Source organism: Candidatus Nitrosopumilus sediminis, assembly GCF_000299395.1.
Classification (GTDB): Archaea; Thermoproteota; Nitrososphaeria; order Nitrososphaerales; family Nitrosopumilaceae; genus Nitrosopumilus; species Nitrosopumilus sediminis.
On the sequence record NC_018656.1, the window covers coordinates 448,694 to 561,883 of the forward strand.

The 113,190-nt window shown below is 33.7% G+C and carries 139 protein-coding genes, 2 tRNA genes, 1 other RNA gene and 3 pseudogenes (2 of these 145 only partly in view); 63 read left to right on the top strand and 82 right to left on the bottom strand.

The annotated features are described in order from the left end of the window. The 3 genes in view from NSED_RS02745 to NSED_RS02750 are tightly spaced (at most 38 nt apart) and all read left to right on the top strand, a layout consistent with a single transcriptional unit that may run on beyond the window. On the top strand, positions 1-7 hold the end of the coding sequence (locus NSED_RS02745) for a tRNA pseudouridine(54/55) synthase Pus10 (protein WP_014964716.1). 1,136 nt of this gene lie to the left of the window's left edge; 7 of the gene's 1,143 nt are visible here — the last part of the coding sequence; its start codon lies off the left edge, out of view; it ends in the stop codon at positions 5-7. A 38-nt stretch (positions 8-45) separates the two neighbouring features. Next, positions 46-177: a hypothetical protein gene (locus NSED_RS10915; protein WP_016940085.1), complete on the top strand. Its 132-nt coding sequence runs from the start codon at positions 46-48 to the stop codon at positions 175-177. Between the two features lie 2 nt (positions 178-179). Further along, positions 180-887, top strand: a complete 708-nt coding sequence (locus NSED_RS02750; protein WP_014964717.1) for a hypothetical protein — start codon at positions 180-182, stop codon at positions 885-887. A gap of 20 nt (positions 888-907) precedes the next feature. On the opposite strand, the gene NSED_RS02755 is transcribed toward NSED_RS02750, so the two are convergent. Then, entirely contained in the window at positions 908-1,093 is a 186-nt protein-coding gene (locus NSED_RS02755) for a 30S ribosomal protein S27ae (RefSeq protein ID WP_014964718.1), read from the bottom strand. Next, complete coding sequence (locus NSED_RS02760; RefSeq protein ID WP_014964719.1) at positions 1,093-1,503, bottom strand: eS24 family ribosomal protein; 411 nt, start codon at positions 1,501-1,503, stop codon at positions 1,093-1,095. Before NSED_RS02760 ends, NSED_RS02755 begins: the two co-directional genes overlap by 1 nt. An 82-nt stretch (positions 1,504-1,585) precedes the next feature. On the opposite strand from NSED_RS02760, the gene NSED_RS02765 reads away from it, so the two are divergent. Then, on the top strand, positions 1,586-2,146 hold the full coding sequence (locus tag NSED_RS02765) for a DUF309 domain-containing protein (RefSeq protein ID WP_014964720.1): 561 nt from the start codon (positions 1,586-1,588) through the stop codon (positions 2,144-2,146). On the opposite strand, the gene NSED_RS02770 is transcribed toward NSED_RS02765, so the two are convergent. Next, entirely contained in the window at positions 2,130-3,416 is a 1,287-nt protein-coding gene (locus tag NSED_RS02770) for a BPG-independent phosphoglycerate mutase family protein (RefSeq protein ID WP_026090038.1), read from the bottom strand. The two genes, NSED_RS02765 and NSED_RS02770, sit on opposite strands and share 17 nt — an antisense overlap. 219 nt (positions 3,417-3,635) lie before the next feature. Between NSED_RS02770 and NSED_RS02775 the strand changes: the two genes are divergently transcribed. Both NSED_RS02775 and NSED_RS02780 read left to right on the top strand, forming a co-directional pair. Continuing rightward, positions 3,636-4,655 (top strand): galactose-1-phosphate uridylyltransferase, encoded by a 1,020-nt coding sequence (locus tag NSED_RS02775; protein ID WP_014964722.1) that lies wholly within the window; start codon positions 3,636-3,638, stop codon positions 4,653-4,655. Positions 4,656-4,697: 42 nt separating this feature from the next. Next, on the top strand, positions 4,698-5,135 hold the full coding sequence (locus NSED_RS02780; RefSeq protein WP_014964723.1) for a hypothetical protein: 438 nt from the start codon (positions 4,698-4,700) through the stop codon (positions 5,133-5,135). Here the strand turns inward: NSED_RS02780 and NSED_RS02785 are convergent. From NSED_RS02785 to thiD, 4 genes and pseudogenes are all read right to left on the bottom strand, one after another. Further along, on the bottom strand, positions 5,132-5,569 hold the full coding sequence (locus tag NSED_RS02785) for a GNAT family N-acetyltransferase (RefSeq protein ID WP_026090039.1): 438 nt from the start codon (positions 5,567-5,569) through the stop codon (positions 5,132-5,134). The genes NSED_RS02780 and NSED_RS02785 overlap by 4 nt on opposite strands. Positions 5,570-5,577: 8 nt before the next feature. Then, positions 5,578-6,279, bottom strand: coding sequence for a nucleotidyltransferase family protein (locus NSED_RS02790; RefSeq protein WP_014964725.1), 702 nt, complete (start codon positions 6,277-6,279; stop codon positions 5,578-5,580). A 55-nt stretch (positions 6,280-6,334) separates the two neighbouring features. After that, the gene (locus NSED_RS11060; protein ID WP_420804871.1) at positions 6,335-6,850 is read right to left on the bottom strand and encodes a thiamine-phosphate synthase family protein; all 516 of its coding nucleotides are present in this window, start codon (positions 6,848-6,850) and stop codon (positions 6,335-6,337) included. Between the two features lie 99 nt (positions 6,851-6,949). Next, positions 6,950-7,635: pseudogene (gene thiD / locus NSED_RS11065) on the bottom strand (bifunctional hydroxymethylpyrimidine kinase/phosphomethylpyrimidine kinase); the annotation flags it as partial. Between the two features lie 99 nt (positions 7,636-7,734). On the opposite strand from thiD, the gene NSED_RS02800 reads away from it, so the two are divergent. The 3 genes from NSED_RS02800 to thiC all read left to right on the top strand — a co-directional run bounded on the left by NSED_RS02800 (position 7,735) and on the right by thiC (position 9,718). Then, a complete protein-coding gene (locus NSED_RS02800) occupies positions 7,735-7,926 on the top strand; it encodes a hypothetical protein (protein ID WP_026090040.1) in 192 nt (63 codons plus the stop codon). Then, positions 7,926-8,150 carry a hypothetical protein gene (locus NSED_RS02805; protein ID WP_014964729.1) on the top strand — a complete coding sequence of 75 codons (225 nt, stop codon included), beginning with the start codon at positions 7,926-7,928 and terminating at the stop codon, positions 8,148-8,150. Before NSED_RS02800 ends, NSED_RS02805 begins: the two co-directional genes overlap by 1 nt. Positions 8,151-8,389: 239 nt before the next feature. Then, positions 8,390-9,718, top strand: coding sequence for a phosphomethylpyrimidine synthase ThiC (gene thiC / locus NSED_RS02810; RefSeq protein WP_014964730.1), 1,329 nt, complete (start codon positions 8,390-8,392; stop codon positions 9,716-9,718). Here the strand turns inward: thiC and NSED_RS02815 are convergent. The 11 genes from NSED_RS02815 to NSED_RS02860 form a co-directional block, all read right to left on the bottom strand. Continuing rightward, on the bottom strand, positions 9,701-10,105 hold the full coding sequence (locus NSED_RS02815) for an NUDIX domain-containing protein (RefSeq protein WP_014964731.1): 405 nt from the start codon (positions 10,103-10,105) through the stop codon (positions 9,701-9,703). The two genes, thiC and NSED_RS02815, sit on opposite strands and share 18 nt — an antisense overlap. Positions 10,106-10,110: 5 nt before the next feature. After that, positions 10,111-10,962 (bottom strand): prephenate dehydrogenase/arogenate dehydrogenase family protein, encoded by an 852-nt coding sequence (locus NSED_RS02820; RefSeq protein WP_014964732.1) that lies wholly within the window; start codon positions 10,960-10,962, stop codon positions 10,111-10,113. Next, positions 10,959-12,329 (bottom strand): aminotransferase class I/II-fold pyridoxal phosphate-dependent enzyme, encoded by a 1,371-nt coding sequence (locus NSED_RS02825; RefSeq protein WP_014964733.1) that lies wholly within the window; start codon positions 12,327-12,329, stop codon positions 10,959-10,961. Before NSED_RS02825 ends, NSED_RS02820 begins: the two co-directional genes overlap by 4 nt. Positions 12,330-12,333: 4 nt before the next feature. Then, positions 12,334-13,431, bottom strand: coding sequence for a chorismate synthase (gene aroC / locus NSED_RS02830; protein ID WP_014964734.1), 1,098 nt, complete (start codon positions 13,429-13,431; stop codon positions 12,334-12,336). A 328-nt stretch (positions 13,432-13,759) separates the two neighbouring features. Next, positions 13,760-15,028 carry a 3-phosphoshikimate 1-carboxyvinyltransferase gene (gene aroA, locus NSED_RS02835; RefSeq protein ID WP_014964735.1) on the bottom strand — a complete coding sequence of 423 codons (1,269 nt, stop codon included), beginning with the start codon at positions 15,026-15,028 and terminating at the stop codon, positions 13,760-13,762. After that, positions 15,018-15,251, bottom strand: coding sequence for a hypothetical protein (locus NSED_RS10705; RefSeq protein ID WP_232212318.1), 234 nt, complete (start codon positions 15,249-15,251; stop codon positions 15,018-15,020). Before NSED_RS10705 ends, aroA begins: the two co-directional genes overlap by 11 nt. 65 nt (positions 15,252-15,316) lie before the next feature. Beyond that, a complete protein-coding gene (locus tag NSED_RS10710) occupies positions 15,317-15,871 on the bottom strand; it encodes a shikimate kinase (protein ID WP_232212319.1) in 555 nt (184 codons plus the stop codon). Next, positions 15,871-16,692, bottom strand: a complete 822-nt coding sequence (gene aroE, locus NSED_RS02845) for a shikimate dehydrogenase (RefSeq protein ID WP_014964736.1) — start codon at positions 16,690-16,692, stop codon at positions 15,871-15,873. The genes NSED_RS10710 and aroE overlap by 1 nt, the downstream gene beginning before the upstream one ends. Positions 16,693-16,740: 48 nt before the next feature. Next, complete coding sequence (gene aroD, locus NSED_RS02850; RefSeq protein WP_014964737.1) at positions 16,741-17,415, bottom strand: type I 3-dehydroquinate dehydratase; 675 nt, start codon at positions 17,413-17,415, stop codon at positions 16,741-16,743. Then, the gene (locus NSED_RS02855) at positions 17,412-18,434 is read right to left on the bottom strand and encodes a 3-dehydroquinate synthase II domain-containing protein (RefSeq protein WP_476695730.1); all 1,023 of its coding nucleotides are present in this window, start codon (positions 18,432-18,434) and stop codon (positions 17,412-17,414) included. Before NSED_RS02855 ends, aroD begins: the two co-directional genes overlap by 4 nt. A gap of 28 nt (positions 18,435-18,462) precedes the next feature. Then, complete coding sequence (locus NSED_RS02860) at positions 18,463-19,245, bottom strand: 2-amino-3,7-dideoxy-D-threo-hept-6-ulosonate synthase (protein ID WP_014964739.1); 783 nt, start codon at positions 19,243-19,245, stop codon at positions 18,463-18,465. A gap of 155 nt (positions 19,246-19,400) precedes the next feature. On the opposite strand from NSED_RS02860, the gene mqnC reads away from it, so the two are divergent. Next, positions 19,401-20,519, top strand: a complete 1,119-nt coding sequence (gene mqnC, locus NSED_RS02865; protein ID WP_014964740.1) for a cyclic dehypoxanthinyl futalosine synthase — start codon at positions 19,401-19,403, stop codon at positions 20,517-20,519. Here the strand turns inward: mqnC and NSED_RS02870 are convergent. Both NSED_RS02870 and NSED_RS02875 read right to left on the bottom strand, forming a co-directional pair. Then, positions 20,514-21,956, bottom strand: coding sequence for a menaquinone biosynthesis decarboxylase (locus NSED_RS02870; protein ID WP_014964741.1), 1,443 nt, complete (start codon positions 21,954-21,956; stop codon positions 20,514-20,516). The two genes, mqnC and NSED_RS02870, sit on opposite strands and share 6 nt — an antisense overlap. Positions 21,957-21,997: 41 nt before the next feature. Next, a complete protein-coding gene (locus NSED_RS02875; protein WP_014964742.1) occupies positions 21,998-22,372 on the bottom strand; it encodes a hypothetical protein in 375 nt (124 codons plus the stop codon). 96 nt (positions 22,373-22,468) lie between these two features. Between NSED_RS02875 and NSED_RS02880 the strand changes: the two genes are divergently transcribed. Further along, a complete protein-coding gene (locus NSED_RS02880) occupies positions 22,469-22,888 on the top strand; it encodes a hypothetical protein (protein ID WP_014964743.1) in 420 nt (139 codons plus the stop codon). A 25-nt stretch (positions 22,889-22,913) separates the two neighbouring features. Here the strand turns inward: NSED_RS02880 and bcp are convergent, their stop codons facing one another. Continuing rightward, a complete protein-coding gene (bcp, locus tag NSED_RS02885) occupies positions 22,914-23,378 on the bottom strand; it encodes a thioredoxin-dependent thiol peroxidase (RefSeq protein WP_014964744.1) in 465 nt (154 codons plus the stop codon). Between the two features lie 102 nt (positions 23,379-23,480). Here bcp and NSED_RS02890 point away from each other — a divergent pair, with 102 nt between their 5' ends. The 8 genes from NSED_RS02890 (at position 23,481) to NSED_RS02920 (ending at position 29,131) form a co-directional block, all read left to right on the top strand. Then, positions 23,481-24,185, top strand: coding sequence for an MIP/aquaporin family protein (locus NSED_RS02890; protein ID WP_014964745.1), 705 nt, complete (start codon positions 23,481-23,483; stop codon positions 24,183-24,185). Positions 24,186-24,223: 38 nt separating this feature from the next. Further along, entirely contained in the window at positions 24,224-24,658 is a 435-nt protein-coding gene (locus NSED_RS02895; protein WP_014964746.1) for a hypothetical protein, read from the top strand. Then, positions 24,651-25,472 carry a hypothetical protein gene (locus NSED_RS02900; protein WP_014964747.1) on the top strand — a complete coding sequence of 274 codons (822 nt, stop codon included), beginning with the start codon at positions 24,651-24,653 and terminating at the stop codon, positions 25,470-25,472. The genes NSED_RS02895 and NSED_RS02900 overlap by 8 nt, the downstream gene beginning before the upstream one ends. A gap of 38 nt (positions 25,473-25,510) precedes the next feature. Continuing rightward, a tRNA-Arg gene (locus NSED_RS02905) sits at positions 25,511-25,585 on the top strand. Positions 25,586-25,952: 367 nt separating this feature from the next. Further along, positions 25,953-26,447, top strand: a complete 495-nt coding sequence (gene hsp20, locus NSED_RS02910) for an archaeal heat shock protein Hsp20 (RefSeq protein ID WP_026090042.1) — start codon at positions 25,953-25,955, stop codon at positions 26,445-26,447. Positions 26,448-26,555: 108 nt separating this feature from the next. Continuing rightward, the gene (locus NSED_RS02915) at positions 26,556-27,083 is read left to right on the top strand and encodes a 4Fe-4S dicluster domain-containing protein (protein ID WP_014964749.1); all 528 of its coding nucleotides are present in this window, start codon (positions 26,556-26,558) and stop codon (positions 27,081-27,083) included. 606 nt (positions 27,084-27,689) lie between these two features. Further along, complete coding sequence (locus NSED_RS10225; RefSeq protein WP_156800676.1) at positions 27,690-27,968, top strand: hypothetical protein; 279 nt, start codon at positions 27,690-27,692, stop codon at positions 27,966-27,968. Between the two features lie 350 nt (positions 27,969-28,318). Further along, positions 28,319-29,131: a helix-turn-helix transcriptional regulator gene (locus NSED_RS02920; protein WP_014964750.1), complete on the top strand. Its 813-nt coding sequence runs from the start codon at positions 28,319-28,321 to the stop codon at positions 29,129-29,131. 19 nt (positions 29,132-29,150) lie between these two features. Here the strand turns inward: NSED_RS02920 and NSED_RS10230 are convergent, their stop codons facing one another. Further along, positions 29,151-29,336: a hypothetical protein gene (locus tag NSED_RS10230; protein ID WP_156800678.1), complete on the bottom strand. Its 186-nt coding sequence runs from the start codon at positions 29,334-29,336 to the stop codon at positions 29,151-29,153. Between the two features lie 301 nt (positions 29,337-29,637). Between NSED_RS10230 and NSED_RS02925 the strand changes: the two genes are divergently transcribed. Further along, a complete protein-coding gene (locus tag NSED_RS02925; RefSeq protein WP_014964751.1) occupies positions 29,638-29,871 on the top strand; it encodes a hypothetical protein in 234 nt (77 codons plus the stop codon). Beyond that, positions 29,864-30,067, top strand: coding sequence for a hypothetical protein (locus tag NSED_RS02930; RefSeq protein WP_014964752.1), 204 nt, complete (start codon positions 29,864-29,866; stop codon positions 30,065-30,067). Before NSED_RS02925 ends, NSED_RS02930 begins: the two co-directional genes overlap by 8 nt. Before the next feature lie 469 nt (positions 30,068-30,536). Here the strand turns inward: NSED_RS02930 and NSED_RS02935 are convergent, their stop codons facing one another. Both NSED_RS02935 and NSED_RS10425 read right to left on the bottom strand, forming a co-directional pair. Beyond that, positions 30,537-30,725 carry a hypothetical protein gene (locus NSED_RS02935; protein WP_014964753.1) on the bottom strand — a complete coding sequence of 63 codons (189 nt, stop codon included), beginning with the start codon at positions 30,723-30,725 and terminating at the stop codon, positions 30,537-30,539. 74 nt (positions 30,726-30,799) lie between these two features. Then, positions 30,800-30,955, bottom strand: a complete 156-nt coding sequence (locus tag NSED_RS10425) for a hypothetical protein (RefSeq protein WP_016940099.1) — start codon at positions 30,953-30,955, stop codon at positions 30,800-30,802. Positions 30,956-31,162: 207 nt separating this feature from the next. Here NSED_RS10425 and NSED_RS02940 point away from each other — a divergent pair, with 207 nt between their 5' ends. From NSED_RS02940 to NSED_RS02960, 5 genes are all read left to right on the top strand, one after another. Continuing rightward, positions 31,163-32,026, top strand: coding sequence for a hypothetical protein (locus NSED_RS02940; protein WP_014964754.1), 864 nt, complete (start codon positions 31,163-31,165; stop codon positions 32,024-32,026). 21 nt (positions 32,027-32,047) lie between these two features. After that, positions 32,048-32,944: a transcription initiation factor IIB gene (locus tag NSED_RS02945; RefSeq protein WP_014964755.1), complete on the top strand. Its 897-nt coding sequence runs from the start codon at positions 32,048-32,050 to the stop codon at positions 32,942-32,944. A gap of 36 nt (positions 32,945-32,980) precedes the next feature. Beyond that, entirely contained in the window at positions 32,981-33,106 is a 126-nt protein-coding gene (locus NSED_RS10920) for a hypothetical protein (protein WP_272942437.1), read from the top strand. Positions 33,107-33,333: 227 nt separating this feature from the next. Continuing rightward, positions 33,334-34,122, top strand: coding sequence for a CBS domain-containing protein (locus tag NSED_RS02955; RefSeq protein ID WP_156800685.1), 789 nt, complete (start codon positions 33,334-33,336; stop codon positions 34,120-34,122). Further along, the gene (locus NSED_RS02960) at positions 34,122-34,541 is read left to right on the top strand and encodes a secondary thiamine-phosphate synthase enzyme YjbQ (protein ID WP_014964758.1); all 420 of its coding nucleotides are present in this window, start codon (positions 34,122-34,124) and stop codon (positions 34,539-34,541) included. Before NSED_RS02955 ends, NSED_RS02960 begins: the two co-directional genes overlap by 1 nt. Before the next feature lie 81 nt (positions 34,542-34,622). Here NSED_RS02960 and NSED_RS02965 read toward each other — a convergent pair whose 3' ends face one another. The 3 genes from NSED_RS02965 to NSED_RS02980 form a co-directional block, all read right to left on the bottom strand. Then, on the bottom strand, positions 34,623-35,051 hold the full coding sequence (locus tag NSED_RS02965; RefSeq protein ID WP_014964759.1) for a bifunctional nuclease family protein: 429 nt from the start codon (positions 35,049-35,051) through the stop codon (positions 34,623-34,625). After that, the gene (locus NSED_RS02970; protein ID WP_014964760.1) at positions 35,048-35,257 is read right to left on the bottom strand and encodes a hypothetical protein; all 210 of its coding nucleotides are present in this window, start codon (positions 35,255-35,257) and stop codon (positions 35,048-35,050) included. The genes NSED_RS02965 and NSED_RS02970 overlap by 4 nt, the downstream gene beginning before the upstream one ends. 406 nt (positions 35,258-35,663) lie before the next feature. Continuing rightward, entirely contained in the window at positions 35,664-36,149 is a 486-nt protein-coding gene (locus tag NSED_RS02980) for a hypothetical protein (protein ID WP_014964761.1), read from the bottom strand. Between the two features lie 122 nt (positions 36,150-36,271). On the opposite strand from NSED_RS02980, the gene NSED_RS02985 reads away from it, so the two are divergent. Continuing rightward, positions 36,272-36,919: a cysteine hydrolase family protein gene (locus NSED_RS02985; RefSeq protein WP_014964762.1), complete on the top strand. Its 648-nt coding sequence runs from the start codon at positions 36,272-36,274 to the stop codon at positions 36,917-36,919. Between the two features lie 105 nt (positions 36,920-37,024). After that, positions 37,025-37,213 carry a hypothetical protein gene (locus tag NSED_RS02990; protein ID WP_014964763.1) on the top strand — a complete coding sequence of 63 codons (189 nt, stop codon included), beginning with the start codon at positions 37,025-37,027 and terminating at the stop codon, positions 37,211-37,213. A 103-nt stretch (positions 37,214-37,316) separates the two neighbouring features. On the opposite strand, the gene NSED_RS02995 is transcribed toward NSED_RS02990, so the two are convergent. Further along, a complete protein-coding gene (locus NSED_RS02995; RefSeq protein ID WP_014964764.1) occupies positions 37,317-37,769 on the bottom strand; it encodes a hypothetical protein in 453 nt (150 codons plus the stop codon). Positions 37,770-37,968: 199 nt separating this feature from the next. Here NSED_RS02995 and NSED_RS03000 point away from each other — a divergent pair, with 199 nt between their 5' ends. Together NSED_RS03000 and NSED_RS03005 are read left to right on the top strand one after the other, a co-directional pair. Further along, positions 37,969-38,817 (top strand): CBS domain-containing protein, encoded by an 849-nt coding sequence (locus NSED_RS03000; RefSeq protein WP_014964765.1) that lies wholly within the window; start codon positions 37,969-37,971, stop codon positions 38,815-38,817. 80 nt (positions 38,818-38,897) lie between these two features. After that, a complete protein-coding gene (locus NSED_RS03005) occupies positions 38,898-39,260 on the top strand; it encodes a hypothetical protein (RefSeq protein WP_014964766.1) in 363 nt (120 codons plus the stop codon). 5 nt (positions 39,261-39,265) lie between these two features. On the opposite strand, the gene NSED_RS03010 is transcribed toward NSED_RS03005, so the two are convergent. Together NSED_RS03010 and NSED_RS03015 are read right to left on the bottom strand one after the other, a co-directional pair. Further along, positions 39,266-39,649 (bottom strand): Hsp20/alpha crystallin family protein, encoded by a 384-nt coding sequence (locus NSED_RS03010; RefSeq protein ID WP_014964767.1) that lies wholly within the window; start codon positions 39,647-39,649, stop codon positions 39,266-39,268. Between the two features lie 4 nt (positions 39,650-39,653). Next, positions 39,654-40,370, bottom strand: coding sequence for a proteasome assembly chaperone family protein (locus tag NSED_RS03015; RefSeq protein ID WP_014964768.1), 717 nt, complete (start codon positions 40,368-40,370; stop codon positions 39,654-39,656). A gap of 163 nt (positions 40,371-40,533) precedes the next feature. Between NSED_RS03015 and NSED_RS03020 the strand changes: the two genes are divergently transcribed. Beyond that, positions 40,534-40,953, top strand: coding sequence for a hypothetical protein (locus tag NSED_RS03020; protein WP_016940106.1), 420 nt, complete (start codon positions 40,534-40,536; stop codon positions 40,951-40,953). A gap of 73 nt (positions 40,954-41,026) precedes the next feature. Then, positions 41,027-41,608 (top strand): hypothetical protein, encoded by a 582-nt coding sequence (locus NSED_RS10235; RefSeq protein ID WP_014964770.1) that lies wholly within the window; start codon positions 41,027-41,029, stop codon positions 41,606-41,608. A 190-nt stretch (positions 41,609-41,798) separates the two neighbouring features. Here NSED_RS10235 and NSED_RS03030 read toward each other — a convergent pair whose 3' ends face one another. Next, complete coding sequence (locus NSED_RS03030; protein WP_232212324.1) at positions 41,799-42,059, bottom strand: DUF5654 family protein; 261 nt, start codon at positions 42,057-42,059, stop codon at positions 41,799-41,801. Between the two features lie 97 nt (positions 42,060-42,156). Here NSED_RS03030 and NSED_RS03035 point away from each other — a divergent pair, with 97 nt between their 5' ends. Together NSED_RS03035 and NSED_RS03040 are read left to right on the top strand one after the other, a co-directional pair. Beyond that, positions 42,157-43,182 carry a dienelactone hydrolase family protein gene (locus NSED_RS03035; protein WP_232212325.1) on the top strand — a complete coding sequence of 342 codons (1,026 nt, stop codon included), beginning with the start codon at positions 42,157-42,159 and terminating at the stop codon, positions 43,180-43,182. A 60-nt stretch (positions 43,183-43,242) separates the two neighbouring features. Then, on the top strand, positions 43,243-43,641 hold the full coding sequence (locus NSED_RS03040; RefSeq protein ID WP_014964773.1) for a CBS domain-containing protein: 399 nt from the start codon (positions 43,243-43,245) through the stop codon (positions 43,639-43,641). Here NSED_RS03040 and NSED_RS03045 read toward each other — a convergent pair whose 3' ends face one another. Beyond that, positions 43,642-44,067 carry a hypothetical protein gene (locus NSED_RS03045; protein ID WP_026090043.1) on the bottom strand — a complete coding sequence of 142 codons (426 nt, stop codon included), beginning with the start codon at positions 44,065-44,067 and terminating at the stop codon, positions 43,642-43,644. A 47-nt stretch (positions 44,068-44,114) separates the two neighbouring features. On the opposite strand from NSED_RS03045, the gene NSED_RS03050 reads away from it, so the two are divergent. Then, entirely contained in the window at positions 44,115-44,669 is a 555-nt protein-coding gene (locus NSED_RS03050) for a DNA-3-methyladenine glycosylase I (RefSeq protein ID WP_014964775.1), read from the top strand. A gap of 5 nt (positions 44,670-44,674) precedes the next feature. Here NSED_RS03050 and NSED_RS03055 read toward each other — a convergent pair whose 3' ends face one another. After that, positions 44,675-44,983 carry a hypothetical protein gene (locus tag NSED_RS03055; protein ID WP_014964776.1) on the bottom strand — a complete coding sequence of 103 codons (309 nt, stop codon included), beginning with the start codon at positions 44,981-44,983 and terminating at the stop codon, positions 44,675-44,677. A gap of 91 nt (positions 44,984-45,074) precedes the next feature. Here NSED_RS03055 and NSED_RS03060 point away from each other — a divergent pair, with 91 nt between their 5' ends. The 3 genes from NSED_RS03060 to NSED_RS03070 all read left to right on the top strand — a co-directional run bounded on the left by NSED_RS03060 (position 45,075) and on the right by NSED_RS03070 (position 47,324). Continuing rightward, the gene (locus NSED_RS03060; protein ID WP_014964777.1) at positions 45,075-46,355 is read left to right on the top strand and encodes an NRAMP family divalent metal transporter; all 1,281 of its coding nucleotides are present in this window, start codon (positions 45,075-45,077) and stop codon (positions 46,353-46,355) included. Between the two features lie 73 nt (positions 46,356-46,428). Next, complete coding sequence (locus tag NSED_RS03065) at positions 46,429-46,944, top strand: ferritin (RefSeq protein WP_014964778.1); 516 nt, start codon at positions 46,429-46,431, stop codon at positions 46,942-46,944. 47 nt (positions 46,945-46,991) lie between these two features. Then, entirely contained in the window at positions 46,992-47,324 is a 333-nt protein-coding gene (locus NSED_RS03070; protein WP_014964779.1) for a hypothetical protein, read from the top strand. A 2-nt stretch (positions 47,325-47,326) separates the two neighbouring features. On the opposite strand, the gene NSED_RS10430 is transcribed toward NSED_RS03070, so the two are convergent. From NSED_RS10430 to NSED_RS10435, 3 genes are read right to left on the bottom strand one after another with little or no spacing between them, the layout of a single operon-like run. Next, positions 47,327-47,500: a hypothetical protein gene (locus tag NSED_RS10430; protein WP_014964780.1), complete on the bottom strand. Its 174-nt coding sequence runs from the start codon at positions 47,498-47,500 to the stop codon at positions 47,327-47,329. Positions 47,501-47,534: 34 nt separating this feature from the next. Continuing rightward, complete coding sequence (locus NSED_RS03075; protein WP_014964781.1) at positions 47,535-47,834, bottom strand: hypothetical protein; 300 nt, start codon at positions 47,832-47,834, stop codon at positions 47,535-47,537. Positions 47,835-47,861: 27 nt separating this feature from the next. Beyond that, the gene (locus tag NSED_RS10435; protein WP_014964782.1) at positions 47,862-48,005 is read right to left on the bottom strand and encodes a hypothetical protein; all 144 of its coding nucleotides are present in this window, start codon (positions 48,003-48,005) and stop codon (positions 47,862-47,864) included. A gap of 219 nt (positions 48,006-48,224) precedes the next feature. On the opposite strand from NSED_RS10435, the gene NSED_RS03080 reads away from it, so the two are divergent. Next, positions 48,225-48,665 carry a pyridoxamine 5'-phosphate oxidase family protein gene (locus NSED_RS03080; RefSeq protein ID WP_014964783.1) on the top strand — a complete coding sequence of 147 codons (441 nt, stop codon included), beginning with the start codon at positions 48,225-48,227 and terminating at the stop codon, positions 48,663-48,665. On the opposite strand, the gene NSED_RS03085 is transcribed toward NSED_RS03080, so the two are convergent. From NSED_RS03085 to NSED_RS03135, 11 genes are all read right to left on the bottom strand, one after another. Next, a complete protein-coding gene (locus NSED_RS03085) occupies positions 48,666-49,439 on the bottom strand; it encodes a coiled-coil domain-containing protein (protein WP_014964784.1) in 774 nt (257 codons plus the stop codon). It lies immediately after the preceding gene. A gap of 37 nt (positions 49,440-49,476) precedes the next feature. Next, positions 49,477-49,677, bottom strand: coding sequence for a hypothetical protein (locus NSED_RS03090; protein ID WP_014964785.1), 201 nt, complete (start codon positions 49,675-49,677; stop codon positions 49,477-49,479). Positions 49,678-49,679: 2 nt separating this feature from the next. Next, positions 49,680-51,269: a lysine--tRNA ligase gene (gene lysS, locus NSED_RS03095; RefSeq protein ID WP_014964786.1), complete on the bottom strand. Its 1,590-nt coding sequence runs from the start codon at positions 51,267-51,269 to the stop codon at positions 49,680-49,682. A gap of 7 nt (positions 51,270-51,276) precedes the next feature. Beyond that, positions 51,277-52,863 (bottom strand): elongator complex protein 3, encoded by a 1,587-nt coding sequence (locus tag NSED_RS03100; RefSeq protein WP_014964787.1) that lies wholly within the window; start codon positions 52,861-52,863, stop codon positions 51,277-51,279. Between the two features lie 56 nt (positions 52,864-52,919). After that, positions 52,920-53,615 carry a hypothetical protein gene (locus NSED_RS03105; RefSeq protein WP_014964788.1) on the bottom strand — a complete coding sequence of 232 codons (696 nt, stop codon included), beginning with the start codon at positions 53,613-53,615 and terminating at the stop codon, positions 52,920-52,922. A gap of 83 nt (positions 53,616-53,698) precedes the next feature. Continuing rightward, positions 53,699-54,928, bottom strand: coding sequence for a cation:proton antiporter (locus tag NSED_RS03110; RefSeq protein WP_014964789.1), 1,230 nt, complete (start codon positions 54,926-54,928; stop codon positions 53,699-53,701). Between the two features lie 71 nt (positions 54,929-54,999). Continuing rightward, positions 55,000-56,022: a phosphoribosylformylglycinamidine cyclo-ligase gene (gene purM / locus NSED_RS03115; RefSeq protein ID WP_014964790.1), complete on the bottom strand. Its 1,023-nt coding sequence runs from the start codon at positions 56,020-56,022 to the stop codon at positions 55,000-55,002. Between the two features lie 49 nt (positions 56,023-56,071). Then, positions 56,072-56,797 carry a proteasome assembly chaperone family protein gene (locus NSED_RS03120; RefSeq protein ID WP_014964791.1) on the bottom strand — a complete coding sequence of 242 codons (726 nt, stop codon included), beginning with the start codon at positions 56,795-56,797 and terminating at the stop codon, positions 56,072-56,074. Positions 56,798-56,877: 80 nt separating this feature from the next. Then, positions 56,878-57,888, bottom strand: a complete 1,011-nt coding sequence (locus NSED_RS03125; protein ID WP_014964792.1) for a hemolysin family protein — start codon at positions 57,886-57,888, stop codon at positions 56,878-56,880. 128 nt (positions 57,889-58,016) lie between these two features. After that, a complete protein-coding gene (locus tag NSED_RS03130; RefSeq protein WP_014964793.1) occupies positions 58,017-58,454 on the bottom strand; it encodes a universal stress protein in 438 nt (145 codons plus the stop codon). A gap of 158 nt (positions 58,455-58,612) precedes the next feature. Continuing rightward, positions 58,613-58,969 carry a helix-turn-helix domain-containing protein gene (locus tag NSED_RS03135; RefSeq protein ID WP_198007774.1) on the bottom strand — a complete coding sequence of 119 codons (357 nt, stop codon included), beginning with the start codon at positions 58,967-58,969 and terminating at the stop codon, positions 58,613-58,615. 179 nt (positions 58,970-59,148) lie between these two features. Between NSED_RS03135 and NSED_RS03140 the strand changes: the two genes are divergently transcribed. After that, positions 59,149-60,084, top strand: a complete 936-nt coding sequence (locus NSED_RS03140) for a calcium/sodium antiporter (RefSeq protein ID WP_014964795.1) — start codon at positions 59,149-59,151, stop codon at positions 60,082-60,084. On the opposite strand, the pseudogene NSED_RS11070 reads toward NSED_RS03140, so the two are convergent. The 7 genes and pseudogenes from NSED_RS11070 to NSED_RS03170 form a co-directional block, all read right to left on the bottom strand. Then, positions 60,067-60,171, bottom strand: a pseudogene (locus tag NSED_RS11070) (hypothetical protein); the annotation flags it as partial. The gene NSED_RS03140 and the pseudogene NSED_RS11070 sit on opposite strands and share 18 nt — an antisense overlap. Positions 60,172-60,173: 2 nt before the next feature. Continuing rightward, positions 60,174-61,409 (bottom strand): annotated as a pseudogene (locus tag NSED_RS03145) (TldD/PmbA family protein); the annotation flags it as partial. A 54-nt stretch (positions 61,410-61,463) separates the two neighbouring features. After that, on the bottom strand, positions 61,464-62,720 hold the full coding sequence (gene cofH / locus NSED_RS03150) for a 5-amino-6-(D-ribitylamino)uracil--L-tyrosine 4-hydroxyphenyl transferase CofH (protein ID WP_014964797.1): 1,257 nt from the start codon (positions 62,718-62,720) through the stop codon (positions 61,464-61,466). Further along, on the bottom strand, positions 62,717-63,886 hold the full coding sequence (gene cofG, locus NSED_RS03155; RefSeq protein ID WP_014964798.1) for a 7,8-didemethyl-8-hydroxy-5-deazariboflavin synthase subunit CofG: 1,170 nt from the start codon (positions 63,884-63,886) through the stop codon (positions 62,717-62,719). The genes cofH and cofG overlap by 4 nt, the downstream gene beginning before the upstream one ends. Positions 63,887-63,928: 42 nt before the next feature. Beyond that, complete coding sequence (locus NSED_RS03160; protein WP_014964799.1) at positions 63,929-65,074, bottom strand: S1C family serine protease; 1,146 nt, start codon at positions 65,072-65,074, stop codon at positions 63,929-63,931. Between the two features lie 38 nt (positions 65,075-65,112). Further along, positions 65,113-66,321, bottom strand: a complete 1,209-nt coding sequence (locus NSED_RS03165) for a glycosyltransferase family 2 protein (RefSeq protein ID WP_014964800.1) — start codon at positions 66,319-66,321, stop codon at positions 65,113-65,115. A 5-nt stretch (positions 66,322-66,326) separates the two neighbouring features. After that, positions 66,327-66,743 (bottom strand): type II toxin-antitoxin system RatA family toxin, encoded by a 417-nt coding sequence (locus NSED_RS03170; RefSeq protein WP_014964801.1) that lies wholly within the window; start codon positions 66,741-66,743, stop codon positions 66,327-66,329. A gap of 155 nt (positions 66,744-66,898) precedes the next feature. On the opposite strand from NSED_RS03170, the gene NSED_RS03180 reads away from it, so the two are divergent. Together NSED_RS03180 and NSED_RS03185 are read left to right on the top strand one after the other, a co-directional pair. Beyond that, positions 66,899-67,114, top strand: a complete 216-nt coding sequence (locus NSED_RS03180; RefSeq protein ID WP_014964802.1) for a hypothetical protein — start codon at positions 66,899-66,901, stop codon at positions 67,112-67,114. Positions 67,115-67,154: 40 nt separating this feature from the next. Continuing rightward, on the top strand, positions 67,155-67,484 hold the full coding sequence (locus tag NSED_RS03185) for a tRNA-binding protein (protein ID WP_014964803.1): 330 nt from the start codon (positions 67,155-67,157) through the stop codon (positions 67,482-67,484). Positions 67,485-67,537: 53 nt separating this feature from the next. Here the strand turns inward: NSED_RS03185 and NSED_RS03190 are convergent, their stop codons facing one another. Next, a complete protein-coding gene (locus tag NSED_RS03190; protein ID WP_014964804.1) occupies positions 67,538-68,098 on the bottom strand; it encodes a TATA-box-binding protein in 561 nt (186 codons plus the stop codon). A gap of 145 nt (positions 68,099-68,243) precedes the next feature. Between NSED_RS03190 and NSED_RS03195 the strand changes: the two genes are divergently transcribed. Together NSED_RS03195 and NSED_RS03200 are read left to right on the top strand one after the other, a co-directional pair. Then, positions 68,244-69,365, top strand: coding sequence for a DUF1512 domain-containing protein (locus NSED_RS03195; protein ID WP_026090045.1), 1,122 nt, complete (start codon positions 68,244-68,246; stop codon positions 69,363-69,365). Next, positions 69,362-69,544 (top strand): hypothetical protein, encoded by a 183-nt coding sequence (locus tag NSED_RS03200; RefSeq protein ID WP_014964806.1) that lies wholly within the window; start codon positions 69,362-69,364, stop codon positions 69,542-69,544. Before NSED_RS03195 ends, NSED_RS03200 begins: the two co-directional genes overlap by 4 nt. A 144-nt stretch (positions 69,545-69,688) precedes the next feature. On the opposite strand, the gene map is transcribed toward NSED_RS03200, so the two are convergent. Continuing rightward, positions 69,689-70,585, bottom strand: coding sequence for a type II methionyl aminopeptidase (gene map / locus NSED_RS03205; RefSeq protein ID WP_014964808.1), 897 nt, complete (start codon positions 70,583-70,585; stop codon positions 69,689-69,691). Between the two features lie 72 nt (positions 70,586-70,657). Here map and NSED_RS03210 point away from each other — a divergent pair. Together NSED_RS03210 and NSED_RS03215 are read left to right on the top strand one after the other, a co-directional pair. Then, positions 70,658-70,734, top strand: a tRNA-Pro gene (locus NSED_RS03210). A gap of 141 nt (positions 70,735-70,875) precedes the next feature. Continuing rightward, entirely contained in the window at positions 70,876-71,121 is a 246-nt protein-coding gene (locus NSED_RS03215; RefSeq protein ID WP_232212328.1) for a hypothetical protein, read from the top strand. 108 nt (positions 71,122-71,229) lie between these two features. On the opposite strand, the gene NSED_RS03220 is transcribed toward NSED_RS03215, so the two are convergent. Both NSED_RS03220 and NSED_RS03225 read right to left on the bottom strand, forming a co-directional pair. Then, positions 71,230-71,646 (bottom strand): MreC domain-containing protein, encoded by a 417-nt coding sequence (locus NSED_RS03220; protein WP_014964810.1) that lies wholly within the window; start codon positions 71,644-71,646, stop codon positions 71,230-71,232. Between the two features lie 23 nt (positions 71,647-71,669). Then, positions 71,670-72,266, bottom strand: a complete 597-nt coding sequence (locus NSED_RS03225) for a hypothetical protein (protein ID WP_014964811.1) — start codon at positions 72,264-72,266, stop codon at positions 71,670-71,672. 247 nt (positions 72,267-72,513) lie between these two features. On the opposite strand from NSED_RS03225, the gene NSED_RS03230 reads away from it, so the two are divergent. Then, entirely contained in the window at positions 72,514-75,783 is a 3,270-nt protein-coding gene (locus tag NSED_RS03230; RefSeq protein WP_014964812.1) for a lamin tail domain-containing protein, read from the top strand. Positions 75,784-75,819: 36 nt separating this feature from the next. Next, positions 75,820-76,311, top strand: coding sequence for a DUF367 family protein (locus tag NSED_RS03235; protein ID WP_014964813.1), 492 nt, complete (start codon positions 75,820-75,822; stop codon positions 76,309-76,311). Here the strand turns inward: NSED_RS03235 and NSED_RS03240 are convergent. Continuing rightward, positions 76,308-78,761: an ABC transporter substrate-binding protein gene (locus NSED_RS03240; protein ID WP_014964814.1), complete on the bottom strand. Its 2,454-nt coding sequence runs from the start codon at positions 78,759-78,761 to the stop codon at positions 76,308-76,310. The two genes, NSED_RS03235 and NSED_RS03240, sit on opposite strands and share 4 nt — an antisense overlap. A gap of 48 nt (positions 78,762-78,809) precedes the next feature. Between NSED_RS03240 and NSED_RS03245 the strand changes: the two genes are divergently transcribed. Continuing rightward, positions 78,810-79,496 carry a hypothetical protein gene (locus tag NSED_RS03245; protein WP_016940113.1) on the top strand — a complete coding sequence of 229 codons (687 nt, stop codon included), beginning with the start codon at positions 78,810-78,812 and terminating at the stop codon, positions 79,494-79,496. Here NSED_RS03245 and NSED_RS03250 read toward each other — a convergent pair. The 3 genes from NSED_RS03250 to NSED_RS03255 are packed head-to-tail and all read right to left on the bottom strand — an operon-like array spanning position 79,480 to position 81,768. Then, positions 79,480-81,228 carry a DUF2070 family protein gene (locus NSED_RS03250; RefSeq protein ID WP_014964816.1) on the bottom strand — a complete coding sequence of 583 codons (1,749 nt, stop codon included), beginning with the start codon at positions 81,226-81,228 and terminating at the stop codon, positions 79,480-79,482. The two genes, NSED_RS03245 and NSED_RS03250, sit on opposite strands and share 17 nt — an antisense overlap. A 7-nt stretch (positions 81,229-81,235) precedes the next feature. Continuing rightward, positions 81,236-81,400: a preprotein translocase subunit Sec61beta gene (locus NSED_RS10120; RefSeq protein WP_014964817.1), complete on the bottom strand. Its 165-nt coding sequence runs from the start codon at positions 81,398-81,400 to the stop codon at positions 81,236-81,238. A 35-nt stretch (positions 81,401-81,435) separates the two neighbouring features. Further along, positions 81,436-81,768 carry an Sjogren's syndrome/scleroderma autoantigen 1 family protein gene (locus NSED_RS03255; protein WP_014964818.1) on the bottom strand — a complete coding sequence of 111 codons (333 nt, stop codon included), beginning with the start codon at positions 81,766-81,768 and terminating at the stop codon, positions 81,436-81,438. A gap of 104 nt (positions 81,769-81,872) precedes the next feature. Here NSED_RS03255 and yciH point away from each other — a divergent pair, with 104 nt between their 5' ends. Further along, complete coding sequence (gene yciH / locus NSED_RS03260; RefSeq protein WP_014964819.1) at positions 81,873-82,181, top strand: stress response translation initiation inhibitor YciH; 309 nt, start codon at positions 81,873-81,875, stop codon at positions 82,179-82,181. A 6-nt stretch (positions 82,182-82,187) separates the two neighbouring features. Next, positions 82,188-83,177: a CPBP family intramembrane glutamic endopeptidase gene (locus NSED_RS03265; protein WP_014964820.1), complete on the top strand. Its 990-nt coding sequence runs from the start codon at positions 82,188-82,190 to the stop codon at positions 83,175-83,177. Here the strand turns inward: NSED_RS03265 and NSED_RS03270 are convergent. From NSED_RS03270 to cofD, 3 genes are all read right to left on the bottom strand, one after another. Further along, positions 83,166-84,074 (bottom strand): transcription initiation factor IIB, encoded by a 909-nt coding sequence (locus tag NSED_RS03270; RefSeq protein ID WP_014964821.1) that lies wholly within the window; start codon positions 84,072-84,074, stop codon positions 83,166-83,168. The two genes, NSED_RS03265 and NSED_RS03270, sit on opposite strands and share 12 nt — an antisense overlap. A gap of 109 nt (positions 84,075-84,183) precedes the next feature. Beyond that, on the bottom strand, positions 84,184-84,822 hold the full coding sequence (cofC, locus tag NSED_RS03275; RefSeq protein WP_014964822.1) for a 2-phospho-L-lactate guanylyltransferase: 639 nt from the start codon (positions 84,820-84,822) through the stop codon (positions 84,184-84,186). A 1-nt stretch (position 84,823) separates the two neighbouring features. Beyond that, positions 84,824-85,744, bottom strand: coding sequence for a 2-phospho-L-lactate transferase (gene cofD, locus NSED_RS03280; protein WP_026090046.1), 921 nt, complete (start codon positions 85,742-85,744; stop codon positions 84,824-84,826). A gap of 134 nt (positions 85,745-85,878) precedes the next feature. Between cofD and NSED_RS03285 the strand changes: the two genes are divergently transcribed. Further along, the gene (locus tag NSED_RS03285; RefSeq protein WP_014964824.1) at positions 85,879-87,228 is read left to right on the top strand and encodes a hypothetical protein; all 1,350 of its coding nucleotides are present in this window, start codon (positions 85,879-85,881) and stop codon (positions 87,226-87,228) included. A 199-nt stretch (positions 87,229-87,427) separates the two neighbouring features. On the opposite strand, the gene rnpB is transcribed toward NSED_RS03285, so the two are convergent. Next, positions 87,428-87,706, bottom strand: an RNA gene (gene rnpB / locus NSED_RS10065) — RNase P RNA component. A gap of 33 nt (positions 87,707-87,739) precedes the next feature. Further along, entirely contained in the window at positions 87,740-88,369 is a 630-nt protein-coding gene (locus NSED_RS03290) for a class I SAM-dependent methyltransferase (protein WP_014964825.1), read from the bottom strand. A 402-nt stretch (positions 88,370-88,771) separates the two neighbouring features. Between NSED_RS03290 and NSED_RS03295 the strand changes: the two genes are divergently transcribed. Continuing rightward, complete coding sequence (locus NSED_RS03295) at positions 88,772-91,729, top strand: hypothetical protein (protein ID WP_232212329.1); 2,958 nt, start codon at positions 88,772-88,774, stop codon at positions 91,727-91,729. Here the strand turns inward: NSED_RS03295 and NSED_RS03300 are convergent, their stop codons facing one another. From NSED_RS03300 to NSED_RS03325, 6 genes are all read right to left on the bottom strand, one after another. Next, positions 91,730-92,944 carry an NAD(P)/FAD-dependent oxidoreductase gene (locus NSED_RS03300; RefSeq protein WP_014964827.1) on the bottom strand — a complete coding sequence of 405 codons (1,215 nt, stop codon included), beginning with the start codon at positions 92,942-92,944 and terminating at the stop codon, positions 91,730-91,732. It abuts the gene before it with no gap. A gap of 48 nt (positions 92,945-92,992) precedes the next feature. Next, positions 92,993-93,202, bottom strand: coding sequence for a hypothetical protein (locus NSED_RS03305; RefSeq protein WP_016940115.1), 210 nt, complete (start codon positions 93,200-93,202; stop codon positions 92,993-92,995). Between the two features lie 233 nt (positions 93,203-93,435). Beyond that, on the bottom strand, positions 93,436-93,633 hold the full coding sequence (locus NSED_RS03310) for a hypothetical protein (protein ID WP_014964829.1): 198 nt from the start codon (positions 93,631-93,633) through the stop codon (positions 93,436-93,438). A gap of 54 nt (positions 93,634-93,687) precedes the next feature. Continuing rightward, positions 93,688-94,449, bottom strand: a complete 762-nt coding sequence (locus NSED_RS03315) for an SDR family NAD(P)-dependent oxidoreductase (protein ID WP_014964830.1) — start codon at positions 94,447-94,449, stop codon at positions 93,688-93,690. A 65-nt stretch (positions 94,450-94,514) separates the two neighbouring features. After that, entirely contained in the window at positions 94,515-95,387 is an 873-nt protein-coding gene (locus tag NSED_RS03320; RefSeq protein ID WP_014964831.1) for an NAD(P)-dependent oxidoreductase, read from the bottom strand. A 24-nt stretch (positions 95,388-95,411) separates the two neighbouring features. Further along, entirely contained in the window at positions 95,412-95,798 is a 387-nt protein-coding gene (locus tag NSED_RS03325) for a hypothetical protein (RefSeq protein ID WP_014964832.1), read from the bottom strand. 83 nt (positions 95,799-95,881) lie between these two features. Here NSED_RS03325 and NSED_RS03330 point away from each other — a divergent pair, with 83 nt between their 5' ends. Next, positions 95,882-96,250, top strand: coding sequence for a C2H2-type zinc finger protein (locus NSED_RS03330; RefSeq protein WP_014964833.1), 369 nt, complete (start codon positions 95,882-95,884; stop codon positions 96,248-96,250). Here the strand turns inward: NSED_RS03330 and NSED_RS03335 are convergent. Beyond that, on the bottom strand, positions 96,247-96,540 hold the full coding sequence (locus NSED_RS03335; protein WP_014964834.1) for a hypothetical protein: 294 nt from the start codon (positions 96,538-96,540) through the stop codon (positions 96,247-96,249). The two genes, NSED_RS03330 and NSED_RS03335, sit on opposite strands and share 4 nt — an antisense overlap. 51 nt (positions 96,541-96,591) lie before the next feature. On the opposite strand from NSED_RS03335, the gene NSED_RS03340 reads away from it, so the two are divergent. From NSED_RS03340 to artG, 4 genes are all read left to right on the top strand, one after another. Beyond that, positions 96,592-96,789: a hypothetical protein gene (locus NSED_RS03340; RefSeq protein WP_016940118.1), complete on the top strand. Its 198-nt coding sequence runs from the start codon at positions 96,592-96,594 to the stop codon at positions 96,787-96,789. 32 nt (positions 96,790-96,821) lie between these two features. Then, positions 96,822-97,481 carry a DsbA family protein gene (locus NSED_RS03345; protein ID WP_014964836.1) on the top strand — a complete coding sequence of 220 codons (660 nt, stop codon included), beginning with the start codon at positions 96,822-96,824 and terminating at the stop codon, positions 97,479-97,481. Then, positions 97,482-97,964: a hypothetical protein gene (locus tag NSED_RS03350; RefSeq protein WP_014964837.1), complete on the top strand. Its 483-nt coding sequence runs from the start codon at positions 97,482-97,484 to the stop codon at positions 97,962-97,964. It begins immediately after the preceding gene. Between the two features lie 241 nt (positions 97,965-98,205). Then, the gene (gene artG / locus NSED_RS03360) at positions 98,206-99,123 is read left to right on the top strand and encodes a thaumarchaeosortase (protein WP_026090048.1); all 918 of its coding nucleotides are present in this window, start codon (positions 98,206-98,208) and stop codon (positions 99,121-99,123) included. 7 nt (positions 99,124-99,130) lie between these two features. On the opposite strand, the gene dinB is transcribed toward artG, so the two are convergent. Continuing rightward, positions 99,131-100,225 (bottom strand): DNA polymerase IV, encoded by a 1,095-nt coding sequence (gene dinB, locus NSED_RS03365; protein WP_014964840.1) that lies wholly within the window; start codon positions 100,223-100,225, stop codon positions 99,131-99,133. Between the two features lie 72 nt (positions 100,226-100,297). Between dinB and NSED_RS03370 the strand changes: the two genes are divergently transcribed. After that, positions 100,298-100,546 carry a hypothetical protein gene (locus tag NSED_RS03370; protein ID WP_014964841.1) on the top strand — a complete coding sequence of 83 codons (249 nt, stop codon included), beginning with the start codon at positions 100,298-100,300 and terminating at the stop codon, positions 100,544-100,546. Between the two features lie 41 nt (positions 100,547-100,587). After that, positions 100,588-101,232 (top strand): DNA-binding protein, encoded by a 645-nt coding sequence (locus NSED_RS11075; protein ID WP_232212330.1) that lies wholly within the window; start codon positions 100,588-100,590, stop codon positions 101,230-101,232. Between the two features lie 216 nt (positions 101,233-101,448). Here the strand turns inward: NSED_RS11075 and NSED_RS03385 are convergent, their stop codons facing one another. From NSED_RS03385 to NSED_RS03395, 3 genes are read right to left on the bottom strand one after another with little or no spacing between them, the layout of a single operon-like run. After that, entirely contained in the window at positions 101,449-102,066 is a 618-nt protein-coding gene (locus tag NSED_RS03385; protein ID WP_014964844.1) for a LysE family transporter, read from the bottom strand. A gap of 43 nt (positions 102,067-102,109) precedes the next feature. Beyond that, positions 102,110-102,823: a proteasome assembly chaperone family protein gene (locus NSED_RS03390; RefSeq protein ID WP_014964845.1), complete on the bottom strand. Its 714-nt coding sequence runs from the start codon at positions 102,821-102,823 to the stop codon at positions 102,110-102,112. A 43-nt stretch (positions 102,824-102,866) separates the two neighbouring features. Then, positions 102,867-103,808 carry a deoxyhypusine synthase gene (locus NSED_RS03395; protein WP_014964846.1) on the bottom strand — a complete coding sequence of 314 codons (942 nt, stop codon included), beginning with the start codon at positions 103,806-103,808 and terminating at the stop codon, positions 102,867-102,869. Between the two features lie 106 nt (positions 103,809-103,914). Here NSED_RS03395 and NSED_RS03400 point away from each other — a divergent pair, with 106 nt between their 5' ends. Beyond that, the gene (locus tag NSED_RS03400; protein ID WP_014964847.1) at positions 103,915-105,009 is read left to right on the top strand and encodes an inositol-3-phosphate synthase; all 1,095 of its coding nucleotides are present in this window, start codon (positions 103,915-103,917) and stop codon (positions 105,007-105,009) included. Here NSED_RS03400 and NSED_RS03405 read toward each other — a convergent pair whose 3' ends face one another. Further along, a complete protein-coding gene (locus tag NSED_RS03405) occupies positions 105,010-105,747 on the bottom strand; it encodes a carbon-nitrogen hydrolase family protein (RefSeq protein ID WP_014964848.1) in 738 nt (245 codons plus the stop codon). A gap of 181 nt (positions 105,748-105,928) precedes the next feature. Here NSED_RS03405 and NSED_RS03410 point away from each other — a divergent pair, with 181 nt between their 5' ends. Continuing rightward, on the top strand, positions 105,929-109,453 hold the full coding sequence (locus NSED_RS03410) for a chromosome segregation SMC family protein (protein WP_026090049.1): 3,525 nt from the start codon (positions 105,929-105,931) through the stop codon (positions 109,451-109,453). On the opposite strand, the gene NSED_RS03415 is transcribed toward NSED_RS03410, so the two are convergent. After that, positions 109,450-110,415 carry an ABC transporter ATP-binding protein gene (locus NSED_RS03415; protein ID WP_014964850.1) on the bottom strand — a complete coding sequence of 322 codons (966 nt, stop codon included), beginning with the start codon at positions 110,413-110,415 and terminating at the stop codon, positions 109,450-109,452. The genes NSED_RS03410 and NSED_RS03415 overlap by 4 nt on opposite strands. 95 nt (positions 110,416-110,510) lie before the next feature. On the opposite strand from NSED_RS03415, the gene egtD reads away from it, so the two are divergent. Continuing rightward, complete coding sequence (egtD, locus tag NSED_RS03420) at positions 110,511-111,533, top strand: L-histidine N(alpha)-methyltransferase (RefSeq protein WP_014964851.1); 1,023 nt, start codon at positions 110,511-110,513, stop codon at positions 111,531-111,533. Here egtD and egtB read toward each other — a convergent pair. Next, positions 111,530-112,840: an ergothioneine biosynthesis protein EgtB gene (gene egtB, locus NSED_RS03425; RefSeq protein ID WP_014964852.1), complete on the bottom strand. Its 1,311-nt coding sequence runs from the start codon at positions 112,838-112,840 to the stop codon at positions 111,530-111,532. The genes egtD and egtB overlap by 4 nt on opposite strands. 48 nt (positions 112,841-112,888) lie before the next feature. Further along, positions 112,889-113,190, bottom strand: partial view of a proline--tRNA ligase gene (proS, locus tag NSED_RS03430; RefSeq protein ID WP_014964853.1) — the end only. The gene runs 1,141 nt beyond the window's last position; 302 of the gene's 1,443 nt are visible here — the last part of the coding sequence; its start codon lies beyond the right edge, outside the window; its stop codon occupies positions 112,889-112,891.

The window sequence follows — 113,190 nt, forward strand, 5'->3', positions numbered from 1 at the left end:
GGTGTAATGATAACAATTAACTAGCACTATGTCAGGTAAATTATCATGCCAGTAAGAAAAAAAATAAACATCAAAGACATGCTGATCAACGAGCTGATACACGCAAAAAAAAGAAAGCAGGCAAACCACGTTCCTGATCTAATCAACCTTTTTACATTCAAAATTGTCGAGGTGTAATATTGGATCCACTAGTACGTTTCAAAGATGCACATTCTAAAGGGATTATCCCTGATGATGTTTTTGATTTAACTATGAAGAGATTTCCTATTGTTATTGCGGGAATTAACCGCATAGAAAAGGCGTCTGGAATTAGATACCCAATAGCCTACGTTGAGCCCTCTCTTGTTGTTTCATCTCCAGACCCTAATTCCTATCAGTTTGGAATTTTATTTGCGAGAACGATTCCTGTTGTGTTTGAGGATAAATTTCAAGTTGTAATCCAAATATCTGCACCATTGATTGCATATGGATTAAAGGGAACAATACACGCTATATTGGCTCATGAATTTTTACATTTTTTAGATTTGATGCGAAAAATTTCAAAGATGGAATTACTATCTGATGAAATCTCTGGAAATTTGTTTGAAAATGTTTACAGTGATGAGACTAGATTGTTTGAACCCCGAGTTGTTTTCAAAGATCGTACACTGCTTAATCATATAACGAAGAAGTTCCCTGCTGGCTTTCGTGATTTTAAACTTGAGGATAAGGTTATGAAATTCTGGGCTGATAGAAATCTTCCAAAGTCTAATATCTCTCTAGATACAAACACAATAAAATTATCTGCTGAATCCCTTTCTAAAATCAAACTGGACCCTGCTTTTATTACCAAAATGGAAACTCTTGAAGAAAAAAGTTCTAAAATTCGCAAAAAGAAACTTTACTGAATAGTTTTAAAATAATTTTTTTATTGATTAAACTCTGTTAATCCGCACTTGCCACATGTGTTTCTATCTTTGTGTTGTGCCATGAATGTTCCTTTTCCGCATCTTGAACATACTTTTCTTGTTCTTGATGTTTTATCTCCATCAACTTTGTAATAAGATGCAATGCTAGGGCTGGATCCTTTCTTACCTTTCTTCTCTACAGGCATTATTCAGATTTCTCCTCTTTTTTAGTTTCTTCTGGAGTTTCAGCATCTGCTTTAACTTCAGTTTCTTCAGCGGGAGCTTCTTCAGCAGTAGCTTCTTCTGCTGCTGCTTCAGCTTCTGCAATTTTTGCTTTAGTTTTTTCTAGTCTTGAAAATATTGTAGGATTGATGTGCTTTTTTGCCAATCCTTCATCATCATAAACATAGAATGTTCCTGTAATGAGAGATTTACCTACATGAGTTCTTAACCTCATTGGGATTATGACTTTACCATCTAGTTTGAATTCTTTTGTAATCATGTCTACTGCTTCAAGGCTTTTGAGCTTGCCTCCCAATCCTGCAAAATTACAAGTCAACTCTCTTCTTGATAGAAAGCCATTATCTACATCTGTAATTGTCTCTATTATGGACATGTATCAAAAATCTCTGGATATTTCATATAAACCTTGATTGCAATTACATAAGAGATTTATGAAATTCCTTCAGAATTATCTCGTGGAACGATATTTACTGCATTTTAAAAACGAGAAATATTTACCTCAAAATTGTAGGGAACTAGCACACAGAGCACGAGATCTTGTAAATGATATGGATGTCTCAGTTCGGCTTGCTAGAGTTGCCACTAAATTCATCGAATTTGATGTTGCTGCAGAAAAAAAAGATCTAGATCCCCTTCTTGAAAAATTGTCTCCTATTGGTGAAATTGATAATGTAAGGCATGTTGTTGAAGAGCATATCGACAAAGAAAAAGGGATCACTGATGGAATATTTTACTTTAACAACGAGAGATTTTGGGAATGTCATGAGGCATTTGAAGGCGTCTGGAATCAATGCTATGGACGTGAAAAGGAACTTGTTCAGGGAATTATTTTAGTTGCAGTTGCATTTGCTCATCAACAAGAAAATGAAGAAAGTATTGGAATTGGAATGCTACATAGGGCATTGGAGAAATTAGGTACATCGCCTTCAACATATCATTCAATAGATATTGATAGAATTAGAAAAAATGTCATTGATATGCAACAATCTAAGAAGCTGACTAGATTTGAGATTTAATTAATTCCAGAGATTTTTCAACCACTTCTGCACCTTGAAGTAGTCCTATGCTTCCTTTCTTTGCTTGTTGTTCCGTCATTCTTGTGGTGCCGTCTTTTTTAATGAAATCTCCTGAAACTACAACTGGAACAGGATCATCGCTATGCCCTTTGTTTATACATGGTGTAGAATGATCTGCAGAAATTATGATTGCAACTTTACTTGAATCTATATTCTCAACAAGTGTTTTGAAAAATCTTTGATCAATTTCTTCTATGTTTTTCATCTTACCTATTGCATCTCCATCATGACCGAATTCATCTGGTCCTTTAAGATGAACATAAATTGCGTTTTGAGTCTCCATTGCTTTTGCAGCAACCTTTGCTTTTTCTTCATAATCTGTTAACCCTCCAGCTTCAAATGCTTTCATTTTTAGAACTTCTGAAATACCTATCTCCACTGGCATGTCTACTATACATGAAAAATTCATAGCATATTTTTCGTTAATTGGGATTACATTTGGATATTTGTTACCTGCATCCCTAAGCAGAATACAGCTTAACTGTTTTTTATTCTCCTTTTGCCTTCTTTTGTTAATTTGACTTTCTTTCATTATCTCAATTGATTTTTCTGAGAATTCATTTACAAGATTGGCAGTAAATTTTGAATCCTCGTCATCATCTAGCGGCAAACATTTTTCAATTTTTAAAAAGTCACCTACAGCTTTTGCAACTCCCATGCCTCCTATGTTGCTATATGCTGGGTCTGTATTGGTAATTCTGGAAGATAATTTTTGTGAATCTTTTCTAATCCTCACTGTTACTCTGTGGCCAATTGTTGGGGAAACTACCACTGATACATCAGGTGATGTTAATTTGACTTTTTCTTCAATTTCTTTTGCAACTCCATCTGCATCTGCTTTTTCAATATGTCTGCCAGCTCTTCGGTCAACAATAACACCTTCATCATTTAATGTAGAATAATTTCCTCTTAATGCCAAGTCTCCATCTTTAAAATCAATTCCAATGCCTATTGCTTCAATTACTCCTCTTCCGACATAATCTGCATGTTTGAATTTGTATCCTAACATATTGAAAACGGCAATATCTGATTCAGGGGCGATTCCTTTTCCTACTGAAATTACTTCTCCTATTGCTCCATTACTGGCAATCTTGTCCAATATTGGGGTATTTGCAGCCTCCAATGGAGTTTTTCCATCTAAATCTGGATGTGGAAGATCCCCTACTCCATCTAAAAGAACGTATATCATGTGAATATCAGAATTGTCCAAAATATTCCCTGTACATTGAAAATCTGGTGCTCTCCTTTAAATCTTGCAACAATATTTGCGATCAAAATAAAAAATACTCTTTCAATATTTTTTTTAGATTTGTTTTTGATGAACATAGGACTTTCTTATTTTAAAATTATTTTTAATCAATTTTTGAAAATTGAATTTTAATAGATCTTAGTAAACGTTTTAACAGACATTTTACTTCCAATAACCATTATGGGGGATATGCGCAAAGATTATGTTTCAGAGCGTTTTATGATTGTCTCAAAAAAAGACGACAAAGTTATTGATCCAAAAAAATCCCCATATGCCCCTGGCAACGAATCTATGACAAACCCTTCTGTTTTGTCTCTTGTTGCAAAAGATGGAATGTTGCAACGTCTTCAAGATAATGAAGATGAAACATATGTAGAAGGTTGGGCAATTCGAGTTTTTGAAAGTAAAAATCCTATAGTTTCAATTGATACAGAAAATTCTTACAGCGACAAACCATTCTACAGCGAACCTGCATATGGTTATCATTACATTGTCGTTGCGTCACCAAATGAAAAAGATACTTTTGCAACTATTGATACTGAACAATGGTCAAATGTGCTGGTAGTTGTCCAAGATAGATTGAGGTGGCTTTATACTCAAAAAGGTGTAACATACGTTTCAATTTACGGAGATCATGGTGAGTTGGCAGGTAACAATAATCCTCATCCTCATCTAAATCTCTTAACTTTCTCTACTATTCCTCCGGTGATTGAAACCGAAGCTGAAGCATCTCACAAAATTCTAAACGAAAAAGGCGTATGCCCAATGTGTCAAACCGTTAATGAAGAAATTAGTGGACCTAGGCAGGTTCTTCAAACCGAAGGATTTATTGCATTTTCTCCTTGGGCTCCATCATATCCTTTTGAATTTTGGATATCCCCAAAAAAACACGTTACTAGTTTTTCAAAAATAACACAAAAAGAAATCAATGATTTATCGTTAATTTTAAGAGCAACGCTGGGCGGGTTGGCAAAAACTATCAAAAATGTCTCATACAATATCGTGTTTCATCTTTCTCCTGAAAAGAAAAACAGTCGACAAATTCACTGGCATATTGAAATTTATCCTATCACAAAATCTTGGTCTGGATTAGAGCGCGGATATGGAATTTTCTTAAATGATATTTCTCCTGAGGAAGCTGCAGAAAAACTTGGGGCTGCTTGTAGGAAAGAACTGGCCAACTTGGTTGGTATAGTTTGATTTTTTGAATGGTTTATTTATCAACTAGAATTTGTTAGTATCATGGCAATAGAGAAATGGCTTGCAATTACAAGTGTTGCTTTATTTGCAATGTTTGCAGGTGAAATGATTTCCATTTACTCTTACGTTGTTGATCCTCCTGAAAATGCCATAATTGATGATTCTTGGTTTGATTCTAAAATATTTCAGTTTATTTCAATAGGTGTTGCTCCTGCTGGAATTTTAGCTGCTGTTCCTTTCTTCATGACAAAACAATATGGCTCAAAGTCTATTGGTGGATTAATTGTTGCAGGGGGAGTGATTTTGTTAGTTGGAATGATTGTTTGTTATATGATGTTAGATGAAATTGATGATAATTATATTACTAACATTGTTAGATTTACTCCTGTTTTATTTATGATCCTGTCCCCTGCTGTAATTATTGTTGGTGCTTATTTGACTAAACAAAAAAAGGTGCGTCCAAAAAAGGAATTCTTCTAAATGTTGTCCAGTCTTAATTCATTAGCTACTTGTCTGAATCCAAGTTTTTCATAAAACGGTTTTACATCATCTGTGCAATCAAGAATTGTCTTATAGCAGCCACGATTTTTTGAAATTTCAATAAGAAACTTCATAATTTTTTCACCTATTTTTTGACCCTGATAGTCTTTATCTACAACTACGTCTTCTATATGTCCGACCAACCCTCCATTATGGATAAATTTTGATTCTATGAGGAGTGTTGTAGAACCTACGATTTTTCCATCCACTTCTGCTACTGCTATGATATGATCTGGGTTAGAATTAATTTTTTTAAATATGGTATTTGCTTTGGCTTTGTCAATAGTACTTGCTTCTTTTAATGTGTCAAGTGATTTTAGAAATCCATTCCACAAATCTTCTTCTTTTAGTTCTCTGATTATTGGTTCACTCATTTTTGTCATCAGTGCTTTCCACGTTTTTTAATGTGTTCATCATTTGCTTTTTTGTATGATTCTTTGTTACCGATATCTGTGAATCCTTTTTTTGTAATAAAACTACTGACTAATTTCTTCTTGTTTATGGCCTTTTTAATCACGTCGTCCATTCCATATGGTTTATTCTTTGGAATCAAACTAAATATCCCTGGCTGCATGACGTAGCAACCCATGTTCACATTTACTTTGATTTCTGGTTTTTCGTTCCAACTTTGAACTTTACCTGTCCTTGAAGTATTAATTACTCCATAAGCCAAATTAGTTTTGAATTCATCCAGACCCATAGTTACAAATGCTTTTTTTGCTTTGTGTTGTTTAATCATATTTTTAAGACTGAAATCAAAAATTGAATCTCCATACATACAAACAAAAGTGTCATCGATAAATCCTTCTGCAGTTTTTAGTTGCCCTGCAGTAGCCAATGGCTTGTCTGAAACTGCATACTCTATACTTACCCCAAACTTTTTACCGTCTCCAAAATATTCTTCAATTGTTTTTCTAAGATGGCTTACACACAAAACAATTGATTTAACTCCATTCTTTTTATTCCAGTCAATAAGATGCTCAAGAATTGGTTTTTCACCTAATGGTAACATTGGTTTTGGAGTATTTTTTGTCAATGGAAGTAATCTGGTACCTAAGCCTCCTGCTAAAATTACTGCCTTCACAACTGCTATTTGGGATATGACTATTTATGTTCAAGGATGGTTTTAGACCAAATCTCTATCCTGAAATTTTTAATAATTTTTTCAAAATACTTTTTGGTGTCTCTCCAAAAAGAATGATCATTGGTTCTTTTCCAAAATCCCCTTTATGAAAAATGACATCTGGAGGTTCTTTTAGATTTTTGATTGCATTTTTTATTCCCCACTCGATGGTTGAACCATTATTTTTTACATTGCTTGGCTCTTGATTTCTATCATAGTTTGAAATTTTTAATTTTGATTTTTTTATTTTTGTTATAGTTGTATTTTGAAATTTTATATTAATTGCAGAATATATCTGTGGGAATTTTTTATTTACTGTTAATAATGCTGTTGCAACATGTTTTGAACCTCCATATGATAGATTACCTGCAACTATGACTTCTTTTCCTGCCTTGACAATCCTTCCAGAAATTCCCAAAATATCTTTTGTTGATTTTGGTCTTTGTTTTGAATAGACAAAATTTGTTTGACATTCAGGAATATTCTTGTAGATATTTTTTATTTCTATAAATTCATTAATTGCATGTGACAACTCTGAATGAATTTTATCTGGATTTTTGGTCTCTGTAATTTTTACTCCTTTACCTATTTTTTTCGCATTTTTTATTGAATTGTATGTGAATTCTTTTGCAAATCTTGCTGATTCACGTATTGTTTTATTGGCAGATATGGCAAATATCATGGCTGCTGCATAATTGCACCCACTACCGTGATTGGTGTTTACAATTTTTTCCCCTGAGATTGTGTACTTTGCATTTTTTTCTAGTATGAAATCTGCTATTTTGTTATTTTTCCCTTCAATACCTGTAATCACCACATTTTTTGCTCCCATCCTTTGAATGATTTTGGCACTTTTTTCCATATTGCTTTTTGAATTAATTCTTATTTTTGATAGAATTTCAGCCTCAAATTTATTTGGGGTAATTACTGTTGCAAGAGGAACGATATATTTTTGAAAATCTACAAGAGCTGTTCTTTCCATTAATGCTCCCCCTGTTGTTGATTTTAAAACAGGATCTACAACTATTGGTATTTTTATTTTTTTAATTGTTTGTATAGTGTTTTGATAATTTGTGAATTGTAAACCATTCCTATTTTTATTCCATCAATTTTAAAATCTGCTGTTATTGATTCTAATTGGTTTTGCAAAATTTTTTGTGAAACTGGTTCTATCATACCAAAACTTGTTGTGTTTTGACCCGTAATTGCCGTAATCACTGTTAAACCATACGCGTCAAATTCTGCAAAAGCTTTGATGTCACTTTGAATTCCTGCCCCTGATGAAGGATCGGATCCACCAATGGTAAGTAAATTCATTATAATTTGTTGTTTTTCAACACTAATCTGCTTTTCCTTTTTTAATCTGATTATTTTTCAAGATATCTGTTTTATACTTGAATTGATTGTTTTATGTTGATGACAAAAATTCCTATGTTAAATGACACTCCTCCAGAAGCATTGCAGTGTACTACTTGTTTGTTGCCGATGCAATATCAAACAATTAAGGATGACAAATTCTTATGGCAATGTTTCAAATGTGGAAAACAATATCTAATTTCAAAAAACATAGATGAATCGATGGAAGAAAGCTGGAGTCCTCCACGATAATGAGCCCATCTGAAATAGATTCTGTAAAATCTGAAAATCTGAAACTAAGAAATTACATTTCCCTAGTTTCTGCTGAAATTGAATTATCCCAAAGATTATTTGAAATAAAACAAAATTTTGCAAATTCTGCTGACTCTCAGCGTCTAATCGTGCCTATTTTAGACCGAATTTCTAAAATAAAATCAGAAAAAGCAATTTTGGAAATTGAGTTGAAATTAAATTAATTTGAATTACTACGAAGAGGTTTGAGTAACGCAATCAAAAGAACAAAATTCCTCTTTCATACTATAAAATTCTCTTCCACAATGTCTGCATTCTTTGATTGTTCTCATGTTTACAATTCTCCTTTATGCCATAAAAGGTCGATCATTTTTATTAATATAGTGCCAAAGATTTTTTTAGCGATCTAACATTTTATCTATTTTCACGATTGTTTAAATCAGGCAAAAACATAGAATATGTTATGGCAACCCAGATGACTTCTGCTCGACGTGGTGTAGCTACTGATGAGATGAAACAAGTAGCAAAAGATGAAGATGTTTCACTTGATTGGCTAATCCCAAAAATTGCAAAAGGCTCGATAATTATTCCAAGCAACAATGTTAGGCCTCAAAAAATCCATAATGTTGGAATTGGTAAGGGTTTGAAAACCAAAGTAAATGTAAACATTGGGACTTCCACATTAAATGTAAACATTGAAGAAGAAATTGAAAAAGCCAAAGTTGCAATAAAATATCACGCAGACACCATTATGGATCTCAGTGATGGGGGAGACGTCAAAAAAATACGACAGACCCTTTTGGATGTTGCACCAATTACTTTTGGAACTGTGCCAATTTATGAGGCATATAATTACGGAGTCGAAGTTCACAAAAATCCTTTGAATTTAACAGAAGACGATTATCTTAATGCATTTGAAAATAATGCAAAAGATGGTGTTGATTACACTACAGTTCATTGTGGAATAACAAAAGATATTGCAAAAAGAATTCTCAAAGTTCAAAGATATGGTGGAGTTGTAAGTAAAGGTGGAACTATTACTGCTGCATGGATGTTAAAACATGACAAAGAAAATCCATACATAACTCATTATGACTATATGATGGAGATTGCCAAAAAATATGATGTGACATTCAGTCTTGGTGATGCACTAAGACCAGGCTCAATTTTAGATTCTCATGATGAATTACAAGTTCAAGAAATGATTAACATATCTCGATTAACCAAGCGTGCACATGAACATGATATTCAAGTTATGGTTGAAGGACCTGGGCATGTTCCATTAAATGAAGTTGCTGCAAATGTTAGATTGGCAAAATCATTGATTGGTGATGTTCCATATTATGTTCTTGGTCCATTGGTAACTGATGTGGCCTCTGGACATGATCACATTGCAAGTGCAATCGGCGCTGCAGTTTCTGCAAGTGAGGGTGTGGATCTCTTGTGTTATTTGACTCCCTCTGAACACTTAGCATTACCCAATGCTGAAGAAGTAAAGGCTGGATTAATTGCATATAGAATTGCAGCTCATGCAGGTGATCTTGTAAAGATTCGTGATAAAGTAATAAAATGGGATATGGAAATGACTGAAGCCAGACGAACTTTAGACTGGGAAAAACAACTTGCATTATCCATTGATCCTGAAGAAGCAGCTAAAATTCATAGTAGAACTGGACAGCATCCAGGTAATAACGTGCCATGTACAATGTGTGGTGGCGCTTGTGTGTATATGATGTTGCCACAACAGAAAAAATATGATAAAGAAAATGAAAACTTACAACAAATTGAATAGAACTTTTTGAAGACTGGGTACAGTTTCATAATTTTCCAAGTCCTCTACGTTTATCCACCTAAAATCTGAATTTTCCCAATTTAGCTTGATTGTTGGGTTTTTTGACTCAAACAAAAATGGAAATATTTCCCATTCGTGATTTTTGTATTGAGGTGAATGAATTTTCATTTCTTCTGTGGTTTTGATTAGTGTTATTTTATCTTCGGTTATTCCGACCTCTTCAAAAATTTCAATTTTTGCTCGTTTAAGAGGCTCTTCATTATTTTCAATAATTCCGCTAATTCCTGCCCACAATCCTTTCATGGATTTTACTTTGTCACTTCTTTTTAGGATCAATAACTTGTCATCATTTCTAATGAATGATGTGACAATCTTTGTTGAACGCATATCTGCTATTTTTCAACTGCTTTTACCATTTTTGACATTCTTTTGTATGATTCATTGACATCTGTATGTTTGGCAAGTCTTTCTTGACATTCTTTAATGTAATCTATCACCTCTTCTGTCTTTGATTCTTGTACGGCTGTTAATAATCTGCCAATGTCTTTCCACAGTTCCTCTGCAACCCTACGAATTTCTGGATTTGCAATAATGGTTTCAATTAATTCTGGAGATTCTGTCATGATACTTTCTGCCAATGTCTTTTGTACTCTGAAAGTTGTTCCTGACATTTTTTCAGTGAGATTAATTTTTTCATCCTTTGAAATAATATTTGCAAATACTAGATTCATCAAATGTGTTAATCCTAAAATTACTGCAATCTTTTTGTCATGTTCGACCGCATCAATCGTGACAAAGTTTGCCCCTTCGAATAGTGTTTTTGCTACTGTCAATTCTTTTTTTGCATCTCTAATTGGAACTGAAATAATGTTTTGACCCTTTATTGTTTTAGTTCCTGGACCAAACATTGGATGTATGCAAATTGGATTGATTTTTGCTGGCATTTTTGATAGTGATGAAACTACTTTAGATTTTTCTGATGAGATTTCAATAAGGTATGTCCCACGCTTCATCTCTTTTGCAATCAATCTGATAATTTCCGGAGTTCTTCTTGTAGGTGTACACAGTACTACATAATCCGCTTTTAAAATTCCCCCAACTAGTGATTCTGATATTTTGATGTCTTTTCCTGAGATTTTATTTTCTGAATCATACCCTGTTACTTCAAAACCTGCATTTGCAAAATACTTTGCAAACCATTGTCCCATTTGGCCTCCTGCACCGATTACTGTGATCTGCTTCATTTACTCTCACTCATGATGTTACGTAGTATATTCATTCCTTCAATTAGTATGTCTTCATTTTGACATGCTGAAAGCCTGATGAAATTCTTATAATCCCCAAATCCTTCCCCTGGTGCCACTGCCAAACCTTTTTCCAGTGTACTGTTGGCAAATTGAACTCCGTCAAATCCTTCTTGGTTGATTCTTGCAAAAAGGTACATTGCTCCATCTGGGATGACAAAATCTAATCCTATTTCACTTGCTTTCTGTGCCAACACATCTAGTCTGTTTTGTACCGTATTAGTATTATTGGATGTGTCTGCTTCAAGTGCTTTCATGGCTATGTATTGTATTGGCTCAGAGACATTTGTCAAACATAGTGCTTCTAACTTTGCCATTTTTTCAATGATTTTTGAATCTGCAATGGCAAATCCTATTCTAAATCCAGTCATTGCATGAGATTTAGAAAATGATTGAGTTACAATGCTCTTTTCATAATTATAACTTAGAATGCTTTTCCAACTAGTTTTTGCGTATTGTGAATAAATTTCGTCACTTAATACATAGAGATTATTTTTCTTTGCAAGTTCAATAATGTCATCTTGCAATTTTTCATTCAGTATTTTTCCAGTTGGATTGTTTGGATAATTAAGTACAATCATTTTTGTATTTGGGTTAATTGTATTTTTGATTTGTTCTAATGATGGTTCCCATTTGTCTTCCAAAGTTGTATTGATGGTTCTGACTTTGATTCCTGAATTTAATGCACAATCTTTGTAAGCAGGCCATGCAGGCTCAATAACAATCATTTCATCTCCTGGATTGAGCAGTGTTGTTATTGCTGTGAAAATTGAAAATCTAGCTCCTGGACTAACTATAATATTTTCTTCTTTGACATCTACGTTAAATTTTTTGGATACGTATTTTGCAAGTGCCTCTCTAAACACTGGCATTCCTTTTGCTTGACCATACTTTAGAAATCCTTTGTCGAATACTTCTTCTAATGCCTCTTTTACTATTTTTGGAGGTAAAAAGTCTGGTTCTCCAACTTCCATATGAATAATTTTTTTTCCTTGTGCTTCAAGTGATTTTGCTTTTAAGAAAATTGATAGATGTGTTTGTTTGTTATTTGATTGAACTTTTACTGATTCGTTCAAAAGAAAATTTAAAAATTTTGTAGCTATTGATTCATCGAGTTCAATGCTGTTACATAATGAAATTACTTTTCTACGGAGGATGTCTTCTCTTATTTCATCTGTCACTCCTTTGCCGATATTTTTTTTAACTTCTCCAATTTCTTTTGCAATGTCTGTTCTTGTTTTTAACAACTCTATCATTTTTAGAGTAACTTCCTCCATCTTATTCCGAAGATCATCAATGTCTGACATTTTCTTATAATGTTGGGCTGATTGCTCCTGAAATTAGGGCATGATCTGCTATGGTTAATGCTACAAGAGAATCTACTACTGGAGGAGCTCTTGGTACGACACATGGATCGTGCCTTCCTTTAACTTGAAGAATTGTCTCTTTTTTTGTTTTGATATCGACTGTTTTTTGTTTTTGAGCAATAGATGACGCTGGCTTGAAAGCGATTCTCATGGTAATTGGCATTCCGTTTGAGATGCCTCCTAGGATTCCTCCAGATCTGTTTGTCTCTGTAACTATTTTTCCTCGTTTTATCGTATACAGGTCGTTGTTTTCTGAACCATAAAGTTCTGAACCTGCAAATCCTGAACCAAATTCAATTCCTTTTACAGATGGAATTGAAAATATAGCTTTACTCAAATCTGATTCTAATGAGCTAAAAATTGGTTCACCTAATCCTACCGGAACTTTTGTTGTAACTGATTCTATAATCCCTCCTAGAGAATCTCCTTTCTTTCTAGCATCTAGAATACTCTCTCTCATTATTTTTGCTGTCTTATTTTCAGGACAACGAACTTCATTTTTATAAATAGAACTAATCATCTTTTCATTAAATTCTCTTTCCATCTTTATTTTTCCAATTTGTGCTGTGAATGAATTTGTTTCAATTCCTAATGTTACTTTAAGTAATTTTCTTGCAATAGCACCTCCCATCACATGCGTTGCAGTTAATCTTCCAGAAAATCTTCCTCCTCCTCTATGATCATTGAAATGATTATATTTTGTCATGGCTGGATAATCTGAATGGCCTGGTCTAAGTTTTGTTTTCAAATTTTCATAATCTTTTGATTTTTGGTCACTATTCCAAATCACCATTGTGATTGGTGCTCCTGTTGTATATCCTCTAAAGACTCCTGAGATTATCTCAACAATGTCTCCTTCCTTTCTTTGAGTCGAGATTAGATTTTGACCTGGCTTTCTAAGATCTAGCATTTTTTGAATATCTTTTTCATCAATCTCCAATCCTGCTGGACATCCATCTAAAACGGCACCAATGGATTTTCCATGGCTTTCACCAAAACTTGTTAAAACAAGACGCTGACCAATAGAACTTCCCGGCAACATATTATCAAAGCTAATCGATGTTTATAATTCCTCATTCTGAAATTTATCAAAATCCTACGGGTTGGGTTCTAATTTTTTTGACTAGTATCTTATACCTGTTTAAAAATTATATAATAATTGGATAAATTATGAAATAATTATAATATATTCTTAAATATTAGAATTACATACATTAAATATGCAAAATCGTGTAAATTATAAAGAATAGTTTGCGCGGCCCTGCGAAAAAGACATGTTATCTACGCAAAAGCGTTGTGGGTGAGGAGAATGCTTTTCACCCTATACAGGGTCGCGCCTTTTACCTCTCTGTTTTTTTAAAAAAATTATTTTACTGAATATGGATATTTGCACCCATGCGCTTCATCTCTTCTACAAAATTTGGATATGATACTTTGACTGATTCTGGATCCGTTACAGTACAATTTCCTACATACATTCCTGCAATACAAAAAGCCATGAATAATCTGTGGTCTTCTTCTGAATTTAAATCGGCTCCTGTCATTTTTTCAGATGATTCTAAAATTAACCCATCATCTTTTTCTTGAATTTTAATTCCTAGTTTTACAAGCTCTCTTGACACAATTGCTATTCTATCGGTTTCTTTGAGTCTTGCATGTTTTACATTAAAAATTTCAATAGGATTTGATGATTTTAATGCTAAAATTGCAAGTGGTGGAAGAAGGTCGGGGGAATTACTCAAATCAAATTTTCCTCCTCTTAGTTTTTCAGGTGTTTTAATTTTAATTTGTTCATCGTCTACTGTAACTTCAACTCCTAATTGTTCTAAAATATCAATGAAGATTTCGTCGCCTTGTGGTAGATTTCCAATATCTCCTTTTACTATAATATCTTCTCCACATAAGACATTTGCAGAAAGCAAGAGTGCAAGACTTGAGAAATCTATCGGGACAGTAAATTTACATTCTTTGTAGATTTGTGGCGAAATGTTGTATCTTTTGTATGGAATTAATGTTTGAACTGTAACACCAAATTTTCTCATTGTAGATATCGTTGCATCAAGATATGGTTTTGATACTAAATTTCCTTCAATCATTAAATTTATTCCATTTTCAGTTAATGGTGCGCAAATCAATAATGCTGAAATAAATTGACTAGATAGATTTCCTGGAATTTTAACTTCTCCCCCAACTATTTTCCCTTTAATTTTGATTGGAGGTTTTCCATCTGTTGAACTACATTCTGCTCCTATACTTGTTAGTGCATCTAAGAGCGGCTGCATTGGTCTTTTTTGCAAGCTTGAATCTCCTGTAAGTGTGATCTCCTCAGAAAATAAACTGGCAATTGCTGAGGCTATTCTCATGGTAGTTCCTGAGTTTTCTGTATTGATTTCAGGTACTTTTGTGCCTATTTTGATGGGATTTTTAACAATAATTGATGAATTTTTAATTTCGATATCTGCTCCAAATTTTTTACATGCTTCAATTGTTGCATTTGTGTCTGCTGAAAATAACACGTTTTCTACAGAACTATTTTTTCCAGCCAGTGATGCAAGAAAAATTGCTCTGTGTGAGTAGCTCTTGTTTGGTGGACATGCTATATCTCCCGAAATTTTTGATTTTTCGACTTTACACTTCATGAACTTCTGCCTTTTTGTTATTAATTTTTGAAACGATTACATGTCCCTCTAATGTTGAAAATACTTTTTTTATCGTTGTTTCATTTTCTTTTTTTGTAACTGCAGCTATTGATGGGCCATTCCCTGAAACTGATGCGCCTAATGCTCCTTTTTCAATTAAATCTGTAATTATTTTTGGCTCTGAATTTAAAATAGATGATGTGGCCAATCCATTAATTATCATTGCATCCCAATAATCTGCTTTTCTGGATAATTCCCATGCCTTATCAAATATTGATGAAAAGATTTTTAATTTTTTAGGTTTCCTCTTTTTCTATTTTTTGGAATAAAAATAACTGCGACTAGATTGGATGGTGCTTTTTCAAAATGAATTCTCTTTTTCTTTGCATTATCTGTAACATTAAATCCTCCATAATAACATGAACAAGCATCATCATATGCACCTGTGATGCTGACTTTGGATTCAATTGATGCATCAACCCCTGCAAGTAAAATTTGTTGATCAGTGAGCTTTGGTTTGAATATTTTTGCACATGCCATTGCAACTGCTGAAGAAATTGCACTGGAGCTTTTTAATCCATAACCTGTGGGAATTTCTGAATCTAGTTTAATTGATATCTTGTTTTGCTCTAAATCTTTTTTTGAAACTATTTTTTCAATGGTTTTGTTGATTAATCGTGAACTAAGACTCTTATTTTCAGATTCAATTATTATTCCCTTGCCTAGGCTTGTCTCTACAGTTGCCTCGACTTTCAATTCTATTCCTAATGTAGCTCCTTTTTGGTTTGCAATTGCATTTACCAGTGAGACTGCGCCATGAACGGTAGCATGTGCTTTTGCCATCAAAATCCTCCTAACAGTGCTTTTTTCATGGCATTATAAGGTGCTTCTATACCGTGCCAAATCTCAAAAGATCTGACTGCTTGACCTAGAAGCATTTCATAACCGTAAATTATGATTGACTTTTTTTCTTTTGCATTTTTAATAAAATCTGTATTCATTGGCATATACACAATGTCGTAAACAATTGTTTTTTCATTTATCCCATCTAAAGAAATTGGACTGGGTTCATTTCTTAGACCTATTGATGTTGCATTAACTATGATGTCGTAATCTTTTGCTGACTCTTTTACATCTTCAATTTTTATAGCATTTGCATCTAGTCCTATACTTTTTGCAAATTTTGAAAGATCTTTTGCTTTTTCTAATGTTCTGTTGGCAATGGTTATGCTTTTTGCTTTTTCTTTTGCAAACCCTGCAACTATTGCTCTTGCAGCTCCGCCTGCACCAAGAAGGAGAACTTTGGTGTCTGAAATTTTTAATTCTTTTTTCTTAAACGGCTCTAAAAATCCGTCCATATCTGTATTGTATCCTTTTAGAACTCCGTCTTTGTTTGAAACTGTATTTACTGCGCCAATAAGGCTGCATGATTCATCTATTTTATCTAAATATTTCATCATTTCTATTTTATGTGGAATTGTAACGTTAAACCCATCAATTTTGATCTTCTTTAGTCCTTCTATGCCCTCAGCTAATTCTCCCTTTGGAATTCTATATGCGATGTATGAAGAATCTAAATTCATTTCTCTAAATGCTGCACTGTGAATATTTGGAGACAATGAATGATCAATAGGATCTCCAATCACTGCAAATGATTTGCTCATCTTATTTTTTTAAAGTATTATGATTGATTTAAACTCTCAACTAAGATGCTATGCTTTTTTTAAATTTACAATTTTTTTAACTTCATCCACACTGAATTGTCCAGGGGCAACTGCTTTTCCCAGCGACACGTAAGTATATGGACTGCCCAAATATAGGCACAAAATTCTTGAAATTCTACCATAATCCCCCATGGCAAATGAAATAAGGTTGATTTTTCCCTTCTTACTATACAATTCTAACATTCTGGTGGAGTCGTCTGTTGATTTTGCAGTACATACAATTTTAACATTTGATGAAAATTTACTCATCTGATTAATCTTCTTTTTTAATTCTGGTGATTTTGGTGTTTTTCTAAAATCATGCCATGACACAAGCAATGTTGTCTTTGTTGATTTTAGATATTTTGTCAAATCTGAATTTTTTTTCAGCGTATTAAATTCTACATCTAAGAGGAATGGATTGTATTCTGCAATGAGTTTTAGAATTGCAATTCTTTCTTTCTCATTTCCTGAAAATTTACCTCCTTCTGATTTTGGTCTTAGTGTACAAACTATTCTGTTCAGATCTTTTTTAATTATCTCTAATGTTTTTGGAATTTGCTCTTTCTTTAAAAAATCAAATCTTACTTCGACAAAATCTGATTTTGATAATGCTGTTTTTAATGTTTTTTTAGTTTTATCTGGCGTGTTTTCTGCAACTGATACGCAGGTTTTGTATTTCATTTTTCTAAAATATACTCATCTGAAACTTCCATTCCAAAATGTCTGCCTGTTGCTGGTTTTGAATGGACCATAACTGTATCTCCTTTCTTAAGGTGGGTTACTGAAACTAGCTGTCCGTTTGGTTTTACAAATCGAATTGTTTCTGCATCTTGTGCAATGATTCCTCCTGTTTCTCCTCCTACCGTGGCTTTAATCATCAACATTGGTCTTCTCTCTATTTTTGATCTTCCAACCGTTGCCCTTCTTGCTTTGCCTTTTGAATTAAGGATTAATACTTCGGAACCTGTTTCTACTTCTGAAAGATAGTTTGTTGTTCCATCTGGGGATAATGTATAGCAATGAACTGCGCCTGCATTTACTCTAAATGGTCTTGGTGATGTAAATGATGAGCCAACTGATTCATTATGTACTAGAAATAGAAAGTTAGATCTACTTCCAATCAACATCCCTTCGCCTTTGTGAAGCATTGATGCTGTATCTACACACACTCTTTCTCCGTCTCCCACTTCTTTGATTTCTGTAATTTTGGCAGGTTTCATGTCGAAACTCTTTGTTCCCAAGTATATCATGACCTCTCTTACTTCGTTTATTGAAGAAGTGCTGAAAATTACTCCGTCTACTCCTACCTCTAAAATTGAAAACATTTTCCTGACTTCTTCAGGAGTCCTTGCAATTGCAAAGATTTTGGTATGAATCTTGTGTAGTTTGGCAATGATGTTCTCTAGTGGGATAATTTTCCAATCTTTTACTTCTACTATGACAAAATCTAATCCCTTCTTTGCAATGTTGAGAACATTTTCAATGTCTGAGTTTGATAGAATCTGGAATTTTCTGCCTGTCTTTTTGCCCTTTGGTTTTGTTCCTTCTTTATCTAACACTACATAGTTTGCAGCACTTGAGGGAAATACTGTTTGAAGTTTTGTTTTTTTCTTGCCTATTTTTTTAGGATCTATATACACCATCTTGATCCCCTCCTCTTCTAGCTGAGGCAAAAATTTAGCTAATTGTGTCTGAGACACTTTGGGTGAAATTATTAATTCTCTTGTTTTACTCAATTTTTTTCATTGCTTCCTTAGCAGTTCCTTTTCTGAAAATTATTTCAGCTAATGCTTCTACCATTTTTTCAGGTGTTTTATGTGCAAAGATGTTTCTACCATATGTGACTCCTTTGGCTCCTGCAGTCATTGCGTCTTCAGTCATTTGAAGAATATCTAAATCTGTTTTTGCTTTAGGTCCGCCTGCAATTACAATTGGAACTGGTGTGGTCTTTACAATTTTTGAAAATGAATCCACATCTCCTGTGTATAACGTTTTAACGATATCTGCACCACACTCTGCTCCGATTCTTGCAACATGTCCTACAATTTCTGGGTCGTGTGGGTTTTTGATATTTTCTCCTCTAGGATACATCATTGCTAAAAGTGGCATTCCCCATTTGTGGCATTGATCTGCAGTCATTCCAAGTTGTTCTAACATCTCAGGTTCTTCCTTCCCTCCGATGTTGATGTGCAATGAAACTCCATCTGCACCCATTGCAACTGCTTCTTTTACAGTTCCAGTAAGCATCTTGCGATTAGGTGACAATGATAATGATGTACTGCTTGAAAAATGAACTAAAATTCCAATTTTGGTTGGTTTTGGTAATGATTTGATAATTCCTTTGTTGATTATTACACTGGTGAGTCCATGTCCTTCACATTTGTAAATCATTTCTGCTGGCTTTTCAAGGCCCTCAATAGGTCCGTTTGAAATTCCATGATCCATTGGAATACATAACATTCTTCCTTTTCTTAGAATTCGATTAAGTCTGATTTGATTTCCTGATACCATATTCTGATCTGCTTTTTGTGCCCTACTTAAAAATAATGTGAATCTTCTAACTTGTCTTTCTCAAAAATTGAGCACAAATCACTTATTTTGTATAATTCATTTTGTTCATCATTTCTGTCAAGGATTAAATAGAAATTCTAAGGGATGAAGATCACTTGAGTCAGACTACTGAACAGATACAAAAAAGCGATATCAAAGACATTTTAGAAAACTCTCTTAATGGAAAAAGACCTGGTCCTGAAGACTGCTTGAGATTATTAGAGTCTGACGATGTTCATCTGATGGGTCTTGTTTCTGGACATTTGACAAGAAAACAATTTGGCAAAAAAGCTTCTTTTGTAAATAACATAATTTTGAATTATACTAATGTCTGTATTACTGATTGTAAGTTCTGTGCATTTTATAGATCTCCTGGGGCTGAAGATTCCTACACTTTAACTCTAGATGAAATTGAAGCTAGGGTAAAAGCTGCTTATGATATGTTTAAGATCCGCCAAGTTTTGATTCAAGGAGGACACAATCCAAATTTGAAGATTGAATATTACGAAGATGCATTTAGAATGATAAGAGAAAAATTCCCAAGTGTTGGGGTTCATGGATTATCTACATCTGAAATTGATATGATTGCAAGGGTTGAAAAATCATCCACAAAAGAAATCTTGTCTAGACTGAAAGATTCTGGTTTGCAATCAATGCCTGGAGCAGGAGCTGAAATCTTAACTGATTCCGTAAAAGACATTATCAGTCCAAAGAAAATCTCAAGCGATGCTTGGATTAGAATAATGGATGAGGCTCATTCTCTTGGAATCCCATCTTCTGCAACAATGATGTATGGCCATGTTGAAAACAATCACGATATTGTTGAACACTTTACCAAACTTGTAAAACTACAAGAAAAAACCAAAGGATTCATGGCATTTATTCCCTGGAATTTTGAACCAAACAATACTTTGATGCATGAAGAAGGAATTGTCGAATATGGTACTGGCGGCATCCAGCTTTTGAAAATGATTGCTATCTCGAGACTTGTCTTTGATGGATTAATCCCACACATCCAATCTTCATGGCTAACTAATGGGGTTGGTATGGCTCAACTTGCTTTACAATACGGGGCTGATGATTTTGGCGGAACACTAATTGGAGAAGAAGTCGTCTCATGCACAGGAGCTCGTTCCACCGAACTTACGGATAAAATTATCATAGATGCTATTCATCAAATTGGCTATAAAGTAGAAGAACGAGATAATTTTTACAATCCTATTTCTATATTATAGGCCATAACTAGACCATTTAGAATCTACTAGATTTTTTGTGTCCTCATCGACTTTGACTTGTTGTTGGATCTCTCTTTGATATCCTTCTTCTCGTGTCTTTTGCGTTGCATCAATTCCCATTTTAGAACCCAAGTTGACAAGTGGTGATGCTGGGTCTAAAGTGTCTGTTGGTGTATTGTTGATTATTACGGTGTCTCTTGCAGCATCTGCTCTTGTAGTAATTGCCCATATCACATCATTGATGTCATGAACATTGATGTCTTCATCTACTACAACAAACATCTTGGTTAGAGATAATTGCCCCATTCCCCATAATCCCATCATTACTTTTTTTGCTTGACCTGGGTATCTTTTTTTGATTGATATTATTGCAAAGCCTTGGAACCATCCTGCAGCTGGCATACTGAAGTCGACCACCTCTGGATGGAACATTTGAATTAATGGCAAAAATGATCGTTCGATAACTTTTCCAATGTATGCATCTTCAAGAATTGGTTTCCCAACAACTGTTGTAACATAGATTGGATCCTTTCTTTTCATGATTCCTGTTAATGTGAATGTTGGATATGGTTCGACTGGTGTATAGTATCCTGTATGATCCCCAAATGGCCCTTCATCTCTAATGTCTGCAGGATCCACATATCCTTCTAAAACAATTTCAGCATTTGCTGGAACATCCAAATCAATTGTTTTACACTTTACTGTTTTGATTCCTTCTTTTCTTGTAATTCCTGCAAATAGGTATTTGTCTAATCCTTCTGGAACAGGTGCAATAGATGAAAATATTGTTGCAGGGTCTCCACCAATAATTATTGCAGTTGGAATTTTTTCTCCACGGTCTTTTGAAATGTCACTGTGATGAGCACCTCTCTTGTGCTTTTGCCAATGCATTAATGCATGAGTTTTATCAACTATTTGCATTCTATAAACTCCTAGATTTCTAACTCCTGTTTCAGGATGTTTTGTGGCAACTAATCCTAGAGTTATGAATCTCCCCGCATCCTCGGGCCATGATTTTAGAATTGGTATGTCATCAAATGATGCATCAGTTGATGTAATCTCAGTTACCGGCCCACTTGTTTCTGATTTGGGAAATGATGCAGTCATCTTTGTGAGCTCTGGGAGTTTTTTGATTTTGTTTAGTAACCCTGATGGAACATCCATCTTTGTCATATCTGCAATGCGTTGACCAATCTCTGTAAAGTCTGTCATCTCCAATCCTATCTCTAATCTTTTCATGGAGCCAAATGCATTTCCTAAAACTGGCATGTCATATCCTTTGACATTTTCAAAAAGTATTGCGGGGCCATCTGAGTACATTTCACGTCTCATGATTTCTGCAATTTCTAAATCTGAATCAACTTCGGTTTTGACCCTTTTTAGTTCCCCGTGTTTTTCTAATTCTACAATGAAATCTCTGATATCCTCTATTCCCACATTGACTCTCTAGTCAGATCAAGTATAAGCTTAACTCGATTTTACATTGGTGGAAGTTCAGTTTTTCTGTCATGTCCGCCAGAACCGAATTTACAGTAAAAACATAATTCTGATTCCATATACTTTAACTGCTCAACTTGAATTGCTCCAAGTTTTAATGCAATTTTTGTTAGGATTTTATATTTTAGTGGCATTGCAGGGATCACTTCATCCATGTATACTCTATAGTGATCTGGACAAAACTTTAGGGTAACTTTTGACGGTTCTTTGCCTTTTTCATTAACTTGTTTTGTAAAGTTGATCTGTTCTCGGATGTATTCGTGCTTTGGGCATGGGCAATCCTTGCCTCCTGGGTGTTTGTAGGCTGGGGTGTTCTTCCAATCAAAGTCAGGAAATTCTTTTTCAAAGTCATCCATGCCTTCACATATGCAAATTAGCATATAAAACTTGATCAAAATTAGTTGGCGTAATCAACCCAAATGTACATAAACCCCGGATTGTCCATCAAAAATATGGCAGCTGCTAAAAAGCAAACAAAAGCAGATCTTGAAAACAAGATTGCCGAATTAGAAGCAAAGCTAAACCAACTTTCTACTCAGCTAGAATCAAAACCAGCTGAAGTAAAACCAGCAGAAACTAAACCTGCTGAAGTAAAACCAGCAGAAACTGCGGGGCAAACATCACAACAACAGTCTGCATCTAGTGATGATGGAAAATCTAGACAAGAAAAACTGGCCGAATATGAGGCAGAATACTTGCAAAGAATAGAACAACAAAGGTTAGATGAACAAAAAGCCTTTGATGAAATGCTTGAAACAGAAGCAAAAGCTCGTTCTACTGCAAGTAGAGGTACTTTACCAAAAGGTTTTGAACCAAAACCAGAACCTGAAGAACCTAAAGCATCTAAAGGCACACTACCAAAAGGTTTCTAATTCGAAAACCTTTCTTAATTTATTTTTATTTTAAATTTAGAAAATCTTCAAGTACTTCCTTTGAATGTCCTGCAGGTTTTACTTTGGGGTATATTTTGAAAATCTTTCCTTTTTCGTTTACAAGAAAAGTACTTCTCATAACTCCCATGTATTCTCTACCCATGAATTTTTTCTTACCCCAAACACCAAACATTTTTGAAACTTCTTTATCGACATCTGCCAATAATGGATATTTGATTCCCATTTTGTCACAGAATTTTTTATGAGACTCTACATCATCTGGACTAATTCCAATAATTTCAATTCCTTCTTTTTGAAATTTTTTATAATCTTTAGAAAATTCGTCAGCCTCTGTGGTACATCCTGGTGTGAAATCCTTTGGGTAAAAGTAGATGGCATGTTTTTTGCCCTTAAAATCACTTGACTTTATCTTGTTGCCACTTGCATCATTTATTGCAAATTTTGGAACAGGATCCCCTTCAGAAATCATATGATCTCAAATGATTTTATCTATAATTAATTACTTTATGAGATCAATTGATCACAAATAAGGTCGAATCTTTTATATGGATATACGCGAGGTTTTAGCTTGATGGTTAATCCAAGAGCATATCTTGCAGAAGCAATTGCAACTTATGGTTTAGTATTCTTTGGCCCACTTTCAGTAATTCTAGCAGTTTCTGCATTTGGGGAAGAATTAACAACACAATCTGTATTGTTCATTTCTCTTGGACACGGTGGTGCCATTGCTTTGATGGTTTATGCATTCGGACACGTATCTGGTGCTCACATAAACCCTGCAGTTACCATTCCTATGATAATTACAAAAAAGATTGGAATCGCTGATGGGATTGGATATATAATTTCACAATTAATTGGCGCAGTTGCAGCAGCAGCTACACTTGCAGCAATATTGCCTGAAGTTGGTGCAAAAGTAAACTTTGCAACACAAGGAGGACCAAGTGATTTAATCAATAACAGCATTGGTTCTGGATTTGCAATTGAAGCAATCTTGACATTCTTCTTAGTTACTGTAATCTTTATGGTGGCAGTTCACAAGAAAGCAACTCCTGGAATTCAAGGACTTGCAATTGGTGGAATGGTTTTCCTTATACATTTAGTTGCTGTACCATTAACTGGTGCATCAGTAAACCCTGCAAGAACATTTGGTCCTGCATTAATCTCTGGATTCTGGGAATTCCATTGGTTGTATTGGGCAGCACCAATCTTGGGCGGAATTATTGCAGGTTTGATAATGAATTATGTCTATACAAAACCCGCAGAAAAAGAAGCATAATACCAACATTTTTAAAAATTTGAACTTTAAATTTCCTAATGACCTCTGCCGAAGATATTTCTAAACTGTTTGATGGTGAATCAAAAAGTCTTGAAAGTTTGTTTGATATGGCAGACTCTAAAACTGATATGAATATTCATGAAATAGTAGAGGTGTATTACCAAGTCATGAATGTCTCTTCTATGGCTACTATGCTAAAGCAACAGGCTGGTTCTGAGCCTAAATTGTTGGAGAAAATTAATGAGACTGAAAAATTTATCTCCCAAAGATTTGATTCTGTCATACATCCTAGAATAATGAGAAAGTTATCTGAATCTATCCAAGAATTGACAAAGAAATTACAATCTGAAAGTTCTGGTCAAAAATCAAAAGAAAAGACCGAACTTGATGCGACTCTCTTTGATGAATTACGTCAAAATATGAGTACTAAGGAATTTGTCGAACAATATGAGAATGGGCTTTCTCATGATTGATCAACTTGGAAAAAACTTAGTTGAACTAAAAAAAGAATTTGTTAGAGTTTATGATGGCAAAAGCCAGATACAAGAAGTTATTCCAAAATCAAAATCAGAATTGTTCCCAATCGACGAATCTCATTTAGAGTTGTTACATGAATTTGCAACAAAAAATCCAATCTATTACAATTCTTTTGAAAAACAAATTGGTTCTGTAAATTGTATTGTGTATGAGGGTGACATTAACAAATACTGGCTAAATAGCATTCAACACGGTTCGAGCAAAGCTCCCTTTTCCCCCACATGGATAATGTCTGGGTATGTTGGCGCATTACTTGCAAAAGAATTGGGGTATTCTGAAGTAATTGATATTGGATCAGGTGATGGTCGCATTGCATTTTGTTCTAAAATTTTAGGTATGGAATCGTACAGTATAGAAATTGATAACATGCTAGTTGATCTGCAAAATATTCTTACACCTATTCTTGATTTTCATCCTTACTGCTCTGACGCAGTTGCATTTGATTATCTCTCTTTGAATTTGACTCGACCAATATTTTTCATTGGAGGTCTTGCACAAATGGGTGGAATTTCTCTTGCATCTGGAGTGTTAAAATCAATCAAATCAATTTCAAACTTAGAGAAAATAACCGGATGGGCGTTTGCTGGAACATTATCTCAAAAATATGCCCCTGATCCAAAAAATGAGGCTGGTTGGGGAACTTTAATTGAAGATAATCATCTCAAATCTATTCGAAGCATTTCATTGCCAACTGCATGGACATTCCATGAGATAGATGAAACACCATACATTTTTGCAGAATCATACTGATAGCAATCCAAATTAAGCGTAAATTTCCCAAACTTTTTGGACTCGTTGCATAGCTTGGATAGTGCGATTGCTTGCGGAGCAATAGGTCGCCGGTTCGAATCCGGTCGGGTCCGCCTTTCTCACGTTCTTTTTAAGTTCCATCATGCAAAAATAGTTCATTTCACTTGAAGATGCTAAGAGAAGAATTGCAGCAACAACGAGAAGAATTACCCATTGAATTATTCTATGCGGGATTCAAATCTCCTTTCTGCTCAAATAATGATTCATCACTAACTCCGTTTCTAAGTTAGTGTGTAATTTTGCATGGATTATGTTAGAACAAATTTTCTTATTTATTGAATCCACTCCATAATTTATCAAGCCTATCTTTTCTAAAAATTTCAACATCCAAGCTTACTTTTCATAAAAAATGATACAAGTATCGTTTCATATTGCCTACACTTTATGTTTTTTAGAAAATATCTCAATATGGTGAAAAAAATGTTTGATAATACCTTTGGAAAAACATTTCGAAGATTGTCGAGCCCCTTTTTTTCGATGGGCGATGTCTTCGAAAGCCCTGATGGAGGCAGCGTCCAAACCTATGGTCCATACTACTATGGGTATGTAAAGACAATAGGAGAAGATGGTATTCCTCATGTAACTGAGTGGGGAAATGCAAAGCCTGGAGGTGTGCTTACAGATTCTAGTGTAAGAGATCCTCTTGTAGATGTTTCAACAAACGAGAAAGATGGCACCATCAAACTTGTCTCTGAGATGCCAGGAATTGACAAATCTGACATCAAACTCAATGTAACAGACAATATGGTTTTGATATCAGCTGAGCATGAAGACAGAAAATACCAGAAAAAAGTACCATTGCCATCAAAAGTTGATGAAAATTCTGCAAAGGCCAAGTACACAAACGGAGTTTTGGAATTGACTCTGTCAGTTGCCGAAGAAAAACCTCAAGGCAAGATAGTGGCAATTGAATAAAGGAGATGATCTGATGTTGCAAAATACATCTCTTTTATTGATTGATAGGCCACCAGATGTGGGGGAATTGTTGTATTTCCCACCTATTTTTGTTGGGAGGTATGAAAATTGCCTATAGATGAAACTTTTCCAGAAAATCTAAAACCAATTGGAAAAATCCACAATTCTGACGGACAATTTCATTTCATGTGGGGCCCTGGAAAATTAAAAGAAGCATCCAAAAACGAGGATGTTCAAAATGCATACAAGGCCAGAGGTGAAGAAATTACTCCGTTGGGCGTAAGTGGCACAATGGTTGCAGTTGATTGGGACTCTTGTGTTGCAGATGGAGCATGTATTGAAGCATGTCCTGTACAAGTTTTCCAGTGGTATAGAACTGAAAAAGACATTCCCGCAAAAGATGTGGTTGGTCAGACTTTTGAAGGAACTGGAAGTTCTGTTAAAAATGAGCGAAAGGATTTCACTGACAAGGCAGATCCAATTCGAGAACATGACTGTGTTTGGTGCATGGCATGCGTTTCTGTTTGTCCGCCACAAGCAATCAAAGTAGATCAAGGAAATCAGGAAGCTCATGAAAAAGCTGCGGGCACATTTCAAAAAATAGATGGTGGCACAAATCCACATGCCCACCATTAATTTTTTAGATAATTATTTTTGAAAATGCACCATAGATTTGGAAGAAACCATTTGCTTTTTAATGAAGTATATTTTTTATTGTTCTATTTTTTTATTGTACGATAGTCTAATAATTTTTTATAAACAAATTGTCATGTTGGATGTTTACAAATTAATTTTGTGATTGTTAAATTATCTTTGAATAAAAATTTTCTGTGACTCTTCAATTCTGTTTTTGACTTTGTTTTATTACTTTCTGATTTTATACTAATATTATGATAAAGACATCCAATCCTCTAACAAAATATGTTGGACTAGTAATAGGTGCTGTAGCATTTTTAATGCTCACGTTGGGATATTATTCTGCATTTTAGAATAACATTCAAACCTATTACACATTATTTTTTGTAAATTTTGATGAAAACGTGCCTTTTAGGGCATCTAACTCAATTTTATTTTTAATTACTTTTCAACAACTTTGTTGACTCTGCTTTATACTTCTAAAAGACGTAATATGATTATGTCTGCAAAGAATCAAACTAAAAACCTACAAGATGACAATGAGGAACTTACAATAGATAAATGGAGAGTTAGTGGTCGCAGGAGACTCCCATAAGAGGTGATCATATGAGTTACAAGACAGGTTCATGTGTTTTGTGTCCGCAGTCACCTCCAGTCACTGCCGAACAGCAACAATGGAAGATACATGTGGCAAGCCACAGAGAGGAATTGATAAAATTTGTAGTAGAAAACTATGATTCCTGTGTTATTTGCCCATACCATCTGTATTTTACCGACAGGAAATCATTTGAAAACCACCTTAGATGGCATCATTCAAAAAAATCTCTCATTGACTGGTTTTACAAAAATACCATCTTAAATGAACAACCTTCAGGCGTATGCTAGTTATTGTAGTGTATGGAGTTATCCTGCATTCATAGTTCTATACAGGACAAACTAACAAGTAACTTTGTGACTTTACTTTTCTAGTCTGATATTGACCATGTGATATAACTTACAAATCCTATATCTGTTTCATGAAGATTCCAAATCTCTTTAACATATTACACCTAAAGGAAACCCGCAAAAATAAACTCTGGGAACTTCATAAGAGGAATGAATTATGGCCTGCTACATAGCCCCTCCAATGCATTTTACGTCCTATTCTTTTTTGAGGCCATTTCTAAATAATTCCTCTTCATCTTTTTCACTTTCTGCTGATAACAATTTAATATCTAGAAATGAAATTATTGCCCATGGTTGATGATGCCATGTATGAGACAGCAGCAGATAACTTTCTGGAATTATCAAGCATTCAAAGACTCCAAATCCTTGCCAAGCTTGAAGAAAAAAAATCAAAACCTGCAGATTTAGTCAAAGAGTTTGATTCTACAAAACAGGAGGTTTACAGAAATTTTTCTAGACTTGAAGATGGCCATTTGATTGTAAAAGATCGTGATGGAAATTATGAGTTGACTGAATTTGGGAGAACAATGTACAATCAGGTTCCTGCAATTATGTTTCTGTCTCAAAATATGAAATATTTTCACCATCATAATTTTGGTAATATGCCAAAAAAATTCTATATGCGTGTTGGACAGCTTTCTGATTGTCAATACATCAAAGGACTTGGGACTATCCTGGAAAAATGGAAAGAAATTTACAATAACGCCGAAGAATACATCTACCTTCTTACCTCTGAGATTATTTTAGATCTTGGCAAACCGCTCATTGAGAAATTAAAAAAAGGTGTAAAACTACAATACATTCTATCTGAAACATGTACAATTCCACAGGGCAGGGCTGAGAACATGAAAAAAATTGATTTTAAAAAATATGTGCAAAATGGAACTGCTGAACGAAAAATGCTAAAGACTATACCTACTGCAATCGTACTCAACGAAAAGGAAGCATTTATCGCATTTCCAGATCTTGCTGGTGAGCCTGATCTGTCTGAGATATTCTATGGAACTTCTGCTGATTTTCATGAATGGTGCCATGATTATTTCTTGTATTATTGGAACAAAGCAGGAAGCTTCAATGAAAGTAAATTGGTTGAAAAAGTCTAAAAATAAAAAAATTACATTCCTAGAATACTTCTGTTACTAGGAATGCACCTAATCCCATTCCAATCATTACACCTAATCCCATACAGATTAGGTCGAACTTGACGACTTTTTTGAATGGGGCATGCACCATTTTATCCCATGTGCTATTGGTTTTTGTTTGAAATGATTGTGTTGTCATATTTTTGTATATCACAAACTTGTTCATAGACTGTGGTGATTCTCAGAGATTACTAGTCAACATCAAAGCTGACGATTAATGCAAAAATTGTATTTGTGATCATTGTTGTTGCCTTGAGTTTATGTCATCTAAAATCAATCCTATAATAGTGAATGAAAATGTGGTTTGAACAACAAATTAATCAAGTTCGAAGTATGTCAAATCATTATTTTTCCCAATTTGGCAACTTTGAAAAATATCTAAACAAGATACAATCAATTCGAGGAAATACCTTGAAGGGAGGCTCCTAAAATGAACCTCAGATTTGTAATAGGAAAAGGTGATGATAATGAACAAAAATAGTTTTAGAAAAAACATAATTCTTACTACACTAATAGTCTCTGTTGCAAGTTTGATTGCAGGTAGCATGATGGTAACATCTACCCATGCTGAGAACGTAAAAACAATCTATGATGAGACCGTCTTAGCAGCCGAGATAGAATTTGCAGAGACGATAACCCAAGCAAAGCGAAACTATCATGAACTTCGAGAGATAATTCAGGGAGGTGAAAATAATGCCTGATGAAAGCTGTAGAAATTGTGGCACAGAGCTTCAAATAGAATCTACGTGTTCAGAATGTAAACAAGCAATACAGCAAATTTGCCCTGAATGTGGATATGCTACATTAGAGCGGATTCATCTTGATTGCACATTAGGATTAGAAATGGTGAACAAATCTAAACAACAACTTCAGACACAAAAGGTAGACGCACAATGACATCTCACAAACTCACCGCCCTTTTTCAAACGTCTAATCACCTGTCTGAGAATGTGGGCGATATTTTTTCACATTCTCAATCCTTCATTGGTATGTGCAACAAATGTTGGGCCGAAAACGTGTATGTATCATTGAATAATTCCTGTGAAATACTATGCGACAAATGTAATGGTGAAAAATACAGATGAAATGCAATCATACAGTTTTATTGAAAATTCCATCATGCTCAAAATACACATGCATGTATTGTGATAGCCAACATTTAATCAAAAAAACTAATTCATTAAAATAAAATAAATCATAATTTTGTACTTGTTTGCTTCCATTTTCATCCCCAAAACAGTAGGTGATCCCGTGGAGTCGACTCCTATTGTGGTGTCAACGTGATCTGACAAATCGTCCTCTCAGATGTGAAATTTTTGGAGCTATCTTAAACCTCACAGACTCGAATCTTTAGTTTCAAACTATGTCAGGTTAATTCTGATGCCAGATCTTGGATTTCTTTCTGTTTTTTGGACATCTCTTTGATTTTTTCTTCTAGTTTTGGACTGTGGGCATCTTTATTCTTAATTTCTTCATATTCTTCTAACAATTTCTTGTATGCTGCTTGTAGATTATCGTAATTTTGTGCTGTTTTATCATGTTCTATGTGCTTCATATGTTTTCGTATACATGTTATTTGAAATACATTTTTAACAAAAAAATTTGTTTCAAGCTAAATATTTTTTAGAGTCATTCAATTCCTGCCTCCTCTGTTTGATTTTTTCTAAATTCTTGAAGTTTTTTTGAACAAACCAACATCTCTTTTGGTGTATGTTTATTTTTTGAGCGCATACATATTGGACACAGTTCATCACTATCTTTTGATTTTGGTGGTTCTGTCATCATGACAAATTATTACGTAATCATCATTTATAGTATTTTTCAAAATAAGACAAGGCTGGATGCAAAGAGCGCATGTCGTAGGTAATGTCATCTACTCTGCATTAAAACCGTGTTAGTCTTAAACTTTATTTAAAAATTATTATAATAATAACATCACAGATATTTTTATCGATGGTTTTATAACAGGTGCTGTGATAACATTTACCCACCATGAAAGAGTTGAAAGTGAAAAAAGATTTTTCAAATATTTATGTACAAAAATTTCCAAATTCATATTTAAAAGAAATGAAAAGACTAGAATATCGTATCCCTGATGAAACTAAACCTCTGTATCTTTCTATTGCAAAAAAGATTTACAACAAACTTTCAAAAACAATAAACATTATTGATATTGGAAGTTCTTATGGGATAAATTCTGCATTGATGAAACATGATCTTTCAATGTCTGATCTTGATGATTTCTTTTTAAAAAAAGAGCCTTCTATAGAACAATCAAAACAATTCTTTGATGCCCTTCCATCAGATGATACACTTGACTTTTATCAAATTGATATTTCAGAGCCTGCATTAAGATTTTCTGAAAATGTGCAACTATGCAAAAAAGGACTATGTGTGAATCTTGAGATGGAAAACTTGCCAGTACAAGAATTACCTCAATCTGACATGATCATTGCAACTGGCTGTATTGGGTATATTGGTTACAAGGCATTTTTGAATATCTTTGAATTGCTCAAAAAACAACAATCCAAAGAAAACCAAGACAATCCTAAAAATAGACCAATTTTTGCATTCTCCGTTTTGAGAATATTTGATATGGAAGATATAGAGAAAACCTTCAATCATTATGACTATTCTCTTGTGAAAGCAGACATGAATCCAATCCGTCAAAGACGATTCTCAGATCTGGAAGAAAAACAAAATACATTGCTCCTTTTACACAACAAAGGAATTGATACAAAATGGCTTGAAGATGACGGTCATTTTTATGCAGACTTTTACATAGCAAGTCCAAAAAAACTAGAAAATCAATTAATTTCAATATCAAAAGACCTGAAAAGATGTGCGGGTAATTAACAAATCTTTTTTGATTGTGCTATGAGTTTACAGGAAATAAAATGCCCTCGATGTGGAAAAAATACCTTGGTCACCGATGTTGAATCTTCAGAAGTATTTTGTTCAAACTGTGGTATTGTGGTTGAAGAAAAAGTTGATGATGGCAGACCTGAAAGAAGATTTGCAGATTCTCCTGTAATCAAATCTCATACTGGAGACAAGACCTCATTAACAAGACATGATCGTGGTCTTAGTACAATGATTAATCCGTTTAACAAAGACTCTACTGGCAATCCATTATCAACCTCAATGAAATTATCTATGACCCGATTACGAAAATGGGATAGTCGAAGTCGTGTTAAAACTAGCACTGATAGAAATCTTCAACAGGCTCTTCTGGAATTGCTAAAAATGAAAGAAAAATTATCTTTGCCTGACGCAATAGCTGAAAAAGCATCTTATATTTACAGAAAAGCTTTGGAGAAGAAACTAGTTAGAGGACGTTCAATTTCATCCCTTGTTGCAGCTAGTCTTTATGCTGCATGTCGTGAATCAGAGACCCCTCGAACATTAAGAGAAGTTGCTGCAACCATAGGAATCAAAAGAAAAGAAATTTCTGCAACCTACAGACTTATTTTCAAAGAATTAGATCTTAAAATGCCCGTAATTGATTCTGTTTCATGTATTGCAAAAATTGCAAGCAATGCGGAATTGTCTGAAAAAACAAAACGACATGCAATTAAAATCCTAAAAAATGCAGAAAAACAAAATGCTTTGGCAGGAAAACACCCAATGGGTGTTGCTGCTTCTGCACTATACCTTGCATGCATTAATCTTGAAGAAAATAGAACACAAAAAGATATTGCTGATGCAGCTGGAATAACAGAAGTCACTATACGAAATAGATGCAAAAACCTCAAGGCTGTGGTTGGTATATGAAAAAAACTTCAATAGTCATAAAGGGTATTTTGTAACATGGTAAAAGCAGATCTTAGAGTATGTGTTAATTGTGGCTGTGTTTTTAACAGAGAAGTAGGATTGAAACCCGTATCTAACTGTCCTGCATGTGGTTCCGGAAACCGTGAACCTTTGGAATTGTAATTTCCGCAATATTTTCTTTTATTGAATTGCCTCTGTTTTTGGCGATGTGGGAGATTCATTGCTAAATTTTGAATATTTTCAAGTATGTTTGGAACCTAAAATCTCACAGGTATGAATCCCGTCTGGTCTGTATACTACGTCCTGAAATGATTCCACTTTGCGTTGTAAATTATCAAATGTGAAATTTACTCTAACTAAACAAATACTTTGATTACATAGCTGTGATTGTGGCCATCAAGATTCGTACTTTTCCAATTACAAATTATATGACTGCTTATCCAATTTCAGCAGAACCTCATATTCCGGTTAAACGGGCTATAGAATTTATGGTAGAGAGGGACTTTGGACACCTTGTTGTAAGTGACGGGGAAATCCCAAAAGGAATTCTTACCGAACGGGAGGTTCTAAAAGCAATATCTGAGTCACGAAATCTTAATGAATTGACAATTGGAGATGTGGGCTGGCAGCCATTCACTAAATTGGATTTGGGTGATACTGTTTTAGATGCTGCACATTTGATGACTCAGAATAAATCCCGACTTTTGGTTTTTGATGATGACAAACTTGTTGGGATTGTCACTGTCTCTGACCTGCTAAGGGCATTCAGAAAGATTAGTACTGATGTTTCTCTGGACAGGGTGATTAGCACCAATGTTGAAAAATGCAGTAGAACTGATTCTGTTTTTGATGCAGCAAAGATAATGCACGAGAAGAGAATTGGAAGTGTAATTGTTCATGATGTAAGAGAATATGGGATTTTTTCTGAAAGGGATCTTTTGAAGTGTCTGTATTCAAACGGATTTAAGACAGATTATGAAATCGGAAAATATTCTTCATCTCCTCTGATTGTATCTGATAAGGCAATAAAGATCCACCAGGCTGCAAGCATTATGGCTGCAAACCACATCAAAAGACTGGGTATTACACAGGATGGTTATCTAATGGGAGTTGTAACTGCCCGAGATTTGCTTGATGCATACCATGACGTTGTCCAAGCAACAGACCCTGCAGAATGATGACTGTAATTACAAAATCGATCAAAGTGCAATCTAAAGGAGAAAATGATGTTGTTGATCTCACTGACAAGATTTCAGTAAAAATTAAAGAATCACAAATTTCTAGTGGAGTTGTTACAGTTTTTGTAACAGGTTCAACTGGCGCATTGACTACAATTGAGTATGAGCCTGGTTTGTTGAAAGACTTTCCAGATATGCTATCTAGAATTGCTCCAAATGATCTAAATTATGAACATGAACAAATGTGGCATGATGGAAACGGTCGCTCTCATGTTAAGGCATCATTAATTGGCCCTTCACTTACTATTCCATTTAATGATGATAAATTATTGTTGGGAACTTGGCAACAAATTGTCTTTATAGAATTAGACACTAGGAAAAGAGAACGAAACATAGTGTTGCAAATAATTGGGAATTAGAATCTATTTTTACAAAATGTTATTATAAATTTCATCATGGGACGCTTTTTTAATTGTATGATTTTTTAGATTGAAAGAGGTTTAGTTTTTTTCAATTTTACTTTTTTCAATATCTTTCAACATTGATTTTCTTACAAGAATTGGTATGTTATAATAAGTTGCCAACGCAATGGCATCTGATGCTCTAAAATTTCTAAACACCATGTCTTTTTTTCCAGTAAAATACAGATTTGCCCTAAAAATACCTCCACTTTCATAGATTTTGACCTTGACGAGAAGGATTTCATTTTCCTCACAAATCTGCTCAACCAAGCGATAGATGGTTGGAGGATCATCCCGTTTTCCGTCAACAAAATTAGAAATTATTCTTGCAACCTCTGATGAAAAACCAGACATGACAAATTCAACTTTTTCATCTTTGAGTAATACTGCCCCTGTCTGTGAATCAAGGATTCCAATTTGGTCTACCTTGACAGTCTCATAGTTTGTATCGATTTCATCAATTTTCATGGTAATTTTTCCATCACTTTTACTATTTTTTCCTCTTCTTCAATCATGACTTGCTCAAATTCTTTTCTTAATTTATCACATTTTGCTTGTTTTTCACTTTCATTCATTTTTGAAAATCGGATATTTCTCATTTCATTTACAATTGCGGAGATTTTTTCGTTTGTTTCAATCATAATATCATCGATTTTTTGAGATTGTGATTCCATACTTTCAAATAAGATTCATGATAGTTAAACTAGTTCAAAGTTTTCATATTTGAAAAATGTAGAATCCGTTTTAGTTTAAAACAGGGATATTTGATGATGCATTGCTTCTACCCATCATTAAAATGCAAATTGTATTCATTGCTAATGTAATAATCATGACAATATGAAATTCAAATTTGAGAATCATATTGTGTATTTAATTATTATTTTTGTTTATATTATGTGCATTAAATTACGGTTTAGTGCAAATACACGGAAGCGTAGGGTAATAACCCAAGCGACTGACTTTGGTTTGACGTTTATGCGGTTCCGTGTTTTTAATTTAAATCCGAATAATAAAGATCTCAACGGACTATATTCCAGTTCCGATACTTTTATTGCCGTTTTCAATCTGATGGTTTATTTTTTATTTTAATGAATAAGCAAATCCACTAACAAAAGAAGGTCCCCTCCTTTTCTTTATCCTAATGCGTTTGCCTTTTACATCAACACTGTGAGATTTAGACAAAGAACATCCAGTCTGTATCCCATCAATCGAAACAAGTATGTCGCTATCTCTTTGAGTGGTAGGACCTAAAATTCGATATAATTTGGCCTTTTCCCCATGATATACCGTTTGCCATGTTCCCGATTTTGCAAACCATTCTTGTTCAGATTCCATCTCCTCTGAAGGACCAAGATATGTTCCTGAAATCCATGTGTGGGAAGAATTTTTGAGTCTAATTTTTTTCCCCGTAACTGTTCCGTCTTTATAGAATTTAGTCACCTTATCATCGTGATAAACAGTAATGTCTCCTGGACCTTTTATGTTAAATGATAATGGTGTGTCCCCTTGATAAATTGAAGCACAGTTGTCTATTTTTGCAGCCCATCTCCCAATTTTAGGTTTCATAATATTGTAAATAATTTTACGAACTTAAGCATATCTTTGATTATCAAAAATGTTTGGAGAAATAACATGTTGTTTTGATTATTTTTGAGAAATGCTTAGCCGTCAGAGTCACACACATTAGTATGAAAAATAAATATCGTTATGGGGTTATTTTGATTGAACCTAAATGGCATGTAGATGTGAAGACTAGTTCAAAAATAACATTGGTGGTTGTAGACATGCAAAAATTATTCTTGACTGAAAAAAAATCCCCCTGGATGAATAAAAAACTACTATCTATAATTCCAAATATCAAAAAACTAATTGAAAATAGTAAAATACAAAATGTGATATTTACTCGCTTTACCCCGCCAAAGAATTGGCAAAAAGAGAAGGATTCATGGCAAACATACTATAGAATGAATCAAAAAATCACTCCAGATGTTATTGGAACTGGTGCATATGGTTTGATTGATGATTTTACTTCATACATTTCAAATTCAGTTATAGTCAGCAGAAAAAAATCGGCATCAATATTCATGACAGGCAATTTTCACTCAATAATAAAAAAGAAATCCACAAAAATCTTGATTTTTACAGGCATTGAAACCGATTATTGTGTTCTTTCAAGTGTGTTAGATGCAATTCATTTAGGATATTATGTAATAGTGGTGATGGATGCATGTGCAAGTAGTAAAAAACAAGGTCAAAAACATGCAAGAGGAATATTTGATAGATTTCCAGAACAGCTTTGGGTGACATCTACAAATGATTTGATAAATTACCTCTAAAATAATCAAAAATATCTAATTTCTATATGATGCAAGGACTTTACTCAAAAACGATTCTATCATCTAGGGATTAACATTAATTTACTGTGTAAATAAAATCAAAACATGGCAAGTTATACCGCGCAAGTGAACACGATTCACAAAAAATTCACAAATGCAATGAAAAAGGCAAAAACAAAACAGGCCCTAAACAAAGCATACAGTACACACAAAAAAGATCATGAAAGATTGCTCAAAAAACATTTGGCTGAAGAAGTAAGAGAGATAAAAAAAGCTAAAGCAAAACTAGGCTAAAAATATCTTCTTCTCTTTTCATATTTTTTATTCTCAAAATAGCTGCAGTTCTCGTTGATTAAAATAATTAATGATCGGCCAATATTTCAAATGCTTTTAGAATTTACATCTCTGTATCTTTAACTTTGTTAGATGATTCATCAAACTGAGCAAGTGTTTTTGCATATGATTCTAACATGGTGTGAACTAAACCATCAAATGATTTTATTGTGGAAATTCTCATCTTAAAATATGCATCCCAGTATTTTGTGTTCATATCTATGAGATTCAAATAGTTTTTCTTTATTGATTCTGAATTCTCTTTGATTTGATTCAGTATTTTGGGATCAATGTTTAATTTATCAAAAAATTCTTTTTCAGAAATATAACAGGTTCCAAACATGTCATCAAACATGTGAAGATATTCTGTGTATAGATTTGAATAATTTTGGAATAATGCCGGAACTTGTGATTCTAATTTTTTAATTATTTCTGAGGTGTCTGTTTTTAACACATCACATAATGATGTATTCGAGTCTTTTTGATTTACATCTTTTTGAAGAGAATCATTTCCCATGCTCTAGGTATGTCAATAAGGGATTTAACTTATTTTCCAAATTTTTATATAAAATTCAAGCCTGCAAAAACCCAGATCTTTACAGGTTTCTTGAAGATGTTTATCCATTATATTTTCTAATATTTATTCATACAGAACGATGATTTTCATGAGTGGTAATTATATGGAGTTTTTTATAACTCTCTGATTTTGGTATATCGTGAAACATGCAAAAGATTATCTAAATAATCCTAGAACCATTAAACTTGAATCTACTTTAGCAGATGTTTTAAAAAAAATTATTGATGAGAAAAAAAGCCGACTCTTGGTCACTGAAAATGGCAAAATTACGGGCCTTGTGACTGAAAAAGACTTGGGATTTTTTCTATTAACTGACAACACAGAAAGAAAACTAGAGGAAATCCCATTATCTGAAATTGTAGTGAAAATAATTTCTGTTGATGAAAATGCTGGACTAGATCAATGTGCCACCATTATGTTGAAAAATGGAATTGGATCATTGGTGGTCACCTCACATGGAAATATTTCTGGAATCTTGACTAAAACAGATCTTGTAAGATATTTTACAAAATCACATCCTAATGAAAAAATTGTTGGAGAATACATGTCTCCTTACTATGCTTGGATGTATTCTGATACTCCTCTTTACAAAGTAGTTCTAAAGATGATTGAACAAAAAATCTCTAGAGTGATATTGCGAAATCATGACGAGATTCCTGTTGGAATTGTTACCTTTAGGGATTTATTCAAACTTGCACTTGATTTAGGCAGACACGAGGACGTACTTGATAATACTGATCCTGCTATCTCTGTAATCTTTCCAAGGAAAGGGTTCATCTCTGAATCTGGATTTGGGGGTAGCACAAAGATTGAGGAAATAATGAGTAAGGATATTGTTTCTGTAGATTATGATGATGATCTGGCAAAAACAGGAAAAATATTACTAGATAAAAATATCAACGGTGCTGGAGTTTTATCTGGAAACGGTAACATTATTGGAATAATCAGTAAAACTGACATCGTCAAAGCATTGGCTTTTTTGAAATAGTCTCATTTTATTGTGCCCTATGAGTAAAATCTCCACATTCTCTCTAAAACTCTAATAATTCAGTAGATCTAGTAAGATCATTGGATTATGAAAAATTCTGCTCTCAAATTTTGGCTGTAGATCCCAAAATTCGATTTGCTACAGTATATGATGAATGGTCAGTCAAAGTTGGCGGTGGGATGAGAGAAGGTGTAAAGAGCTTACTTTCAGAGCGTGCATCAAAAGAACTTGTCAATCTTGCAACCCTTGATTGGAAATCTAGAAAAGATATGGCTCAGTGGCTTGGAAAAACAAAATACACGTTGGCAGAATATGATACAATTAAACGCTTTTCATTCTATCTTGGTGATGATTATTTACTTCTTGTAAGTACCGAAAAAGATTGTGACACCAATTTAATAGTTGATCAAGTGATCAAACTCTATTACGAAAATCAAGAATGATGATTCTAATTAATTTTTATTGAATGCCCTGTGGTCTTCTTTGGAATTTTAATTTCCAGTCTGCCTTTTTGAAATTTTGCTGTTGCTTTTTTAATATCTATTTTTTCAGGTAACGAAATAGATTTTTTAAAATATTCAAATTTTGTAATTTTTCCTAATTTTTCTTCCAAATATTTTTGTTTGAGTTTTGCCTCTACATTGATAGTGTTTCCATCAAAACTCACTTTGATGTCTTTTTTTCCTACCATTGGAAGATCAAACTCTACCGTCCAATGACTATCAAATTCCTTTAAACATGAAAGGGGTGATAGTGTTTTATGTTCGATATCATCAAATAATGAATTCATTAGTGGCGTTGTGATTCGAAATTCTAAATTATCCTCTATCATATTCTTACCTGTAAATTTGTGGAGTCCTCGTATCCTTTCCTTGCTGTTGCTGTAATGCTCGAAGTGTTTCTTCCATGAGCTTTCTGTGCTGAATTCTGAGTTTTTCAATTCTATTTTGAATATCACGCGTGTCTACTGTAATATCTAAAATTTTTGCAAGTGTGACTATGGCAATGATTGATGCTTCTGGATCTGGAAAAAATGGATGGCATTCTGCATACAAAGTCATAGCCGGAATCGCTGTTTTTCTAAATACTGACATTAATGCAGCATCTGTTCCGAAAATAGACCCATCTAAAAATTTTGGAATTTGATTACTGTAAAGTACATTGTCCAACACTGGATGTGTTACCAATCCATAAATTTTTGGAGATTCTTTTTGTTGATTTGCTGTCTCCATCCCGCTAACCATCATTACTTTCTTAATTGCATTTTTTTTACAAAACTCAAATATTGCAAGTACAAATTTTTCTGCTAAATATTGATTAAATGGAACATCTGAAATTATGATGAATATATTATTTTTATTGTATGCTCTAATTGGCGCAAGAATTTCACCTCCTTCCACAAATAGTGTTAGAGGAAGATCTGGAACTTCAATCTCTCCAATTTGTTTCATTTTAAGATGGTGAATAAGATATGATATGGAGAATGTACCTACAAGACCATTGCTTGGAAAACCTACGAGTAATGTATTTTCTTGTGTATTGGGTTTTGCCATTTTCAAGTTATTGTTTTTGACAAAGATCAGCATTAAAAGAAAAGCTCGATTATCAAAATTGAATATCATAAATTCCTCACATGTTTAATACTGTAAAATATTTTGTGAATGCCTGATTTACACAAAACAATACGCTTAATTTTAGAACTTTTTTACACTCTATATGATCAATCCCGAATTAATGGAATTACTTGAAAAAAATGATGTTTTAGATGTTTTGGTAAACTCTGTTGCCTATCAGCTGCAAAAAATTAACAATGTTGAGAAAACAGATGAAGGACGTAATTGGTATCGAGAATTACCTCAAATGATAAAAGAGAAAATCGATAATTATAAAACCGATTATGAAAATCTATCCCGCATCTTGGCCTTGGATCATGAACCAATGAAAAATGAGATGAATAAAGGATATTATTTTTGGAGGCTACTTCGTTCTGCTTGTACTACATATCGAAATGATTTGGTAGATTATGATCAACAACTGGCCTTGGAGTTTAATCTGCCTGAAACTGAGGCAATATCTGATAATTCTGTCTTAAACGAATGTGTTGGCGTTTTAGACAAGCATGTAATTGAAAAATAACCCTCCTTTTTCTTAATTTCTACCATGATTGATTATTTTGAATCTTTTTATGAGTAAACAACAAGAAAGTATTATGGAACTAAAATCAGAAAAATCAATCAAAGAATATCTAAAAAAATTACCTGATGATACTATAATCAAATATTATCTTGATGTAGAGTATAGTCCATTCCCCCTTCTATTGATTGAAGAATATACTAGACGATTTAAACGAAAAACTAAAAATGAAATTATAAAGGATTTGAAATTGCAAACACGTCTAGTCAAAAAGAAAACTAAAGAATTAGGTTCAATGGCAAAAAAGAACAAATTAGTTGATGATGTTACAAGACAAAAATCTGAGGAGATTTTTGAGCATGCAAAGGAAAAAGGCTATAGAATAAGTGAAAAAATTGCCACTAAAGGCAGTATTCTGGGTTCAAGATTAAAAAATAGAACAAAATCCTCCTTCAAATCTTCATCTGACAAAAATCTTGATTTGTTAAAAAAACTAGGAGATTTACAAAAGGCAGGAATTATTACAAAAAAGGAATTACAAGAAAAAAGAAAAAGATTCTATCTAAAATTTAGAAATTATGGATTTGATAAATCTTGGGATTGGAATTTTTCTCGTCTTATTAGGAATTGTGATAATATTTGTCGGGAATTATTATAGTAAAATACTGGGAATTTTACATATTCTAATTTACTTTATGGCCTCTTTTGTAATTTTAGGTGGTGTAATTTTCATATTCTTTTATGATAAACCTGCATTGATTTGAACTATTTTGATAAAAACTTGTCTTGACTTATAGCATGATACTTCATTGTATGTTCCAGAGTTGGATTCCAAATTCTGTACATTGTTATAGATTCTTTGCTTTGGATACTGCTCGTGCTACGATGATAGTTAGAATGACTGCAATAATTGTAACCAAAACTGCATAAATCAACATTGGACCAATAGCAGTTGCAGTGCCAAAAATCTCTTTGAAAACCGCCTTAATTGCATCATTCCACGCTAATGCTGCAACCAAACCAAAAGCTGCAGTTACAAGCGCTGCAATTTTATCTAAAATTTCTTGTTTTATTGTTGTTGCAGGTTTTTCTTCGTCGGCCATCTTCATTTGGTCCTCTGGCAAATGGTATAAAAACATTCGAGATTTAACAAATTATGTGATGTCATTTGGAACTCTTTTTTTATTATTGGGAATGTCGTTATTTTTGTCAAACATATTTACAATTGAAGCAGTACAGGCAGAAGAGAATTTTGTATGGGGAGTGATGCTTGATCAAATATGTGAAGATAATTCATGTTCTGTAAATGAAACTAACCAATTACAAATGAGTTCTTTTGTATATGCTCTTTCTCCACTAAAACAAATTTCTCAAGGTATTGATGTTTCTAGTATCACATGTGCCGGAGGCAAGGTCTTGGTGTTAAAACAGTCAAATGGATTGCCTGCATGTGTTAATCCTTCATCTGTTGAAAAATTAATTTTTCGCGGTTGGGCAATCCATATTTTGCCTGGCTATACTAATGGAAATAACAATTCTGAAATCTTTACTCTTGGATCTCATAAAACTATGTCTGAAATGGTTACATATTTTGGTGATGTATCAGGCTACTTGGCAAGGCCAGTTAGTGATGGTAGTTATCCTGGTATTGTAATGATTCATGAGTGGTGGGGATTAAATGATAACATAAAAGAAATGGCTGATAAACTTGCATCTCACGGATATGTTGTCCTTGCAATTGATCTTTATGGTGGAAAAGTTGCAACCACCTCTGATCAAGCAAGACAACTGATAACTGCATTTGATTCTGAGTATGGTTTACAAAACATGAATTCAGCTGTATCATTTCTGAGTGATGTATACGCTGTAGATGCTGTTGGTTCTATTGGTTGGTGTTTTGGTGGAGGTCAATCGCTTAATCTTGCACTTCATAATGAAGAACTTGATGCTACAGTAATTTATTATGGTTCACTTGTAACTGATCCTGAAACTTTGTCTGTAATAGATTGGCCTGTTCTTGGAATATTTGCCGAGCTAGACAAAGGAATTCCCGTTGAGACTGTAAATGAGTTTGAAACTGCATTAAATCAAGTAGATGTGGAAAACCAAATTCACATTTATGATGGAGTTGATCATGCTTTTGCTAATCCTTCTGGAGAGAGATATGCTCCTGACGCATCAAAAAATGCATGGGCTCAAACAATCTCTTTTTTAGAATCTAATCTAAAATAATTTTTAAAAAAATCCCGTTTTTTATGAAGATCTTAAATATTACAATTTCTTATGCAAATAATGAGCCGAGACGATTTCAATTATTCTTCTATTTTAGTTCAGCATATTATGGCAAGAGCATTAATCACTGTCAATTTATCTACAACTGCACTACAGGTAGCAAAAATGATGGAGCAAGGTGGGATTGGTGCAATACTTGTCAAAGAAAATGATAATCCTGTAGGTATTGTAACTGACAGGGATTTTGCCACTAAAGTGGCAGCACACAATTTACCCTTTGATACTCCTGTCGAAAAAATAATGTCTTCTCCATTGATTACCATTAATCATAATGAATCAATTTCTGCAGCAGCAGAAAGAATGACTAGTAAAAAAATTAGAAAACTTGCGGTCACTGAAAATGGTAAAGTGGTTGGAATAATCACTTCCACTGATTTGGTCACTCAATTGACAAAATGATTAGAACGTTTTTGTTTTTCTAAGAAATATTGTTACTGATGCCATGTAACACCCTGTAGATATTATTTCAGAAATTAATGATGCTAGATATGGCTCTATTCCAAATTCTAGAAAATAATATAATGTTGGCCAACGTATTCCAAGATAAATTATTTCACCAATACCAAATGATGATATCAAAGATAGTAATTCTTTTTTGATCAAATTAGACTTCATTGATTTGTATCGTTCAATGTTGTCCCAGTAAAACAATGCTGAAAAAATTCCAAAGTAAATAATGTATCCAATAATTATAGTAATTGTTGTGTTAAGATAATTTTCTTGATCTCCTAATAACTGGGCTGCAACTGCAGACAGTGATGCTGAAACTATAAAACAAATAAGAAAGTTTCTGTTAATTTGTAATAATTGTGGGTTTAGTTTCATTGCTATCTCTGGCAACTGTTATTTTGAATCATTTCATAAACTAAACTATGAAAGAAAGATGCCAATGGGCAAAAGATGAACCTAATATTTCATATCATGATAAAGAATGGGGTCGTCCTGAACATGATGATCAAAAATTATTTGAATTTTTGATATTGGAGGGTGCACAAGCTGGTCTATCTTGGACTACTATTCTCAAACGTAGGGATGGCTATAGAAAGGCATTTAGTAATTTTGATGCTCTAAAAGTATCCAAATTTACTCAAAAACATGTTGACAAACTGCTTCAGAATAAATCAATTATACGAAATAAACTCAAAATCAATTCTGCAATAAATAATGCAAAAATGTTCCTAAAAATCCAAAATGAATTTGGATCTTTTGACAAGTATCTATGGGAGTTTGTTAATCACAAACCCGTCAAAAACAAATTCAAAAAATCATCTGATTTGCCTGCTTCCACTGAACTTTCTGAAAAATTGAGCCGAGATCTAAAAAAACGAGGTTTTAATTTTATAGGTCCTACTATTTGTTATGCCTTAATGCAGGCAGTAGGAATGGTAAATGATCATACTTCTGAATGCTATCTGTATAAAAAATAATTTTGTTATTGATTTGCTTCAAACTTTTTGAGTGTGTCACTGTATAGATTCATTGGCACTATTTTGACTGTACTCAAAGATGAAATTCCAACATCGATACAAAGTTTTTCAATGTCGTGCGCATGAACTGCATCAATAACTATTATCCATTCATGTTCCAGAACTGACATGTAAAATTCTACAATTTTATTAATCTCGTATTTTTTCATTTCATGTTCCATGTTTTCTCTCAGTTTCATGAATACTTTCTTACTATTTTCATTGTTTATTGGACATGATTCTGGGCTATGTGTGGCAAAGACTCCGAATAGCATATTGGAAACTAAAATGAAATAACTATTAAACTTAATCTTGAAATGATATTTTGATTAATTTTAGGTTATATTCTACAATTTCATATTATATTTGATTAATCTGATTTCGAAATTTTCTAAATTCTCAAAAACTGCCGGCCCTGGGATATTATTTGCGTGTACCGCAATAGGCGTATCTCATTTAGTCCAATCCACTAGAGGTGGAGCAGACTTTGGTTTGTTAATTTTGGGATTTGTAATATTGGTAACTTTATTGAAATATCCTTTCTTTGAGTATGGCTCTAGATATGCAAACTCTACACAGACAAGCATTATTGATGGCTACAAACAGATTGGACGTCCTGCACTATGGTTGTATTTTTTGCTCACGATAGCATCCATGTTTTTTGTCACAGGGGCTGTAGGATTTGTAACTGCGGGATTTTTTGAGAATCTTTTTGGAATTGATTTTCTTGGGGAATGGACTGTAGTTATTTTATTTGCAGTGTGTGTTGGAATTTTAGCAATTGGAAAATATAATGTTCTTGATAGTCTGATCAAGATAATTGCAATTGTATTACTAATCTCTACCATTTCTGCATTTTTACTTACCTTATACAATGGCCCAATAGAACCTGTTTCTGGGTTTGAACCAAAAGATCTTTGGAGTGTGTCTGGAATCTTTTTCTTGCTTGCACTGATGGGGTGGATGCCCACTGCAGTTGATCTGTCAAGCTGGAATAGCTTGTGGACACTGGAGCGAATGAAACAGACAAACTACAAGCCAAAACTCAAAGAGACTTTGTTTGAATTTAGACTAGCATATTTAGTTACAGGGATTCTTGCTGTGATGTTTGTTGTACTTGGATCTTTCATCTTTTATGGTTCTGGGGAAGAATTGCCAAATAGTAATTCTCTTTTTGCACATGAAATAGTAACATTGTACACTCAAACCATTGGAGATTGGAGTTATCTCATCATTGCAGCTTCTGCATTTACTGTGATGTTTGGAACGATCATTGCAGTCTTTGATGGATATTCACGTTCTTTACAAAGAACAGTGGAGTTAATTTTTACTAAAAAAGAAGAGAAAATACGCACAAAATTTCGTACATTTTATGTGGTTTTCTTATTTTTGATTTCTGCAGGCTCGCTTGTTGTGATATTTCAGTTTGGAAACAATCTCAAAGAGTTAGTTGATTTTGCAACTGTTCTGTCATTTATGATAGCTCCTGTAATTGCAATTTTTAATTTTAGATTGGTTACTGGAAAATATCTTAATACTGAACACCATCCTTCTTTGGGGTTAAAGATACTTAGCATATCTGGAATTGTTTTTCTTATTGGGTTTGCAATCATATTTGCCATACTTAAATTCGGATCAATTTTGTAAAAATCATTTAAATTCAATGACTGTGGATTTTAGAAAGTTATTTTAACAGTGAAAGTCAAGTAGACATGAAAATATGAAAATTTCAAAGAACATGCAAAGTGCATTAAACAACCAAATTGCATTGGAAGCTAACGCATCAAACAGCTATCTGTCTATGGCGTCCTGGTGTGAAATTACAGGATACGAAGGCGGTGCTAGTTTCTTCTATGCCCAGGCTGATGAAGAGAGAACTCACATGCTAAAGATTGTTCATTATTTGAATGGTCTTGGAGTTCCTGCAATAATTCCTGCAACAAAGTTACCTGCAAGTAATTTCAAGTCTTTAGAATCTATTTTAAAGACTGCACTAGCAAGTGAAAAATCTGTAACTGTTGCAATTCACAAGATGGTTGAAATCGCACAAAAAGACAAGGATCATTCAACATATGCATTCCTAGAATGGTTTGTCAATGAGCAAGTACAAGAAGAGACAAAGTTTGAGACTTTGATACAAAAGTTTGAACTCATTGGACGAGACAAGCTTGCAATAAATGAGATTGATAAAATTCTGGCAGCCAATGCTGCAGCTCCTGCTGACACACCTGCTTAGACTCTTTTTTCTAAAATAATTAATACCGCATAATTTTCATTCCTATCATGACAGTTACTGTTACTAGAAAACCTGGAGGCATTACACAATTATTCAATACCGAAACTGGTAGAGTCACCTACAAGTGCAAGGCCGAGTCAGGATTTATGCTAATTGAGGCATTTGGCGGAATTGTAAAGTTTAATCAAAAAGGGTCTATGGCAACTGTCACAGGTCACATAACATTATTGGAATCATGCGATGTTTTAAAAAAAGAAAATCCTGAATACAAACAAGCGTTAACTGCAATCATATCTTCCCATAAGGAATTTGCACAAAGTGTTTCTGATACATACCAAAAAGAGATCCAGAAACTAGAAAACGAATTATCTGGTCTTTAATTTTAACCATAAATCATACAGTGTTCACATTCACAAACATCTTGTTCTTTTGATTTTTTTAGACATTTTTTATGCTGTCCTGCTTGGCATTGTACACAAATTTCATCAAGATTATCTACTGTTGTATATTTTTTTGATTGATCAAAGCCAAATCCGCCGTCTTTAGGGCCTACCATGCTGTAATTGAATCAAGGTTCTATTTCTACTTCACTAATTGATTGCAGATTTTATTGAATCTTGCAAATCTTTCTTATGGGTTTCAATGATGCCTCTAATTTCAAAAGTGTCTACATATCCTCCTGCTGAAGCACGAGTTGCTTTGAGTAAGTAATGTAGGGAACCTTCCTCAATTTTCCCCACATAATATCCATAAAGAAAATCTAATTCATTCTCACATTTCCAAATTTGTTTGATTGCTGGAAATGTTTGTTTAATTTCAGTTGGTATTTCTTGAATTCTTCTCTGAATATACTGATCAAGTGATTTTCTGATTGTTGAATCTTGTAACAATTCAAATCTTCTTTGTAGGGACTTGCTTTAGTCCTTTTTGTCTTTTTTATTTTCGCCTGGATTATCCCACATGTGCATTGTTCCTCTAACCATAAATGATCCAACAATTATGGCTACTAATCCTGTTACTATGAATAAAAATAATTTCCCAATATCTTTTATGCTTGCCACTGTGGTTACTCTTTATCGCTCTAATTATAATAGTCTGAGGTGAGTGATTAGATTCAATAATGAGCTTGAGAAATTATTCTCAAATGTCCAAAATTAAACAGATTGCTGCCTGGATTGCAATAATTGGTGGCGGTATTGCATTTTTCTTCTTCTCTATTGAGATGGCTGAATTTATGCGATGACTGAAAACTAAATAGATTCTATTTCAAAATAACATTTATGATTACTGATAAAATCAAAGATTTTCTAAATTTGCAAAAGCTTGCCTATGTTGCTACTGTTACATCTGATGGCAAACCCAACATTTCTCCAAAAGGAACTGTGATTGGTTGGGATGCAGAAACATTGGCATTTGCAGATATTCGTTCTCCTGATACTATGAAGAATCTAAAAGATAATCCTAATGTTGAAATCAATGTGATTGATCCTCTTTTGCGGAAAGGCTTCTTGTTTCAAGGCAAGGCTAAAATCGTTGAGGACAAATCAGTGTATGAAGAAATTCTAAATCATTATAGACAAAATGGGATTAAAAGCCCAATAAACTCCATCGTTCTAGTTGATGTGTCAAGCATTTCTGATGTAGTTTCTCCTTTATATGATATGGGTATTTCTGAAGAAGAGATTAAATCAAAATGGCAAAAACATTTTGCAAATTTATGATTAGTCTGATGATTTAGTATTTTGTTTTAATTTCTCCATCTCTTTTTTTGTGTTTTCGTGTTCTTCTCTTTCTTTTTCTAGAAGTGTTTGGACTGCTTCTAATTCCTTTTGTGTTGTACTGAGCTTTGATTTTAATGAACCTACAACTGCACTTGCAGCTTCAATAATCCCTGCTGAACTCTTTTGATTTTCACTATTTACTCCGATGAACTCTTTCTCCGAGGGAGTTAGAATACTGGTGTCTTCAAAAGTATCTTTCTTATCTAATTCATTTTTTGCATTATACAATCTGGAATTTGCTTCATCTAATTCTTTTTCAACTTCTACTTGTTGCTTTTTGATGTTGTGTAGCGTGGATTGCTCTTGTGCAATTTGCTCTTTTATCTCCTCATATTTTTTTGTAAATTCATCTAACTCTTCTTTGATTTTTGAATATTCTCCTTCTGTTACTTTGAATTTGTCGATTGATTCGGCATCTTTAATTAATTCTGATTTTTTACTTCTCTCCTTGGTTTCTCTATATTCTCGTTTAATGATGTCCAATTCCATATTTTTTTGATTGAGCTCTTTTTTTACTAGCATTAAGTTGCCTACCATTGAATCATATTCTTCTTTGACAGAAGAAATTTTTTGAGTTATGTTCTCTAGTTCATGCTGTTTCTCTCTGAACTCTTTTTGAAGACTCTCTACTTCTGATTCAAGTTCTGCTTTTAGTGTGACTTCTTCACTCATATCTTCTGTTTCTTCTGTTTTCTTTTTACCAAAAAATCCCATGTTTCTTCACGATTCTCTCCAAAAGATGAACCTTTCTTTATGCTTTTTTGATTTTCCATCTGAAGAATTTCAAATAAAACCCAATACTTCCAATGACAATTCCTGCAATCCATGCTATCGTGCCCAATCCTGCTTTAACTGTGCCTTCTTGGGGGGCAAGAAATAGTAACAATGCCCCTAGGATGATTAATGCAAATCCTCCACTGTTCTTTGATCTATTGTGTTCTCCGTGAACCATGATTATGTATACTCTGAAAGTGTCTTTGCTACTTGCTTTCTTCCTATATCTGAAATAAATGGCCCTATTTTGGGTCCTCTTGAAGTTCCAAGTATTATCTGATATAATATTTTAAAGAAATCTTTTGGTTGAATATCATTTGATTTTGCGATTTGATATATTGTATTTTGAATATCTTCAAGTTCTTTATCTCCTCCCAATTCATCAACTAATAATTTCAATGCCTTCTTTGACGTATCATCTAAATCAATTTGGATTTTTTCTTGTTCGTCAAATTCATCTGCATAATTTCCTGCAAGCTCGATGAGTTTTTCTATTTCTGGCTCTGGATTTTTAATTACTCCGTAATCTAGTAATTTTTTCATTACTCTTTGTCCTCTGTTTTCTTTGAAGATTTTTGCTAATTCGATTACAAGTCTATAGTTTACATGAGTGCTTGATTGTTTTGGAGGGTTTAGGAGATTCACATATTCGTAGAGTCCTTTTGATTTTGTCAGTTTTGCTTGGTTGTCTACTTTGATTCGTCCAAAGTAAATATCTTCAAGTTCATTATACTCTGCCATTAAAGATGGAATGTCATCAAATCCTAATTCTCTTGCACCTGTAATTCTTTTGTATAATAATAGCAAAATTGATTTTGGACTGCCAAATTCTAACCATTTCTGTGCAGTGATTACATTGCCTAATGATTTTGAAATCTTTTTTCCTCCTTTATCAAGAAACATTTCATATTTTACATGATGTGGATGTGGAAATTTCAGAATTTCATCTGCCACCCAGTCATTGACTTTGACTGAATCCATGATGTCTTTCCCATATGCTTCAAATCTAATGTCAAATGCTGCCCATCTTGCTGCAAATTCTACTTTCCAGGCTAATTTCCCAAGGTCTTTTCCAATGTCTGCTTCTCCTATATGCCCACATCCCTTGACTAGCTTTGAGCCAATTTCGGTGTCGTGGCATGTGTATTTTACTTTCTTTTCATCTGCGACATACTCTGTAGCTTCTGCTGTATAGAGTCGATTACAATTTGCACATACTGGAAAATATGGCAAATATTTCTGATATTTTTCTTGTCCTACTAGTTCTGAAATTTTCTCTCCTATTTTTGCACTGTTTTGTAATATTGTATGGATTTGCTCTTTTAGTGATCCTTGTTTGTAAGTGTCAACTGCTCTTCTAAATTCATATTTTATTCCAACTTTATCTAATCCTTCTAATAGAATACTGCTCATATGCATTCCGTACGAGTCATGACAACCATAAGGATCTGGTATTAGTGACACTGGTTTTGCAATGTGTTCTTCTAAACCAAACTCTTGCATGCCTTCTGGAATTTTTCTTAATCCGTCAAGATCATCTGAATACGCAATTAATTCTGATTTGTATCCTAGGTTTTCTAATGCTAGTTTTACTCCGTATGCCCTAACTGCATCACCTAAACTTCCTATATGTGGAATTCCAGATGCCCCAAGACCACTTTCTACTCTTAGTAAATCTGTATTTCTTCCAAGAGTTTTTTCACGTTCAAGTAATTCTGATGCTAACTTATCAATCCAAGTTCCTTTACCGATAATGTCTTGCTCTGTCATTTTTTCACTAATTCAATACTTTGGACATGTATGGCCCATATAACGAATACCCTAATTTTTGATAATATTCTCTTGTACCTACCGCACTAATTACTAAAATCTTCTTTGCGTCAAATTCTTCTTTAGATATTTTTTCAGCTTCTTTCATGAGATTCTTTCCTAATCCTGAATGTTGAATCTCATCGTCTTCTTTCTCTCCAAGCTTCAATGATTTTCCATAAACATGAATTTCTCTTACGATACATGTGTCTTGATCAATTTCATCCCTGTGTGCATTGATACTTGGTTTTCGTAATCTCAAAAATCCATAAATTGATTCTTCTTTGTCTTCATAAGACAAGAATACTTCTTTTCCTCCTGATGAATCATAATCAATTCGGTTTAATTTTATCTCACCTACATCTGCTTTCTTGTTGGATAATCCTGCTTCTCTACATCTGATACATTTACATGAAAATCCCTGTTTGGCGAGATTTTGATGCACAATTTGTCTCAAGTTCCCTGATTTTGGACCTGCAATGATCTCTTTGGGCGAAATTTCCCTTTGAACTCTCATGATTCTCACCCATTTTGGTATGTTTCTTTTAGCTTCTGTTAGAACTTTGATCATATCTTCATCAGAATATGGTGTGTATTTTCCTTGTTTGTATTCTTCATACAGTGGGGTATTTTCAATTACTAGTGAAGGATAAATCTTCAACATATCTGGACGCAACTCTGGATCTGAAAATAATTTTTTAAAATCTGCGATATCTCCTTTTGGTGTCATTGTTGGTAATCCTGGCATCATATGTGCAACGATTTTGTACCCTGCATCTTTTGAAATTTGAAATGATTCTACTACATCATTGTAGTTGTGTCCTCTATTGACTATCTCATAAACCCGTTCTTGTAATGATTGAACTCCTATCTCTATTCTTGTAATTCCATAACTTAACATTAAATCAACATGTTCTTTTTTGCAATAATCTGGTTTTGTTTCAATTGTAAATCCTACGTTTCTTATTGAGGCGTGTTCATTGTTTGATTTTGCCTCTTCCAAATCTTTTGAATCTATTCCATTAAGTGCATCATAGCATGATTTGATGAACTCTCTTTGATAGTCTTTTGGCATGAAGAGAAATGTCCCTCCTACGATCACTATTTCCATTTTGGATGGGTCATGTCCAAATGCAATTAATTTTTCAATCTTTGATGTAATTTGTAATTTAGGATCAAATTCGTTTTCTATTGCATTTAGTGATGATGGTTCTTTTCCTGTGTAACTATTTGGCGAATTAAATTCAATCCCTCCTGGACAATATGTACAACGTCCATGTGGACATGCATAGGGCTTTGGCATTAATGCGACTACTGATACTCCTGACGCTGTTTTGGCAGGTTTTCTTAACAATACTTTTTTTAATTTGTCAAAATCTGATTCTTTTGCCATTGACAGAATTTCATAATTTCTAGGAATTCTTTCAAGTGCATATTTTGTACAAATTTTTATAATTTCTTCTTTAACTTGTTTTTTACTAGGTTCTTGAATTGTTAATAGATTCTGAGTGATTTCATTACATGCTTTGGATACCACAGGATCTAACTTATTCATGAATACTCACACTGATTTGGACATAAATTCGTTAAATAATTTAGTATAATTGATGCCTATCTACGCCTAGTTGTTTTTTTTGCTTTGGAATTTTTTTTAGCTGGTTTTCTCTTTACAACCTTTTTCTTTGCTACTGCCTTTTTATCTGGTTTTCTCTTTACAACCTTTTTCTTTGCTACTGCCTTTTTAGATGGTTTTCTCTTTACAACCTTTTTCTTTGCTACTGCCTTTTTAGATGGTTTTCTCTTTACAACCTTTTTCTTTGCTACTGCCTTTTTAGATGGTTTTCTCTTTACAGTCTTTTTCTTTGATTTCTTTTTTTCATTTTCTTTGAGGTTTTTTAATTTCTCAATCTCCTCTTGAATAACTTTGATCTCTTCACGAATGTATTTTTGAGGGTCTAGCTTTGAATGTATGAAATCAACAATTTTCAAATAATCGACTCCCTTATCTGTACGAACTAAAAATAATTCATTGGAATTTATTGGAACGCTGATAAGTATGGCCTTTTCAAATTCTGTGATTGCTGATCTCTCTTTACCAATCTTGTATGCCAAATTAGTAAAAATGTCTCTTTTTTGTATGGCATAATGAATTGACATTTTACTTTCATCTCCGATCAATAATTGTTCTACATTTTCTTTATATCCTCCAGAAACTATTTCTCCTTTGACATTTACCACTGCTGCAAACTTTACTTGTGGTAGTAGGTCAAGAACTTGTTTTGTTAATTCATTGTAATCAGCAGTCAATTTTTACTCCTATATTCTCTCTCTACAAACATACCTTGTTGCAGTAATTTTTGTATATAATCTAAGGTGTTTGATTGCTTATTCTATGCTTTTCTCTGCTGCGTCATTGCTTTTTTTTGTTCTTTCCTGTATTCCATTTTCAGCCAAATCGGTGTAATGATTGTGGTCACTGCAACCATTATCACAATTGTGGAATAAACTTCTGATGTGAGAATTCCTGCTGTAACTCCAACCCCTGCAACAATTAATCCTACCTCTCCTCTGGAAATCATTCCTATTCCTACTCTCATCCCTTGAGCTTTATTTTTCAAAAAGAACATTGCAGGCAATCCGCAACCAAATAATTTCGTCACAATTGCCACTACAATAACTATTCCACTTAACATCAAAATGTTCAGATCTACTGCCCTTAGGTCTACTTGGGCACCGATAATTGCAAAGAATAATGGTGCAAAAATTAATCCTATTTTTCCAATATAGTTCTCTACTTTTTCAAACACCTTGGTGGTAGAAAGTGCCATTCCCACTGCAAATGCCCCCACAATCGGGGATAATCCTATAGATCCTGCAAGCGCCGCTGCTCCAAAGAACGATGCAGTGGCAATACCCTCTACACTGCCTTTTGCCTTCCATAATCTTGGTGTGATGATCTTTGGAATTACAACTACTGCGACAACTAGCATTACGGCAAAGAATCCTAAAACTTGTAAAATTGTAATTACTACTTCTGTGATGTCAATACTATCGACTCCTCCATCTGATCCTGCAATTGATGATACCACTGATAAGACTGCAATTGCTAAAATGTCATCGACTACTGCTGCACCTATGATTAATCTAGCTTCTGGAGCTTTGATTTTTCCAAATTCACTTAACACTTGAATTGAAATTGCGATACTTGTTGCAGTAAGTGCCGTTGCAATCAACATTGATTGTAATGCATCAAACCCAAACATTTGGAATACTGCAAGACCTGCAAAGAATGGAACCACAACTCCTAATGTACCAACTGTAAATGATGCTTTTCCTCCTTTAAGAAATTCTTTTGGTGTCATTTCCAATCCTGCCATAAACAAAATTACTATAGCTCCCATTTCTCCGAGAATTTTGATTTCATCATTAATGTGAAGTAATTGTCTTCCATCTACTACAAAGAATGCACCTAGTGCAAATGGACCTACGATCATTCCAGCTAACAATTCTCCTAAAACAATTGGCAGTTTCAATCTTAGGAACAGCTCTGCCATTAATTTGGCTGCAAAAAGAAGAATTCCTACACCGATAATTGTTTCAATGAATTGTGCCTCTGCCATCTTTTCCTGATAGGTGTTGAAAAATCTGTCATATAAGATGATATTGTATTGAAAATTATTTTGTTGTTAAATTAAGCAATTTTTATAGAATTTATAAAAACACCTTTTTTAGAAACGATCTGTCCTATCTCCTGACTCACAATCTTATGTTTTTTGAATATTGATTTGATTCTGCTTAACTGATCTTTTGGAGCAACCACGCAGAATCCTACTCCCATGTTAAATGTCTTGTACATTTCTTCTGCTTTCACTCCTTGTTCTTCTATTAACCCCATGATAGGTGGAATTTTAGGTAGTGAGTCTATCTCATATCCTATGTTTTTGAGGCGTAGCAACTTAGTAAATGACCCTCCCGTAATATGTGCAAATCCATTGACTTTGCATTTTTGATTGATCTCAAGAACTGGTTTGGTATAGATTTCTGTAGGTTTGAGCAATGCATCCCCTATAACTCCTACCCCTTTGACTTTGTCTTTTACGGAATATTTTGTTAATAATGCTTTTCTTGCAAGTGAGTATCCGTTTGAATGAATTCCTGAACTATTTACTCCGATAATTACATCTCCTGCTTTGATTTTATTTCCAAGAACCATCTCTTTTTTATCCAATAACCCTACAACCATCCCTGCTAAATCAAACGCAAATCCTTTCCCTTCGATTACATCTGGCATGATTGCTGTTTCTCCTCCCACAATTGGCATTGCTGATTTTTTTGCACCTGTTACCAGTCCCTCTACAATTTTTTTGAATATTGTTACATCATTTTTATTTGCAGCAATATAGTCTACAAATGAAATTGGTGTTGCGCCAATACAGATTATATCATTTACATTCATTGCAACACAATCAATCCCAATCGTGTTGTATTTCTTCATCATGTTTGCAATCACTACTTTGGTTCCAACACCATCAGTATGTGTTGCTAATAGTTTTCCCCCCGGAATTTCTACAATTCCTGCATAATGACCAAAACCGTGTGTCATCTTTGCTTTTCTCTGGAGTTTGTGAGTTGATGCAATTAATTTTCCAATTGCTTTTTGGCTTTGTTTAATTTTAGAAATATCCACACCTGCTTTTTTGTAGGTTAGAGTCATAGTTTGTTGCGCATCTGTTATGAATAAAAGAATTTGCCCTGTGTTTCGATCACATGTACATTCCAGATATCTCTTCTCGGTGCTCTGCATATTTCTGAGATAATTCGCTGAATTCGGTATTGATTCTATCTTTTTGTTTTTGTAGTTCTGATGTATCAATTTTCATATCGTAAAATCGATTTAATGCTTCAATCAGTGTTGCCGCTGCTGCTGAATCTGGTGCCTCTTTGTTTGCCCTTGCCAATAGAGTTAATCCTTGAATTTCTCTTACTAGGCACTCATTTAGTATGCCTCCTGGAATCCCTGTGATGAATCCCTGTGGAATCATGCTGATGTCTTTGTCTGCCATTGTTCTAACTAGGTCTTCTTCTGCTGCACAGTATGCTTTACCGTCGTGTTCCGTACTTGCAACTCCGTCTAAAATCACAATTTCTTTGGAGCCTTTCTGAGCTGCCCAATCTAAAATGGATGATACTAGCGTGTATAGACCCTCCATTCTCAATGTTATCTCACAAATAATTGCACAAACGGTTCCTTCTTTATTTACATAAAATCGAAATGGATGTCGTAATCTACCTCTCATAAAAACAGTTGATGGTGGAAGATACTTTGATCTCATCACTGCTATTTCTTGCATCTCTAATTCGGTAATGATGTGATTTATTGCAACTGGTCCTACTAGACCTGCACCAACAAATCCTGCAAAAATTATGGGATTTTTTAATTCGGTCTTTTTGATTTCAAAGACTTCGGCTTCAGGAAATTCTTTTTGCACTGCTTTCGTCGATTTGTTCTGTCTAATTACTTTACTGACGAAGCATTTGATGAGTTAATTGTGAAAAAAGAGTGATGTGTTTATTGGTTCTTTTTGCCTTTCTTTGCTTCTCCCGTTATGTCTCCTACAATTTCTTCTAACAAATCCTCTACAGTTATTATTCCCAATAGTTTCTCTTGCTCATCTATCACAATTGCCATATGCATATCTTTTTTCTTGAGTTCTATGAGGAGGTCGCTTATTTTTTCATTTGAATATACAAAAAATGGATCTCTTGCAATTTTTTCTATTCTTGTTTTTTTATATTTTTTTTCAGGTATATTAAAAATATCTAAAATATGTAATATGCCTGTAATTTTATCTTGTGTTTTTGAAAAAACAGGTATGCGTGAGAATCCTTTATCTTCAATTTTTGATATGACTTTTGATAATGTACATTGCCCTTCCAATGAAAATACGTTGTCTTTTGGAGTCATGACATCTTGAATTGGTTTATCATCAAATTCTAATGCATTATGTACAAGGTCTCTTTCTTCTTTCTCTATTGCCTTTTCTGTATATCCCATATCTATAATTTCTTTAATTTCTTCCTCAGTGATTGGTCTTGGTCTTGGAGAATGTCCTCCAGAAATCTTCAATATGGAAATGATGAGGTATTCTAAAGCTTTGACAAATGGATACATGACATAAGTAAATGCTAGTAACACTCTGCTGAATCTAAGGGACACTTTTTCAGGATTAACATTACAATATGTTTTTGGTAATATCTCACCAAAAACTAAAATCACAAATGTCATTATTCCAATTATTATTGCAACTCCTTGACTTCCCAGTAATTTTATTGCGACATCTGCAGCAAGAACTGATGATGCAACATTTACCAATGTATTTCCGAGATTTACACTGGAGGTCATCATGACTGGATTCATTTTCAACCTGTACAGGGGAGATGATCCTGGAATCTTTTTTCGATATAGTCTGATTACTTTGGAGCGTCTAACTCCAACTATTGCAATCTCAAGACCGCTAAAAAGCGCATAAAATCCTATGAGTATTATTATTCCAATTATCTCTATTTCCACAAATTCCATCTATTAATACTAATTTCCTGAAAAGTTAAATGATTTTAAGAAAACCATTCTTGAAAACATCTATTCGTATTTTGATAAGACATTTGCATTGCTAATGTCTGTGATGTGTATTTGATTATTTTTTACATTTATTTTATTATCATTACTGGTTTTTTGGATTTATGGACTACTTTGTATGATACACTTCCTAACAGTATCTCTTCAGCATGACCATGTCCATGTGATCCCATTATTATTAATTCGATGCCTGCTTTTTTGTCTTCTGCATATTTTATAATTTCATTTTCTGGATTTCCAAATAGTGTTTTTTTTGCAAAACTTATCTTGTTTTGTTGACATCGTTTCTCTGCATTTTCTAAAATTGTCTGTCCGTATTTTGTCATCTTTGTCTTGTATCCTTGAGTTGATATTGATGAAAGTGGATTTAGAAGATCATCTATTGGAGAAGGTGTATCATCTGAAGGCACTACAAAAATTCCGATTATTTTTGAATTTGTAAATTTCGATAAATTTATTGCATAGTTTAGAGCTCGAATTGAAAATTTAGAACCATCTAGTGGAACCAAAATTTTTTGTGGTTTTTTCTTTGGAATCTTATAATCTGTCTTTTTTTTGCTTTTTTCATTATTTCTATTGTTTTCACACTTGTTTTTAAATTAAAATGGCTAGTTGAAATTCAATCTTGAAATTATCTGTCTTCTCATATGATTTCACTAGGATTGAATTAGCATACGTAATCGTTTTTTTGCATGAACAGATTCAACATGACTCTTCCCTTCTCAGTGATTGTGTAAATCACATTTGCGCCCACTGCTTCCTTTTCGATGAATTTGTAATCTACACACAAGTGTAAATAATTCAAAAATGATTTTTTCATTCTTATTTTTGACTTTGAATACAAATCAGAAAATGTCATAGGATTGCCTCTTAATTGATATAATAATTTCAATAAAGATAACGTACTGTAGTCTTTTGTTCTTGCTTTTACTGCATCAAGAATTTGCTCATCTCTATGTATGATAAAATCCTCAAATTGGTCTGCCACTTCTAGTGGTACATATGTCAATCTTGCTCTCATGATACCGTATAGTACGGTACATTACCTTATTAGTCTTTAACTTGAGCTTTATTGATCTTCTCAGCTGGTTTTTTTACACTTGTTTGTACCTAGATCGGTTTTTTAGAATTAGCTTGAGTTGTTTGAATTGTGAAATTATAGTATATCACCTGATTTAAACAACCAACACCCAAAATCAATCTGTGGAAATTGCGATAAGTGCAATGCTGACCATTGTGGGGTTGGCCATGCTATGCTTTGGTGGCAACTGGCTAGTTAGTGGTGGTGTAGCAATTGCAAGAAAATTTCGTATTAGTAATTTAGTAATTGGAATGACTATTGTGGCATATGGTACTTCAACTCCTGAGCTTGCAGCAAGTGTTGCAGCAGCTGGAGAACACAGTGCGATAATTCTTGGAAATATAGTTGGAAGCAATATTGCAAATGTTGGCATGGTAATCGGAGTTGCTGCCATCCTTATTCCTCTAGCTGTAAACAAATCTGTTTTAAGAAAAGAAATTCCAATCATGCTTGGGGTTTCAGTTCTTTTGGTTTTAATTTCAATTGATGGGGAACTCTCTCAATATGATGGTATTTTGTTGCTTGCTGGGTTGGGTGTGTTTGGATACTATACATTCAAAGATGCAATGAAACAAAGATCCGAAAACAAAGAAGAACTTCAACAGAATACAAATAATGTTTATTTAAAATCTGCCGGATTAATTGGAATTGGTATTGCTCTTCTGTATGTGGGTGCAATACTTACAGTTGACAATGCAGTAATTTTGGCAAAAGAATTTGGGTTGTCTGAGACAATAATTGGTTTGACCGTTATTGCAATTGGAACATCTCTACCAGAATTAATCACATCAATTATCGCAATCAAAAAGGGTCATGGTGATATTGGCGTTGGAAATATAATTGGAAGTAACATTTACAATATTTTGATGATCATGGGTGTTGGTGCAGCCCTTGGTGGCGTGGTTGTGGGTACTGATGTTTATGTCGATTATACAATCATGATAATCTTTAGTTTGTCATTACTACTTGCGCTTAAATCTGGAATTATTAGCAGATCTGTAGGTGTTTGTCTTACAATTGGGTATGTGGCGTATCTGGTAGCCACGTTTTTCAAGTAATTCGTGCCTAAATTTTAGGTTTAGATGGAATTTATTGAGACTTTCTCTGTCTTTATTGATGGTGTAATTGATGGCAGGGATGCCCATTGAATAACATTTTGTTGATTATTTCCAACTGCTGAAATATTTTTGATCATTGTAGGAAGACTGTGAATTATCCTCACTGATCTTCCTGGACCTATTATTTTCCCATTTTCTATAATTTTAATTCCACTTCTTGCTGTACATGAAAAATCCCCTCTGATTGGATTCACTGCATACGTATACCACAATCTTCCTACCAACAATCCGTGTTTTGTTTCTTTAATCATCTCTTCTTGTGATTGATCTCCTGGAATGACTGTGAGATTATGTATGGCTGACATTGGAATTGGCTCTGAACTTCTTCCCATTGGTGATCCTGGACGTAATGCATTACCTGTTGATTCTTTTCCTTCTTTGTAACTATCAAAAAGATTTGAATATGTATTTTTAAAAATCCCTTTTTTTATCAAATCTCTTTTCTTTGTTACTACTCCTTCATCATCTACTGATTTTGTTCCAATCCCTTCTGGAATGTGTGGATCATCAATTAAACTGAATTGCTCCACTGCAATTTCTTTTCCATGTTTTTCTGAAAAACAACTCTTTTTCTCTGAAAATATTTTGAAATTAAAATTTGCAGCCACTACAAATGCTAATAATTCCCCAACAGAGTATGGTTCAAAAATTATAGAATACGAATCTGAATTGATTTTTTGCGGATTAATTGATTCTATACACATTGTCTTTGCATCGTTTCCAATTCTCTCTGCAGAAAAATTCGTTAACGTTCTTCCACTGGCATGTCCTATTCCTGACACTGGTATCTCTCCGTATTCTGATTCTGCATTAATTATTCCTGAAATGTATGTGGCTTTGTCGTTGAAATTTAATCCATTTGAATTCATCAGTTCAAAATTTTCTGATACTATGTTAAGCGATCCTGTAATCGTACTTATCTTATCGCTAAGAGACGAATTAATCATATTTTGTGCGATATCAATGACTTTTGAGCCTGAAATCTGATCTAGTTTCTCATCAAATGTGCCCTCCAATATTTTATGTTCTGAATCATGTGGTAATCCTTTCCAAAATTCACGTGTTTTGAGGTTTCCAAATGTTTTAAATCCATTATCTATGGTCTTTTCTATTTCTTCCTCGTTTGTTGTTTGTATTGATGCAATTTTTTTGTCCTGAATTAGCCTGATGCCAAAACTCTCATCAAAATTCTGTTTGATTTCTACAATTTCTGAATCTGTGATTCTGACTGTTGTTATTTTTTCTTTACTCTTACTATATCGCATTCATCAATTCCAATTTTGTTTGAATGATAAAGTGCCTTTTCTAAGGCTGACAAATTATTGCTTCCTTGGATTTTTGTAATTGAATTTGTTTATTTTTATCAATTCCACATAAGAGCCAAACTGGGTATCTGCAACCTTATCTAATTTGTCTTCCACGTTTTCGTCTCCGTCAAACTTTTTTAGAATTTCATAATGGGTATTTCTTTCTGCTGGAATTCTTCCGATCTCTTTTACTGCTCTTCTAATTTCTTTTGGTTTTAACAATTGACCATATTCTGAACCTGCCGAAGTTGAGATGCTTTCATTGATTAGAGTTCCTCCGAAATCGTTTGCTCCCCACATAAGTAACAGTTGAGACATTTTTTGTCCTTCTTTTACCCATGACATCTGAATGTTGTTAATGTAATTATTCAACATGATTCTTGCTATGGCATGTGTGAGTAACACATCATTTCCGCTTCCTCCTTGTCTGATACCTTCATGCAATTCATGTTTGTACATTGGTGCCTCTGTGTGGATGAAATTCAAAGGAACAAATTCTGTAAATCCTCCTGTTTCTTTTTGAATGTCTCTTAATTTTGCAATGTGTTTTACTCTGTCTTCTAATGTTTCAACATGACCAAACATCATAGTTGAAGTTGTGTTAATTCCAATTTTGTGAGCACTTTTGATGACTGTTTCCCAGTCTTCTACACTAATTCTTCCAGGAGATATCTTGTCTCTCAATTTTTGATCTAGTATTTCTGCAGAAGTCCCTGGAAGTGTGTCTACTCCGGCTTCTTTCATTCTTTTCAAAAATTCTTGAATTGATACATTCGAACGGGTGGCTCCGTATAGTATTTCTTCAGGAGAAAACCCATGAATGTGGATATCTGGAATCTCTTTTTTGATATCTCTGCAAATATTTTCATATACATCTCCCTTCATATCTGGTGGAAGTCCTGCCTGGATGCAGACTTCGGTTGCCCCTAACTGATATGCTTCTTTTGCTCTGCGAACAATCTCTTCGTTAGGTAAAAAATACCCTTCTTCTTCTCTAAAGTCTCTACTAAATGCACAAAACCCACATTGTTTAATGCAGACATTTGTAAAATTGATATTTCTATTAACTACATAAGATACTATGTCTCCTACCCTTCTTCTTCTTAATTCATCTGCAACTAGGCCTACTAAATGAAAATCTGTCCCCTTGGCGTTAAATAACACTAATCCATCATCAGCAGATATTTCCTTCTCTGATAGTGCATTGTTTAGAATATCTGAAACTATAGGATCAGTGTTTTTCAAAAGCGAATCTATGTTGATTGTCATCTCCAAAACTCCTCTTTTACTAATCCTTCCTCATCTTCAATGACTGATATCTTATCTCTTAACTCTTTGCCAATCAAAGAAAAATATTCTGGGTATATTGGGAATCTACATTTTAAATCAAAACCCGCATTCTTTGAATTCTCATCTATTTTGTTAATCTCAGGCCAAGAAAATTCCGGATTCACAAAATCTGGTGTCAATGGCGATATGCCTCCCCAATCGTTTATTCCAATTGATAAGAAACTTTGGTATGATTTTGGAGATAAATTTGGAGGAATTTGTATGTTCATCTCCGGCATGATGATTCTAGATAATGCGACAACTAATTTGAAATATTTTTCATCTGCTGATGGCTCATCTCTCATTTTGGTATCTTGTTTTGGTTGAAAATTTTGTAAAATTACCTCTTGAATATTTCCATGTTTGTCGTTGAGTTTTTTTATTGCAAACAATGAATCAATTACCTCATCCATTGTTTCCCCAATTCCCACTAGTATTCCTGTAGTCATTGGAATTCCTAATTTTCCAGAATTTTCTAAAATTTCTAATCTTGCTTTTGGTCTTTTACTTGCTGCCAAATAATGAGGCATTCCTCTTTCTGTTAATCGCTCACTTACATTTTCAAGCATTATTCCCATTGATACATTAGTTTTTTTCAACTCTTTCATTTCTTCATAGTTTAGATTGCCTGCATTTGTATGTGGAAATAACCCTGTTTCTAATGCAAGTTCTGAAGCATGAATTAGATATTCCGCCGTAGTCTTGAATCCATTTTCTCTTAGCCAGTCCCTTGCCTCTTGATATCTTTGTTCAGGTTGCTCCCCTGTGACAAATAAGGCTTCAACACATCTGTATTTTTTTGCTAGTAGTAGTAACTCTGAAATTTGTTGTTTTGACATCAAAGAAAGCTTTGCTTCTCCTGGTTCTGATTTGTAAGTACAATATGAACACGTATCCTTACATAGATTGACAATGTTGAAAAATGCCTTTTTAGAAAATGTCACTGTATTTTGTTTGTATTTTTTTCTTAAAATTTGAGATACAGAAAACAAATCATTTGGATTTTTTACTGATTTTTGATAAATTTCAATTGCCTCTTGACGAGATATTTGTTTATTTTCTAAAATTTTGTTTAAACTCTCAGAATCAAAGACAAGATTGTTCAACAGAAGAATTTCTTTCTAGGAAGTATTTATGCTTGTATCGAACTAATTCCCATTTGGTCTTTCTTGAAGCACAATTGTGATGTTTGTTGTTCTTCCATCTCTTAAAACTTCTAAAACCATTTCATCACCTACTGATTTTGCTCGTTGAAGATGAATCAAAATATCGTCGATTTTTCTAACTTCTTTTCCATCTACTGCCAAAATTATGTCTCCCCCTACTGGATAGTTTACTCCATCAACATTGATAGTTTTATCTGAACCAATTAGTCCTGCTTTTGATGCTGGGCTGTTCTCTACAACTGTAATCACTAGAAATCCGATTGCGTCTTTTAGATTCAAAACCTCTGCCATATCTGGATCAATATCTCTGCCTGAAATTCCAATCCATGGATGTTTGTATTCTCCTTTTTCTACTAAAGTTGGAACAATTTTAGCTACTGTTTGTGATGGAATGGCAAAGCCCACTCCTGTGAATTCCCCTGTAGCTGATTGTATTGCAGTATTAATCCCGACAATTTCTCCACGCATGTTAAGTAGTGGCCCTCCAGAATTCCCTGGGTTAATTGCAGCATCTGTTTGGATTACATCTGGAATGGAATATCCTGATCCTGAGGGTAACAGTCTCCCTAGTTGGCTTACAATGCCTGAAGTCATGGACCCTGATAATCCAAATGGATTTCCAATTGCTGCAATACCTTCGCCGACTTTAAGATTTGATGAATCTCCAATTGATAGTGGACGTAATAATGCTAAATCTGCATTGACTTTGATCACTGCTAGATCTGTATATTCATCTGCTCCAATAATTTCAGCATTATATGATCTGCCATCAAGAAATGTGACCACTACTTTGTTTGCATTTTTTACTACATGGGCATTTGTAATGATGTGTCCTTTTTTGTCAAACACAAAACCTGATCCTACCCCGTTTTTCACATCTTCGGATTCGCCTCTTTGAACATTTACTCTAACTACACCTGGTTCTGATTTTTCAAAAATTTCAATCAACGACAATTCATTTGAAAATAGTGAAGTTGCCTCTGCAATTACGTTATTTGGTGGTTCTTCATTAGTTGGAATGATTTCGGGTTTCAATGATTCTGGTGGATAAACAAATAACACTGCAACAACTGCAATTACAATTGCGGCTCCTATGGCCCCACCTACAAACATTCCTGATTTGTCCATGAGATTTTTTATTTCTAATTTTCTATCTAAAAGGCTTGCTATACGCTAATTGAACTCTGAGAATGATCCTTCATCGAATAGCTTCTTCCTCTCCACGTAACTGCCGATGTTCTTTTGGCTTGTAACAACCCGCTCAAAAATCCCAAAACCACCACTAGACTTCCCAATGGTGCAAACAATGCATATCTTAATTTTAATCCCAACCCTATTTTCACTTCTACTATTGCTCCAATGTAAATTAGAATCGAAGTAACAGCTGATGTTACACAAAGCATTTTTGCAGATATTGTTTCAACTGATAATGCTACAGATGATGCGAATATTGGAAATGGGGCAAATAGTAAAAATACAATTGCAAAAAATATTCCGATTGCTATTTTTCCACTTTGAAGATATAATGGAACCATTAGTCGTTTCAATGCATTCCATAAAGTTACCTTGTCTCGTGCCCAAACAGCCTCAATCAGATGTTCTGCGCGCACCATTTTTATCTTGTATCCTAACTCCTTTACTTTTTTCCCAAGTGCACCATCTTCAATAATCTCTTGTTTTACTCCTTCATGCATTCCAATTTCTTCATATGTACTTTTTTTCAGAATAAAAAAACTACCAAAAAAATAACCTGTTTTCTTTTTTGGATTGTTAACATTTAGTGCTGAAAATCTGGTATGCAAAAATGTTGAAATCATTGGAAGTGTAATGTTTGTCCAAAAATCAAATGTTGCCATTTTTGGAATCGCTGACAATGCATCTAAACTAAAAGTATTCAAATGTGATACAGCTAATGTTATGACATTCTGAGCATGTTTTGTATCTGCATCTGTGAATAACAATAATTCTCCTGTTGCTTTTTTGTAACCTTCCATACATGCCCAATTTTTACCAATCCATCCTTCTGGTTTTGGTTTTGCTGAAACTGGAATTATTTTGGGATTCTTTTTTGCATACTCTGAAATTATTTCTCCTGTTGAATCTTCTGATGAATCATCAATTACAATTATTTCATAATTTTCATAATCTTGTTTAATAAGAGAATCCAAACATTTTCCAATAAACTCTTCTTCATTTCTAGCTGGCAATATTATGGAGACTTTGGGGTTTGTTTTTGATGTGTTTTTAAATTTGTCCAAGTATGGTGTTAATCTAAAAGAATCTGTCATTGATTTAATTAGGAATATCCATGTCCCGCAAATCCCGATCAAAATTGCAACTAGAGAATAATTGAAAATATCTATGATTAAATCCATGAAACCTATCTCTCGATTTCTTCTTTGATGCTTTGCATGGCCTGCTCTGTTCCACTTTTGATGTGTTTTTTGATCATTCCTGTAAACATGCCCATCATTCCAGTTAGTTTAATGTCCCAATGTGTTGAGAGTATGGTTTTATCCTCTTTGGCTGAGAGCGATACTATTTTTTCACCATCGATGATTCCCTTGGTGAATCTTGCCTCTATCTTCTCTTTAGGATAAATTTTCACTTCTTGCAAGCATTTTTGATCTCTAAATGCTATGGTCACTTCTCTTTTTACAGTGTTTTCTTCTTTGGAAATGTTTCTCACTTCCTTGGTTCCTTTCCAAAACTTTGGCTCATTATCAATATCTGAGACGACGTCCCACACTTTGTCTATACTTGCATTAATTTCAATTTCGACATCTATTATAGCCATGATCTATGAACATTTGTGCCGCATTAAATATATTAGATTCCAACAACAATTGAAGTAGACTGTGATGGGTAACATGCCTAAAATCCGGAACATTAACTCCAGTTCCAATGGCGTTTGCCATTCTTCCGTCACAGTCACTTAAAATTTGAAAGAAAATGAAACCAACAAAATACATGCCAAAAATTGAAACTTTAGATGGTGCTGGTTTTTGGAAAAATGCCTATGCACATCAACGTGGAAAATTGTTGAAAAAAGTTAATGTTCCTGAGGATCAAATTGTTGAATTAGTTAACAAAAAGTATATGGAAATTCCAGCTGCTCTAAGATATGAAATTGAAACTAGTGGGATTAATAAAAAAGATTTACAATGATATTCGAAATTCATTTTAACGGGAAAGATTAGGAGTTAACATGTCTACGGTATCTTATGATGATTTTGCAAAATTAGATCTTAGGGTCGCAAAAATTATTGCAACTGAACCTATTGAGGGTAAATCAAGAATCATCAAAGGTACAATTGATTTAGGAGATGGTGATCAACGCGATGTAATTATTGGAGGCGCACAATATTTTCAACCTGAAGATATTGTGGGAAAAACTGTAATTGTTCTTGCAAATCTTGAACCTAAAAAAATGGCTGGTGTAGAATCCAACGCGATGTTGTTGGCAGCAGATGTTGATGATAAACCATTTTGGTTAACTGTTGTTGAAGATGTTCCACTAGGTAGCCCAATAAAATAATCATTATAATTAAAATTAAAAATTTATGAAAATAGGTTTTGACTTATGATGTGTTAATCATAAATCATCAATTTTTTCTCTTCTAGTAATGCATGTAAGTTATTTACAGAACGATACACGTCTGGTTCTTGTTTGGCCCCTGTACATACTAGCTTTCCTGATGAGAAAAGCAAAATCACTGTCTTTGGGTCTAACATTCTATGGATGAGTCCTGGAAATTGTTCTGGCTCATACATACTTCGTGGCAAAGTTCTTGCAGCTTGCTCTAGATGGATTTTTCCACCTAAATTGATTGATGCAACAATATTTTGAATTGTCACTACTGCGTCTTTTTTGACTTTGATTCCTCCTTTGCGAAGTTTTTGTACAACTGTTTTTACTGCCTTTCTAGCCATTTCTTCAGATTTTGAACCAGTACATACCATTTTACCTGAAGTGAAAATCAAGGTTGCAGTCTTTGGAGTCTTTAATCTGAACACAAGTCCAGGGAATTGATCCGGATGATACTCTACATCTGGAAATGTCCTTGTGATCTCATTCAAATCCATTTTTTGCATTACGTCTGCTGAAGCTACAACATTTTCTACACTTACGATAGGTTTTGTTTGTGGCATATTCGGCTTTTTTTGTATTTTTACTATAATAAAAGCACTCGCCATTAGTCAGCCTTGAAAACACATCTTCATTATTCCTGTATTTGATCTGATCTTTGAAATTGGGACGAATGCTTTAATTTGGTTCTGAGAATGGTTGATTCTAGTGAATTTTACAAATTTTGATTTTGATCAGTTGTTTTCGATGAGTGATGATACAAATCCCCTGATGATGCTCGTTTGGATTCTTCCGATAATTCTTTTTGTATTTTACGGACAACAAATACAGCTTTTTGTTACATCAAGGGAAATTAAAAAAGGAATTGCAAAATTAGATAGTTTCAGAGAAGAATCTCGAACTGAATTAATCAATTATCTTAAAAATAATCTCAAAGTAAAAGATGACCATTTAAAAAAAATTGATAAATTTTTAGATTATTTTACTATCATGCCAGTTGACATGGATCCTAACGGCATTGTTGACAAAGTACAACACACAGTTAGATCTAGAGAGGATTACACTAGAACTCATGTAAAATCAATGTCTCTTGAAATGAGTGACATTGAATTAACCAAAGTCCAAACATTACTTGAAATTGCATCTTCCTTACAAATGATATACAAAATCATTAATCACATGTTCTTGACTGCTAAAAAACAAAACAACTATCCTTTAATTTTACCATTGCAAATGATTCTGCCTTTTATAATGGAACAAGCAGAGGCAATGAAAGATGCAATTCCTGCATTCAAATCTGGTCAGCCAGTAGGTGATGGAATTGGCCCAATGGTTGTTGGAAAAATGATGTTAGAACACCAAAAAGAAAATATTGCATTTCAAACATCTCTTTCACAAATTGATTTTGAAGGTAGAAAATTATTCCTTTTAAAAGCTGAAGGTCCTGGCTCTACAGTTGGAAGACCTGCAGATGCCCTAGAAACAATTACTATGAAAAATAAAATTGATGCAATAATTATGGTTGATGCTGCATTGAAAATGGAAGGTGAAGATTCAGCAACCACTGCTCAAGGATTCGGTGCTGCCATTGGAGGTATTGGCACTGAAAGATTTCAAATCGAGGCAATTGCTACAAGTAAAAAAATCCCCATCTTCTCTATTGTGATAAAACAATCTGTCAAAGAAGCAATCACTTTGATGACAAAAGAAATTGCTGATACTGCTGAAGATGTACGTGCACAAGTATTTGAGATGATTCATGAAAATACTAGTCAGGGACAATCTGTGTTGATCATAGGTGTTGGCAATACTGCGGGAGTCCCACAATGATTTTTTCAAAGAAAAAAATCACCACTGCATATACTGTAGAGAAATGCACTAAATGTGGCACATTGACAAAAAGAAAATTCCATGATGGTGATGTTTTATTTACAAAGTCTACAAAATGCAATTCTTGTGATGGGTTGACTCGAATTGAAAAAATCTTTGGTGAAACTATTGAGCAGTAAATTTTAGTTTATTTTGTTTTGTATTTCACATTACATGTAGGACAAAACCATGATACATCCTCTCCATGCTCTTTGAACATCAATCCTCCACATTTTGGACATGGTCTGATTTCATCACTCACGTTTTTCTACGCCTCTTGATGTTTATTCTACACGAGTAGTTACTATCACTCCATTCTCATTTGGAATGAATGTGTGTTCTGCTTGTGCAACTCTTTGCTCGTTTACTTCAATTAGTATTGGGTATGCTTGAACAGCTTTTTTCTTTACTAAGAAATCTAACAATTCCCGTGCTTTTTTCTCTTCCCATTCATTTGTTAACCATCTTAGTGCAAATGGCAACATATTGCAATTCTCCCAAATAAAATCAAGCATTCTGTCTGCTTCATCATTTTTTGTTTTCTTTCGTGAATTCAACGCGAAAATATTTTTTATTTGTCCGTTTCTCACAAATCCTCCTCCTTGCTCTGTTGTTACAAATGGCTCACATGCATATGCCGAATTTTCTGAAAGTGAAAATCCTCCAATTGACCAAATGTTTGGAATTGATTTTCCTGCATGAATTGTATATTGATCCAATGAATGACCACTAAGATTTGCAATTGGTTTGAATCCCATTTTTTTAATTGTTGTTTCAATGGTTCGTCCTATGTCGCTAGCTTTGACTCCTGTTTTTATCATTGACATTGCATTTGCTAATGCTTCTTCTGCTGCTTGAACCAGTCCGTCAAATTGTGCATCATAACATACAGTCACTGCTGTATCTGCAATATATCCGTCAATCTGTGCCCCCAGATCAATTTTCACTAAATCTGTGTCTTTGATTGTAATTGGATCATTTGGTTCTGCAGTATAGTGCGCTGCAATTTCATTAATACTTGCATTTACTGGAAATGCACATTTTGCACCTCTTTTTTTAATCTCTCCTTCTACCTCTTCACAAATTTCAAAAACTGATTTACCTATCCAGTCTTTTACTCTTACCATCTCTCTTACTTCTGACGCGATTTTTCCTGCTTTGATGTATTGTTCTGTTTGCACGACTTCGATCCTAGTTTTGCCTTTAAAATGATTATCTGTGAAGCTTAAATTGGGCGATTTTCTGGATTTGTTGGGATTGTGGTCTAGCTTGGTATGATTCTGCGTTTGGGACGCAGAGGTCGGGAATTCAAATTTCCCCAATCCCACCATCATCATCTTATTATCAAATCCTTTTCTAATCTAATCGCCGAGCAATGAGGAAGAGTTAGAGTAATGACTTTGAAATGAAGTAAACTAATTGAGTCTGAGCTCCGGCATCTTTTTATGAATAATTTGATTCCTTTGGATTATTGAAATTTGAAAGGCGCGACATTATTTTGATTGTAGGTATTTTTCTTGTCGTTCTTGGAATAACACAATATGTTCCATTTCACTATTCTGCGTTAATTGGGGTATTGGTATATTTTATAATCAAACTGTATGTGGATAAGAGACGACAATCCATTTCAAATGCTGTTGGTGATGGAATATGCATGGAATGCGGTTCTAGGATTATTGATAAAAAATGCCCAAAATGTGACTATTCTCAAGAATAACTCATACGCATGCCTTAATACTGAAAAATCATCATGATCTTTGATGGTTTTAAGATATATGACTTTAACAACAATGTTGGATTGGAATTACGAAAAAGCGTTCTAATTTTATTGATTCAGTACCCAATCATAGATGAATTTAACTTGCTCCATTACTACCTCATTAAGTTCAGATAGTTTCTTTTCAAGTTTTGAAATTTCTCTTTTAAGTTCTTGATTTTCTTCTTGTAAATCTATAATTTGTTGTTCTAATATTTGCGCATTTGAATCATCGTATAGCCTATTTTGTGATTCTGCATAATCATGTTGTGGATATGCTGATTCTGTTTGGACATATTCATTATACTTTAAATGATCTTCTCTGTAATCTTGTCTACTGTCCCCTTCATATTTTTCAAAAAACATCAAAACACGTTTTGCTTCTTCAGATGTCAGGTCCGTCTTTGATATTATCAAATTAAGTAGTACGTCTATATCTCCTGCCATCCACAGACCTTGGATTTCCTCCATCGGAATATTTTCCATGATTTTGTTTGCTAATGGTTCTATTATTTGCCATTCAGGATCATATTCATGTGGTTCTTTGGTTTTAACTCCATCTGTTGCTTTTGAAACTCGTGCTCTAGTTCAATTCTTTTCTGATCAAACTCTTTTTCTAATTCCATTCTTTGATTATCAAATTCACGATACATTTCATCATCTAATGAGTAATCTCTAGAATTCATTTCTTGATACATCTGATCTTCTATTACTCTGCGCTGTTCTTCAAATTTTTTAAATATTTCATCGAACATTTGGCGAGTTTGCTCTTCTGTAAGATCTTCTCTTTGAAAAACCTCTTGCTCCAAATTTCTTAGTGCATTTTCTTGCTCATAATCTAATTCTTGAAATTTAATCTTATATTGATACTCTAATTCCCCTCTTTCTTGTTCTGCCTGATGATACTTATCCATCATATTTTCTTCAACTTCTCTCTCTAATTGCAATCTTTTTTCATGAAATTCTTCTTCTAATGCCTGAAATTTTTCTCTAAATTCTTCATCCAGTTGTCTGAAATCATCTGAATATCCCTGAGCAAATACTGGAGAACTAATCATGATTACTGCAAGTAATCCAAACAATATGCTTGCTGTTGAATTTTTCATAATTAGACAAAACTGAAATTGGTTTTAAGGCCATGGGTGTATCCTGTAATTACAGCTAATGTGTTGGAAAATCTGTCTTTCTTTGTGAATGATTCCTACGGATCCTCTAAATAACAAAAATACCTATTTTACGCATGAAAAAGCCACAAAAAGTCGGATTTCTAAGGTCAACTTTAACAACTAGCTCAACTTTTGCTCAATTCAATTCTAAAATGAGTCTATTTGGCAATCAAATCAGGAATTAACAATGAATCGTAATGTGCCAATAGTATTTTCTATCCTCCTTTTTGTAGGAATTTTAGTACCTGCATATGCTCAAACTGCTGACCATGTTGTAATTAACGAAGTCGACATTAATCCGCCTGGTGATGATTCTAAATCCGTCTCTGAATGGATAGAACTGTACAATCCCACTGACTCTGATATTGACATGAGTGGATGGAGCATTGCCTCTACTACAACCCTTAAAAAAACAATGACCATTCCATTTGGAGCTGTAATCAAACCGGGACAATTTCTAACGTATTCTTACCAAAGTGTTTGGTTTACCGATGTTAGTGAGTCAGTTGAACTTAGAGATGAAAACAATGTTGTAATTGACAAGACTCCTGCAATTTCTGATATCAAAAATGATTTTACTTCTTGGCAAAGAATCTATGATGGTTTTGATTCTGATAGTTCCAGTGATTGGAAGTTTGTAACTTCAACTGCTGGATCTTCTAATGGCAAATTAGTCCAAACACAAACCCTTGATGGTGTTAGTGTAACTGCTTCATCTAACAAACCATTCTATACCTTTGGAGAAGTAGCAACAATTTCTGGAAGCGTTTCTAAAGAGGTGTTTGTTGTAAAGCCTTTCTTTAAACCTGAACAAATAGTAGTTACTATTTCTGGACCTAATTTTGATAAAACTGTAAACCTTTATCCTGATCTTAATCTGAATTACAAAACAACCCTTAGTTTACATCAGGTCTTGGGAATTAATGAGGGCGATTATGACGTAACTGTAAGTTATGGTGGTGCCACTGATACCGCAAGTTTTTCCGTAGGGTATGAAATAATTCAAAAGGATATCAAACAGGATGGAGAACTAAGTATTGTCACTGATAAATCGCAATATATTCCGGGACAGACCGTTTACATCACCGGTTTTGCTGATGAGATTATTCCTTTTGAGGGGATGAAATTCACTGTAACTGATTTTAATGGAAAGCTGATCTATAATGGAAATCTCTTTCCAACAAACGGTAAATTCATGACTAATATTTTCATAACTACTGTAAATCCTGGTTATGGATCATATGATATTGTTGCAGAATATTTTGACAAATCTGCATCTGCATCGTTTGAGGTTGTAAAAGATATCAAAGAAGATGTTCCTATATCTTTATGGTCCGATAAGAAAGCATATGGTTTGGGTGATGTGGTAAAAATTTCTGGTAGAGTAAACAAAGTTTTTGTCAATACGTTGGATTTGGAAATTGTTCAGACAAAACAAACTTCACTTTTGAGTTCCTCTTCAAGTAGTACATCTGGATTTAAAATTTTAGATGCTGTAACTCTCAAAGGTGACGGTTCATTTGATTACTCTTTTACCATTCCAAATAATTCTCTTAGATTGGGTGATTACAAAATTTCTGTATCTAAAGAAATTGGTTCTGCAAAAATTATAATTCCTGTTGTATCTGATCCTGAAAACTATGTTGCCTCTGATACGCCCTTGACAGTTGAAATGGATAAGGCCGTCTATGAATTTGGTGATACTATGATGATTAGTGGTTTTGTAAAGGATCCTTATAGTAATACCAGTTATAGCTCTGGTACAGGGGTAAAAATTTCTATTTCTCATGAAGATGGAACTCCTTTGACAATTGAATCCTTGTCAAAAAAGAACCCTGCTGATATAGGATATTCTTTTACTGCTATTCCTGAAACTTCTGGTAGATACTTTTTGCAAGTTGATGTGAACAAAAACATCTTCACTAAAGGTAACTATCTTGTAAAATCCCAATATTCTGGTCATACTGCAGTAAATCTATTCTCCATTGAGGATTCTCTTGATTTGAAAGGCGGACCTGTAATTACACTTGATAAGGAAGTATATGGATTGGGAGAGACTGTTTATCTCAATGGTATTGCGCCATTAACCGGTATTAATTCAGTTGAGATTTCACTTACAAAACCTGATGGAAGTGTTCGCAATTCTGGTACAACAATTGACAATCAACGTTTCTCATGGTCTTGGGTTACTCCGATAAGTGAGAAACCTGCAAGCTTGAAACTTGATGCTTCTGAAAGGGACATACAAAAATCAAATTTTGGAGTATACAAAATTAGGGTTTCAATTGGTTCTAATAATCTAGATCTTTTCTTCAAAGTTTCTGCAGATCCTGAAAATGATTCATTATCCAAAACACCTCTCTTTGTATCTACTGAAAAATCATTGTACAAGGCTGGTGAAAAATTAAAAGTCATTGGAAATGTCATTAAACGTCAACAAGGTACTGAAGGCCTTGTAGTACCTGAACGAGTTACTATCAAAGTACTTGATGGTAAATTCCCTTTCAAACAAATCCATGAATCTTCTGTTTACCCCAATCAAGGTGGTGACTTTTCAAGTCTCTTTGAATTACCAGCTACCATATTTAGTGAAGGTCTCTATTCTGTAAAAGCATCTTACTCTAAGGCTTCTGCAAAGTCTGAATTTAGTGTGACAAATGATTTCATTTTCGGCATAGACGCTGATTTGACTCTTTTAGTAAATACTGACAAATCTGAATATTATCCTGGCGATGTTGTTTCAATTAGTGGAAAACCAAACAAGCTAATCTATCTTGAAGGATTTGATGTGAGTATAATCAAGAAATCTGAAACTGAAATTACTTGTGGCTCGTTTATTTGTGGAAAAAATACAGGACCTGTGACTACAATTCGTCCAAGCCCTTCTGGATCTTTCACACATCAATTTGTAATTCCTGATAAAGCAACATCTATTGGAACATACGAAGTAACAGTTGATGCTGATTTTGAGAAAAAATCGGTCAAATTCAATGTTGTTGAAAAACCAATTGTTGAAAAATCTAACACTGTAATTGAGAAAGAAAACAGAATATCTGAGAAGATGATCTCAATTACTACTCAAGATAAAATTTCTGAAGATGTAGTTATTTCACCTAGAGTGATTTCAGGCTCTTTGATTACTCCTGCAAGAGGAGATGAATCTAATGTGAACCTCAAAGTATCAACTGAATTTGGCACGTGTATTATTGGATCTGATGCTGATTGTTTGGTAAAAGAATCTACCAGAAAACCAGGCCAAATCTATGATGTTGTAGATGTAGATGGAATAAGTCTTAAGGTAAGATATAGTGGCCCTGATGTACGTTTGGAAAAGTTCAGCATTTTACCTGAATCTGAAAATACATTTTTGCCTGATGCCAATTGGAACGTCGAGGTAATCAAGGATGAACAAGTTACAAGATTTTATTATAAAGTTACATACAAAACATTAGAGTAAATTCAAAATACTCTGTGAATCTTATTCTTTGTTAGCATGAAATTACAAGTTTTGATGTTTTACCAAGATGATCCTAAAAAATGCACAGCTGCTAAAATGGTAAAATTTGGCCTCGCTCAAAATATTAAAAAAATTGGTTCAAAAGGATTGGTCTTAGATCCATTTTCTGAAAAAACTTTACTGCCTAAAGATAAATCATCAATTCATTCCATTATAGGAATTGATTGCTCTTGGAATCTTGCAGATCAGGCATTTTCTAAAAAATTTGATGGTATCAAAAGAAAACTTCCTCCATTATTGGCTGGAAATCCTGTAAACTATTCCAAATTGAATAAATTAACTACTGTTGAAGCATTGGCCGCATCATTATTTATTTTGGGTTCTAAAGAACAAGCCTTAGAATTGCTTGATAAATTCAAATGGGGTCATACATTTTATGAACTCAATCAAAATCTTCTAGAGGAATATTCTAAACTTGAAAATGAATCTCAGATAGAATTGATTTTAAAAGATTATGGTCTGATTTAGTTTCTTCTTTTAAGATATACTACAATTCCTAGAATAACAATAATTGGTGCAATCCAAATCCAATACGTTGATTCGTTTTCGGAAAATTCTGTGTTTTCATAACTGCTAATCGGTAATTCAACAATGTTGTCTGTAACAATGAAACTTGATTCATAAAAATCAGGCTTTAAAACTGAGTTTGAAATTGCAAATATTTTGATATTGCTTGATCCTATGCCTAGTTTACTGGATTCTTCTGATGGTATTTTGATGACTGTGTTTGATTCTTTAACATTTTGTGTCTTTGAAATAATTTTTTCTCCTTGATTATTTGTCAAAAAATATAATATTGAATCTGAATTTTTCGTCTCAATAGTTAACGTAATCTCTTCTCCTCGCTGAATTGATTTTTTCATATCTATTTTTTCAATTATTGGAAATTCTGTGTTTTCAAATCTTTCCCATTCTCCTTTTTTGAATGGATATGAATCATCATCAAATGCAGATACTTTGATGGTTCTTGATTCTGGTGAATATGATTCTAAATAAAACGGACCATTACTTATTACAGCATGATGTTTATTTTGAATCCAACTTATTGAAGAATCATATCTGTTTTGATAATATTCTGAATCTTGGTTATTTCCTTTTAATGCTTCAGGGATGTATTTTTTTTCTTTGAATTCTTGCAAATAGCTTTTAATCGTATTTGCATCATTAGGAATGATTAATGATATCCAGTTTACATTTTTGCTAGTTGCACCTGATCTTGAGAATGACACTTTTCTATCTATTACTGCGTTTTCCATTGCAGAAGTGATTTCCCAAGGAACAGAGCTCCACAAAACTGCCCAATCCGCAATCTCTCCTTCATCAAAATGCCAATAATCTACATACACTTCAATTGTATCCTCATCAATTTGGTTTATTCCTTTGATTGTCTGTATGTTTTGAGCAGCTCTTGGCGTAAATTCGGTGTCAAATGATTTATCATTTTCATCTGTCTGAGTTCCCCACTCTATTGTAAAATACAATGAATGCAAAACATCATTCATGTCCATCTTTTCGCCATTATGCCAATTGCTGAATTTAAAATCAAATGTAACTCTGCTGGTAGCCTGTGCATCTTCATCTACATTTTCCCATTTTTGCAATACGGGACTCCAAATTTTTGCTTCTTGTGGAATGTTGATTTTTTCATTAGGTCCCTTTGTTTTGACTTCCCATGTTGCTCTCACTGGAAACGTTTCACCTGTAAAGGGATGTTTGAACGTTGCAGGATCTGAAATTATGCCCCAAATATGTCTGCTGTAACTATCTGTTAATCCCATAATTGGATTCCATGCTCCTTGGTAGATTTGTTTGACTCCTATAACTAATTCATCATGATTGCCTTTGGCATTAATAGGAGTAAATCTGCTTGGAACACCTGCTCCAAAATCATTTACAACCCCACTGATTTTTTCATTGGCAACATATTGATCTATTTTACTTGCCAAAAAAATTCTGACTGACTCATTTACTCCTTCAACAACAGATTCTTGAATTAATTCTGTTCTTTGTTCTTCTGTTTCAAAATCACCGGTGTATATTTTTTGAGTGAGAGTATCTAATTTGTCATTTTTGTAATTCCAATATGTTGGATCATTGAATCCTGGCATATTTGAAAACCAAGGTGAATACATCTGACCTAGTCCTACTGAATCATATCTTACAAACGCAGAACGGCCCCATCCTTCTGTGTATAAATTCCATTTTACATCTGAAGGATTCGAACCATAAACTACAACAAATGCTTTATTCAAATCCCCAAAATCTTTTTTTATTGAAAATCCTATTTTTTCTAACTCTACTGATAGTATTTCCCCTATGGATTTTCTTACTGGATCATCGCTTCTGATAAAAATTGTGATCTCTATTGGAATCCCTTTCATTTCCCACTTTCCATTGTTTTTGATTGCTCCTTTCTCTTCTAATGCTCTTGAGATGATTTTTTCTGCAAGTGTGGGATTGTATTTGAAATTAAATGTCTCAAGTTGTTCCACAACTGTAAGATATTCCGGATCTGATGGGCCATAGTATGAAATGATTGGGGAACCATATCCTCCCATCAATTCATTTACAATTAGCTTTCTATCTACTAGGTAATTTAATGCAAATCTGATATCCTGGCTTGAAAAAGGATTGAATTTTTCTGATTCTGCGGGATTCATTAGAATACTATAGGAACCCCCTGTAGAATCAAAAATCTGCAATCCTTCAACGTTTTGCTTATTTTCTAATCTGTCAGGTGATATTGTATAGTAATACAAATCAAGATTTCCATTACGTACTTCTTCTAATGCTGTATTTTCATCCAAATATTGTATGAATTTCACTGAATCAAAAAATGTATTTTTTTCTGCAAATGATTCATTATACATTATTGACGATACTGAAAAAGCTAGCATGATAACTAGCATAATTTTCATGTCATTACTTTCAAAACCATGTAATAAAACCTATATTATTATACCCTCATGTTATTATCTCCTAAAACCTATATTTCTAAAATGCCTCAAAAATTACAATTGAAAATTCATCCTAAAATGATAGCCGGATTGCAGGGAATTATTCCCGGCGGCGTGTCTGTTAAAGATTTTTCTGCTGTTACAAAAATGAATCCCGATGATTCTAAAATAATTTTGGATGAATTTATTAAAAATAATATTGGAACAAAACAAGATGATTTTTATTATTTTGAAGTTGGTGATAAATTAAAAATTGCAGTATCTTTACTTGAACATGGTTCACCAATTGATGAAATTTCTATCGCATTGGATTGGAGGGATTTTGAAGGATTAACTGCTGAAATATTATCTGAAAAAAATTTTGCAGTATTAAAAAATATGATGTTGACAAAACCTAGGATGGAAATAGATGTGGTAGGAATTAGACTTGGGATTGCAATTTTAATTGACTGCAAACACTGGAAACAATATAGTACATCTGCATTATCTACTGCTGTTAAAAAACAAATTGAAAGGACTAAACAATATGTCTCAAAAACTCCTGGCGCCATTGCCGTGCCTGTAATTGTGACATTATATCAAGACAAAATTGATTTTATAGAAAATGTGCCTATTGTTCCTATTTTTCAATTTGCATCATTTATTGATGAATTTTACGGAAACATTGATCAAATGAAGACTATAGGAACAGACTAGTTACAAAAAATATTACTCCTCCAATCACAAACCCCTTGGTGATTTTTAGAGAATTATCTAACGCTTTGGAATAATCTTCGTAAATTCCTTGGCCCATCACTTTGACATTGGTTTCATTTTCTAAAATTTCAAATTTTGCTTTTCCGGTATTCTGTTCTGCCTTTTTTGCAATTTCAAAAAACCATTTTGCTAGTTTGTCTGCGCTTGTAATTAATCCTAATTGGTAGTATCCATTTCTGTTTCTAGCTTTGACTGGGGCGTAATGTGTATCTGATGTACAAATTTCAAGTAATTGATAATCTTTCTTTGCAAAAATATCTATAATTTTTTCCCTAACACCATTTTCCATGTTATTAGAATCTGCCCATCCAAGAAAATATTTTTTCTCGTTTAGTTTTAAACAAATAATTCCCAATCCTCCCATTCCCAAATCTTCTGTCCAAACATCCATTTCATCAGTATTGGCATAGCCGAACTCTATTGGGAAACTATCTTTTGTAATCAAAGAGTCTAAACATGATTTAGCGGCTTTTAGCATGTCTTCACCATCATCTTTTGAAATTTCTTCTCCCATAGCATTATGGCAATCCACTATCATCGTTCTTGTGTAATTTCGATTTTTTGCATATTGGACAATTTCCGTCATTATGTAGCTGGGAAGATCTTCCATTCCATGTGGTGATAATGATAAAAATAACAATGGGTTATTTTCAAAAAGCAAACCTGTTACTCTAGCTTTGTTAATTTGAACTGTTACTGGTTCTGTACATTTCATTCCTTCTTCCTTGACTTTGCTTTTTTCTAAATTTTTCAAATATTTTTCAACTTCATTTCTTGATGGAAGATTTAATGCATGGTCTGAAATACTGTGCATAATCATTGCTGATGACGACAGATTCTTGTAAATCAGGTAGGGAATATTGCTTCCTCCTACGGGATGATATGGACCCGGGTGAATTCCTGGTAGTACCATCCTGAATTCTTTTTGGCCATCATGTGTTGAAAATTTTATTTGTGATGTGGATACTTTGGTTTCACTTGAGCGTTGCTCCATTAACTCTTCTGCATCTGCAAAATCATTTCCTTGAGATGCAAGATATGCTTGAATTGTTTTATGTGTGCTCTCCATACCTGGTCTTCCTGCTCTATCTGTTAGGACTGACCATACACTTGCAATAACCATAAAAGAAATTCCATATCCTAATCCAATTGGTTCGCTAAGAATTGAAACCCACATATCTTGAGGAATTAACACAAAATACATTGCTAATGGCTGAATTAGACAAATCGTCCATGCTTTTTTGAGACTTGCACCTAATGTTGTAGTGTAAATTCCTATTCTGAAACTTGCAAAAAGCAATATTCCGAAAGTTATGAAAAATAATTGCAAGTCCTTTGATAAAACAATACTTGAGAGTATTCCCATCAAAAGCGTAACTGTCAATAACATGTTTCCAAAAAGTGAGGAATGCAATGACTTTGAATATTCTTTTTTCTTTGAGAATCGTGTATCAAGTAATTGTGTTAAAACTAGTACTGCTAAAACAATTGGTAGTCTATACCAATTTTCTTCAAACCCTAAATTACCTAAATATCCAAAATATATTGCTAAAACTGAAACTGAAGCTACTACCAGTGAAACGACTAGTGAGAAATAATGTGATGATGGATTAACTAAAGTAAGGGAGAACCTATTGTGTATGTTTGAAACATCGTCTGAAGCTTTTTCCATTGTTTATTCACGGAGCTAGAAATAAATCGATTATCCATGAAATTGCAATTAAGCTGATTGGAATTGATACTACAATTTTTGGATCTAATTTGAATCCTTTTGTCTCATCTTCAAAGAATCTCATGAGACCTCCACTTGATGCTGGAAGTGGTGCTGATTTCTTATCTGCCATTACAATTCGTCATCGCGGATTTTAACATAAAAACTTTATTGTTTTTTCTTTAATTTTCCCATTGTTTCTAATAGGGAATTGATCGTTTTGAGAATATTTTGCTGTTTTTCATGATCTTTTTCATTTTCTAATTCTTTTGTAAGAATCTCCATCTTTTTTTCCAATGTTTTTTCTATTGATGGTGATGTTTCTTCTGTTTGACTTTGTTTTGGAATCTCTTTTTTTTCTGGTTGACGACCACAACTAATGCACAATGCCTGCCCTTGTTTCATCACTCTTACTCCTTTACAATATGGACATGGTTCGCTGAGTAGTGTTGCTCCTTTTAGTAGCATTTCTGCAGCTTTTTTTGTAAGATCTTCTGTCATAATATTTCATTAATTTTCTGTTTAAAAAATACGATTGTTTTTCATTTTTCAATCCTGTTCAAACAAGGCTTAATAGTGTGAATAATTGAAATTATTTCGAACGAATGGCGGTAATTTGTAATACTTGTGGTCTTCCAGAAGATTTGTGTGCTTGTGGTGAACTTGCCAAAGATAGTACTAAGATAATTATTCGATTAGAAACTAGACGTTTTAAGAAAAAGGGTACTATGATTGAAGGATTGGATCCTAAGTTAAACAATTTAGAAACTGTTGCAAAAGAACTCAAAAACAAATATGCTTGTGGGGGGACTGCAAAAGAAGGTTACATTTTCTTACAAGGTGATCATCGAGACACAATCAAAGACACTTTGATAAATTTGGGATTTGCAGAAGATACTATCGAACTACATTAGAGTGAATTGCAAAATTCAAACAAATTTCTCCAATTAATTGGAATCCCTTTCACAGCATTGCTTTCAGTTGTTTTTGGCTTACTTCTTGTATCTTTTCCAATTGGTATCTTTGTAGTTTTTGAAAGTGATATTGGCGGTGATATCAATTATGAATATCCTTTCACACATTTGGATCTTTTTGCTGGTACTGAATTTTATCAAGCCCCTCTAGATCTTAGTATTGGTGACGTGTTTGTCGTTTTATGGACTTTGTACTTGATTCTTTTTGTAATTGCAATTCTGGGACCAAAACATAATTTCTTGAAAACACTTTCCCCAATAATCTCCTTTGGTCGATATAATACTAGACTAAACTATATGATTGGTATAACAAAATGGTTTTCAATCTTAATTTTAATTTCAGCATTGATTAATTTTGTACAAGAAGGATTTGGCATTGAAATTGTACCGCCTCTTGATGACAATAATCTCATTCAATTTTTTTATGTCAGTCTTGCTCCTTTAATTGAAGAATTAGGGTTTCGCATTCTTTTGATTGGGGTTCCTTTGTTTGCTCTTTACTCTCACAAATCTTCGATGAAATATTTTATCACTTGTTTATGGAATCCAAACTTTTTGCATATTTACAACTCGAAAAAAGCTATATCTTTGATAGTTTTTGTAGGTGTCCTTTTTGGTTTCATGCATGTTGCTTTTGGAGATTCATGGAGTGAAGGTAAATTTGCACAAGCTACTGCAAGTGGAATTATCCTTGGCTGGGTATATCTTAGGTATGGATTCGTCGCATCTCTTTTGATTCATTGGGCTACGAATTATTTTGTATTTTCATATGTAAATTTCATCTCTCAGATAAATATGATTTCCATTAATGATGCTTTTTCTCATTCATTGATGTCTACTCTGGAATTATTGCTCTTGATTTCCGGTGCATTCTCAATATGCATTTTATTTGTAAATAGATTTTACTCTAAAAAAGAACCTGACTTAGAGGTTTAGTGCTACTTTCAAACCCTTGTATCTATTCCTAATTGTCACTTCAGTCACTCCTGCAGCTTCTGCTACGTCTCTCTGAGTTTTATTTTCTCCATTAGTTACACACGCTACATAAAGTGCAGCCGCAGCTAATCCCATAGGATCTTTGCCTGCTGAAATTTTTTGCTCTTCAGCAGTTTGCAATATCTTTGTTGCTTTTCTTTTTGTTTTCTCTGATAATCCTGCTTTACTTGCTATCCTTGAAATACATTTGACTGGATCTACTACTGGCATTTTTAAATTTAATTCTCTTAACAGTAGACGATAACACCTTGCAATATCTTTACGTTTGATATTACTTGCTTGACCAATATCTTTTAGTGTTCTTGGTGTTTCTGTATCTCTACATGCTGCATAAAGCGCAGATGCAATTAAAGCTGAAATTGAACGACCCCTAACTAGACCTTTTTCTAATGCTTTTCTGTAAATGTAAGCTGCTTTCTCAATTACAGAATCCCCCACTGCAAGTTTGTCTTTTAATCTGTCTAATTCACTAAATGCTTGTCTGAAATTTCTATCGACTGGTTCATGAACTTGACTTCTACTATCCCATGTTCTTAGTCTCTCAATGGTACTTTTCATTGCTGCAGTTAGAGGCTTACCTGTGGCATCTCTATTTTGTGGATTGATTACAGTGGCAAGACCCATATCGTGCATGGCAAGTGATGTTGGAACTCCTGCTCTACTTTTGTTTTCACCTTCATTTGAAAACGACCTCCATTCTGGGCCTGACTCTTCTACTTTATCAGTAATAACAAATCCACATTTCCCACAAAAATTTTCTCCAGTATTGGCATCAGTAACTAGGGTTCCCTTACCACATCTGGGACACTTGTCTTTTGGATTAGTTGTTTTAACCATTTATCTCTCAAAACCTTTTATGATGATATTTAAGATTTTCTAATTCATTGCTTATAAGTTTGTTGTTGATTTCAATTATGAATTGGAAATTTACTATTTTTGTTTGCTTTTAATTTAACTCTAAGATTTTTTTGATTTTTTCTGAAATCACTGGTTTTTCATTTTGTTCTAGTAGGAATTTCAAATCTTCTTTATTATCTACGTCCCACATTATTCTCTTCACAAATACCATTGCAACATTGAGTGTGTGCTCTTTAGCAGTGTTCATATGGATTTTGTAACTGTCTTCATCATAATGTGTCTTCATCAAATCCACTGGCATTCTTGCTAGCGCATTTGTTCCATCAAATCTTCTGGATGGAACTATGATTGCAAAATTTGGATGCATTTTGTAATTTAACATGAAATCAATATCTTGGGTTTTCATAAATGGGATGTCTTGTGGAAATACGATAGATGCATCAAAATTATTCTCTAAAAGATATTTGTCTGCTAATGCAACTGCACTGTTGACACTCTCTTCATTCTCATCTCTAATTGTAATTGTATTGTATTTTTTTCCAATCTCTATTGCTTTTTCTTCTTTTGTTATCATGATTATCTTCTCAATTTGAGGTGATATGGATAATGTATGCAAAATTTCATCTAGCATCACTTTACATAACTCCTCTACTTGTTGTGAAGATAAATCTAAACGTGACTTTGCTTTAGAGAAAGTCTTTACAGGAATTATTGCTGCTATTTTCAAATTACACGTGTACTTGTTTTAAAATGAAATTTGCTAATGCATCTTCTGCTAATTTATTTTTCATAGTGATTTTTGTTTCAAATACTTTCATATCCAAACTTTGAATCTTCTTTGTTAGCATTTTATCTTTGGTATCTATTATGATGTTTGAACATACATCCGAATACATTTTTGCCAATCCGTAAGCATTTGATTCAATTCCCGCGGCTTGCATATATTTTGCTGCAGGTCCACTAATTGCATTATCTCCTATTAATGGACTGATGGCAACCACTTTTTTCTTTATTTTTGATAATTCTTTTCTAATTCCTTTAATCTGAAGCATAGGTCCAATTGATGTTAATGGGTTTCCAGGTGCTAAAATTACCATGTCTGCATCATGAATTGCATTCACTGCTTCAGGATTTGGACGAGCCTTGTCTGCTCCAATATATTGAATTCCTTCAACTGGATCTTTTCCTCTATGCTTGACCCAATATTCTTGTAAATGTAATTCTCCTTTGTCTGTGGTAATTCGTGTTTCAATACTGTTATCTGTAACTGGTATGATGTTTGCACTGACTGCAAATTTCTCACACATCCATTTTGTAATGTCGCTTAGATTTTTTCCATTTTTCAACATATTTGTTCTGATCAAATGTGTTGCAGCATCTCTGTCTCCTACTCTGAACCAAGTCTCTTCACCAAAAACTTCCATTTGACGTAAAAAGTTGAATGTGTCTTTTTTCATTCCCCATCCTCTTTCTTGGTCAAGCAGATCTGCTAATCCATATACGATAGTATCAATGTCTGGGCAAACGTATAGTCCGTATAACCAATAATTGTCTCCAACATTACTAATGACATTGACTTTGGATTCTTGAGCCACTAGTCCTCTGACTAATTTTACCGAACCTGTTCCTCCTGCTAAAACTGTAATCATATCATATTCCTCTAAAACTGAATATCTGGTGATTGTCACTCAATATTACTTTTTCAAAAACTGCCGATCTGGCTAATTAGGATAAGTTTATTAGCGTATTTTCATGAATTTTACTCGTGTCTCGGGCTGTAATTATGTCTGTTTTGCTAGCAACTCTTCTTGTTGTTGGTACTAGTACTCCTGTTTGGGCAGCCCAATTAGATGCTAGAATTAACCCTAATACTGAAACATCTCCTTTCAAAATGACTTATCTAAAAACAGTCTTTATTGAATATCCTAATGGAGGTAATCTTTTTGATGAATTACAAGGAAAAGAATGGACCGTATCTGGAGAGGCCGACATTTCAAATCCTGGCGTCCAAGATTTGTTGCATGAGCTAAACCGTGGAATTGCTAATGATGGAAGTCAAGCACAAATTAGTGATCTGAATGTATCTTATGATTTTCACCTAAAGGCCAGAAATATCAATACCTCTATTGACTATCGTGTAATTTTAGAAGGTACTTTAACTGATTATGTTATCACAAAAGATTCTCAGAGAACGCTGATTGATTTAGGGTGGAGGGGAATGACCACTGATAAAGAAATCAACATTGATGGTGTTGAAATTAATATTCCACTTAACATTTTAAGAGATCATGAACCTGAAGTTTATACTTATTTTGCAGGTACTGAAGCAGAACAAGTTTTAGGTAGACATCTCATTGATGCAGATTTTATTTTAGAACAACCCTTGACTAACTGGCACTTTTTGTTTGATCCAACTGGAATCAATGTAGACGCTGGAACCTTTGGACTAAATGAAGAAATCGCTGGATTTGTTGTATCATCATGGACTATGGGTGAAAGTAGTCTTAGAGAAGGAAGACAAGTCGAAAGAGTCTTTGAAGCTCAAATCATGGCTGATCAACCATATGTTGTTAGAAGTGTCCAATCTTCTGATCAAGGTAACTTAGCAGCAATTGGCTTTGGCGCTTTAGATATTTTAGATGGTGTTGAAATTGCTGGTGTCACTCCGACTCCTCCTGAGGATTACATGACTACCTCTACAGGTGACTTCCCAGTAATGATAGTTTATGGAATGGCGGGGTTAGCTGCTGTTGCAGGTATTGCATTCTTCTTTGTTAGTAGCAGATCACTCAAAAATGAGAAACAGGGTCAACAAGGAATTGACCCAAGTAGATTAGTTGGTTATCAAACTAGTGCTTCCTCTGGTGGTTATCAAACTAATAGAGGTGAGGCTCAACTTAGAGATGATACTGATTATCAAAAAACACGAAGTGTATATGAGAATACTGCTCCTCAGGAAACAACTGATCAGCCTTCAACAATGGCTCATCGTGAAGAGGCAGCATGTGGATGTGCAGCTTCAGAAGAAATGGGCTCTGAATGTGACTGTGCAATGCAAGGTTCATGTCTTTGTGATGCATCATGTGGATGTGCCGCAGATATTTGTAAAGAGCAAGTTCAGTCAATGAGTTAATCAAGCACTTTTAATTCATATTTTCTAAAAATTTACTTTCAATTATTTGATTTGTGGATTGTTCTAATGTGTCTGTCTAAATGGCCTTTACCTGCAAGATGTTTTTTACAATATGGGCATTGAATCCTCTTCACCATTTCTTATATTCATAATTATTATGAATTTCATATATGAATCCATGTATGAATTGAAAAAGTATGTGTGCTGGGAGTAACCCTCCTTCTGTTTTCACGATATTTCGCTTTGCAGCCTACCTGAACCTAGTACAGGAACTTTAAGTTCTGTTTGGCTTTGCTCCATGTGGGTCGTCTTTTTCATTCCTTTTATGGAAACCTCAGGTTTTGCCATCATAGTGCGCCATATTGGATCATTTTCTGCTCCGTTGCCAACCATCTCTGATTATCTATCTCCAGATCACATTTCCTGTTTGGAGGGAGGAGTTTCCTCTGCCGTAGCAGCGTGTCGTGCTCCAGCTCACATGATTAGTCTATCTGCTTATTGAATTTGAGTATTACTTTGTAGGTTTTATGCCTGTGATGAACAAAGTCCCATGCTCTCTCTTCCATTTTTTCTTATTTTTCAAATCTTTGACATGTCTTGTTTTCACTTTGAATCCAGCATTTTGAAAAAATTTTTTCCATTCTTTTTTTGAGTGAAGGTGCATCTGAATTTTCATCATTTCTGCCCATCTTGCAGTTGCCTTGTTGTCCGTGTAAAAATCAGTTCCGCAGAAAAATTTTCCTCCTGGTTTTAACAATTTGTATATTTTTTCTAATGCAATTTCAATAGAATCTGAATAATACAATGATTCCATCGAAAAAATAAAATCAAACTTTCCTTTGTATTTCATTGATTCAATATCTGTATGAAAAAACTCTTCCTTTTCACTGTCTTTTTTCTTCTTAGATTGAATTATCATTTTTTTACTTTTATCAATCCCTATGGCTTTCTTGCATTTCTTTTCTTTTGCAATTTTTCTAACTACCCACCCATTACCACATCCTACATCTAAAAATGTAAATGGATGATCAAATGATATTGTTTTTAAAAATTTTAAAACATTTTTTCTGTGTTCAACTTCCATTAACTCGGCTCTTCCGTTTTGAGCCCATTCATCAAAAGTTGTTCTGACTTTATCCATATTTCAGAATATTTTTTATTTCCATTATAATCTTCGTCTTACTGATCTTTGATATGAACAACTTCTTCGTGTATTTTATATTCAATTTCTAATAATTATTTTTGAAGAGAATTGCCTGATGAATCATGCCGAAACTGTGGTGGAAAATTATCCGAGAATACACGATGTCCCGAATGTTTCAAACCTACTAGCATGATTTGTAATGCTTGTGCAAAATGCACTATTGAGCAGTTCCATTCATTTTGTATGTCTTACCAGACCCTCCAAACCAACACTGTGCCAACAATTGAGTCTGGCAACTACTATCAGGTAGTTGCCATGACTTAATTCATAAAACTGAACGAATATTTCATACCCTAGCTGCCCAAGTTTTAAGTACTATAAGCATAGATTTGGATCCTTGTGAGTCGGATCCCTGTAGTTTTGAGTCTGTTTATAGTACTTTTGATGCCTGTATACGCATCTGCACAAACACCTGACAGGATAACTGTCTTGGAAAATTTTGGCAATTATGATAGTGGTGAGCCCCTATTTGTTTATGGGCAGATTGCAAATATTTTGGATGATTCTTTTCTAATAATGCAGATTTTCAACCCTCAAGGTGATTTGTGCCAAATACAACAATTGATGCCTTTGCCAAATGGTGCTTTTATCACAAATGTAATTCCTTTGGAGGGTAGAATTTGTGGAATTCCGGGAGAATACGAGATTAAATTATTTTATGGTGATTATTCTACCACTACAACATTTAGTGTATCTTCTAATGATTTTTCTGAATTAACAAATGAACAAATGGTATCTTCCGCTAAAAATTTGCTAACTGCACAAGGAATCACAATTGGAAATTTGTTTGATATTTCATCTCCTGTGTCTGATCAAAAACCAGATAGTTTATCTGAATTAGAATCTGACTTTGTTGCTTTATGGAATGAATTCTATGTAGATGACTTGATCCTTGAAATTAATCCTTTGATCAGACCTGCCATTTCTTCATCATTAGATTCAGTACAAAAATTACTATCTGATGATGAGATTTCATTTGAAATTGCAAAATCTATTGACGAAATCATTTTTGCATCTACATTTTATTATGAAATAGGCGATAAAACAAAATCAATTGACTTACTAACTGATGCCTTTGTGGATATTAGAAACGTAAATCCTGAAAAAGCATCTGCTCAAAGAACACCGACTTTTGATGAATTAGAAGAAACTCTGTTGAACTTGATGAAAAAATCTGATACTGTGATGAGCAAATCTGTAAAAAATGAGGTTGGTTTTATTTTTGCAAGGGGGACTGCTCCTGTATATTCTGATGAAATCAGTGAATTAATTGATGTTCTTTCAAAGTCTAGATATCTTGATGTGGTTTCAAGAAAGCAAAGTGATCTTTATCGATTAGTTCAAAATGATTGGGATTCTCTGAAACCTTCATTGATGGCCAAAGAGTCAATTGATGAATTAATTGCATCATCCATTCGAGTTACTGAACTACATCAGGCAGCCGTCTTGTTACGAGAACTTGACAATGTTGATAGATTCATTTCATCTGATTCTGAGGAAAATAGCGATCTTGCAAACCTGATTTACCCTGATTGGAAGAAATTAAGTAATAATTTAGCCTTGGCTTCATCTGTTAACGATATTTTGGAATCTGAATCTGAAATTCGACAAATGGCGCAAGTCATTGACATTGCATCTCGAATCAACAAAAGTGTAGAAATTTCTCAATCCGCTGGGGTTGACAATGAAGTCATATCTGAATGGAAATCTCTTTTAGAACGTGTTGAAAATGCTGACACCATAGATGATGTATTAGAAATTGTCTCTGAATTTGATAAATCGATGACCGAACTCCGCGAGAAAAGAAGTCCTCTGACTATTTTAGAATTCCAATATAAAACAATGAAAGAAAAAGCTGAATTGCAAGCTGACTATGAAAATTTATTTTTAATTGATAATGCATTGAAAATTCTAAACACTGCAAAACAAATGGAATCTGGTAATCCCTCTATTACTCGAATAGACCGAATCGAAGTTTTACTGAGTTGGGTTAGTGACGTATCTCCTAAAATCAAAAATGATTTGGATTCTTACAACAAAGATGCATACAAAATTCGTGCAAGTGACATTTTACAGCGAGCAAAGTCTTTAGAAAATTTAGTGGAGCTGAGTTTAACTAAAAATCGTTTCTTACCTAACTACATTGAATTTACTGAAACTTTTAACAAAAAAATTGATACTGTGCGAGACCTTGTGATCAAAAATGATCTTGATCAAGCTGATGAACTAGTCCGTGATTTATTTAATGAATGGAGCTCTGTTTCAAAAGCATATTCTGATGATCCGTATGGTTCTGATGTTGGCTACACTTCTGATGAAATCAAACGTATTGAATTCCGTAAAAAATTAGATGCTTTTTCAACTATGGTGTCCACTTTCCATAATGCCGGATTCTCAACATATGTAGATGAATATAATCAAATGATGACTGATGCCAATAAGATGGTTGAATTGGCAAATTTTGTCGATGCTGAATCTAAGATATCTGAAATTGGTGACTATCTAAGTAAGCATTTGGTCCTTGATAGTGATAGTATTATTTACGATATTTCATTTGATCCTGAAAAAGATATCTGGATTATTAATGGGGCAACTGAAAAATCCATTTTTGATAGGCGCGAAAACCTCTACGTCACTGTATACAAAATGGATGGTACTCCTCACAGCAGTCTTGAATTCACTGATACTAAACAAGGCAATTTTTTCACGCAGTGGATAGCTCCTACTGACCCAGGACTCTATGTCGTAATGCTTCAATACAAGGACTCTAAGGCTTCACAAATTGTACATGTTGAGGAAGAATTTGACTTTGAATATACTGATGTGGATTTGAATATTGTTGATCTTGCTCGTGAATTTGAAGAATTGGAATCATTTGCAGAAAAGTTTGGAGGTGATAGTTTTACTGAAAATCCTCGGTTTTCAGCAGTGATAAACCAAATTGAATTTGCATTCAAAGATAAAGATGCTAAAAACATAGATGACAATCTTGATGAATTAAAAACTATCATTGAACGATATCTCCCTATAAGATCTCGTGTAGCTGTAGTTGAAGCCATTTATGACAATGATAAATTAATTGTGTCCGGAGCTGTTCAAAAAACACTTGCATTTAGGGAGGATCTTTTTGTAGATGTTTATGATCAAAGAGGCATTTTAATTGAAGAGATTGCACTAAAAGATAATTCTTCTGGATTATTTACCGAAGTCATATCTCGTTCATTTGAACCTGGGATTTATGTCACACAACTGCAATATCATGACGTTACTGTAACTGATTTCTTTAATGTAAAATAATTATTTTTTTCCCTTTACTAGATTGAATAGTTGTCTGACCGCAAGTTTTGGATGATGTGTTGCTAATTTGATCATGTTTGATAATCCGAAATCTGCTTTGATAAAATCAATAAACTCTTCTGGTTTTAATTCTTTTATGATGTCTAGCTCTTTATCCCATTCTTCATCTGTTAATCCGATCCATCTATCTTGCACTTTACCTGCTGAATTAATCTTTGACTCAATCTCCTTTCTCCAATTTTCTTCATAAGAAAAAAGCGATTCTTCATCTGTGTTGCCTGATTTTATTGCCTCTGCAGCTACCTTTCCTGCAACCCTTCCGAATTTTATTGCATATCTAATACCTTCCAAAACTAATGGATTTGCTTGCCCTGCGGAATCTCCAACAAGTATTAAATTATTAAAAACTGTTTTTCTGGATAATCCATCATTTGGAATTAACCCGTAATGAAATTCTACTTCTTTGAGTTCTCCAAGTTTTTTAATTGGACCAAGTTTTTTCTCGATTATTTCTTTTAGTCTTTGTGTGGGGTCTACATTGGATTCTGGTTTTCCAACTCCTACGCCTATTCTTACAATATTGCCCCCAAGTGGAAAGATCCATGCATATCCTGCAGGAGAATATTGTTGCCCTACCATTAACCACCATGTGTCTGAATCTACATGTTCTGCTTTCATTTCATATTCCGCACCTGCTCCAAATCTTTCCCATTGAGATACAAATCCCATTGCTTTGCATATGGTGGATGGAAAACCTGTTGCATCAATCACTACTTTTGAATGAAATATTACTTCTCCATTAGGTCCTATTCCTGTAACTCCAACAATATCGTCACTTTCATTTTTTATGACGTTTTTGATATTCGTCTTAACGAAAACATCTACCCCTAATTGTTCTGCTTCATTTGCTAACCATCTGTATGTTTTTCTTACATCTAATACGGCTGCTCTTGAAACTGTATCACTAATTGTGACTTCATTATTTGGTGAACAAAATGAAAATTTTTTGATTGGGTTAAAACAATCATCTGGAATTCCAAATTCTTTGATATTTTGAATCCATGTGACTCCGCTGGTTCTAACTGTCTCTGCAATGGAATTTTCTTTTTCAAGTAAAGCTACTTTGACCCCTTTCTTGGCTGCTGCAAATGCTGCTGAAGATCCTGCTGGTCCTCCACCTACAACTACCAAATCATAATCATATTCTTCAGACAATTAATTTCAACAATGATGCCCTAGGATATAATTTTGAGGTAGTTTTGATTATTTTTTTAGTACTGGTGTGCCTGTACTGTCATTCTCTCTTTCCGAATCAAAAGTTTCCATATGTGCCAGATCCCTATGCATATAACTATGAACTTTTCCTTCTGTTTTTCTGCAGAACTTTGAGTGAATTGTTTCCTCAATTTTTAATGTAGTTTCATTTTCATGAAATAGGCGTTTTCCACAGTCTGGACATGTAAATTCAGGCATAAATTCCGTCAACATCAAATCTATTTAGATGTTTCATGCTTTTTGGGAATAATTTGTTCTCAACCTAAACTTTAGATGTTTAATAATATGTGTAAAATCATGGATGAATCTGAACTTGGATCATTTTTGATGTGGTCTGCAATTACAGGAATAATTGTACTTGTAACTGGATTTAGCTATCATGTATATTCAAAAAAGAATAACCTTACATCTTGAATCTTTTATTTCATATGTCATTTCATTGTTCTTAGTTGTTTTTCTGTATCTCTGATAAAATCCTCATATTTCATAATTTGAGTTGTTATTCTAAATGCATTCATTTGATCTTCATTGTCTTTTGAACCCAAAAATGGCTTTCTCAAATCCATCAGTTTCTGTTGTTCTTCTGTTGCTTTAAGAATATCATTCCTTAGATCTTCTCTAGTTGCCATGAAATCTATATGTGTATTTTAGATTTAAGATTTATTTTATGATTTAACTTTTAATCATCCTTCTGAAGCTGTTTTACCGCCATCTACATTCAATATGGCTCCTGTTACCCAGTTTGCTTCATCTGAAGCCAAATACAATGCTGCATTTGCAACATCTTCTGGTTCTCCTACTCTTGCAAGAGGCAATCTTTCTTCAAGCACTTTTCTTGCTTGTGGATCATCTAGATATGGCTTGATCATTCCTGAATTGATGATTCCTGGATTAACACAATTGCATCTGATGTTCCTTCTTGCATATTCAACTGCGATAGATTTTGTAAACATCGAAATTGCAGCTTTGGTGGATGAATATACTGCTAAATGAACTCTTGGGATTGCTCTTTCACTTGAGATTGAACCTACATTAACAATGGCTCCGCTTTTGACATCAGACATTTTTGAAAGTACTGCTTTAGTCATGTGGAAAACTCCCAGCAGGTTTACATCAATTAATTTTTTAATTTCAGAATCTTGCATTTCATGAAAATGTACTGGATCATTTATTGCCCCTGCATTGTTTACTAAAATATCTATTTTCCCATAAGTATCCATAATTTGATTTACTGCTTGTAATACTTGGGATTCATCAGTTAAATCACATGATATTGATACTGTTGAACCTTCATTGCCTATCTCTTTTCTAGTAATTTCTAATTGTTCCAAATTTCTTGCAACCAAGACGACTTTGGCTCCTTCCTCTGCAAATCTTTTTGCGATTCCTTTACCTATGTCACTTGACGCACCTGTGACAATGGCAACTTTATCATTTAAGCGCATAAATTTCTATTATGCTTCTAACTTATAGAATTTTTGTTAAATTCTATTCATGATTTTGGTTTGTTTTATTCATTTATTTTTTTGAGATATTCTATGATCCCGGTATAATCAACATCTCCAAATCCTTCTTTGATTGCATTTTGGTAAACTTCTTCTGCTTTGGTAATCATTGGCAATTTGATTCCTAGGGATTTTGCGGTATTTGTCATGGTGGTGATGTCTTTTTTTAGATTGGCAAGTGTGAATGTAGTATCATATTTCCCGTCTATCATTTTGTATGCTTTTTTTTCACTCATTCCAGTTTTGAAATATGTAGAGTTTAATATTTCAAGAAATATTTTAGGATCTACATCTGATTTTTTCACTAATGTAATTCCTTCAGATAGAGCTAATGCTAGCATTGTGATTTGAAGATTCATGGCTAATTTGACTGAATGGGCAACCCCGCTTTCTCCCAGAAAAAATACTTTGTTTGCAATTGAATTGAAGACTTTTTCACATTTTTCAAAACTTTCCTTATTTCCTGATGCCATCATGACCAAGTCTCCTGTTATTGCAACATTTGGACCTCCCATAACTGGTATGTCTAATTTGTCAATGTTGAAATCTTGAAATATCTTTGAAATCTTTTTTGATTCCATAGGATCAATGGTGCTCATGTCTGCGACAATTAATTTTTCGTGATTGCCTTCAATGATTCCGTTTTTATCAAATGAAATTTGTCTTACTGCATCGGCATCTTTTACCACGATAATGATTAATTCTGAATTTTCTGCAACCTCTTTAGGCGACTCTGCAATTATTGCACCTTTTTCTTTTAACTGATTTGTTTTTTCTTTTGTTCTGTTATATGCTGTAATTTTAAAATCTAAATCTAGCAAATGTAATGCTACTGCATTGCCAAGCATTCCCAAACCTATAATTCCTATTTTTTCCAAATCTTTTTCTCTCCTCCTGTTGACTCAATGCCTTTCTTCATTTTGAATCTCCCAATGTTTATTTCCAAATCTTGAAGATACAAACTCTAACTGTCCTATCGTTTTATCTCCTTTTTTCACTTTTGCAAAATCAAACTTCTTCATTTTGATGATCTTTTCTTTCGGTTTGTATCCTCCCTCAATTACTTTTACCTTGAATCTTTTACTTGCTTTGATGATCATCTTTCTTGCACTCTGAACATCCCCAATCCATGAAAACATTTCAAAATCTCCAAAGTTTTCAGTGGTTACGCTATATCCGTATAATCTTGCCTCTAGTTTCATTGAATGTAATCTTGCCTGTTCATTTAGCCATGAAACAACTTCTTCACCATGTCCTTTTTCAACCCCAAATGTTTCTGAATCTCCCATGTGATTATTTTGACAAAATTAATCCATAATAATCATTTTCAAATTGATGTTAAACTAAAATATTGATTTAATTGTAATATTTTATGCTCACAATTGATTGTAGAGATATCCTATCGATAAAAAATGATTTACTTGTTTATGTGGCAGATCAAGTTGCTGCTATTCCCACTTTGAAAAATCATCAATTTACTTTATCCTCATTTGATGATGAAATAATTGATGTGTCTGAAGTGATTTCTGCAATAAAAGAATATTTGGATTCTATAGATGAAGGACGTAATTTTGCAGTCATCTCTAATAATGACGTAATAAACATCACATCTATTTCTGGAAAAGTGATTGAAAGAACTACGACTCAATCAGAACATGAAATGTTTTCCTGTACCCATTGCGGATTTGTTACTCAATATCAAGTTGAACTAAATGCTCATATGAGAATTCATTATATCTAATTCTTTTTTAAATTCTCAAATAGCCAATTTCTTTTGATTATGGGCATTTCTGTTGATATTGAGAATGTGTATTGTGAAAATCTGTTTTGATATTCTGAAATAAAACTATTTGCAACTTTGTGTGTGTTGAAACTTGTTCTTACTCCGTCTATATCCACTTGATTTCCTAAAACATCATAAATGACTATTCTGTATTGATTTGCTTTCACAAAGCATTTTGTGCAATACCACAATGCACCTAATGTTACAATGAAAAATGCTGTCACAAATTTTTCCAATATTTTTCTCACATGTTGATTTTCAACAGGATCTTTATAAGCACTGATTACCCAAAAATATTTGTGAAAAAATCTCCAAAAAATCACATCAATAAGATCTATTGCGAAAAATGTGATCTAGTTCTTGAATCTCGTGAAAAGTTTGAAAAACATCTTGATAGCCATTCTTCAAGTATTGCATGTGAGGTTTGTCCAATTGACATTGCAATTGCAAAATTTGTGAATTTATTCAAACGAAAATCCTCACGTAATTTGGAATAAGTTTTTTTAACCAACTTTGGCTGTTTTATTATATGAATAAAAAAGTCCTAGTGTTAGGCGTAATTGTTATTGCAATTCTTGCTGGAATCGCAGTGTCTCTTTCTACACCTTCTTCTGAAACTGTTAATTTAGACATGGATAGAACTCATGGGTCTATTTCTACTTCTATGGGTTCACCGATTTTGGGTGATCCGAATGCCCCAATCACCATCGTTGAATTTGGGGACTATCAATGTGAGATGTGTTATAGATGGTTTCATACTTCAAAACCTCAGATAGTAGAAAATTATATTGAAACTGGTAAAGCAAATTTGGTTTTTGTTGATTTGGCTTTTTTAGGTCGTGATTCACCAAAAGCAGCGCAAGCATCATACTGTGCAGAAGATCAAGAAAAATATTGGGACTTTCATGATATGCTGTATAATTCTCAGGAACATGTAGATAATGGATGGGCAAACTCAGAAAGATTAAAGGCATTTGCATTTGAATTGGGTCTTGACATGGAATTGTTTAACAGTTGTCTTGATTCTGGTAAATATTCTAAACGTGTTCAGTATAATATTCAACAAGCAAGAGAACAAGGTATACGATCTACTCCTACTTTTATTGTAGTTGGTGATAACCAACAAAAACAAATTAGCGGTGCACAACCATATTCTGTATTTAAACAAGTATTGGATACTTTGGTATAGATGTCGTCTACAATTTCTCTTGTGTTTTCTAATTCAAAATATATTTCATTATCAATAGTTATTTTTTCATCTATGTTGGTTGGTTTGTTGATCTTGTCTGAATACATTTTCTTAGAACCTTATGTGGTTAGTCATATTCCATCTGGAACTGAATTTGGATTGGTACTTATTGTAATGATTTCTGTATTGTCTGCATTAGTACTTCCAATGAACATATTTCGAATAAACATTCTCAAAAAATCAAAACAAAAAATGGGTGGAGGAATATTTGGATCTATAATTGGTGCTGCAGCTGGTGCATGTAGTTGTGGCCCCATTGGATTTGCTGTAATTTCTACATTTGGTTCAGTCGGAGCAACCGCTACAGCATTTTTGACTAATTATGAAATTCCAATTAGAATTATTGCAATTGGAATTCTGGCAATTACTTATTTCACAACTGTAAAATCACTTAAAATTGAATGCAATCTAAAAATTGCATAATAATGCATTAGAAATTACCAATTAGGCAAACTTTTACAACCTTGGAATGTATCTTATAGTGTTTTCAAATAATATTGTGACATTCATCTATATCCCAATTAGGCCTAGTAGGAGAGATCCAGAAGCTGATGAAATTGAAGATGCTGAAGATTAGCATTAAAACTTAATTTCTATTGCACTTTGATGAATTTTGAGATAGATAAAGTCGAGATATTTATTTGCCTCTTTTAGATCTAACTTGATGCAGAATTGGAATTTAATTTTTGGAATTCTGATCATTTCTAGCCCTATTCTTTTTTCAATGATTGCATTTCCAGATTCCATTGCTTGGAGTTGGAATGAGGGGAGGGGTGGGTACTTTTTTGCTCTGATTTTCATTGTTGCTGAATTAATTGGATTGAAAATTGTGATTTCTAAGAAAAGATTACTATCTGTTATACCAATGGCACTTGTAACCATTGTGTACCTTATTTCCTTAGAGTATGGACTAAGAGAGTACATTAACGAATCTGCAGAATTCTTTGATGTACAATTAATTTATTCTTGGACTTGGATGTGGGATTTTATTGTAATGGCAATATTTGTCGTTGCTGCATTGAGTATTTTCTTTGGAAAACGTTGGATTAGAATTGCACCTGCTGGACCTATCTTTCTAACTGGAACTGCTATCATTCTTTCACTTGATGCATTTTTTCCATATGATACGCTTGGTCCTTTACAATATGTTGTCCCTTATTTTGTTCAAGCAAATGTGTGGTTAGTAACAGTACTTGATCTTGGAACTGCAGTAGCTCGTGACAATGTGATGTTTTTGCGTGGTGATCATGGTTCTATGGCTCTTCAAGTATTTTGGCCATCAGCTGGGGTTCACAGTATCATCATATTTTCATTGGTGATTGGGGCATTCATGTTGAAATTAAACATACCTCGAAAAAGAAAGGCTGTCTATTTTGTTTTGGGAATAATTGGCACTATTACTGTTAACCTAATTCGCATTTTCTCCTTATCTTGGTATGCGCTTAAAGTAACAACTGATCCTGTTGCTTGGGAGGAATATCATAAAATTGCAGGTGAGATCATGTTCTTGCCTTGGTTATTTGCATTCATTCTGGTTGTAGTGATCATAGAGTCAAGACGATTAAAAAAGTCTGAAAAATAATTCCCTTTTAAAAATAAGACGTAATGTCGCTTTGTCCTTGAATTTCAGAAAGTTCTGAAACTTTCACTCCTAGCCTTCTAATTGTTGTAGTCTGATTTTCTAATGCCTCTTTTAGAAGTATATCTGCTGTTTTCTGTAATTCTTCTATGCTTGATGTGGGGCTTTTTAACATTCTTGATTTTGATTTACTTGATAAATCTGATTGAACAAAATGAATTCCAATTGATTTGAACATTCTGTTATTTTTTTTTACCACGTCATGTACTTCTTTACATAGCTCTCTTATGTTTTCAGATAAAAATTGATAATCTTTTGAATCTTTTTTTAATGTTGAAATTTTGCTGTATTGTATACTTGCTTCTCTTTCTTTGACTGGCTCATTGTCAATTCCTCTGACTGCATTATAGATATACGTGCCAGTTTTTCTTCCAAATTCTTTGTTTAATGTAAAAATATCTAGATTTTTTAAATCTTGAATTGTTTCTAGATTCATTTCCAAAAATCTCGCTTCTGTTTTTTTTCCAATGCCTGGTATTGCTCTAATTTTTAATTGCTCTAAAAATACTTCTGCCTTATCAGGTGACACCAAAGTCAAACCATCTGGCTTTTGAAAATCTGAAGCTATTTTTGAAATCAACTTGTTGGGAGAAATTCCTATCGAGCAGCTTAGCTTAATTTTGTCCCGAATGGAATTTTTTATTTGCTGTGCTAAATGAAATCCTTTTTCAAAATTACCATCTACTCTTTTTGTTACATCCAAATAAGCCTCATCTCTACCTACATATTCAAAAATATCTGCACTTTCTTTCATTATCTCCATAGCTTTCTCTGATATTTCTGAATAGAAATCAAAATCCACTGGTAAAAAAACTGCATCCTTTCTTTCTTCTAATCTTTTTTTGGCAAATGAAATGGGAATTCCTGATTTGACTCCGTATTTTCTGGCTGTGTAATTTGCAGTTGCAATTGCACCGCTATTTCCTCCTCTATCTGAAAAAACACATACACAAACAGGTTTTGATTTTAATTCAGGTGATCTTGTTTCTTCGCATTGAGCATAAAAATAATCAAAATCTATGTGGAAAACTACTCTGGTTTCCAATACTTTGGTGAATCATTTTGATTATTACTGTTTTGTGTATTAATCTAAATATTGATTTGATTTAGTATTTTTATGGAATACCCAGTATCTGTAGATGAAAATGGGGTAAAATTCAAACCTGAAAAAATGGAAAAAGAGAAACTCTATCATTGTATATACAAAGAGAAAGTAATGTTGGTGTTCAAAGATTCTCAAGATGTTATGAATTGTTATGAGATTGAAGAACCTGATTTAGTTGAACAAATCAAGAAAATTGGCAGTGATGACGATCTTGAAAAATTATTTGAGGACTATGTGCAAGGAAAACACCTTAAAAATTAAATAAAAGCGAGAGAGAAATTTGCTATTACAGGAATTTGAAATTGAGCAACACTAAAAAATCTAAAGATGCAGAAGACATTCTTTCAGAATTTGGTTCTAGAATTAAACCTGAACCAGAACCTGAACCAGAACCTGAACCAGAACCTGAACCAGCACCAGAACCTGAACCGGCACCAGAACCTGAACCAGCACCTGAACCAACACCAGAACCTGAACCAGAACCTGAACCAACACCAGAACCTGAACCACAACTTGAAGCACCAGAACCTGAACCACAACTTGAAGCACCAGAACCTGAACCACAACTTGAAGCACCAGAACCTGAACCACAACTTGAAGCACCAGAACCTGAACCACAACTTGAAGCACCAGAACCTTCTGCTGCCAATGCTTCTGAAACACGAAAAGTTCCAGAAGAACGAGATGTAATTTTTGTTGGAACCAAGCCTATCATGACTTATGTTTCTGCAACTTTAACTCAACTTTCTACAAGACCCACTGTGACAATAAAAGCTAGGGGCAAACGAATTACACAAGCAGTTGATGTTTCTCAAATGATTGTCAAACGAATGAATTCTGTTGGTTATGTAATTAGTGACGTTAGAATTTCATCTGATTCTTTAACTTCCCAAGATGGAAAACAACGTAATGTTTCTACCATGGAAATTGATATTTCAAAAAATTAATTTAAAATATTTAGCATTATTTTTATTTGGTGGTTTATTTTTGCTTGGGGTTTTGGTGCTGACAAATAACACTTGTAATATTGAATATGTTATACTATCTAATGAGATTAGGTCATACGAAAAATCATTGGATCCTGAATTCTGTGAAAATACACTTGAAAAAATTAATTTATACAATGATCAGTGTCCCTCCCAGATAGAAATTTTGGATTGTGGTTAAGGAGTCACATCTATCAAAAAGGTTATTCCAAAATATATTAGAGCAAAACTTAATCCTATCATTAAGAATTTGTAATTTTTATTGGAAATTATTTGTGAACTTTTTGATGTAAGGAATGAAACTCCTCCCAACCATACAAAATCCATCCAAATATGAAGAAAAAATACTACTAGCATTCCTGAAAATGCCCAAATTAACATGGCATCTGAAATCAACTTGAATCCTATAGTAAGCCACCAAATAATGAAAAATGGATTTAATGCACTTAGGGTAATTCCTGCAATTAATGGACCGTGTTTTGGATTTGATCTGATGTCTCTTTTTTGTAATACTGTCTTAATTTGTAATATAGCAAATACAAAAAGTGTTATCGCTCCAAAAATTGAAATCACCATTCTAAATTCTGGAAATATTTCTAAAGAAAATACTCCTACTCCTAACAAAACCACTAATGGAAATTCTACAATTGAATGACCTACTGCTAGTTTTATTCCATACTTTACCCCTCCTTGCAATCCATATGCAATATTAGCTGCGAAAAGTGGTCCAGGTGCCATAACCCCTGAAGCTGAAATTGTAATTACAATAACTGCAAATTCAAAAATCTCCACCATTCCATGATTTAATATTTCATAATGAAATAAATCTGCTTGAATTTTATCTATACATGAAATCTTTAAGGTGGTTTGTCTCTTCTTGTGTTTTTTTAATCATTATCTCCGCCTTCTCAGCTTCCTTTTGTAACGATGTAATGTCACACGATGCTCCGGGGATTAATTTTGACATTGCCATACACAACTCTGCACTTGATTTAAAATCTGGACCCTTTCCATCAGTATGAAAAATTATTACAATGACATCTTGATCTGAAATGCTTCCCTCATTTAGTAACATGCCAGGAATGCCTGGAACTGTTCCATGTTCTAATACTTTCAAGCCTGCTTCTTTTATTTTATTTCTTGCAGATTCTGTGCTTCCAATACATATCATTTTTTCAATATTGTTTGATGATTTTATTGCTACACTGCTAACAATTAATTTGATTTTGTGTTTTTTTGCCCATGATAACATTGTTTTTGCTGTGATCTTATGTAATGATTGTTCTAATGTGAGATACGACAAAAACACTCCAACTTTCAAATCATCATTGACAAAAATTCTTGTTGGAAAATTTGGTTTTCCATCTTTGATAATGCTGATGGGTGGAAAACTTTCAGAATCAACAACTCCTGCTAATTCAAATTGTGATGTATGAATCATTGATTCGGTTGCAATTGTACTACTGAATCCTATGGAGGGAAACCCGTCAATGAGGTATCCTTCTTCTAAATTTAATTTTCGTAACTCTCTAATTCTGATTTTTGGAGACAATGAATACTACAAACGATGATCAAATAATAGGTTTTATCTAATTTTATTTTTGTACTTTTGAAATTAACGCTGCATAAATAAATGGCAATATTGTTGTCACTTCTGCATGCAATGTTGATTGTTTTGCTTTTTGTGTTACTTTTCCCCATGAGATTGCTTCTCTTACTAATGCCCCACTCAGACTCCCATCAAATTCTTGAGCAGTTGTAATGTAAAATGCATAATCTAATCCTTCTCTATATTGATTCCACCACAATGTATGGTGTTTAGAAATACCTCCGCCAATCATGAATGCTCCTGATTTTTCAGCCTTGAAAATTAATCCAGAAAGCAAGTTTGCATCTCCTACCATGTTTAATTTAAAATCATTATGTTTTTGTGTAAATAACCAAATTTGACTTCCTACAGCACCATCCATTATTCCTGGAACAACTACGTCAATATCATTTTTGTATGCCCAATGAAGAAATGAATCCTCTCCTAGATGTTTACCAATCATTCTGCAAATTTCTGCAGTGCTCATTTCTTTATTTCCATTTTGATATTCTTCTTCTAGGAATGCTTGCATTTTTTCTTCAATAAGTGGACCGTAACTATCCATTGGAACTAATACATTGCCTAATCTATGGATATTTTGTTCAGCCAGCTCCATATCATCCATTGTGAATGAACCTTCTTTGTAATGTGAAAAATGTCTTGCAATGTCATGATCTAATGCTCCACATGTAGTGATTGCTACATCAAACCATTTGTTTTTGATCATGTCTTTGATTATTCCTCTGAGGCCTGTGGATACTACTGCACCTACAAATGAAACAAATCTCAAACACTGTTTATCTGAAATCATTTCTGATAAAATTCCTAATCCTTCTGAGAGGTTTACTGATTCAAATCCTCCTGATTGTGAAAGCTCTTCAAAAATTTTTTCAATTGGCATGTTTGAATCAATTTGAATATCTTTTACTGGACGGCCAGGATCTATCATGATTATTCTGTATGTTGACGCCAAATATAAAATCCTGCCTTTGTTGTATGCTTTTTTTTAATTTCTTAAGGAAACTTTAAACCTCCCCTTCAATAATGAATTTTAAATGGCTGGTAGAATCAAAGTCGGTTTAGTAGGTATTGGTAATTGTTTTTCAGGTCTAATCCAAGGCATTGAGTATTATAGAAAAAACCCTTCACAAGAAATTACTGGTATTATTCATGATAAACTAGCTGGATATGGTATTCATGATATTGATTTTGTTTGTGGATTTGATGTTGGTGAAAATAAAGTTGGCAAACTTTTGCATGAGGCAATTTATGAATACCCGAACATGGTTGATTGGATTGCAAAAGATGACTTGCCAAAAAACGATGCAATGGTCTATGAAAGCCCAATTTTAGATGGAGTTGGGGTTTGGGTTGAAAATAGAATTAAGCCTATTGTGAGCACAAAAACAACTGAACAAATTGCTGAAGAGATTAAACGAGTCATCAAAGAAAAGGGAGTTGAAATTATTGTATCCTATTTGCCAGTCGGTTCTGATAAGGTGACTGAATTTTGGGCTCAAATTTGTTTAGATACAAAGACTGCATTTGTTAATTGTATTCCATCTTTTATTGCATCTGATGAGAAATGGGCAAAAAAGTTTGAGGATGCAAATGTACCTTGTATTGGCGATGATATCAAAGGTCAGGTTGGCGCAACAATTGTTCATAGAACTTTAGCTAAACTTTGTAGTGATAGAGGAACAAAAATTGAAAAAACATATCAAATCAATGTTGGAGGAAATACTGATTTCTTAAACATGAAGGAGCAAGATAGATTGGCATCAAAAAGAATTTCTAAGACTGAAAGTGTTCAAAGTCAACTCAAAGAAAGACTTGATGATGATCAAATTTATGTAGGTCCGTCTGATTTTATTCCTTTCTTAGGAAATACCAAGCTTATGTTTATGAGAATTGAAGGTCGTCAATGGGCAAACATTCCATATAATATGGAAGTTCGTTTAGAGGTAGATGACAAAGCAAATTCTGCGGGTATTGTAATAGATGCAATTAGATTGGCAAAAATTGCCCTCGATAGAGGCATAGGTGGACCAATAAAACCTGCAAGTGCATATTTGATGAAACACCCTATTGAACAAACATCCGATGTTTTAGCAAAAGCTGAATGTGAAAAATTTGTTGCTGGTGACTAGTCACTGAAAATTATTTGAATCTCTAAATCTTATTCTTCTACTCTTTTCATATTTCTTCAAATCAAGTTCTTTGCTTATGCCACACTCTCCATCCAATCTCGTAATCTTAGTTGTCATGACTTTGTTATTTTCAATCAAATCTATGATGAGACTATTTCCCCCAAATTTGTAATTTTGAACATTTGCTGCTAAGATGGGTATTCTATTTTCTAATGCTCTGACCTGTACATACATTTGCCAAGGCTCAATGCCTCTTTTGACTATTCTACTGGGTGAAAATAAGACTTGGGCTCCTTTTTTTACAAATGTGTTGGCAACCTTTGGGAATACCATGTCATAACAAATTATTATTCCAAATCTGCATGCTGTGTTGAAGATTTTAGCCTCTTTTCCCGGCTTCACATTATCCCTTTCATAGTCAAAAGGATGAATTTTCTCCTGCCTGCCTATGAATTCCCCCATTGGACCAATAATTGGGGCGATTATGGATGTACTTTTCTTGGTAATTTCATAGAATGCCCCTGGAATAATTGTCATGGAAAATTCCTTTGCTATTTTCTTAAATTCCAAAAATTCCTTCTCAAAGTCAGTAATTTTGTTATTTTTTAGCCATTGCTCTGGTAGGCACACAATGTCTGTATTTTGTCTTCCTAGTTTTTTTAAAATTTTTGATACTTGAGCAATCCCTTTTTCATTTGAACTATGTACTTTTGTCTGAATTAATCCAAGCTTTACCATGAATCTATAATTTTCTTTTAGTAATTATAGTAGGCGTAAGAATGCGATCATTTCCTTAAAAAATCTTTAAGGTGGTTTTACCGCTACGAAAAATATCATAATACAACAAGAAAAATTATGCAATTATGTCAACTAAACTTGTTAACCATCGATTATCCTACGTAATTAGAAATTAATGTCATTGGTTCATGTTAAAAAAGTCGAGATCTTTGGTTTCAAATCATTTGGATTTAAGAATACTACTGTACAGTTTGAACCTGGTCTAGTTTCAATTTCTGGACCCAATGGTTCTGGAAAAAGTAACATCTTAGACGCTATTATCTTTGCAATGGGTGAAAACAAACCAAAAGTAATGAGAGTTGATAAATTGCGTTCACTAATTCATGATATTGAAGGAAATAGACGAGGACCTAAAATGGCCCGATCTAGTGTCCACTTTGATAATTCTGATAGGAAAATTCCTGTTGACTCTGATGTTGTTGAAATCACAAGAGAGATGGATGCAAATGGTGAAAACACATACTATCTAAACAAAAAGAAAACAAATCGAAGCCATATTCTTGATTTACTTGACATGGCAAATGCTGGATTAGGGCAACTAAATGCGGTTCAACAAGGAACTGTAACTAGAATTTCTGAATTTACTTCGGAAGAGAAAAGAAAAACTATTGAAGATTTAATTGGTCTGTCCTATTTTGATGATAAAAAAACTGAATCTGTAAAACAACTAGATGAGGCAGATAGAAGATTGGAAATCGCTCTTGCAAAAATGGGCGAAATCAAAAAAAGAATTGATGAACTTGAAGAAGAGAGAAACCAAAAATTACGTCATGATATTTTAGAGCGTGAATTAAATCGCTACAAAGCAATAGCTGCGGCCAACAAAATGAAGGTTATTTCAAGCCAAAAAGACTCAAAAGAGTCTGCTTTGAGGGAATTGACTGCTGAGATTACTACTCTTGATGCTCAAAGAAGTACTCTAAGAGAAGAAATTGGTTCTTTAGAAACTGAAAAAACAAAATTAATGGCTGAGGCAAATGATTACAATCGAGCAAAAGCTTCTCTTGATGCAGAAATTAGTACTGCGATGGAACAATATGAAATTGATAACACTGCAATATCTGCATCAAAGAAAAGAATAGAACAAATCAATTCTAGATTGCCTGAAATTCAAAATGAAATTAATGACATCAATCAAGCTAGAAGTGACATTGATACACAAATACAAAAAATCAAAGAATCTATTGAAGAAACAAATGTCAAGAAAAGTAAAATTAATGATGATTTACAAGTAATCGATTCTCAAAGAAATAAAATTCTCACTGAACAATCCGAAGCCGCAGCAAAAAAATCTGAAATTGATAATAAAATCAAAACACTTACTGGTCAACTAAATGATGCTAAACTAAAACTCTCTAAAGTTTTACACGAGCAAGATGAATCTAAAATTAAAATCAATGCAAATACAGTAAAATTTTCTGAACTTGAAAATGATATTGTCCAACTAACTGGATATCAATCTAAATTAGAAACTATGCTCAACAATCATAATGCATCTATACAGGAATTAAAATCTAGAATTGAAAAACTACAGATAAGAAAATCAAAGATACACAATGATATGGATGAACTTGGATTAATTTTAGAAAAGTCTAGTAAAGCTGCAAATCAATACGAATCAAAAATTAAAACTGTTAAAGGATTCATGCATGAAGACTACACTGTTGCTAAACTAAAAGAAGATGCAGACAAACTTGGTATTGAAGGATTAGTTTATGAGATGATATCGTGGGATAAAAAATATGAGCGCTCCATGTTGGCAGTTAGTTCGGATTGGATTAAGGCAATTGTTGTAAAAGATTTTGCAACTTTACTTGGTATCGCAGAAGTTGCAAGAAGCAGAAAACTTCCAAAACTTAAGATAATTCCATTAGATGCTATTCCAAAATTTACGCTATCTTTGCCTAAAGAAACTGGAGTTTTAGGAATCCTTTCAAACTATGTGACTTGTGATCCTGCATATTCTTCCCTCAAAACATTCCTGTTTGGTAATATCGTTCTCACTGAAAACCGAGAATCTGCTTATAATATCTCACAAAAGGGATACAAATCAGTCACTATTGATGGTGAATTTTTTGAGGCAAAGGGTGGAACCGTCGTAATTGATATCGATTCAAAAATCTCAAAACTCACAAAACTTATCTCTATGAGCAGTGATATTGATGGATTATTCCAATCTATCAGTCTTATAAAAAAATACATGTTGAAGAAAAAATATTCCTTAAAAAAATTAGAAGAATCTATCCAATCTTATGATGATCGACTATCAATTTCTGAAAATTCTTTAACATCTACCACTGAAAATCTAGCCAATCTCAAATCTAGAATTGCCTCTGCAATTAACATGAAGGAACAATTAACAAAAAGAATTTCTGAATTGACTTCTAGAAACAACATTATCGAATCTGAAGTAAATACTTGTGAATCTCACATAGAATCCTTGCAAGAACGTATTGCAATTGTTGAGGAGAATTATGCTAGCGGTGAACAAGACAGAATTGCAAATGAATTATCTAGAATTAACATCAAAAAATCTGATATTGAAAAATTATACACCACAATTATGAATGAGTACCGTGATAAATCCTCACAACAAACCACACTTCAAACTCAATATAATCGGGAAAAATCGCAATCTGATCGTCTTGAGGATGAATCTAAATCGTTGAATATTGAACGTCAAGAACTTGAAACAAAAATACAAGAATTAGAAAAACAAAAAGAGCCTAAGAATGCTATACTAGTATCTCTACGTGAAAAAGAACAAGAATTAATTGCTACTTCTGGTTCTTCTATTGGTCATCTTAAAGAATTTGATGATAAACTGAAGGTTTTATCTGAACAAGATAGAGAATTGACAAAACAAATCAATACATTTGAACGACAATCGGATTCTCTTAATCGAGATTTACATGATTTAACTGAAAATGAGACTAAATTACAACAAATTCTATCTGCGTTTGGATTTGATAAAAATATGGAAACATTTGATGTTGAATCTATTGTGCAGGGATTGACTGCCGAATTGTCTTCTCTTAATGCATTAAATGCAAAAGCACCTGAGACATATCTTGAAGTATCCTATGGATATCGCTCAATGTCTACTAGAAAGAATTCTCTAGAAGCAGAAAGAAATTCCATCGTTAAATTTATTGAGGATATTGAAAAGGATAAACGCCAAACTTTCTTGGATGCTTTTGATAAAGTCGATAAAGAGATTCGTTTGATTTTCAATAAAATGACTGAAGGAAATGCTTGGTTAGAGCTGCAAAATGAAGATGATTTGTTTAATTCTGGAATTTCTTATTTGATTCAGTTTCCAAATAAACCAAAAAGAGAGTCTACTTCCATTAGTGGTGGCGAAAAAACTTTAGCTGCCATTGTGTTTGTTCTAGCGTTACAAAAACTGAAACCTTCACCATTTTACTTGTTCGATGAAGTTGATGCCCATCTGGATGCTCCAAACTCTGAAAGACTAGCAAAAATTTTAGAAGAAAGATCAAAAGAGAGTCAGTTTATCATGGTGTCTCTAAAAGATTCTGTAATACAAAAGGCGAAACTGATCTATGGTGTATTTCCAAAGAATGGGGTCTCAAATGTTGTTACATACAAAGATAAACGTCTACCTTCAATGAAAACTTCCTAGTCTAATTTTACAAAACATGCAAAATAATGATCTTCGTTTGTCATTTTCAGATCTGGCTCTTCAACACATTTCTCGATAGCATAAGGACATCTGTCTCTAAATTTACATCCATGTTCAGTGTCAATACTTGCAGGTTCATTTATCCTGATTTTTCTTTCTCTGTGTAAGTTTTCTGGGTCTGGCTGTGAAATTGCATCAATCAATGCCTGAGTATATGGATGCCTTGGTTTGGTTAGAACTTGGTCTATTGGCCCAATTTCCACAATTTTGCCCTTATACAATATCCCTATCCTTTGACCAAAATATCTTGCAGTAGCCAAATCATGTGTGATGTAAATAAATGAAATGTTGTATTTTTTTTGTAATTCCTGCATCAACTCAAGCATTTCTGCTCTAATTGAAACATCTAGCATCGAAACTGGTTCATCTGCAAGAATTACTTTGGGTTTTAGTGCAAGTGCTCGTGCTAATACCACTCTCTGTCTTTGTCCTCCTGACAACATGTGTGGATATCTTTTAACAATATCTTCAGCAGGTTCAAGTTTTACTTCGTGCAAAACATCGATAACTCGTTTATCTCTATCTTCTTTGCTTCCTATTTTGTGTATTTCAAGTGGTTCTGATACAATCTGGCCTATTTTCATTCTTGGGTTTATGGAGTCGTATGGATCCTGATGAATCATCTGACAATTCATTCTAATTTTTTCCAAATTTTCTTTTTGATCATCAATTTCTTGTCCATCAAAAAATATTTTTCCAGAATCTAACTCAATTGATTTTAAGATTAATTTTGCAATAGTAGATTTTCCAGATCCTGATTCTCCAGCTAAAACAAAAACTTCTCCTTGTCTTACGGAAAATGAAACATCATCCGTTGCTTTAACTGTGATGGACTTTGCTCCGAACATTCCTTTTTTAGTGAAATATTTTTTCAAATGCTCTACTTTTAGTATTTCATTCATTGAATATTGTTAAATTAAGAGGTATATCAAGAAATATCTTTTATGCGTAAAATTTGGGATAAAGCATTTATGTTAAATGAAAATGAAATTAATACTTGAACAAAACCCTTCAAAAAAATCTAGATTACAAAAAATTTGTTGTTGATTCTAAACTTCAATACTTTAAACCACATGCAGGTAAAATTGAAAAAACATTTGCTGAAGAGATCTCTTTTAGCCTAAATAGAAAATCAAAATTCATCTCCCCGAAATTTTTTTATGATAAAAAAGGCTCTGATTTGTTTGAGACTATATGCACTCTTCCCGAGTACTATCCTACGCGAACTGAAATCCAAATCCTAAAGAACCTGCAGAATGATTTGCCTTCATTTATAGATGAATCTTTTAGACTAGTTGAACTTGGTAGCGGTGCGTCTGTTAAGACTAGGCTTATTCTTGATGTTTTTACAAAACTACAGTCTAACACTGAATATTTTCCCATAGATATTTCTGAAATTTTGACCGAAAGCTCTGAACAATTACTTCAAGATTACAACAGTCTTCACATTACAGGTATAATTGATACTTATGAAGGTGGGTTGGAATTTCTCAAAAATTATGATGACAAAAAAAATCTAATTCTATTTTTAGGTTCTAGCTTTGGAAATTTTTCTCCTGTTAACGGAAAAAACTTTTTGGAAAAAATAAACTCTACGATGAAATCTGGTGATCTATTTTTAATTGGATTAGATTTGGTAAAAGACTCAAAAATTTTAGAATCTGCCTATAATGATTCACAAGGAATTACTGCCAAATTCAATCTTAATGTGCTCTCTCGAATCAATGATGAACTTGATGCTGATTTTGATTTGAATAATTTTTCACACCATTCCATATACAATAAAGAAGATCAAAGAATTGAGATGTATTTGAAATCTCTTGTAAATCAGTCTGTAATAATTTCAAAATCTAACTTGTCATTAAATCTGGAAAAAAATGAATTGATTCACACCGAATACTCTCACAAATACACTCTGGACCAAATTAAAATTCTTCTTGAAAGTGTCGGATTTAAGATTGAACATGTTTGGTTAGATGACCAAACTCATTTTTCTCTAACTCTTGTATCAAAAAACTAAATATCTTCAGCACATCTAAACCCTGAAAACAACCAACGTTCATCTAGTCTGAAGAAATTCCTATAACTTCCTCGGATTGACATTTTTGGTGTTCCAAATGATCCTCCTCTCAAAACTTTTTGATTTGTAAACCATTTGTCATTATATTCATCAAAACCTGATTTGAATCCTGGATATCCTGTAAACTCTGATGAAGTCCACTCCCACACATCTCCAATCATTTGTTGACATCCTGAATGGCTTACTCCTTCAGGGTATGCTCCGATTTCTGAACAATTCCAATTATATGATTCTAATAAATTGCATTTCTCTGTCGTTGGACTTTCATTTCCCCACGGGAATGCTGTTTTTTCTTGTTTTTCTTCATTCCAACATGCGGCCTTTTCCCATTCTGCTTCTGTTGGAAGCCTTTTACCTGCCCATTTACAATATGCATCTGCTTCATAGAAACTAACATGACACACAGGTTCATTTGGATTGATTTCTCTAATTCCTAGAAAATCTCTGACATGCCACACGCCATTGATCTTTTCCCAATACATGGGGGCAATCCATTTGTTTGCTTTGACCTTTTCCCATCCATCTGATAACCAGTACTTGTATATCTCATATCCTCCATCTTCGATAAATTCTAAATATTGTTGATTTGTTATTGGGAAAATATCTATTTTGTAATCATTGAGGAAAACTTTGTGTTCTGGTAGTTCAATATCATAACAAAATTCTTTTCCATTATTTCCCATTGTGTATATTCCTCCTTTGATCTGAACTGATTTTTTTTCTATGTTGATTGGTTTTGGACACTGATTTTTCTTTACAGGCCTATACTGCTCTGCAAGCAAATGCTGTAAATCATAAACTAAGAGTTCTTGATGCTGACATTCATGATGAAATCCCATAACTAACAATTTGGTGGCATCTTCACTCAATATTTGAGATTTGATAAATTTCTCTACTCTCTGATTGATTGTGTTAAAATATTGAAAAATTTGGTCTGTTGTTGGTCTTGACACTACTCCGCGTAATCCTTTATCATGCGGCACTCCAAATTGCTGATAATAGGAATTTAGATATTCTGAAAATTCTTTAGAATAAAATTCATAATTTTTATCTATTTTACTCATTATTGCTTCATAAATCCAACTTACATGACCAATGTGCCATTTTGGGGGACTCATAAAAAATGCTGTCTGAACAACAAAATCATCTTTTTCTAAAGTCTTTACAAGTTCTAATGTCCTACTTCGAGTTTCTTTAAATTGTTCCAGCAATGAATTATCTGAATCTAATTCTGGATTTGAAGTCATAATTAAAAAATTCTTTTTTCTATTATTATGTTTGTTGGATGTGGTTCTCTAATATCCCCTTGCAAAAATTGGTATTGACTCACTTTGTTGTTGACAATAAATGCATTTTTTGTTATTATTTTCACTATCAAATGGAATGACCCTGATTTCAGCCCCTGTCTCTTCTTTAATTTTTTCTTCACATTCTAATTTACCACACCATGGTGAATTGAAGAATCCGCCTCTTTCAATTTTTGATTTAAAATCCGAATAATTGGACATTTCTAAAGTATTCTTTTTTGCTTCTTCTTTGGCTTTTTTTAGCATCTCTACTTGAATTTCATCTAATATTGTGGGTATTTTCTCAATTT

What these genes read in the sequence shown, in the direction of transcription:
- NSED_RS10915 (WP_016940085.1), top strand. Translation starts at nt 46, where the DNA reads ATGCCAGTAAGAAAAAAAATAAACATCAAAGACATGCTGATCAACGAG.
- NSED_RS02755 (WP_014964718.1), bottom strand. Translation starts at nt 1,093, where the DNA reads ATGCCTGTAGAGAAGAAAGGTAAGAAAGGATCCAGCCCTAGCATTGCA.
- NSED_RS02760 (WP_014964719.1), bottom strand. Translation starts at nt 1,503, where the DNA reads ATGTCCATAATAGAGACAATTACAGATGTAGATAATGGCTTTCTATCA.
- NSED_RS02775 (WP_014964722.1), top strand. Translation starts at nt 3,636, where the DNA reads ATGGGGGATATGCGCAAAGATTATGTTTCAGAGCGTTTTATGATTGTC.
- NSED_RS02780 (WP_014964723.1), top strand. Translation starts at nt 4,698, where the DNA reads ATGGCAATAGAGAAATGGCTTGCAATTACAAGTGTTGCTTTATTTGCA.
- NSED_RS02785 (WP_026090039.1), bottom strand. Translation starts at nt 5,569, where the DNA reads ATGAGTGAACCAATAATCAGAGAACTAAAAGAAGAAGATTTGTGGAAT.
- NSED_RS02800 (WP_026090040.1), top strand. Translation starts at nt 7,735, where the DNA reads ATGACAAAAATTCCTATGTTAAATGACACTCCTCCAGAAGCATTGCAG.
- NSED_RS02805 (WP_014964729.1), top strand. Translation starts at nt 7,926, where the DNA reads ATGAGCCCATCTGAAATAGATTCTGTAAAATCTGAAAATCTGAAACTA.
- thiC (WP_014964730.1), top strand. Translation starts at nt 8,390, where the DNA reads ATGGCAACCCAGATGACTTCTGCTCGACGTGGTGTAGCTACTGATGAG.
- NSED_RS02815 (WP_014964731.1), bottom strand. Translation starts at nt 10,105, where the DNA reads ATGCGTTCAACAAAGATTGTCACATCATTCATTAGAAATGATGACAAG.
- NSED_RS02820 (WP_014964732.1), bottom strand. Translation starts at nt 10,962, where the DNA reads ATGAAGCAGATCACAGTAATCGGTGCAGGAGGCCAAATGGGACAATGG.
- NSED_RS02825 (WP_014964733.1), bottom strand. Translation starts at nt 12,329, where the DNA reads ATGTCAGACATTGATGATCTTCGGAATAAGATGGAGGAAGTTACTCTA.
- aroC (WP_014964734.1), bottom strand. Translation starts at nt 13,431, where the DNA reads ATGTTGCCGGGAAGTTCTATTGGTCAGCGTCTTGTTTTAACAAGTTTT.
- aroA (WP_014964735.1), bottom strand. Translation starts at nt 15,028, where the DNA reads ATGAAGTGTAAAGTCGAAAAATCAAAAATTTCGGGAGATATAGCATGT.
- NSED_RS10705 (WP_232212318.1), bottom strand. Translation starts at nt 15,251, where the DNA reads ATGATAATTAATGGATTGGCCACATCATCTATTTTAAATTCAGAGCCA.
- NSED_RS10710 (WP_232212319.1), bottom strand. Translation starts at nt 15,871, where the DNA reads ATGGCAAAAGCACATGCTACCGTTCATGGCGCAGTCTCACTGGTAAAT.
- aroE (WP_014964736.1), bottom strand. Translation starts at nt 16,692, where the DNA reads ATGAGCAAATCATTTGCAGTGATTGGAGATCCTATTGATCATTCATTG.
- aroD (WP_014964737.1), bottom strand. Translation starts at nt 17,415, where the DNA reads ATGAAATACAAAACCTGCGTATCAGTTGCAGAAAACACGCCAGATAAA.
- NSED_RS02860 (WP_014964739.1), bottom strand. Translation starts at nt 19,245, where the DNA reads ATGGTATCAGGAAATCAAATCAGACTTAATCGAATTCTAAGAAAAGGA.
- NSED_RS02875 (WP_014964742.1), bottom strand. Translation starts at nt 22,372, where the DNA reads ATGGATGACTTTGAAAAAGAATTTCCTGACTTTGATTGGAAGAACACC.
- NSED_RS02880 (WP_014964743.1), top strand. Translation starts at nt 22,469, where the DNA reads ATGGCAGCTGCTAAAAAGCAAACAAAAGCAGATCTTGAAAACAAGATT.
- bcp (WP_014964744.1), bottom strand. Translation starts at nt 23,378, where the DNA reads ATGATTTCTGAAGGGGATCCTGTTCCAAAATTTGCAATAAATGATGCA.
- NSED_RS02890 (WP_014964745.1), top strand. Translation starts at nt 23,481, where the DNA reads ATGGTTAATCCAAGAGCATATCTTGCAGAAGCAATTGCAACTTATGGT.
- NSED_RS02895 (WP_014964746.1), top strand. Translation starts at nt 24,224, where the DNA reads ATGACCTCTGCCGAAGATATTTCTAAACTGTTTGATGGTGAATCAAAA.
- NSED_RS02900 (WP_014964747.1), top strand. Translation starts at nt 24,651, where the DNA reads ATGATTGATCAACTTGGAAAAAACTTAGTTGAACTAAAAAAAGAATTT.
- hsp20 (WP_026090042.1), top strand. Translation starts at nt 25,953, where the DNA reads ATGTTTGATAATACCTTTGGAAAAACATTTCGAAGATTGTCGAGCCCC.
- NSED_RS10225 (WP_156800676.1), top strand. Translation starts at nt 27,690, where the DNA reads ATGAGTTACAAGACAGGTTCATGTGTTTTGTGTCCGCAGTCACCTCCA.
- NSED_RS02920 (WP_014964750.1), top strand. Translation starts at nt 28,319, where the DNA reads ATGGTTGATGATGCCATGTATGAGACAGCAGCAGATAACTTTCTGGAA.
- NSED_RS10230 (WP_156800678.1), bottom strand. Translation starts at nt 29,336, where the DNA reads ATGAACAAGTTTGTGATATACAAAAATATGACAACACAATCATTTCAA.
- NSED_RS02925 (WP_014964751.1), top strand. Translation starts at nt 29,638, where the DNA reads ATGAACAAAAATAGTTTTAGAAAAAACATAATTCTTACTACACTAATA.
- NSED_RS02930 (WP_014964752.1), top strand. Translation starts at nt 29,864, where the DNA reads ATGCCTGATGAAAGCTGTAGAAATTGTGGCACAGAGCTTCAAATAGAA.
- NSED_RS02935 (WP_014964753.1), bottom strand. Translation starts at nt 30,725, where the DNA reads ATGAAGCACATAGAACATGATAAAACAGCACAAAATTACGATAATCTA.
- NSED_RS10425 (WP_016940099.1), bottom strand. Translation starts at nt 30,955, where the DNA reads ATGATGACAGAACCACCAAAATCAAAAGATAGTGATGAACTGTGTCCA.
- NSED_RS02940 (WP_014964754.1), top strand. Translation starts at nt 31,163, where the DNA reads ATGAAAGAGTTGAAAGTGAAAAAAGATTTTTCAAATATTTATGTACAA.
- NSED_RS02945 (WP_014964755.1), top strand. Translation starts at nt 32,048, where the DNA reads ATGAGTTTACAGGAAATAAAATGCCCTCGATGTGGAAAAAATACCTTG.
- NSED_RS10920 (WP_272942437.1), top strand. Translation starts at nt 32,981, where the DNA reads ATGGTAAAAGCAGATCTTAGAGTATGTGTTAATTGTGGCTGTGTTTTT.
- NSED_RS02960 (WP_014964758.1), top strand. Translation starts at nt 34,122, where the DNA reads ATGACTGTAATTACAAAATCGATCAAAGTGCAATCTAAAGGAGAAAAT.
- NSED_RS02965 (WP_014964759.1), bottom strand. Translation starts at nt 35,051, where the DNA reads ATGAAAATTGATGAAATCGATACAAACTATGAGACTGTCAAGGTAGAC.
- NSED_RS02970 (WP_014964760.1), bottom strand. Translation starts at nt 35,257, where the DNA reads ATGGAATCACAATCTCAAAAAATCGATGATATTATGATTGAAACAAAC.
- NSED_RS02980 (WP_014964761.1), bottom strand. Translation starts at nt 36,149, where the DNA reads ATGAAACCTAAAATTGGGAGATGGGCTGCAAAAATAGACAACTGTGCT.
- NSED_RS02985 (WP_014964762.1), top strand. Translation starts at nt 36,272, where the DNA reads ATGAAAAATAAATATCGTTATGGGGTTATTTTGATTGAACCTAAATGG.
- NSED_RS02990 (WP_014964763.1), top strand. Translation starts at nt 37,025, where the DNA reads ATGGCAAGTTATACCGCGCAAGTGAACACGATTCACAAAAAATTCACA.
- NSED_RS02995 (WP_014964764.1), bottom strand. Translation starts at nt 37,769, where the DNA reads ATGGGAAATGATTCTCTTCAAAAAGATGTAAATCAAAAAGACTCGAAT.
- NSED_RS03010 (WP_014964767.1), bottom strand. Translation starts at nt 39,649, where the DNA reads ATGATAGAGGATAATTTAGAATTTCGAATCACAACGCCACTAATGAAT.
- NSED_RS03015 (WP_014964768.1), bottom strand. Translation starts at nt 40,370, where the DNA reads ATGGCAAAACCCAATACACAAGAAAATACATTACTCGTAGGTTTTCCA.
- NSED_RS03020 (WP_016940106.1), top strand. Translation starts at nt 40,534, where the DNA reads ATGATCAATCCCGAATTAATGGAATTACTTGAAAAAAATGATGTTTTA.
- NSED_RS10235 (WP_014964770.1), top strand. Translation starts at nt 41,027, where the DNA reads ATGGAACTAAAATCAGAAAAATCAATCAAAGAATATCTAAAAAAATTA.
- NSED_RS03030 (WP_232212324.1), bottom strand. Translation starts at nt 42,059, where the DNA reads ATGAAGATGGCCGACGAAGAAAAACCTGCAACAACAATAAAACAAGAA.
- NSED_RS03040 (WP_014964773.1), top strand. Translation starts at nt 43,243, where the DNA reads ATGAGCCGAGACGATTTCAATTATTCTTCTATTTTAGTTCAGCATATT.
- NSED_RS03045 (WP_026090043.1), bottom strand. Translation starts at nt 44,067, where the DNA reads ATGAAACTAAACCCACAATTATTACAAATTAACAGAAACTTTCTTATT.
- NSED_RS03050 (WP_014964775.1), top strand. Translation starts at nt 44,115, where the DNA reads ATGAAAGAAAGATGCCAATGGGCAAAAGATGAACCTAATATTTCATAT.
- NSED_RS03055 (WP_014964776.1), bottom strand. Translation starts at nt 44,983, where the DNA reads ATGCTATTCGGAGTCTTTGCCACACATAGCCCAGAATCATGTCCAATA.
- NSED_RS03065 (WP_014964778.1), top strand. Translation starts at nt 46,429, where the DNA reads ATGAAAATTTCAAAGAACATGCAAAGTGCATTAAACAACCAAATTGCA.
- NSED_RS03070 (WP_014964779.1), top strand. Translation starts at nt 46,992, where the DNA reads ATGACAGTTACTGTTACTAGAAAACCTGGAGGCATTACACAATTATTC.
- NSED_RS10430 (WP_014964780.1), bottom strand. Translation starts at nt 47,500, where the DNA reads ATGGTAGGCCCTAAAGACGGCGGATTTGGCTTTGATCAATCAAAAAAA.
- NSED_RS03080 (WP_014964783.1), top strand. Translation starts at nt 48,225, where the DNA reads ATGATTACTGATAAAATCAAAGATTTTCTAAATTTGCAAAAGCTTGCC.
- NSED_RS03085 (WP_014964784.1), bottom strand. Translation starts at nt 49,439, where the DNA reads ATGGGATTTTTTGGTAAAAAGAAAACAGAAGAAACAGAAGATATGAGT.
- NSED_RS03090 (WP_014964785.1), bottom strand. Translation starts at nt 49,677, where the DNA reads ATGGTTCACGGAGAACACAATAGATCAAAGAACAGTGGAGGATTTGCA.
- lysS (WP_014964786.1), bottom strand. Translation starts at nt 51,269, where the DNA reads ATGACAGAGCAAGACATTATCGGTAAAGGAACTTGGATTGATAAGTTA.
- NSED_RS03100 (WP_014964787.1), bottom strand. Translation starts at nt 52,863, where the DNA reads ATGAATAAGTTAGATCCTGTGGTATCCAAAGCATGTAATGAAATCACT.
- NSED_RS03110 (WP_014964789.1), bottom strand. Translation starts at nt 54,928, where the DNA reads ATGGCAGAGGCACAATTCATTGAAACAATTATCGGTGTAGGAATTCTT.
- purM (WP_014964790.1), bottom strand. Translation starts at nt 56,022, where the DNA reads ATGACTCTAACCTACAAAAAAGCAGGTGTGGATATTTCTAAAATTAAA.
- NSED_RS03125 (WP_014964792.1), bottom strand. Translation starts at nt 57,888, where the DNA reads ATGGAATTTGTGGAAATAGAGATAATTGGAATAATAATACTCATAGGA.
- cofH (WP_014964797.1), bottom strand. Translation starts at nt 62,720, where the DNA reads ATGACAATCAACATAGATTCGCTTTTGAAAAACACTGATCCTATAGTT.
- NSED_RS03160 (WP_014964799.1), bottom strand. Translation starts at nt 65,074, where the DNA reads ATGGACAAATCAGGAATGTTTGTAGGTGGGGCCATAGGAGCCGCAATT.
- NSED_RS03165 (WP_014964800.1), bottom strand. Translation starts at nt 66,321, where the DNA reads ATGGATTTAATCATAGATATTTTCAATTATTCTCTAGTTGCAATTTTG.
- NSED_RS03170 (WP_014964801.1), bottom strand. Translation starts at nt 66,743, where the DNA reads ATGGCTATAATAGATGTCGAAATTGAAATTAATGCAAGTATAGACAAA.
- NSED_RS03180 (WP_014964802.1), top strand. Translation starts at nt 66,899, where the DNA reads ATGAAACCAACAAAATACATGCCAAAAATTGAAACTTTAGATGGTGCT.
- NSED_RS03185 (WP_014964803.1), top strand. Translation starts at nt 67,155, where the DNA reads ATGTCTACGGTATCTTATGATGATTTTGCAAAATTAGATCTTAGGGTC.
- NSED_RS03190 (WP_014964804.1), bottom strand. Translation starts at nt 68,098, where the DNA reads ATGCCACAAACAAAACCTATCGTAAGTGTAGAAAATGTTGTAGCTTCA.
- NSED_RS03200 (WP_014964806.1), top strand. Translation starts at nt 69,362, where the DNA reads ATGATTTTTTCAAAGAAAAAAATCACCACTGCATATACTGTAGAGAAA.
- NSED_RS03220 (WP_014964810.1), bottom strand. Translation starts at nt 71,646, where the DNA reads ATGGAAAATATTCCGATGGAGGAAATCCAAGGTCTGTGGATGGCAGGA.
- NSED_RS03225 (WP_014964811.1), bottom strand. Translation starts at nt 72,266, where the DNA reads ATGAAAAATTCAACAGCAAGCATATTGTTTGGATTACTTGCAGTAATC.
- NSED_RS03230 (WP_014964812.1), top strand. Translation starts at nt 72,514, where the DNA reads ATGAATCGTAATGTGCCAATAGTATTTTCTATCCTCCTTTTTGTAGGA.
- NSED_RS03235 (WP_014964813.1), top strand. Translation starts at nt 75,820, where the DNA reads ATGAAATTACAAGTTTTGATGTTTTACCAAGATGATCCTAAAAAATGC.
- NSED_RS03240 (WP_014964814.1), bottom strand. Translation starts at nt 78,761, where the DNA reads ATGAAAATTATGCTAGTTATCATGCTAGCTTTTTCAGTATCGTCAATA.
- NSED_RS03245 (WP_016940113.1), top strand. Translation starts at nt 78,810, where the DNA reads ATGTTATTATCTCCTAAAACCTATATTTCTAAAATGCCTCAAAAATTA.
- NSED_RS03250 (WP_014964816.1), bottom strand. Translation starts at nt 81,228, where the DNA reads ATGGAAAAAGCTTCAGACGATGTTTCAAACATACACAATAGGTTCTCC.
- NSED_RS10120 (WP_014964817.1), bottom strand. Translation starts at nt 81,400, where the DNA reads ATGGCAGATAAGAAATCAGCACCACTTCCAGCATCAAGTGGAGGTCTC.
- NSED_RS03255 (WP_014964818.1), bottom strand. Translation starts at nt 81,768, where the DNA reads ATGACAGAAGATCTTACAAAAAAAGCTGCAGAAATGCTACTAAAAGGA.
- yciH (WP_014964819.1), top strand. Translation starts at nt 81,873, where the DNA reads ATGGCGGTAATTTGTAATACTTGTGGTCTTCCAGAAGATTTGTGTGCT.
- NSED_RS03270 (WP_014964821.1), bottom strand. Translation starts at nt 84,074, where the DNA reads ATGGTTAAAACAACTAATCCAAAAGACAAGTGTCCCAGATGTGGTAAG.
- cofD (WP_026090046.1), bottom strand. Translation starts at nt 85,744, where the DNA reads ATGATTACAGTTTTAGCAGGAGGAACAGGTTCGGTAAAATTAGTCAGA.
- NSED_RS03285 (WP_014964824.1), top strand. Translation starts at nt 85,879, where the DNA reads ATGTCTGTTTTGCTAGCAACTCTTCTTGTTGTTGGTACTAGTACTCCT.
- NSED_RS03290 (WP_014964825.1), bottom strand. Translation starts at nt 88,369, where the DNA reads ATGGATAAAGTCAGAACAACTTTTGATGAATGGGCTCAAAACGGAAGA.
- NSED_RS03305 (WP_016940115.1), bottom strand. Translation starts at nt 93,202, where the DNA reads ATGCCTGAATTTACATGTCCAGACTGTGGAAAACGCCTATTTCATGAA.
- NSED_RS03310 (WP_014964829.1), bottom strand. Translation starts at nt 93,633, where the DNA reads ATGGCAACTAGAGAAGATCTAAGGAATGATATTCTTAAAGCAACAGAA.
- NSED_RS03315 (WP_014964830.1), bottom strand. Translation starts at nt 94,449, where the DNA reads ATGCGCTTAAATGATAAAGTTGCCATTGTCACAGGTGCGTCAAGTGAC.
- NSED_RS03325 (WP_014964832.1), bottom strand. Translation starts at nt 95,798, where the DNA reads ATGGGAGATTCAGAAACATTTGGGGTTGAAAAAGGACATGGTGAAGAA.
- NSED_RS03330 (WP_014964833.1), top strand. Translation starts at nt 95,882, where the DNA reads ATGCTCACAATTGATTGTAGAGATATCCTATCGATAAAAAATGATTTA.
- NSED_RS03345 (WP_014964836.1), top strand. Translation starts at nt 96,822, where the DNA reads ATGAATAAAAAAGTCCTAGTGTTAGGCGTAATTGTTATTGCAATTCTT.
- NSED_RS03350 (WP_014964837.1), top strand. Translation starts at nt 97,482, where the DNA reads ATGTCGTCTACAATTTCTCTTGTGTTTTCTAATTCAAAATATATTTCA.
- artG (WP_026090048.1), top strand. Translation starts at nt 98,206, where the DNA reads ATGCAGAATTGGAATTTAATTTTTGGAATTCTGATCATTTCTAGCCCT.
- NSED_RS03370 (WP_014964841.1), top strand. Translation starts at nt 100,298, where the DNA reads ATGGAATACCCAGTATCTGTAGATGAAAATGGGGTAAAATTCAAACCT.
- NSED_RS03385 (WP_014964844.1), bottom strand. Translation starts at nt 102,066, where the DNA reads ATGGTGGAGATTTTTGAATTTGCAGTTATTGTAATTACAATTTCAGCT.
- NSED_RS03395 (WP_014964846.1), bottom strand. Translation starts at nt 103,808, where the DNA reads ATGATAGATCCTGGCCGTCCAGTAAAAGATATTCAAATTGATTCAAAC.
- NSED_RS03400 (WP_014964847.1), top strand. Translation starts at nt 103,915, where the DNA reads ATGGCTGGTAGAATCAAAGTCGGTTTAGTAGGTATTGGTAATTGTTTT.
- NSED_RS03405 (WP_014964848.1), bottom strand. Translation starts at nt 105,747, where the DNA reads ATGGTAAAGCTTGGATTAATTCAGACAAAAGTACATAGTTCAAATGAA.
- NSED_RS03415 (WP_014964850.1), bottom strand. Translation starts at nt 110,415, where the DNA reads ATGAATGAAATACTAAAAGTAGAGCATTTGAAAAAATATTTCACTAAA.
- egtB (WP_014964852.1), bottom strand. Translation starts at nt 112,840, where the DNA reads ATGACTTCAAATCCAGAATTAGATTCAGATAATTCATTGCTGGAACAA.